The following is a 115,343-nucleotide window of genomic DNA, read 5'->3' on the forward strand; positions in this document are numbered from 1 at the left end:
TCGCAAAACTTCAGCGATGCGTACATGTATATCCAACAAGCAAAAAAGCTTTATCAGGATGATCCTGATTTACTTAGGCTGGAGGGTATGCTTTATCTTCGTAACAAAGAGTTTGAAAAAGCAATTGATGCATTTAATAAATTACTTGCTATTGATCCTGATGATACTGATGGAATATGTTATCGTGCAACGGCCTTTTATGAAACAAAGCAAAGGAAAAGCTTTCTAGAAGACTATAACCGTTTATATTCCAAAAAACCCTGGCACGATGAAATTCTATTTTTTATGGCAAAAAATCATTTTAAACTTGGTAATCTTGAAAAAGCAAAGTACATGGCTATTAAAGCACAAAAAAACAATTTTCTGCGTAATGAAGCAAGGGCTTTGGTTTCACATATAAATGCAAAAATGAGACTAGATATTAACAGGGATTTGGAACTACATCCAGATAACCTAAGATTAAAGACCAAATTGAATAATATAGACAAGGAAGTACTGAAGGGATACTATTTAGACTTTGGAATAGTTGGTAAAGGTTTGAAATTGTATTTAACTTTAATAGTTTGGACGGTTATTGGAGCCATTACAATAGGAATAAATATATGGATTGTAATTTTAATATATTACTTAATGAAGTATCTACGTAGAAATGCAAAATCATATTCCTAGACATGAAGCAGGAGTCTTAAACCTGAGGGTTTAAGGCTCCTGCTTCGTGTTTATATTAGTTCGTTTCATAAGTATCAGCCGTTGACCGCATTCTTCATCAAACGAACATACTCTGTAACATGAGGTACGCAATCAGCTCCATACTGTGCAATTATTTTTACAATTGCACTTCCCACGATTACACCATCGGAAAACTTTATCATACTAGCTGCCTGTTCAGGAGTAGATATGCCGAATCCGATTGCACATGGTATATCACTAAACTCTTTAACATGCTTTATCATTTCCTCTACCCCGCTTCCAATCTCCTGCCTTACACCAGTCACCCCCATGGATGATACACAATAGATAAATCCCTGTGCTTCGCTTGCTATCATTTGTATGCGGCTTTGAGAGGTAGGGGCAATCATCGATATAAATGTAACATTATATTTCGAACAATAGGGCAGCAGCTCATTCTTTTCTTCAAACGGAATATCCGGAACGATAATGGCATCAATGCCTGCCTCCTGACAATTTTTCATGAACCTTTCAGTACCATAGGTAAATATAGGGTTTGCATATGTCATAAACGCAAGTGGCACATCGCATGTCTTTCTGATACGCCCCACCATATCGAATATTTTATCAGTTGTTGTACCGCTTGCAAGTGCACGGTAGTCCGCCTCCTGAATAACCGGTCCTTCTGCAACCGGATCGGAAAAAGGAATTCCCAACTCTATTAAATCCGCACCTGCCTCAGCCATTTTCAGCACCAATTGCTCAGTTATCTCCAATGTAGGGTCACCTGCTGTAACAAATGGAATAAATGCATTTTTATTTTTAAATACCCCATCTAATCTATTCATGGATTTGCACCCCTTATAACGTGCTATTGCTGCAACATCTTTATCTCCCCTGCCTGATAGATTGATTACAATTATTTTGTCCTTGCCCATGTTGGGTGCAATCTTTCTTGCATGTGCAATTGCATGGGAGCTTTCTATTGCGGGAATAATTCCTTCAATACGTGAAAGGTATTCAAATGCCTCAACTGCTTCACCATCCGTCACAGGAACATATTCAGCCCTGCCTGAATCATGAAGGCTGGCATGTTCCGGGCCGATTCCCGGGTAATCAAGGCCTGCCGAAATGGAATACACTGGTGCTATTTGTCCGTATTCATCCTGACAGAAGTAGGATTTCATACCATGGAAAATACCCACGGAACCTTTTGCAATGGTTGCCGCAGTCTTGTCTGTTTCCACACCATGTCCTGCAGCTTCACATCCAATAAGGCGTACACTTTTATCTTCTATAAAATTATAGAAAATGCCCATTGCATTGCTACCTCCCCCAACGCATGCAAGCACTGTATCTGGCAGCCGTCCTTCCTTCTCCATCATCTGTTCTTTAACTTCACGCCCAATTATACTTTGGAAATCACGAACAAGTGTAGGAAATGGATGGGGTCCCATTACAGATCCGAATACATAGTGAGTATCATCCACTCGCTTTGTCCACTCCCGCATAGCTTCATTTACTGCGTCTTTTAACGTTTGCGTACCACTGGTCACAGCATGAACCTTTGCACCTAAAAGTTCCATACGAAATACATTGAGTGCCTGACGTTCAGTATCTTCCTTGCCCATAAAAATCTCACATTCAAGTCCCATCAAAGCTGCAGCAGTAGCTGTTGCAACACCGTGCTGTCCGGCTCCCGTCTCAGCAATAACACGGGTTTTACCCATACGTTTTGCAAGAAGTACCTGACCCAATACATTATTAATCTTATGTGAACCTGTATGGTTAAGGTCCTCACGCTTTAAATATATTCTTGCACCACCTAGATCTTCAGTCATCTTCTCTGCATAATACAATAGAGATGGTCTGCCCGCATAATTCTTAAATAATTCATCCAACTCGGCTGTAAACTTCGGGTCGTTTTTGTAGTGATGATAAGCCTCTTCCAGCTCAATAAGAGCGTTCATAAGTGTTTCGGGAACATATTGTCCGCCGTGAATACCAAATCTTCCTTTTGACATATTAGTCCTCCTTCTCGTCTACATTAAAAGTGTTAACCACTTTTAACAGCTATTCTCGACTATTCTAAAAACTATAATTTCCTAGACATAAAAAAAACCTTTATCCCCTTAACAGGGACAAAAGTCTTAGCTTCTGCGGTACCACCCAAATTGACGATTAATCGTCCGCTCATTTAAGTATACATTCATATACTCCTCACTGATAACGGGCGAGATTCCCGTAAGCACCTACTCTTTTAAAATTTCGGGCTTCCCTCACAAGACCATTCAGAATAACTTTGTAGCCACATTCTCAGCATCTAGCGACTCTCTTTACACAAACAATTATTCTTACTATCCTTGATCATAGGTTTATACTATTGTCAAAATTATAGCATTGTTATACATTTTTGTCAAATACAACTTTTAGTAAGCAACGAATACATCATTGAATTATAACCCAAATTATGCTAAAATAACAATATAGTTTCTTAATTCTAAAATAAAAAAGTCATTTCTGACTTACCCATAATCAAAGGTGCTAATAATCTCCCCAACAACATAATACCCAATTATTTAAAAGTCATTAGTGTTTTAATGTATACTGATCTTTTTACGTCGCTAAAGAAGAAGGAGGTATGTGATTTGCATGTCAGTAATTATATAATTATTTTATTATTATCATCTACAATTCCTGTAACTTCTTTAAATTCTACTTCTGAAAACAAAATATTTAATACTATCCTTCCCCCTTGTCGAAAATTTTGTCCGATATGAGTAAAGTTCAGCCTGTTGAAGACAAAATTACTGAACCTCAAATGGTTCCAGCTAGAAAAGAAGCCATTGTAAATCCATTTGTACCATATTCTCATGAAACTATGCTTAATGATTCAGTCAAATTATCCCAATCTCATCCTGATATAATTACAGTTGACAGCATAGGCAGATCTGTTGAAGGCAGAGATCTACTATTGATAAAGTTGGGAAAAGGAAATAGAAAGATATTTTTAAACGGAAGTCATCATGCAAGAGAATACATATCAACTTCTCTGCTTATGAAAATGATAGATGAGTATTCTAAAGCATATAGCAATAATGAAAACTTCGAAGGCTATGATGTAATAAACTTGTTAAATGAATTTACCATATATTTTGTTCCCATGGTTAATCCTGATGGAGTTAACCTTGTATTAAACGGTATTAATTCTGTAAAAAATCCCCAAAAGTTAAGAAACATTCAAATGGTAAACAAAAACTCCAGGGGTTGGAAATCCAATATTAATGGAGTGGACTTAAACAGAAACTATCCTGCAGTATGGGAAAAAATTAATAACGGTTTTTTAAGGCCAAGTTCTGAAAGGTTTAAAGGTTATTCAAGGGGTTCAGAACCGGAAACCCAGGCAATTATGAATTTATGCAGAAATAATGATTTTGAATTAGCTATGGCCTATCATGCCAAAGGCGAAGTTATTTATTGGGCTGACAGCGGAACTTGCAACATAATTCCAAAAGCCTCTGAAATAGCTGATAGATTATCTAAAATAACCGGATATAAAAAGCTGCCGGTTTCCCAAAATCCGTCCATTTATGGAGGTGGTTTTGAAAACTGGTTTAGAATAGAATTTAAAAGACCGGCTTTTTGTATTGAGCTCTCTCCCTATAATGGTGACCTTCCCCATCCTGATTCCCAATTTGACAAATTAGTATGGAATAAAGCCAAATCAACAGGTTTGTTCTTCCTTCATGAAGCAAAAACATTAAAATAGATTTTAAAAAACCGCACCGTAAACCGGTTCGGCCTCTATATACGCTTACAGCAAACTTTCAATATCTCTCTCCATATCAGGCGGCGAAACAATAGGCTCATATCGTTTAATTCATAAAACATGTCTCTTCACTCCTTCAAATTTTGTAACTTTATAAAATTATTTATCAATACCCTTTATCATTTTTAAAGCTTCTTCCTTAGTATCAACAAATGTCTTTAACATCAACGATTAAAACATAATTTCCATCCTTGCTCAATTCTTTTGATGTTCTTGTAAATTCTTCACAAAAATTACCACCTTGTTCCAAAGAAAAAAAGCCCTCTGCATATGCAGTAAATATCTTATTATTGCGATCTACATCCATTTTAAATACTCCAGTCCCTTGTAACATAATTATTATCCCCCGGCAAATATTATTTTTACTTATAAATTAATCGACATTTTTTATTCAATTGTTAACTCCTTATGAGATATTTAATATTCAAATATATAATAAATAGGGATGCACATAATATATACAATCCTAAGAATTTTGAGATATGATAATTATGATTAGATTAATACAAAAAGAACTAATCTTTGACTAAAATGTTTTGCAATAATTAAAAATGTAAAATGCTTATTGCAAAACATATAGATTAGTTCTTTTTATAAATCGCAGATTAAACATTCTGCTCATGGAATTAGATTTATCAAAGCCGCATCTATCTTAAAACATCTACCATCTGCTTTTCCAGATTCCTTAACTTAATCCTGATTTCATCTATTTCGAAATCTTCCTTCTCATCTTTCATGTCGGTTTTAAGAATTTCTGCGAGCTCATTAAATTCTTCCTTCATAGTCTCAAGTAGCTCAATAACAGCAAGCCTCTTGAATTGATAGCTAATTTCAGGTTTTTCCATGCTCTGGATAACTTTTCCGCCGCCTATTACATAGGACATACCTTTATCCGGTATAACAGTTTCTATTCCCAATTTGTCCTTAATTAGTTCTGAAAAGGTTTCCATTACCTCCTCTTCACCATGAACAATAAATATCTTTTTGGGTTTTCTATTAAACCTTGAAACCCAAGAGAGGAGATCATCCCTGTCTGCATGGCCTGAAAAGCCGTCAATTGATTGAATTTTTGCCCTTACGTTAATCTCTTCTCCAAAAAGCTTTACCTTTTTTGCACCCTCGACAAGTTTTCTCCCTAAGGTACCTATAGCCTGATAACCTACAAAAAGAATGGTAGAGTCTTCTCTCCAGAGATTATGTTTTAAATGGTGCTTGATCCTGCCGGCCTCGCACATTCCACTTGCAGATATTATAATAATACTGTCTTTCCTATTATTGAGTTCCTTTGATTCATCCGCTGTTTTAGTGAACTGAAGCCCTGGAAAATCCAATGGATTATCACCATTTTCTATATACTGCCTTGCTTCCTCATCGTAGCAGTCAAGATTTTTTCTGAAAATCTCGGTAGCAGATATGGCCAAAGGACTATCAATAAATACCGGTATATCCAGCAGCCTTTCCAGCTTTCCCTCAAATTGTTCTCTCTTCTTATGAATATCATATATGATTTCCTGGGTTCTTCCGACAGCGAAAGAAGGTATGACAACATTTCCGCCCTTTTCAACTGCCTCATTCACAATATCAATAAACTTATCAACCCTGTTGTTTTTATCATCATGAAGCCTGTCACCATAAGTTGATTCCATAATTAGATAATCAGCCGATTCGATAATGGATGGGTCTCTTAAGATTGGAATATCTCTGTTTCCTATATCCCCCGAAAACACCAATTTTGTCTCGTCACCTCTATCGGTGACCCAAACCTCTATCATGGCTGATCCCAAGATGTGTCCTGCATCATTAAATCTAACCTTAACATCATCATTGATTTTTACTGCTTCACCATAGTTTAGCCCCTTAAACAGGCTTATACAATCAATTGCATCCTGATAGGTGTACAGAGGTTCTATTGCATGTTTCCCAGCCCTTTCCCTCTTCCTGTTAATCCAATCTGCTTCCATTTCCTGAATATGTCCGGAATCCGGAAGCATTATGCTGCATAAATCGCAGGTAGCATGAGTTGCATATACTGTCCCTTCAAAGCCATCCTTGTATATTTTGGGAATCCTTCCGCTGTGGTCGATATGTGCATGAGTGAGTAAAATGAATGATAGTTCTGATACATCAAAAGGAAATGGTTCCTGGTTTAGAGTAATCTCCTTGGAGTGGCCTTGAAACATTCCACAGTCCACAAGAAACTTACAGCTCTTTGTTTCAACTAGATAACAAGATCCGGTTACTGTTTTAGCTGCTCCGAGAAATGTTATTTTCATATCGGCACCTCACTTATTAATATTAAAAGTGATATTAATCTTACATTTGTCACTTTTAATTTTGCATTATTAAATTCTTCCCTAATTCTATTATACCAGATATTTCATGGCATCGAAATCCCTTTTATACCGGAGTTATGAAATAACTTTTTTGATGTTTATTATCAAGAAACATTTACATGCATACAACATTATTATAAAATAATAACATAAATTTCTAGTTTGGAGGAGGTAATAGCAATTATGGAACCGCAAGTAATTTACAAAAAAACCTCAATCACTTCTATAACAGCACGGTGGTGGTTTATAGCTTTAATTCCATTAATATTTTTCTTTTCCCCGCCTTTTGTCCAAAAAAACGGTCTATCTCTTTTGAATTTTCAAAATTGGTTTAAAACCATAGGAGATATAAGCTCCAACAATTTTACAAGCTATTTTGCCAAGTATTCGCCAATTATGAATTTAACAGCACTTATAGTTATAATTCTTGTATTTGTGTTAAAAAATAAATTCACAAGGGTGTTTTCAATATATGCGGCATTTATGATGGCTTTTTATGGGGTGACGCAGAATACTTCATATACAGATATAAACGGAATAGGAATCATAACATCATCTTATATTTTTATTCCTATTCTTTCAGGAATCTGGATTTGGGAAGCCTTTACCAAAAATAACAATTTCGATTTACCTCCAAAAGTAAACATTTGGACAATCACAGCTTTTTGTTTTGCACTTTTTGCTTTTTGGAATCCTATAAACCCCAAAAACTCAATGCCTGATTTTAACCCTGTATATTTCATGACCAATGGGAGCAATAGTATGTTTTGTACAATGACTCCAATGATACTTGCCATATTGTTTTTCTTCTATCCCAATATAAATACAGCTGCTTTAAGAGTCACAGGATTATGCGGTGCCACAATTGGTTTTACACAATTGGTCATACATTTATGTATTTTTGTAAAAACCAACTGGTGGGTTGGAGTCTTGCATATACCAGTTTTTATACTCTCATTAGCAGCTGTTATTTTATCATTCAGAGCAGATAAAGGTAGTCTAAAATAGGTATTTGTTATTTGCTCTGCCTAATGTAAGATCAACTTTGCTTTTCATCCAGCAAAAGGCTGATAATTTCCTTGGCTTCCTCATCAATGACTGTATAGCAAATTTCAGTGCCGTAACGCTTCCCTTCAATTATTCCTACAGCTTTAAGTTTGGCTAAATGTTGGGAAACAGTTGATTGAGGGAGGTTTAAGCATTCTTGAATCTTTGTGACATTGCACATATTGTCAATCAATCCTTTTACAATATAAAGCCTTTGGGGATGAGCTAATGCCTTTAGCTTTTCAGCTTTTCTTTCAATTTTTAATAAATCCTCCAATGCTATTCCCTCCTCTCTCTTAGGATTTTAGAGTAAATACGTAATTTAGGGCATTTCAAAAAATACATTATTCAAGTATTTTTTGTATAATATAATTAATACAGCTTTTTGAAATGACCATTGACCAGTTAATTATTTGCTAATACCTTATCCTGTTTTATATAAACAAATTCATATCCGAATCCTCAGCAGCACCTAGGAAAGTAGCTACTCCACCTATGGTAATACCGTCAATCAGTTCTTCTCTTTTAATTCCCATTATGTCCATCGACATGTTACATGCAACAAATGTCACTCCGTTTTTCTTAGCCTGCTGTATAAGCTCTTCCAAAGATGAAACTTCCTTTTTCTTCATAAGATACCTTATAAGTTTGCCTCCAATCCCACCCATGCTCATCTTGGAGAGTGTCAGCTTTTTTGAACCCTTTGGCATCATAAAAGCAAACATCTTCGATAAAAAGTCCTTTTTGACATTGGCACCCTCGGGTTTTCTAAGTATGTTCAGTCCCCAGAAGGTAAAAAACATTGTTACCTTTCTTCCCATTGCAGCAGCCCCGTTGGCTATGATGAAGGAAGCTATGGCACGGTCAAGGTCACCGCTGAAAATTACCATTGATTTGTCATTTTTTTTTTGAGCTTCCGGCATATCACTGCTTTTAATTTCTTTCAAAATAGTAGCTTTAAAGGTATTATTTTCGAATCTTACATCAATAAGCTTATTTCCTGTAGTTTTGCACCATGTTTTTATGTCTTCTGCAAATGCAGGGTCTGTGGCCTTTATTTCCAGTATTTCACCATAATTCATGGACTTAATGGTGTCATAAACCTTCATTATGGGACCAGGACACTGGAGTCCGCATGCATCAACCTGAATTTTTGTATCTGCAGTACGGCTTTCCGGATTTACATCAACCGGTTTTATATCGTCATTTTTCATAATTTTGTCATACTCGTAAATATCCTCATTGGCTTGTTTCTGGACAGCTACCTGGTATGTCTTATAACCTCCGCTAAGGTTTTTAACTTTATATCCCTTCTGCATAAGAATTCTTGACGCCAGATAACCCCTTAACCCAACTTGGCAGTACACATATATGTCTTTATCCTTTGGTACCTCATCCTGTCTGTCACGAAGTTCATCAACAGAGATATTGACGGATCCCTTAATATTGCCCAACTTATGCTCCTCAGGCGATCGTACGTCTATAAGCATCACTTTTTCAGCATCAATGCTTCCTACCTCATCCCAATGAAAAACTTTCACATCATTTTTTAAAATGTTTGATGCAGTAAAACCTGCTATGTTGACAGGGTCCTTTGCCGATGAATATGGAGGTGCATAGGAAAGTTCAAGTGTCTCAAGATCATATACCGTCATATTTGCCCTCATGGCTGTTGATATGACATCCATCCTCTTGTCTACACCCTCATAGCCTACTATCTGAGCTCCCAAAATCCTGCCATCCTTTTTGCCAAAAAGCAGTTTGATTGACATGGGTATTGCACCAGGATAATATCCTGCATGAGATGCGGAATGAGTATAGGACTTTTCGTATTCTATACCGTTTCTTTTCAGTATCCTTTCATTATTCCCCGTTACAGCAACAGTTATGTCAAAAACTTTAACAATTGATGTACCTTGGGTTCCACCAAATTTTTCATTTAGTCCCGCAATATTGTTGGCTGCGATTCTTCCCTGCTTGTTAGCAGGTCCTGCAAGAGGAATTAACGCCTCTTTACCGCTTACAAAATCCCTTATCTCTACAGCGTCTCCAACTGCGTAAATATCTTCGTTAGATGTCTGCATATACTCATTAACAAGTATTCCGCCCGTTTTTCCAATTGCTATTCCCGCTTCCTTTGCAATTTTAGACTCAGGCTTTACACCAATTCCCATTATTACCATATCAGCTTTAAGGTTTCTGCCGCTGGAAAGCTTCACATTAACCCAAGCATCCTCATCCTCGAAGGCTTCAACTGCATCCTTCAAATAAAACTCAACATGCTTTGTCTTCAAATGTTGATGTACCAAAGCTGCCATATCATAATCCAAAGGACCTATAACATGATCAGCAAGTTCTACAACGGTAACCTTAACGCCCCTTAAGTGAAGATTTTCAGCCACTTCAAGACCAATAAATCCTGCACCGACCACAACTGCCCTTTTTGGATTCATCCTGTCAACATAATCCTTGATCCTGAAAGTGTCGGGTATATTCCTAAGGGTGAATATTCTTTTGGAATCTATACCTGGAAGCCCGGGTCTTATAGGCTCTGCACCCGGAGACAATATGAGTTTGTCATAGTTTTCGGTATACACTTTATTTTCTGCATGGTTTAAAACCTCTACTCTTTTATTAACCGTATCAATTTTTGTAACCTCACTATTTATCCGTACATCAATCCTGAACCTTTCCTTCATTTTTTCAGGAGTCTGTACCAAAAGCTTATCCTTCTCCTTTATGACCTCACCTATATAGTAAGGCAGACCACAATTGGCAAAGGAGATATGTTCACCCTTTTCAAAAAGGATTATCTCTGCATCCTCATTAACTCTTCTCATTCTTGCCGCAGCACTTGCACCACCGGCAACTCCGCCTACTATTAATACTTTCATAAAATCCGCCTCCCTTTAATGTAGCTCAAGCTTATTTTAACAAACCGCATTAATCTTAATATCTGTATATTCTAATTTTACGATATAATATAAGTATTGTCAATACAAACATATGATAAATAAATCTAAATCAGTCATATAATATTTCTCAATATTAAACTTAATGCAGACCATTGAATATCATTTGCTAATATAAATTCTTTGTTCAACATAAACTCATACGAACATTTACATTATTGTAAATATATTATGTTAATATAAAATTCTTTCAAAGTAAATAAAGGACACTCCTTAACAACAAACCTTAGAGAACTTTTGGCTCAGCAGCCCCTATATACAAATAGAAACCGCAATGGCTTATCAGCGTGGGCTTCCTATCATGATTCTTGTAGAAGAAGGCATTATCATGAACAATGTCTTTGGAGGTTTATTAGAACAAGGTGCAGGTCCTTTTACAATTATCAGATTTAATCACCAAAACGAGCAGTCAATAGCAGACTTCTTTAACGGTGTTTACTGGAAAGAAACATTTGAAGACTGGGCTGGCGAGGTAAGATGCTATTATGATAAATTAACTTCTCCTGAATGCAGTAATGGTTTTTGTCAATAAAACTTAACATTATTGTGTAAAATTATGGTGTCAATCCCTCAATATCATTTAAAATCCGAAAAGACACCATAATTTACATATAAATTATACTAAACTCTGGGTTAACAGCTTAGCGGCATTCTCCATATCAGTTAATGATACCATTTCCGAAGGGCTGTGGGTATACCTGCAAGGTATTGATATAGCTCCGGATGGAATTCCTCCTGCTGTCACGTGGATTGCCCCGGGATCACTTCCTCCGCTTTCAAGTATTTCAAACTGATAAGGTATGTTTATTTTCTGAGCGGATTCTTCCAATAGCCGCTTAACACTGCTGTGGCATATAACAGACCTGTCCTTTATCTTTATAGCAGGTCCACTTCCGCATTTTACTTCCATAGGCTTGCAATTAGGTGTATCTCCTGTGAGGGTAACATCTACAGCAATAGCCAGTTCCGGAAGCAGCTTGTAAGCTGCAGTCCTTGCCCCCCTTAAGCCCAGTTCTTCCTGAACCGTAAATACAAAATAGATTTCATTTTCAGTTTTTGGCAGGCTTTCTATCGTCTTAATCAAGACTGCACAACCTGACCTGTCATCTAATGCCTTTGATATTACCATGTCTCCCGATAATTGAGCTTCTCCGCAAAAAACAGCCGTATCTCCTATACTGACCTTACTTTGTGCATCAGCCTTGTCTTTAGCTCCAATATCTATATACATGTTTGAAAGCTTTAGTCCCTTTAAATCCTCAAGCTTCTCTTCATAGAAGACAGTTCCTACTGTACCGTTTCCAAATCTAACTCTCTGTCCTAATGCATAATTTGCAGAAACCCATCCTATATTTGAAAATCTTATAAAGCCTTTGTCATCTATATGGGTTGCCATAACACCAATCTCATCCATGTGAGCCGCAACCATGATTTTCTTACCTCTGCCCTTTTTGGTTGCTATGAGGTTTCCTAATGTGTCAACTTCTATATTATCTACATATTTTTCAACTTTGCTTTTTATAAATTCTCTTATTTCTTCCTCATTTCCCGATACTCCAAATTTTTCGGTCAAACTTTTTATAAGATCAAACATATTCCTACCTCCCATATATTATTAAAGGGTTCAAGATATTTTTACCATTTCTACTTAGGAGATTTCAAAAATTCCCCAAGTTAATTTTCATTGTGGAGAGCAGTAAAATCAATATTTTTGAAATCTCAAGCTGACAAGCTATTTTTTAGAAATCACCTTATCTATAATTAATCCGCCTAAAATTTCATCATTGTTGAACCTTTCCAGTGCAAGCTTTGCAAGTTCAAGACAGGACTCATAATCCTTCTTGTTCATAACTGAGACAGGCGAATGGATATACCTGCAAGGTACCGATATGGAAGCAACCTTGACTCCCGATCCAGTAAGCTGGATTTTTCCTGCATCATTTCCCCCCGTAGTGGTCCTTTTGAACTGGACTTTTATATTGTTTTCCTCAGCAAGCTTATACAGAAAATCCACCAAGACCTTATCTGCATAAGAGGTCCTATCCATAATTGTAAGAGCTGCACCTCCACCTAATATAGTAGAATAGTTATGTTCTTCAACCCCGGGAACATCTGAACAGGTTGTACCCTCCATGATAAGAGCAAGATGGGGTTTTATCCTGTATGCTGCTATTTCAGAGCCTCTCAGTCCAACCTCTTCCTGAACTGTAAAACAGGCATAAAGATCAAAATTATACTTCTCTTTTATAAGCTCCATAAGTATTGCACATCCTACTCTGTCATCCAGAGCCTTGGCTTTGACAGTGTCATTTCCCAACTCAGTGTATTCGCTGTAGAATGCTACATATTCACCTAAAGGAGCAAGTGCTTCAGCTTCCTCCTTCTTATCCATACCAATATCTATATACATGCTTTTAAGCTTTATATTGTTACCACGTTCTTCCCTTTCCTGCAGGTGAATAGGCTTAACACCTATAAAGCCTGGAATACGCTTGTCACCTATCACTACTATTTTTCCAGGAAGTATTCTTTCATCAAGACCCCCAACATTTTTAAACTTCAACATTCCGTCCTGATAGCCAGTCACCATAAGCCCTACTTCATCCATATGGGCAGAAAGCATAACCTTATATTTTCCTGTAGTTCCTTTCTTAAAGGCAATGAGATTCCCCATGGAATCTATGTTAATACTGTCTGCATATTTTTCAACATGGCTTTTAATATATTCCATAACATTATATTCACTGCCTGAAATACCGTTTAGCTCAGTCAACTCTTTTAATATCACAAAATCCCCTCCATTCCGTCATCCAACGCTGTTAAAAACTCTTTTACCAGCCTGACGGTATTTTCTACATCGGTAATATCCAGGGTCTCCGTACCGGTATGCATATATCTTACCGGTATTGAAACAAGCACTGTTGGAATTCCTGAACGTGATACCTGTATTGCCCAAGCTTCCGTACCGGTATTGTCAGGCTCTATATCAGTCTGATGTGAAATATCATTGTCTTTGGCTATATCAAACAGCTTCTTTGTTAATGTTCTGTGAAGGTTAGGTCCAACACCTATTGCAGGACCTTTACCAAGAGGAAAAACCGACTCTTTAGGGCAATCAGGCATTTCCCCATGACATGCATCAATTACAACTGCTGCATTGGGGTCAATAGCATATGAAGATACCTGTGCTCCCCTTAATCCAACCTCCTCCTGCGTAGTAGCAACAAAGAAAATGTCATTGTTTAGTTTTATATCGGAAAGCTCGTTCATAATTCCGATGACAGCAGCCACTCCGCTTCTGTTATCCATAGACTTTGAACTGACCTTTTTCCCTTCAAGCTCCAAAAATGGGACTTTTATTGTAACTGTATCCCCAATGGAGACATTATCTTTCAGTTCATCCTTTGAGAAGCCTGTATCAACAGATAAATCTTCTAGACTAACCGCCTTTTTCGTTTCTTCTGGCTTTAAAAGGTGAGGAGGCTTAGCACCTATTACACCTTCAATATCTTTTTTTCCATGTATAACAACCTCGTGGGCCAGCAAGAGCTTTGGATCTACCCACCCATACTTGTCAACGTTACAAATCCCTTTTCATCAATGCTTTTAACTAAAAAACCAATCTCATCATAATGAGCTGTTATAATTATTTTTTTAGGCCTTTCTCCAATACCCCTTTTAACTCCTGTTACATTAAAAAAGCTATCAATTAAAACCTCATCACATTTTCCTTCCATAAGTTGCCTGATTCTTTCAGCAGACATATGCTCAAAGCCTGAAACAGCAAGTATCGAAACCAGTTCCTTTAATATTTTTTTATAGTCCATTTTTCACCTCGTCAAAACATTATATTGAAAAGAATTTTTTATAGGGAGTAATTGATTTTAATAAGTTAAAATCAATTTTACTCCTGCTTTTGGCGGAGCAAATAACTAACGGTTTTAAAGTTATTTGCGACAGACAAATGCGTGGAGTAATTGATTTTAATATTAGCATTGTTTCTAAAAATATGCAATTATTGACTAATAAAAATAAAACCGCAAAGTGATTTTAAAACCTTGGTTGTTTTAGCAAGAAATTATGGTGTAGAATACAAAATAATTTCTTACTAAAATAAAAAAACAAAAAATTCTTAAAATTTCTCTTGACTAAATAGATATTTTCTACTATACTAACACATGTGACTTTTTTAAGGGCCTTTAGCTCAGTTGGTTAGAGCAACCGGCTCATAACCGGTTGGTCCGGGGTTCGAGTCCCTGAAGGCCCATTTACTTTAATACATAAGTAATAATACCTTATAAAAGTTAACAGAATATTCGCCCAGATAGCTCAGTCGGTAGAGCAGTGGACTGAAAATCCACGTGTCGCTGGTTCGATTCCGGCTCTGGGCACCATTTGGAGGGGTTCCCGAGTGGCCAAAGGGGGCAGACTGTAAATCTGTTGTCGCTGACTTCGATGGTTCGAATCCATCTCCCTCCACTAAAAAAGATCAGTTCATTGAACTGATCTTTTTGCTTTATTAATATGAAATGCTCTTTCCTTAGTTTGTTGATTTTGCCAATATATCAGAGTTGTCTACCCATATAACAAGATATGGGTTTTCTGCCTCCTTTTCTTTAAGGCAAATCAAAAACTGCTTGTCAAAATCCAACTGCTTTGTTTTAACTATGGCGGATGTTGCCAATATCACTGCCTCCGAAGCAAGAGATGCTCCTCTTTTATTCAATGAGAATGTTACATCCTGATATGCTTTTGTAATATTAAATCCAGCTAAAGACTGATTATTTATAGCATCGTGCAGTTCTTCAAAATCATCACAAACTTTCACATTCACTTCAGGTATTCTTAGAGAATCGGTGAATCCTATATTGGATGGCTTGGAATTCTTTATTCTATCAGCAACTTTTTCATATGTATTATGAAGAGTTGCATCAGGTTCAACTTTTGCCAGTATTATTTCTTCATTTGTATTTTCAGGTAACAATTTAACAATAAAATCATTATCGTTCTTGTAATCATATACTTGAACTTGTTTGGAAAGATCCTTGTACATATTTGAATTCCTGCTTATTCCAAAAGAATTTATCTGGGTAGCAGCACCATTAGAACTGAAATTGATTGGAGCTGTGTCTTCAAATACCTTTGCAAACTTCATATTCTTAAGTAAATAAGCATATGATATGTAAGATCCTGGGCCTATTTTGTTAACAGATGGAGCATCATCTCCAAACTTGGTCTTTAAAGCTTTGTTTATTAAATCCACCGTCTCATCACCAAACCCTGACATTGCCAAATAACTGTCTTCTGAGATTGAGCTTTTCCAATCGATACCTTTATTTAGATAATCCGCCATTGCGGTTGACCTAATAAATCAACATCACCTCCGACATCTTTTTTCAAAGCATCCCATGCAATTTGGAAAGTGGGACAGAATACTATGTTATTTCCTGCTTTTATATCATAATCCCAATACGGAGTCATGACCGATCTGCCCGCTTTAGATAAATCGCATAATTCAGGCTTTGTGTAATCACCGGATGTTTTATTAAAGTTTTTTGCTATTATTACAACATCCGACATGTTAACAGCTCCATCATCGTTTAAATCAACTTTGTCGGAATAATTTCCAGCACCTCTTAATGTGTTGAAAAAATTTGCAATAACCACTAAATCAGCCATATTTGAAATTTTATCACCATTTACGTCACCAGCCCACATTTCAAATGGCAATTCCGAGGAACCTATCATCATGTCATTAACAGGACTTATTTCAAAGCTCCTTTCAAGAAATTTGTCTTTAGTTATAATTAGTGTTGAACTTTTTTCAGACTGAAACCTGCTGTTAAATTCAAAATACCCTATATCGTCAGTGTATGTTTCTATATCAGTCCCTTTTATAAAGACCTTAAATCCGGAATTTAAAGCTCCTTTTACATCAGAAGTAAGATACCCGCATACCTTATAGATTTCCCCTGTAGTTTCATTAGCAAATATAAAATTGGGAATTGATGCTGCCATTAATACAAATAGCATAAGATAAACTAAAACTTTTTTCATAACTGTAAACCCTCCTTATAAAATATACATATGATAAGTATTTTCTTGCAGTCATATGTATATTTTATAACAACAAACCTTCACCGTCAATCATGTTTTACTCATAACCTTGATTTACAGCTTCTCTTGTAATTTATATATGCCATTTTATACAAAAGCAGCTGCTCCAACATTTCATCGGAGCAGCTGCTTAAATTAATATTCTACAGGCTGTTTACAATATCCTTAAACATATCACCGCGCTCTGCAAAATTCTTAAACATATCAAAGCTTGCACTTGCAGGTGATAATATTACTATATCTCCACTTTTCGCATACTTTCGGGCCGAATCAACAGCATCTTTCAGGTTTTCGCTGTAAGTAACCGGAATTCCACTGCCTTTACCTGTCTTTTCTATCTCATCTTTAAGTGCTTTGTCAATCTTCTTGCCGGTCTGGCCAATAAGTACGAGGCTCTTAACCTTATCTGCAATTACTTCACCCATAACATCGTATGGGATTTTTTTATCATAGCCTCCTGCTATAAGTATAACCTTTTGCTTGAACGAGTTAAGCCCGGCAATAGTTCTTGTAGGACTTGATGCAATAGAGTCGTTGTAAAACTTTATTCCGTCAATCTCTCTTACAAGTTCTATCCTGTGCTCCACTCCGCTAAATGTTGTTGCAACACGTTTCATCACTGAAGGCTCAACATCATCAATAACAGCCGCTATAGCAGCAAGGTAATTTTCTATGTTATGAACTCCTGGTATAACAATTTCTTCTGCTTCTACAATATTAGTGTCAATTCCGTTCTTTCTGTAAACAAGCTTTCCATCTTTAAGCAAAGCACCGCTATCCAACTCATTAACCCTGCTGAAATAAACAATCTTTCCTTTCGCTTCGTTATTAAGATTCCTTGTAATTTCATTATCAAAGTTTATAATAAGCTTATCTCTTTCACTTTGGTGATTGAATATATTTTTCTTTGCATCCACATACTCACCCATAGATTTATGCACATCCAGATGGTTAGGTGAAATATTTGTTATGACAGCTATGTCAGGACTGCTCTTCATTGTGTGAAGCTGGAAACTGCTAAGTTCCAACACCACCTTGTGACTTTCTTCAATCTCTTCAATGCGGTCAAGCAATGGATTGCCTATATTTCCTCCAAGCCAGCATTTATAACCCTGTTCTACAAGGAATTTATGGATGAGGGTTGTTGTTGTAGTTTTCCCATCACTACCGGTAACCGCATAGATAGTTGCAGGACACAGTTCAAAGAACACTTCCATTTCTGAAGTTATTTCCGCTCCCTCTTCCTTAGCCTTTAAAAGCTCAGGCAAGTCAAATCTCATGCCTGGGGTCCTAAAAACCACATCGAATCCCTTAAGGTTTGCCAAATAGTTATCTCCCAGACTAAATTTAACTCCTATAGCCTCAAGTTCGTTTATAACACTTCCCAATTTTAATTTATCAGCCTTATCAAATGCTGTTATATCAACCCCCATTGACGAAAGGTACTTTATAAGCGGTACATTGCTTACACCTATTCCTAACACAGCCACCTTTTTATTTCTTATGTAATTTTTATACTGCTGCAATTTATCGTTCAAAATTGATTCCTCCTGATACCTTTATTTCCATGACACCTATATATATTATTCCAAACATATACAATTCTATTAACAATTTAAAAATTAATCCTTATAATAACTTTCTTTATAAAATTAGATTTCTCTTCTCTTTTTCATATACTTGTACTGCATTAGGGTTTTCTCCCACTTTCTTTCCCATTTCTGTGAACCAAGCATCTTTGCAAATTCAACACATTGATTGAGAAATTCTTCCTCTTTTTTAACGCTATTTACCGCAAGCCTTTCCTTTATGGATATAAATGTACCATATTTATCATACACTATGATATTCTCTTTGCATATCATGTATAGAAGCGTACCCGTAACCTTATCGGAGTATAAAATATCTTCAAATATTTCAGGAGTATATACAATTATTTTCACTAGCAAAAGCTTTTCTTTCAATAGCTGTATCCTTAGACTATCCTGGAGTTTTACAAAGGTGCTGAGGGATGTGTTATTATTGACAAGAACTATAAACTCATAGTCATTTTGCGAATTTCTATCCCCCCTTGCCCTTGAACCATATAAAATAATGCTCATAATCTCTACTCCGAGATTATTTACACAAGCTTCCAATATAGCATCTACCCTATTAATAATCCTGTCATTTTCCAACCAATCAACTCTCATCTGTTCCCCCAAAAAAAATTATAAATTTCCACTTGCTTTTTTTATATATATTTAGTACAATAGGTGTGCGTTAATTTTGCGAGAGTGGCGGAATTGGCAGACGCGCTAGATTCAGGTTCTAGTGGCCGCAAGGTTGTGTGGGTTCAAGTCCCGTCTCTCGCACCAATTAATCAAATGGTTTCAAAGTTTAATATCTTTGAAACTATTTTTTTACCTATTTTCTTGTCAAGAATTGGTACTTTAATTTATTTAAAATATAAGTTTAAAAAATGGCTTAAAATTTTTATAGTATTATTATATTACTCATAAGTTTATATCTCAATTTTTTTATTATTTTTTTCTCAAAAAATATGTTCAATTTATATTAATAGTGATAATAATCTTACATTTTGCTGAGCAAATAGCAAATGGTTCGACGGGATTTGCGACAGACAAATGTATTTGATTTATCACTTTTAATTTAGATATTACAGTAAATATTTCCCGAGCATTTTAATAATTTCCTTATTTAGTCCTCCCTAGAATAAAGCCATTTCTACCAATCCTTTATTCTACATTTTGAACTGATTTATTATTACACAAATAATTTTTAACGTCAACATTTAACAATAATTTTTATAAAGGCAATAAAAATATAATTAAAAAGCAGAAATACTTTTTAATTATACCTTATTAAATAGTTTTACTTGTTAGGATTGTCCTTTACATAAAAGAATGTTTTTAAAGACTTTAGATTGAATTTATTTGACATGATTATCTGTTCCGTACTTCCTACAAAGAGTACGCCATGCGGTTTTAAGGATGCATTGAACTTGTGATAAATATCACATTTAGCTTCTTCAGTAAAATAAATAAGAACATTTCTGCATACTATCAAATCCAGATCTCCCGGATAGGTATCCTTCAACAAATTGTGATGCTTAAATTCTACACATTTTTTTACACTGTCTTTTATTTGATAGGTCTCTCCATTATCAATAAAATGTTCTCTTAAATAGTTTTTGGGCAGCCCTGCAAGGCTTTTAGCCGAATAAATACCGGCTTGAGCTTTATTAAGAATTTCCTTGTCAATATCCGTGGCTATTACTCTTATTTCATTTAATGGCATAAAGTTATTGAGTATCATAACAAGAGTATATGGTTCATCTCCTGTTGAACATGCTGCACTCCAAACTCTGAGCCTCCTGTTGGTGTTTAAAATCATCGGCAGTATATCATTCTTCAGTACATCCCATTGCTCAGGATTTCTATAAAATTCCGATACATTTATAGTCAGATAGTTAATGAATTCATTATACATGTCATTTTTAACTTTTATAGCTTCTAAATAGCTTTCATAAGGCTCCATTCCATACTTCCTTATTAGTGCCTCAATTCGTCTCTTCATCTGTTTTTCTTTATAGCAGGACAAGTCAATACCAGACAGTTTATATACCTCACCTTTAAACCACTCATAATCTTTCATATCTATCTTCCCTTTCTCCTTGGATATAATACTACGTTAGGTTTCCTGCCCAAAAAACCTTATAATTTCTTTTTCAGCACTTTCCACAGAGTCAGATGCATGGATAAGGTTCATAAACCTGTGATAGCCAAAATCCCCCCGTACAGTCCCCGGACTGGATTCGATACTGCTGGTCTTGCCAATCATGTTTCTTACCATATTTATGGCATTCTCTCCCTCAAGCATCATTATTACAACTTCTCCCATAGTTATATAATCTATCATATCATTAAAAAACGGCATTCCACTAATATGGGAGTAATGCTCCTCGGCCTTTTCCCTGCTAATTTTGGTCATTTTCATGTTTATAATTTCTAAATTTCTTTTCTCAAATCTTGTAATTATTTCTCCTATAAGCTTTCTTTCTACCGCATCTGGTTTTAAAATAACTAGCGTACGCTCCATTTTCTACCATACCTCTCTTATATTTTAACAACTTCTAATTGTTTATGATTATACAAATTTTAATATGTATACTTTATCATATTTATAACTTTTTTGGGGGTATAAACCTTCATATCAAAAAATAAAGCTTCATATTCATTTATCGGTCAAAACTAGCAAAGTATTAAGATACAAATCACCAAGTGATTTTGCAACCTTAATTGTTATCGTGAAAAATTGTGGTACACAATGCACCGAAATTTCCTGGGCATAAAAAAATATCCATATAGCTTTAAGCCACATGGATATTTTTTATTTTATTATTCTACATCTATTTTTCCAATTATATCACCTATAGTACTTCCCATATCTTCCTTATGCTCAGTAGGCACTTCTTCCTCAGCATTTACAACTTCTGAAGAATCAGCTGCCTCTTTTACTTCTTCTTTCTTGTTTGGAGCAGGAATAGGATTAACTTCCTTTATACTCAGGCTGATCTTCTTGTTCTCTGCACTGAACTCAGTAATTTTAGCTTCAATTTCCTGACCAACTGAAAGTACATCAGATGGCTTGCCTATTCTATCGTTTGATATTTGAGAAATGTGCACCAATCCATCTACACCTTCATCAAGCTCAACAAAAGCACCAAATGGAACAAGACGCACAACCTTACCTTTTACGATATCATCTACATTATATTTGTTAGCTGCTTTAACCCATGGGTTATCTTCATGCTTCTTATATCCTAATGAAACTTTTTTCTTATCTTTATCAAACTCTTTTATAACTACTTCTATCTTGTCACCCACCTTCAAAACTTGAGAAGGATGCTTTATTTTATTCCATGAAAGCTCGGAAACATGTACCAAGCCGTCAACTCCTCCTATATCAACAAATGCACCAAAATCCATAAGGCTTTTTACTGTACCTGTATATTTTTTACCAATTTCTACACTGCCCCAGAACTCAGTTCCCGCTTTTTCTTTTTCTTCCTCAAGAATAACTCTTGCTGAACCAACGAATTTCCTTTTCTGCTTATTGTAATCGATAATACGAATGTTCATGACCTGTTTTAAGAATCCATGGAGTTCTTTAACATATTTATCGCTTACTTGAGACGCTGGTATGAAAATCTTTATACCGCTTACAGATGCTATTACACCGCCGTTTACTATTTCAATAACCTTAACTCTAACTGGTGTTTTATTTTCAAAGGCTGCAACAAGAGAATCCCAGCCTTTCATAGATTCTACCTTCTTTTTGGATAACTCTACAACACCTTCTTTATCATTAACCCTAACTATAAAAACCTCTACTTCATCTCCAACTTTTATTGACTGGGCAGGGTTAAAATCTACGTCGTCTGTAAACTCCTCAATTTTAATAATTCCATCAGACTTATACCCTAAGTCAACAAATACTTCGGAATTGTTAAAACCAATGATTTTTCCTTTAACAATATCTCCAGTATTGAGAGTTACTAAAGAGCTTTCAAAAGCTTCTTTAAAACTCATTTCGTTTGCTTTATTTAATTCTTCCATTTTGCTAATAACCTCCTTGATTACCCAGTCAGGAGTTGAAGCACCTGCGGTAATACCAATTTTTTTAATATTTTTTATATCCATCGGTGGAAGATCACCGGATGTTTCAATTTGGTAAGTTTTACTGCAATATTTTTTGCATATTTCATAAAGCTTCTGTGTATTGGAACTGTTCTTTCCGCCTATTACCACCATGGCATCGACATTTTTCGCAACACATTCCGCTTCATTTTGACGATTACTGGTCGCACTACATATTGTATCAAATTTTAATATATTTTCAAATTTTTTATTTAAAAAATTATTAATTGTTTCCCATTTTTCTTTTGTAATTGTAGTCTGAGCTACAACGCAAATATTTTTATTATCTGCATTCATACTTTTTACATCATCTTCACTATAAACTATAGAAGCAGTATCATCACACCAGCCATTTATTCCCTTAACTTCCTGGTGCTCCTTATCTCCAATAATTACTATCTGATAACCTTCTTTATATTTTTCATTAACAAGATTGTGTATTTTTTTTACATATGGGCATGTTGCATCCGAGTATTTAAGGCCACTTCCATTAATTTTTTCATAAACTTCAGGAGTAACACCATGGGTCCTTATAACCACCTGACCGTCATTTTCTACTTCAGATATATCATTTACAACTTGAACACCCTTTGACTTCAGCTTCTCAACAACCTGATCATTGTGTATAATAGGACCTACTGTATATAACTTTTCATTTGTATTTTCCAGCAAATCAAATAATAAATTTACAGCTTTACTAACCCCAAAACAAAATCCTGCATTTTTTGCTATAATAATCTCCAAACTAACATCCCCCGGCTTGTACGATAATTATATATACAAAATCACTTCGTGATTTTGTATCCTTGATAGTAGTCATAAGGAATTTTGGTGCATTATTGATCATTGTTTCATAGACATAATTAAATATAAATTGATTACATCTCTTTTCTGATAATATTAATTATCCTTTGTGCAACCTCATCAATTGACAGACTTGTAGTATCAATCTCAATTGCATCTGCCGCTTTTGACAACGGTGCAAACTCTCTTGAACTATCATTCTTATCACGATATTCAATATCATTTTTTACATTATCAAGGCTAATATCTTTATAGCCCTTGGCTATCTGCTCATTATATCGTCTTAAAGCACGCTCTTCAACAGATGCCGTTAAAAAAAACTTATATTGGGCATCGGGCAAAACATATGTACCAATATCCCTGCCATCCATAATAACACTGGTTTTTGATGCAATTTGTCTTTGCAATTCCACCATTTTTATACGGACTTCAGGCACAACAGCTACATTAGAAGCACCTATTGATATTTCGGGAGTTCTGATCTTAGACGTAACATCTTCCCCATTTAAACAAATAAATTGTTCACCATCAATATAATTAACAGCTATGTCAATACTATCAACCATTTTTGATAAAGAATCCCTGTCAGTCGTATTAATTTGGTCCCGTATAGCTTTTAATGCAACAGTCCTGTACATAGCTCCTGTATCTAAATAAACTATACCCATTTCTTTTGATATCATTTTTGCGATTGTACTTTTGCCCGCACCGGCTGGTCCATCTATTGCAATACTTATTTTTTTTTGCATCAATAACCCCCAGATATTAATATTACTCTGCCAAATCAGGTCTTAAAATATTTGCACCTTTAAGGTACACATGTTTTAAGTCCTTTTTACCAAGCTCTGTATTTATATGTATCAAGACACGGATGCATTTTGTCAGACTTCCCGGCACATCCATTTCATTTGTACAAAACAACGCCACGTCTGTCCATCCCATTTTCCTTGCTGCAACAGCAGGAAAAGCAGCATTCAAATCTTTAGTTACGCTAAAAACTATGCTTATAACATCGTCTTCATTTATATTATTTTTTGCTATTATCTCTTTTAAAAGGTTCCCTGTCTCTTCTATTATTTCATTTGAGTCATTGTTATCAACTGTTGTTGCTCCTCTTATTGCTCTTACCAACATACATATTCTCCCGTCCTACAGTATTATAAGTAATAGGAGGCCAGGCAAAACAGCCTAAACCACCCTATGTCCTACGCTTATAGCTACTTCATTCAAGTGTAAAAGACCAATGCCCAGGAATATTGCAACACTAACATGATCATTATATCTTGCAATACCTATCTTACCGCCAACATTAAGCCCCATGGCTTTCGAGGTAATCTGAGACAAAGCTTCCCTTGCTGCACCTGCAACTGCTCCTTCTTCAGCGTGAGAATCGGTAATTACACCTTCTCTTTTTGAGGATACCACTGCTCGTTCAATGATCTTCATTATGGAGTTTATGAATTCTCCTCCATAATCAACTGCAGCTGTATGAATACCATTTTTTAAATATTCAGACTGCAGTGATTTTTCCTCATACCTGTCACTTGTCATAGACATCTTTATTGCTGCTGCTGCGATCTCCTTGCTACCGTAACTCTTTGAATACTCAGCATCTTTTGTCATTTTATCCTCTTTAACCTATATAAAAATGAATTAACTTTTAATATAGAATATTTCAAAAATTATTTATTATACAAACTTTTTGACTATTATATTATATAGTATGAGCGGTATTAAAACAACACCTATTATTTATTTTCGTCGTTCCATAAATCATTTTGGATGGGTTGTTATTTATCAAAGCTCATACACTTTTCGATTATAACAAACGCTTCAGCCCTTGATAAAACTTTATTGGGCTTAAATTCATTATCACTGTAGCCTTGTATTATCTTCATCTCATAAGCCTTGCTTATATAATCTGAAGCCCATGAAGGTATTTTATCAGCATCCTTAAACTGCATACCTTTTTTATTGGACATTTCATAACCGAAGGCCCTCATGATCATCACCGTCATCTCAGCACGGGTCACCAAACTTGACGGGCTGAAGTTATTACCTTTATAGCCTTTTACCATTCCCTTTTCTGCTGCTGTAATTACATAACCCATAGCCCAAGATGGAATTTTATTGTTGTCGGCAAAATTTGAGGATTTCTTTTCACTTGGACTATAACCTGCAGCATTAACCAGCATTTTTACTATTTCAGCCCTTGTTATTGAGTTATTCGGCTTTATTGTTCCGTCATTATAACCACTGATGAATCCTCTTTTAATCAGTTTTGAAATATATTTTTCAGCCCAATGCCCAATTATATCCTCGAAACCTGAAGATGGTATCTTAGGCGTAGGTTCAATAGATACTACAGGTGTTGATGTCGCAGTTGGTGTTGGACTTAATGTATGCATCAGTGTTGCTTTTGTTGGTGTTGCTGTTGGTGTAGCTGTTGGTACTGCTGTCGGTGTTGCTGTTATATTAGGTAACGGTATTATTACACCACCTCCTCCACCTGATGGTGCAGTAGCTGATGGCGTTGGTGTTGCTGTCGCTTTTGTTGGTGTTGCTTTTGTTGGTGTTGCTTTTGTTGGTGTTGCCGTTGGTGTTGCTGTTACTGTTGGTGTTGCTTTTGTTGGTGTTGCTTTTGTTGGTGTTGGTGTTACTGTTGGTGTTGCTTTTGTTGGTGTTGCTTTTGTTGGTGTTGCTTTTGTTGGTGTTGATGTTACTGTCGGTGTAGGCGTTGCTTTTGTTGGTGTTGGTGTTGCTGTTGGCGTTGCTGAATATGTAGGTGTTGGTGTATTGGTTGCTGCCACCACTTTTACTTTTTGTATAGCTGTACTTGTATTACCATTTACGTCACTGGCAAACCATGTAACTATTGTTATACCGACAATATAAGCTGAAGTAGCATCATTTGTAATAGTCACATCAAAAATATCTGTTGCAGTTGCATTTCCTATATCAACCAGCGTTTTTTCACCGGTTGCTATTGTTTCAACATCTGCTGGTACTATAAGCACCGGTTTTGTTGTATCCACAACAGTTATCTTTTGTACTGCAGTACTTACATTACCGTTTACATCCTTTGCCGTCCAGATAACATCAGTTGTACCTAACGGATAACTTTCAGGAGCATTATTGGTTATTGTTACACTAAATAAATCCGAAGCAGTTGCCTTGCCTATTTCAACAGGAGTTTTAATTCCTGTTGCCTCTACAGTTTTATTTGCAGGCACCGTAAGTACAGGCTTTGTTGTATCTACAATAAATGTCCAATTAGAAGTACTGATATTACCTATTTCATCATAAGCACTTGCTGTAATGCTGTGTGCTCCATCGGTTACCGGATTTATTAACGCTTTCCATTTACCAGTTCCCATATCCACCAGTTTGTCAGATGTTATCTCTGTTCCATCTATAAATACTTTAATGGAATCCGCATTTATATCGGACTGACTGTCTGATACTGTAAATGTAATCTCATTCGGCTGTATGCTGACATGTTCCCCATCCTTTGGAGAAACAGGTGCAATAACAGGGCCTTTATTATCCACTCCGGAAATAACTGAAGTATAGCTTGAAGTACTGCTGGTTCCTAATGCGTTTCTTGAAATTATCTCTATATTATGGTTTCCGCTTGCAAGTTCAAACTTGAAGCTAAATTTCTTATCACTATCTACAAGCACTTTATCAGACAATTCTCCGTCAACATATACTTCTGTAAAACAACCTTCTTCGGAAGTTCCCTCTATATAAGCATAATACCTTCCATCATATACTCTTTTTTCAACACTCGATACCTTCGGTTCAGCTGGTACTGAAGTCTCTATTATAATGGTTACAGGTATATCAATAGAGTATTCCGAATACTCTTCCGAATAGGGGATCCGTCTCCCTTATTATATTTCCAACCATAAACACTATCTGTAACTGACAGATACCTACCGAAGTCAGGATTCAGATTAACACCTTTGACTGTAACATTTACCTTACCGTTATATATTCCATCTGGCAGATCTTCGCCAAACTCTACCCCGCATTTAACAACAGCAGCCATTCCAACTGGGATACCGGATTGTATACCACTTGAGAGATCTGTTCCGTTCATGGCCTTAAAGCTGTTTTTTATGATTGGCACACTTCTTCCATTAATATCTTTGAATTCGCCAGTCTGGATCTCTACATTATCAATTTTGTTTTGGTATGAACTTTCAAGTATATTAACGATAAATTCAGCATTTTGGGTATTACTTATAATAACTCTCGGCAGGTCCACATCAGGTATGGCTCCGACATTTACAAGTTCAGTTACTTCCAAGGAATACTCCTCTTCATTTTCCCCTTCAGGTAACCTTACTACAATCCTATAAGGTCCATTATGGGGATTGCGGATTACTATAGTGTCATTGTTATTTCTCATTGAAATAACCTCTGATTCAGGGATGCTGTTCTTATATCCATCGCCTGAAACATATCCTATATGATTTCCTGATTTGTCATAAAGATGCAGCTGCATTTTCGACGAATCCTTCGAAGCCATAATAATTTTTATTTCCTGTGCATTGTTTGATGCAGTATATAATTCTTCTGCCTCTTCACCACCATCAAGCATTCCGCCAAGAGGCTGAACAACCTTTATATTACCTCTTAAGGCATTTAACTGCTCTTCAGTGCCTGCATAGAAATGTGATATATATGGACCTTTCGGATCGCCGAGAGACATTGTTCCAGGTTCTGATAAGCTGATGGTAACAAAACTTCTGTATCCTGCTATGTCAACAAGGCTGGATCGCTGTACTTCAAATGGTATTTTTATTACAACAGTTTCATAAGGCTTTATTGATACCGGATCGGATGTATAGCTTCCATATTTCAATTTACCTCCGAATATATCCATGTTTACCAGAGCGGATACCTCTCCTGTATGAACATTTTTCAGGATAACTACTGCCTCACCAAAACCTCTCTTCTCACCATCGTTAATTGTTATATCCGATACTGATATGCTAACAGGTTCTACCGGTATTGGAGGGTCAATCTTCCTCCACTTATCAATATTCCTGATGATGTTGTTTGCTGATTCGGAAATTCCAATTTCCCTATTAAATGTCAATCCAGTATTTATCACCATATTTGCCAGATCTTCAGATATTACTCCGCTTTTGGTATTTTCTTCTTTATAGATACTCATTTCAGCACTATTTACTGCACCTATTGCCTTGCTGTAGTAGTATGTTGTAGGCAATGTCAAAAGAGAACCGATTGGGTTCAAACCCATAACATAATTATATGGCTGCAATATGGCATTAACTGAATATAACCCTGCTTTTGAAATATTCAAATCCCATCTGTCAATGATAGTCTCATAACCGTCAATGCTATCCTTCAATAGCTTGAGATATTGTTCCTTCATTACAGTAAGATCTTTATTTTCAGGATGTACCTCATCTCCCAAGCTGTTAAATACATTAATATTTTTATATTGTCCAAAACCCTCTTTCCGATCGCCCTGTTTTCCTACAATTGATTCGATCTGCTCATTCAAATCATTGAAATATTTAAGGAGTACCTTTGTAGGATAATATGAAGGAGCATCCTCACTGTTATAAATATAATTTTCAACAATCTCTATCGCTTCATTCATCAATGCATCGGAAACATCCTTTATAGAACCCACACTTTTAGTTATATACTCTTTGCTCAGCTTGATATCCGGACTAATATCACTGTAATCCTGTAAATCTTCAAAACCTTCATCAATATTGTGATCTTCCTCGAGATATTTAGCATAGGCATTATACATGTTATTAGTGGTTAATATCTTGTACTCTTCCAATCCAAGAATGCATTGAATTATATACATGCTCCTTGCATCATAGTCATCAGGCATACCTTTAATTATTTCATCCAGTTCCTTCTGTACATCAAATGCAGAATTGCCACCGGCTTGTTTCTTTGCAGCGGCTATCTGTTCAAGTGAAGCTTTAAGCTTTTCCCTGACAGAATCTAGGTTATTAATTTTTAAATCTTTCATGCTGCCTAATGCATTACTTATCCAGTTTTTGTAGTTATCCATGTTTTTAACAAAAACACTGTTTTCCTGACTTTTATTAATATACTGTGCAATATCCTTAATATTGATAGTACCGGAGCCAATGAGCTTTCTCACATCCTGCTTTTTAACCATTGAGTCGCCTTCTTTAACCCAGTAACGAGTTACAATTCTAATGCCATTGTTAGGAGCAGCATAACTAGAGCTTGTTCCCGATTCATCAGGACTCATCATTAACTGACTCTGAGGCTTGTAGGTCATCTTCAGAATAATTGATGAGTTGTTGGTTTTATCTTCTTTATATCTTAATTCAGGATCGTTATAAAAGTTCTTTACAGGGCCTAAAAATTCAAAGGCAACCTGATTGGAATCATCAAGGTATATGGTTTCACCTACCATATTGCTTCCTACAACTACATATTGGCCGTTATACCGCGTTTTAATATTTTGTTCAAACGTATTATAGGTAGGAGTTGTTACCGTATTGTCAACTTCAGGTATGAACACCTTATCTGTAACTTCAATATGTTTGCCTGGCTTTTGCAGAAACAATATTTTGTTCAAATAGTTATAATGGTCTGAATCAGGATGCGTTATTACTAGGTATTTCAATGAATCAATTGCATCGATTCTGCTAAAATCCGCAGCTTTCAACGGATATATTCCTTTTCCTGCTCCACCGTCAATAAGCATTCTATTTCCGCCGGCTTCTATAAGAATACAATCACCTTGATTTACATCAAGTACAGTTACCTTTGCAACCAGTTGATTGGTTGATTCATCATAAATCTCAGTTTCAACAGTACCGTTTTCATCAGTTCTATAAACCTCCGATCCAATGTTTTCAAGCTTTGAAACTGTAATATCTGATGGATGATCATACTCATTGTTTTCACCTACCGATATTACAGATTCATCAGGTGTAACAAGCTGTAAAAATGTGCTGTCAGTTGAAGATTGGCTTCCGTGGTGAGCCACTTTTAATAAGTCACTGTCTAATTTATCAAGGCTGCTAGTTGCAGTAAGACGCTCAAGAAGAGCTCTCTCAGATTCAACATGTGCATCCCCTTCAAAAAGTACAGAGTACTCACCGTACTTTTGTTCTTCTCTTTCTTCTTCCTCTTCCTCAGACTCCGATTGAGCCTCATTATCTACTGCAGGACTATTTTCTGCTCCAAGTGCCTGGTTTGCTTCATTGATAAATTGATCCAAATTACGTCTTATCAACTCAATATCATCAACAGCCTTATTTAAGTCAACAATGCTCTGACACAAGGATAAAGTACTATTTATAATGCCAAGAGTTTTATCTATTTTTCCCGACACATCATTGTAAAACGCTTCATCTTGAACGTCCATAGCCTTTTGGACCTCATCAAGGGCAGGTTTTAATTTAGCTTTTGTTTTCTCAAGTGCATCTTTTGCTTCAGATGTATTATTCGCATTTAAATCCAAATAGTCGCCAAAAACATAGAGCACATTACCATCCTTGTAAGGCTTCTTTACTTCTGTATCTGCCGGGGTTTTACCATTTTTCAGCTTCCATTTATTTATATATTCCTTTGAAATATATACAACGTTTCCATCTTGATAAATTTCAGGATCTGCTTCTGCTTCTTTTACATCTTCAACTATTTCCAACTCCAAATCCAATGCATTATTTCCGTCGATATTATATTTAGCACACTTTTCGATAAGCTCCTGGGTATACTCCTTGCTCTTTTTCAGGGATGCTTCTGTCTCAGAAAGACTCTTTCTTGCCTCATCAATCTGCACAACACTCCTATTATCATCCGCCGGATCAATGTTCTCCAATACCTTGCAGTTTTCTTCAGTCAGGTAAATCTTATCATTAATCTTATAGATCTTACCATCCTCAGTAATATTGTTATAATAATTCTCCTGTTTCCATTTTTCAATAAACTCTTTCGACAGGTAGGTTACATTACCATCTGTAATAAGCCCGCCTTCCTGTTTTTTAGCTTCAACATAATCCTCGAGCTCTTGAAGCACAAATCCTGCTTTATCGTCACTGGTGACATATACTTTTGTATATTTATTGACAACTTTATTGATTTTCTGCACCAACGATAAATCAAGTTTGCTTTTCGCTTCTGTAAATAGCTTCATGATACCGTCATATGTGCTTTTTAAAGTTATAGCTTTATTTACAGCATCTGATATCTTGTTCACAGTATCCAATGCTTTATTCACCTTGGAAATTACTTTGCTGTTTCCTATGGATACAGCTGTCTTGGCACTTTTTGCACTGCCGCTGCCCGATCCGTATTTTCCATTAACATACGACTTTGCAATATCTTTGGCACTTAAGAAGAAGTTAATACTACTATATATAAGTCCAAACCCGGAATTTAAAATATCCAGTAATTCAGTAGTCCTTCTGGCATCATCCAAAGAATTGACATATTCTAATGATTCATACATAGCCCTTGACAAATCCTCTGTACTCTTGTCAAGAAGCCCGCCCTGTCCGCTTATGTTATTTTTTAACCGGTTAAGCTCATCCCTTAAATCATTGAAGTCAAAGGTTTCCACCTGATTATATGTAAGTGGCGTCAACAGTACCTTTCCTGATGAATTCTCATCAAGCACCTTAAAGCTTATACTTTGAGCAAGGTCGATATCACCGGAAACAAGAAGATGGTAGTAGCCTGTAACTGTCTGGTTTGGAGCTATGTCACCGAACTCAAGACATGAAATATTCTGCTCCCATTGTCCTCCTTCAACTTTTCCCTCAATAAGCACTACATGTTCAGAACTGCTTATCACAGGAGGCAAAAGTTTTAATCCTCTTGCTCTTCCTAATCCTGCATTGGTAGCCTTCACCGTTACTTCATATAAATTATCCGGAGTCTTTTTGAATTCATAACTTAAGTATATCTTTGCAGGAGGTTCAATCTCCACGGCTTTTGATTTTGTAATACCGCTAAATGTTTCGTCATCCTTTGTAAATTTGTACTTTACATAAAGATATGCTTTTTTGCTATAAACACTTTCTTCATTCTCATTATCGGCCATTGATTTTCTTAATATATTGAAGATGACATTTAACTTGCTTCCAGGATCAATTGTCTCTATATTTACAGATTCATCATCATATGTTTGGGAAGTACTTTTTCCATCCTTATTCTTAATATTTTTAGTCAAACTGATATTGAACTTGTCATTTAGGATCTTAGCTCCCACAGGCAGTTGTCCTTCACTGTCAAGTTCCATGTCTGTTATGAGTAGTTCAATATCTGCACCATTTATATATTGGAAGTCAGATGGGTTAAAAAGTGAGAAATCGGCATTAAATGATTCATCGGCTAAAACTGTATCCTGTGAAAAGTCAAAGCTTCCAAGTGCCGTACCCATAGCTTCCGGTTTTTCAACCGATCTTTTGCCCATTTTCTTTAAGAAATTTTCACTAAATTCTTTAACTCTTAAAGACTCCATATCTTTAAATCTTAATGGATTAAATGCTGCTTTTACTTTGATTCTTTCCTCATCCCTTGGATCGGTTTCATCTCCAAAAGCCAGATATGGAACAAAATGCAGTCTTATAGGAATGCTTAATTTAACAGCTTCCTCCATATTGAACATATTAAATACTTTACCCGTGAGCTCCAGTTCAAAGTCAAAATTAACCCTTTCATAGAATTTATTTATTTTTGGTGACGGTGTAACATAAGTACCGTCATTACGCGGTTTAAGAGTTATTGTATATGACCCATCAACAGTATTATAAACTGCACTTGTTACAGCCCTTCCATCATCTTTCCATAAACTATAATCACTTATCCAGCCGTTAATCCTTTTTTGTGTCATGCCTACAGGCGGAATAACAGTATATTTTCCTGGCGTATCGGTCTCTTGGATTTTTACAATGTCACACATCTTGTCATCATTAACATATATAAATAAGTCCTTTATATCTTTTGCTGAAAAATCGTCCAAATCAAGCGTTGCACTGTCTGCTCCTCCTTTAATCAATGAAACGGCATCCTTTGGCAAATATGTGTTACCCGTTTTGAGTTTCGCTTGAACGTCGTATATGATACCACTGTCAGACGAATTTTTAATTGATATCAGTTCGGACATATTTAATGCCATATCTGAGTCATACATTTCGTAACCAGGATAATGTGAAATCAATTCAGGCTTGGCACCTTCAGGTTTCATTACCTGTTTATATACCAGTTCAGTATTGCCATTCTTAAAATCGGAATTCATTGTATCAATAATAGATTCTGTAGATAATTCCAGAGTAAACGGCATCTTCTCAAGATAAACCTTCTGAGGTTCAAGCTCTATTAAAGCTTGAACATCGAAATTGCATTCAAGCTCCTTGCAGTATGGAGCCGTTACTTTAGCTATATAATTTCCTGATGGAACATTTTCAAATTTGTAAGTAGCATCACCCTGGAAAGTTCCTCTATATACATTAACGTTGGAATCCTGTTTACCGCCCTCTGCTATGGGGCCTGACAATTCAAAAACAGCATCATTAACCGGTGCAGAATCCTCATCAAGAACCTGTATAACAAATGTACCTACGCTGGAAGCACCGACATTTATCATTACAGGTACCTTTGACTCCCCTGCATTTGAGGTTATTGTAATATAATCCTCATAAATTCCCTGCTGTACCACATCTGTCGGAGAAATATGAACTAAAATATTTGCATGTGAGTTGGAATCTCTTATGCTAAACCCCTTACTTACAGGTTCAACCAACTGGGTGCCTGATGTAGTTATTGTTACCCACGGCAGTGTAGCTGGAGGTATAACTTTTATGTCCCTTATGGGAGCGTTTCCGCTGTTCATTATATGGATTACCTGTGTATCGGTACTCCCCTGTCTTAATGAAGAAGTTATCTTTTCTTTCTTAAAGGCACCTACAATATAATCAGCAGATGTTAATGCCTTTTCGTTGACCTCAACTCCTCCACCAATATCGATCCTGCTCTTTGGCTTGGGTTCCTCAATAGTGACTGCAAGCTGTGCCTTATAAGTATAGCCTTCTTTACATTCTGCAGTTAATTCAAGGTCTTTTATACCAGGTACGGTTTGTACTCCGGCTGATATTTTAAGTTTTAATTCTGCTGATTTGCCGGCATCCAAGCTTTCAGGTATTTCACCCTGGATTTCTGCCGTCAAGCCATCTCTGTCTTCATTAAACACCTTATTTATTGTTATACCGGTAATTGGCAAGGTCCCTACATTTAATAATGTAATTGGAACAGTGTTAGAATATCCTGCAGTTATTTTAATTGAATTATTGAAAGTCAATACAGGTCCTTCAATATAGAACACTTTGGAACTGCTCATCTTTTGAGCACCATCATAAATTGCTGAAACTTTTAATGAGTAGGAACCTCCACACCCGGCCGTCACTTGGAATTTATGATTAAATTTTCCATTTTCATCCGTTATGGTATTAAACTTCAATTCCTCTTCCCCAACAACTATAACCTTTACATTCACACCAGCTAACGGTGTTTTTCCATCCGAATCGGTTACAGTACCCGATATGTCAACAGGTTCATTTGCCGCATATGTTTGTTTTCCTGTATTAACAGTAACGACATAATCATTTACTAGCTTGAAGGCTTTGCAGATTTTCTTTTCATCCGAACCCACTGTTACCGCATATTCAATGGTATATTGACCTGGCTCTAAAATACTTCCTATATTTTGAATATCAACTACAGATGTATATTTTCCTTCCAATTCGTCGTATACCATATCCTGCCCATATACTGCTTCTCCTATGGACTTTCCATCAGTATCAGGCAAACCTTTATAAATGTTTATGCGTGCTTTTACACCACTCCCAGGAGTCAACGGGGTCCCAGGTTCATTTGTAGAATTAACCTTTAATTTTAGCTTAGGCTTTTCTCCAACAGTATAAGCATTGTTTATAGTATCAGGAGCTAAATTCACTTCCCCTTTTACTTTATAATAAGCAGTCTTGGTTGAATGGCTGCGGTTTGAAAGAACAAGCTTAGTATATATGTCTGCATAGGCCGTTAGTTCGTAATCAGGTGCAGTAGGCAGAATGTCTGCAGTCCATGTAACGGTGCCGGCAGTGCTCTGTCCCGGTGCAAGGCTTTCTTTAGTTTCAAACTTACCAGCCAGCTTTTTATTTATATAAAGGGCAGTAGTAAAAGGAGTCTTTATATAAGCTGTTCCTGCATTTCTTAGGTATACCTTTGTTGTGACTTCATCTCCAAACCTGGCTGTACCTGATGAAGGTTCAGTAGCAATGCCCTCTATAACCAAATCAGGTAAATTAATATTCATCGGGGTTGTAACAGTATATCTTAACTTATTGTTTTCGTCCGATACTTCATGAATATCATTATTATAGTCCGCATAAGCCTCTATAAACTTTGTTCCGTTTATAGGTCTGTCCCATGTATATGATGCGAAAATATTTCCGTCCTTTGTTATAATTCCAACATCCTTTGCCCCTAAATACCTGCCGTCTGCGAAGAAAGCAACCTTGCATTGTTTGCTTGTTGTGCTGTATCCGTTATTGGATATTAATGCATTAATTATAACACTTTGGCCTGCGTCAAGCTTTCCATTGTCAGGTGAAACGCTCAGGCTTTCAACCTTCAGATCAGGGTATCTTAATTTAATATTAGATCCTTCAAGTTCCTTAGCATTATCGTTTTTGTCTGTCTCAACAACATGTGCCAAAGGTCCATCTGCTGCAATTTTGTATATATGCTTTCCTTCGTCCTTTATATTCCACGTGAAAGTGACTTTAGTTGCATTAGCTCCATCCTGGTAATCAAGGCCTTGTACTGTTTTAGTTTCTGCAAGCTTATCATCCACATAGAATGCTACATTAAAGCTTCCTGTATTTGCATTGCCTCTATTGGATATGTTGGCAGTAAAGCCTACTTTTTGGTTCCAGTCTAAAGCTTCATCAAATGATACATCAGCAGTAAAGCTATCAACTTTGATATTGGGGAAGAATGCCTGACTAACATTTATTGGCCTGCTCTTCTGGTTATTGTCAAAGTCGGCTTCATCCACTGGATGGCCTATATCATTTGCAATTAATGTAACTATGTGATTGCCTTTTGTATTAACCCAATCGAAGGTTACTTCCTTTGTTCCTCCCGGTGCTATATTATCTGTAATCCTCTTATAATTTACATATTTGTTATCTACATAGAATCCTACTAGAAACGGTTTTTTTGTATCACAGTAACCAGCATTTTGTATTGTTCCTGTAATCTTCACAATCTGCCCTTCTTCAAGTGTCTCTTGGTCTATTATGAGCTGTCCTATTCTAAGGTCAGCCCTTGTCTCCTTAATTGTAACCTGCATCTCTGAGGTACTCTCTGCATTGTTATTATCAACAACTGTCAGCTTAACCTTATAAGTACCGGAATGCAGGTACTTGTGGCTGGGGCATACTCCTACTCCCGACTCGCCATCGCCAAAATCCCACTTGAACGCCTGTATATAACCGTCCTTATCATATGAGCGTGAGCTGTCAAAGTGTGCCTTTGTGAGGACATCTGCTGAGAAATCGGCACTAGTTTCTGCTATAGGTCTATAGTTGATTGTTGCAGTTACTTCTCCCTTAGCATCCTTTGTGTTGCTATCCTTTATTCTTGCAGTTAAGGTATACTTCCCTCCTTTTGCCGGAGTCCATGTTGTGTACGCATATTTGGAATTATATGGCTGAATTCCACTAAAACCAATTTCACCGATTTTAGTTTCAGTTTTATCATTATAGCGTTTTGCAAAGAATTCTACTGTACCGCTTTCAACCGCTTTACCCTTATTGGTTACTTCAGCCCTTACAGAGGTTGTCATTCCTTCATCTATGTAATGGCCAATGTCATAGTATGCATACTGTGGTCCTTTTTCCTTATCTTCTGTATAATAAACCTGGGCACTTTCCACCGAGCTTATAACTGCACCCGAGCTAAAATCAACAGTATAGCTTGACGGATAATAGTAACGAGCCTGTACTTTCGTAGAATCAGCAGGTTTAACCTTTGAAACCGGAATTTCATCAACAACATATATATTTCCATAATCTATCCATGCGTTAGCAAGGCTTAGAAGCCTCTTTTCCTCCCCTTCAACAAATGATTCTCTCTCTACAGAACGAATAGTGTTGTAATTTTCAGGAGCTTTCAGCATTAACACCTGATAACGCGGCATTCCCTGATCATCCGGATTACCTTCAGGTACAGGAACCTTAAATTTCAGTGTAGATTCACTTGGATCAGGCTGCTTTGTCACATTTAATGTTTGAGGTATATAAATTGGCAGTTTCATACCTGTTTTCAAGTTAATAAGATAATTTGGTATTCCTGTGTTGTCTTTATCTATAAGAGTATATGAAACATCACCATCAGCAGTAAGCTTCAAGTTATCTTTTCCAATTATCTCTGTTGTAACTCCCACTATCAATGGATTAAGCTGAATGCCCTTATAATCCTGATGATGAAGCGATGCTTTAAAATCAAGGAATTCTCCCTCTATAGGCTTAGCATCTTCCTTTTCCTCATACATTGACCATTTTACTATCCAGTAGCCTGTAACCTGACTGTGAGGAGCAATATCTCCAAGGTTCAGCCTAAAGCTGCTTTCAGTATTGCTGCCAAAGGAAGTGCCCAGTATTTCAAACTTGGTCTGAAGCCCTGCCTGATTTGACTTGATATTAAGCTGGCCAGAATCTATAACAAGGTTCTTTGCAGTTCCGTCACCTGTATTTTCAGCCGTCACTCCAAGCTTGAAGGTCTGGTTTGCTGTTATATCGTGTGGTATATAATAATGAAGGTTTATCTTAGGCTGAGGCATTATGGTTATTTCCTCAGCCTGTGTCTGAGTTTCAACATAGTGTCCGTTTACAAAGTACGACAAGACCGCCTTTGCATAGTACTTTTCCCCTTCAGGATTTGTTCCGCCCAAACCATCACCCGGTATTATCTGCCAATCAGCCGTCATACTCTTACCTGACAGCAGTGATGATGATCCGTCAAGGTTCTCAATCCCGTTTAACCCTGTAGCTATAATGAAGTTATTACCTGTTACATCTTTGCCATCCTTATCTGTTACAACCACTTTAACCGCCATGTTGGCAAGTGCATATGCCACATATCCGTTTGATATCTTAAGTGTTGCATTAAATGCCTGCCTTTCAAGAGTTGCAGTCTGGTCAAGGCTCAGAGTTACAATCTCATAGGTACCCTTTCCTGATTGTCCGCTTTCAGGCAGAGCAGGTTTTCCATCACCTCTTCCGATAAGGTAATCAACTTCTTCAATCTCAGCATCCTTAGGAAGCTCTATTTCTTCCGTTACTGTTTCACCTGATGGCATAGAAGCTTTATAAGTTACCTTTTGTTCTGCATTATTAAATAACGCTATGTTACCGCTGAGTTCTTCCGGAGGGTCAATTGGAAGTCCTGTATCCCTATCGAAGCTTACATAATAACCGTGCAGCATTATAGCATTATATGGTAAACCTGTTTCCTGATGTTTACCAGGTCTTAAGTTATAGTATCCAGGCTGGACAAGGAGTTTAATTTTAACACTTCCATGAGCAGGGATCTCTCCTATATAACCTCCGCCAATAATACTTATACCTGTATCATTGGAGTTCTCCCTTAAAATGGATGCAGTGACATCGGTAATAGCAACCAAGCCACAGTTAACAACAGTTGCCTCAACTATCATTGGATCGGTAATCTGTTTGGGAATGTTGATCCAAGGAGGCACATAACCGAAATACGGTTTGGGTATGTTTGCTCCAAAGGTCATTTCAAGTTTAATATCATATTTGTCCTGTATGGTCGTAGGTTTGACCGTCCATTCAACTTGCACAGGAAGCATTTCCATTGTAACGTTTACTACTGCCGCATCTGTTTTAGGCATTACTGATGCATTACCCTTAATACTCTTATGGGCACTTGCCTGAACTGAATAATCATATTCGCCTAAAGGCTTGTTTTCAAACACTATAACACCATTTGTATCGGTACGGCCATAGAAATGCTGGTAGTATGTAACCTCTTTTCCATCCTTTATCTGCACAAATGGCTGCTTGCCAATAAGGTTTACCTCAGCATTCGGTACCCTGACACCTGTATCGTCAGATACTATAAATGATACCGATCCACTTTGTGCACTGGAAATTTCCGAAGCAACCGTAACAGTTGAACTGTATTTTCCATCGGTCACAACTACTTTATCCTGATATTCACCTAAAGGAATATCTGTTGAAGGATTGATTAATATCTCAAATGTAGTGGATTCACCTGGTGCAAGCTCTGTCTTGCCTAAGTTTCCTGCTGTTATCCATGGAAGCCTTGCAGGTGATTCCAGCTTGATGCCCTTCATATTGCCAAGGCCTTTATTTGTTAGCTTAATTGTCCTTACAATACTCTGTCCCGGATTAAGTCCTACCTCTATTCCCCTTGGGTCGGTAATTGGCATAGGTACTGCAGGTCTTAGATTCAATTTTACTGTGGATGAAGCAACAGCACCTTCCGAACTGCTGAAATCTATACGGTATTCGGCTGTATCATCTGCATCAAGAGGTGCATTGAAATTTATTACTACTCCCGTGGTTTCTCCAGGTGCTAATGTCACTTTTAAATTTGTACTGTCAGGTATAGCTGTAACCTTACTGTTTTGAGTCAACGGTACAAGTACTGCATTTATACCTGTTAATGTTTTTCCTCCCTCATCAGATGCATTTTTTATATTTATTACTTTTGAGAAACGTGAGTTTTTGGTCGATGTTATTGAAGCATTTGATGGTACAGCAACCATACCAATTATATTAAAATCGGTTGAAGCTCCTGCACCAAGGCCTCTTTTATATGCAAAAACATTTGCATGCCATAAACCTGCCTCTCCAAACGCAGGGTAGAAATCATATGTAAATTTGCCGTTTGCGTCGGTCGTAAGAAGGATTATATGCTCCCCATGCCATGTAGCAAGGTATTTACCTCCGTTCTTAGTCGATACTTCTACAGGTTCTTTAAGTTGGGGCTCTAACTGCAAATCGAGTACAATCTGTTCATCGACAAGCGGTGTACCGTCTATAAGCCTGATAGAACCATTTATATGTACCGGTTGACCAAACTGATACTGCTCTTTGTCAGTATCAATAGATGCTATTGTTTCGGGCATTATTGAAATATTGCATGTGGATGTTAATTTTTCAACACCATCACCTGCTTCAAGTGTAAGAATGTAATTGCCCACGCTTAAATTTGAAATAGGAATTTCAGTCTTAAATGTACGGCTGACCTTGTCAAATCCCAATTCGCCCGAAACCTTTTCATTTCCTTTCACAAGGGAGTACATGGCTCCAATACCATCTTCAGTTCCCAGAAGCATTCCATTGCTGCTTGCCTTGGTCACCTTTACAGAAACAGGAATCAAATCGTCATCTGCAATAAATAAACTGGACATAAACCCTAAGTCTGCATCATTATTGTTTGGATGTGCTTCCATCATTAAGGAATCGGAAATATTTATATTACCCTCTTCAACTCTCTTAAGGCCTTCCTGAAGAGGCTCAAGAATAAGGGCTTTTTCATTGTCTATAACTATCTTGAAATTATGGCTTCCGAGTAAATTTGCCTTCCATGTAAGATCAACAATTGCAGTGCTGTGACCTCTAATCCCATTAACTGTCTTACCTGCCACCTGCTTACCATCCATATACAGAGATACATTAAAATTCTTGAATACTGAGGTTACACTTTGGTTGCTTACCCGTGCAATAAATGTGACCTGATCACCATATTTGATATTTGTAGGTGACCATGTTACATCTGATATGTAAAGATCCGGATAAATAAGCCTTATTGACGGTATATCAGACTCAATTGCCGTTAGCGTTCCATCTTCTGTCACAACATTATCACTATCGGCACAAACTTTTATCTTGTGGGTTCCAGGCAAAGCAGTCCAGCGTGCTGTAACATCAGCCACTTCACCAGCACCTAGTTTTTCTAAAGTAACTGTTTTGAACTTTTGTCCATCCACAATAAAGTCAACATTAAACTCATGAGTTATATCTGTTGTACTGTTATTTGTAACTTTAGCTGAGAATGTCAATGATGTACCTTCTGTAATAACCGATTCCTGCGGCATCCAGCTTAAAGCTCCAAGGGATATTTTCGGGTACGATACAGTAAACTCCGGCGTTACAATACTCAATTCATTATTTTCTCTTTCAATTTCCTTAAGTAAAGGTGATGGATCATCCGCCTTAACCGTTATCTCATGAGAACCAGTGGAAGGTTTTACAATAAATGTTACATACGTCTCCGCACCCGGCTTTAAGAGGTTTATGCTCTGTTTTTGGACCCATTTTCCGTCAATATAAAGGGATACACTAAATTTTTCAGCATTTGCTGTACCGGTATTTGATATTTTTGCCCTGTAAGCAAAGGGCATTTCACTGTTAAGGTTTTCACCATCGGCAACATATGCAACACTGTCTATTGCAATATCCGCGAAATTAACCTGTTTGGTTGTCAAAGCCACTGTAGTTGAGTTATTCTTTTTGTCAGTTTCCTTTAAGATATCTAATATATCGTTTGCCACTACCTTCAAAACATGGACTCCTGGTGTTGCAACCCATGTATATGGAACCTTTACAGTTTCCCCTAATTCAATGTTCTTGTCCACACGGGTATAACCGATGTACTGGTTGTCAATATAGAAACCTACCAAAAATCCCATTCTGTTTGGGCCTTTTCCATTGTTAACTATTTCAGCAGTGATATTTACTACATCCTGCTCAGAAGGATCCGATGGATTCCATGTTATATCATTGACACTTAAATCGGGCGGTTATCCCTTACATCTACTATAGCTGTTGTGCTTGACTCTGCACCATTATTGTCACATACCGTCAGTGTAACCGTATATGAACCTGGGGTCTGGTAAACATGTGTAACCTGTGCTCCCTCTTTAAATATACCATCACCAAGATTCCATTTATACCATACTATTTTACCGTCACTGTCTTTTGAGAGCTGGCCATTTGTACCGGTAGCACCATTTAAGGTATAGGTATCACCTGAATATATCCATTCACTGCATTCAATAGCTGCTATAGGAGGCTGGTTAATATTTGCCTCAATTATTTTACTGTTATTTACACTATTAGTTTCTGTTGTAGAGTCTGTAGTTGTAACTACAGCCTTTACCTCGACAGGGTTCTTAAAGCTTTTTTCCGGAGTCCATTCAAACACTGCATCATAATGGTTTGCTCCGCTTAATTCAACATTTTTTGCTTCTATAAGTTTCCATTCCTGTATGCTGTCTTTTATATACAGCTCAACTTTGCCCTTTGCATTTGCATAACCAAGGTTTTCAGCCACTACTGTAATTTGTGCTTTTCTATCATATGCAGGCGATACCGGATTTAGCTTTATATCTTTAATTGAAAGATCACTTATAGCCGATGCTGCTCCGGCTGCTTGCACGGATGACTGGCTTTCATTACCTGAAAGGTCATATGCACTAACTACATAATAATAAACTTTTCCGTTTTGTACTTTTTCGTCCCTGAATATAAAACCTTTTGTATTCCCAATTAATTCATAAGGGCCTCCATTTGTTTCCGAACGCAATATCTTGTATCCGTCAATATCTGCTTCCGTATTCATTTTCCAGCTTAAATCCAACTGTCCTCCGATTTTTGGATCGGAAATCTGAAGTCCTGCCGGCCTTGCAGGCGGAATGCGGTCGATAATATACCTTTTATATACCGAACTTTCCTTGTTACCTGTATTTATTGCAGTAACACGAACTGCATAGCAGCCTGACGCAAGGGCTGATGTGTCCCAATCGCAATGTGAAACAAAACCTGAGAAATAATTTTTGAAAGAAGTCAAGTTGCCGTTTATATAGTCCTCAATAAGACCGTCAGGATTTGCACTGCGGTATCCTGGGTTGTTGTCCTCGCCAATCAACTGCCATGTTTCTTCTCCAGTTATGGTACTTGATTCCGATTCTCCCAGATATGAATACTCATACCTTACTTTTACAGAAACCTTGTCGTCTACTTGAGACTCCAACTTTGCACTGTTACTTATATGACTTAATTCTGCAGGTTTAACTTCCCTAATTACAGGTACGGAGGTTTCCTGTAAGGAGTGTGTCTTTATATCATCACTAATATTTGTATCATTGGAATAATCCCTTGTCATGGCACTTTCGCGGTTCATATCGTTGACTGCAGAAACTGCATAATAGTATTCTTTTGAAGGATCAAGCATCCTGTCTATATATGCATTTGATGTAGTGCCATTAAGTATCTTTTCCCAATTACCGTTTTTTCCTTCTTTCCTATATAATACATAATGATCGAAGTCTGCTCTTAAAACCGGCGACCAGCTCACAACCAGCTGCCATTCACCCGCTTCAACATACAGCTTTTCAGGTGGTGCAGGAGGATCATTCGTAACCATATAACCATAAATATTCTCTGCATTATTATTCTCGCTGTCTGCAGCTGTTATTTTTACCTGGTAACGTCCGTCAGGATACTTGTAACTATTGTCCTGTGACACCAATGTTGTATCCAATACAAACCTTACATCATTTGTTCCCTGGTTTTCGAGACTGGATACAAGCTGCCATTCTCCATTACCAACCAGCTGGTTGTTTTCATCTACCTTTCTTATCTCAAGTTTATAGTTTTTAACATTGATATTATCCTTTGCATGTGCTGTAAAGCTTACAGTTCCTCTTAATGCTGTGCCTTCACCCGGTAAAAATTTGTCTATAACAGGAGGTGTCGTGTCCTTACCTGGAATACATGATACAATATTTGAACCTAAGCTTTCATTTCCGCCTTTATCTACTGAAGTAACCTTATAAAGATTCTCTACGGCATAAACAGCATTTGAATCTACAAATATTTTATCTGCCGTACTTCCAATGAGTTTATATGATGGAGTAATACCGTTTCCTCTGTATACATTGTAATGGTCTAAATCATCAGCACTTGCTACAGGCTGCCATGTCAGTGAAACTTTCAACTCCTGTGGCTTTGCTGTAATAACAGGGGCATCAGGTGCTGTATTATCAACAATATAGGAAGCTTTCAGTTCGGAAGTGTTGCCAGATGTATCCTTTGCAACAACTTTTATCTCGCATAAACCGTCAGTCACAGTACTTGCCGTATCCCAGCACACAGTGCCACTTACAGCCGACCCCAGTGTAAGCCAGGTCTGAACACCATTGATTTTAACGGAATACATGAAATCAACCTTGCTTAAACATACGTTATCCGAAGCTATAGCACTTATATTTACCTTACCTTTAATCCTACTACCGCTTGATGGAAGGAGGTTTTTAAGCTCGGGAGCAGTAGTGTCAGGCAGTGCTGAAGAAGTACCGCTTACCGTACCGTCACTTTCATGTCCATATGTATCAACAGCTGTAACTTTGTACTCATAAGATTTACCCAGCGAAACAGCAGTATCCTGATAGGACCTTAAGGTGGTCTCCCTTAAAAGTATGTATTCTCCCCCATTTACCCTTCTATAAAGTTTGTATTTCAGGAAATCATCATCCATAACCTGAGTCCAGTCAACATCTATTCTTAGCTGTCCGCTAGTTGCATTTACTTCTTGAGGCGATAGAGGTTTGGTATTTCTTATTGTTATACCGATTATTTTATCATCGCTAAAATTGCCAGCCTCATCATATGCTACAGCCTTTACCTCGTAGTTTCCATCAGTTTTTAAAGCTGATGTGTTCCAATCATATCCGAGGCCTACTGTCTTGTTTCTTTCCGGTATTGTTGTTACTGCTGCAATCTCTTTCCATTCTCCACTACCTAATCTATAGTAGAATTTCATTGATTCAACGCCTATATTATCGCTTGATAAAGTTGCCAATTTTAGTGTTTCACCATATCTAGATGCTGTAAAGCCGGATAAAACAGGTTTTGTCGAATCACCCAGCGGTATTATGTCAATCGGATCAGATAGGCTCCCTTCATTTCCATATATATCCACACTTGCCAACTGATACTGATAGCTGCTTCCGCTCTTAACAGATATGTCTTTAGCAATAATGCCTTTTATATTGTCCATCACTTTTACAAGGGGTTCATCACCTGTTTTTCTATACAGCCTGTAGAAATTGATGCTACCCACCGCCTGCCAGCTAAGTGTAACTTCTATTTCACCTGCTTTAGCTGTTATTCCCGCTGGCGGCTTTAATAGTGAAACATCCCCTTTAAAGCTTGCTGTTGCTTCTGCAAGGCTTGATTGCCCTTTTAATTTAATGCTGTGGTTTCCTGGCGATACATTCTTTAAGTATTTCCAGCTAGCTGTAACATTTCCTGTTGAATCGGATTTTGTATTGAAAAGGAATGTACTTTCATCAATATATATCTCTACTGTTTCTAAGGGTCTAAAACCCTCTCCTGTAATGCTTATTTCATCTGATGGTTTTACCACTTCCGGGTTTATGCTTATTGCCGGAACAAAATCACCTGCTGTGGCCTGTGCTTCTCCTGAACGACTGCTTTCATTTTTCAGGTCATCTACAGCTATAACGCAATATATGTATGTTTTTCCGGAATCAACATTATAGTCGGTATATTCAAATATGGAAGCTTTAACTGTTGTAATAAGGCTGAAGTTTGCACCTGCTTCTGATGATTTTCTATATATGGAGTAGGATGAGATATCCCCTGCTTGTACAGGACTCCATTTAATAATGATTTTTCCGGGACTGGCAACAGCGGATACATTGGTCGGCACATCAGGAGCAGTATTATCAATAATTATACTGTGTGCCAAAGGTTCAGATTCATTTCCGCTCTTGTCTTTTGCAATAGCCCTAACCAGATAATTTCCACTTAAACCTTTTGTGTTCCATGATATATCGGTTTGGTATTCTTTTGTGCTTCCATTATATACAGCATAACTTTCACATATAGCTGTCCATTTATCCTCATTAGGAATAGAATATTCGAATACAAACTTCTCAAGAGTAAAGTTGTCTTTGCCTGCTGCTTTTAAAGTAATATTTCCTGAGCTTCTATAGTTGTCTTCAGGAACCAGCAAGGATACAGAAGGAGCAATACTATCAACTAGGGTTGTGCCGCTTATTGCACCAGATTTAGTGCTTTCATTGCCCCATTTGTCTATTGAACTTACCTTGAAGTAAACAGTCGTTCCTCCATTTAATCCTGTCAGCTCAATATTACTGGTATTGCAATTTGTCCAAAAACTTAAGCCTTCAGCAGAAGAGCCTTTGTAAACTTTATAACTAGCAATATCATTATCTGAACTGCTCCACCTTAATACAATGGAATATGGTTTTTCTAGAACCTCAAGGCTGGATGGTTCTGACGGCAGCCTGGGTATTACACTAAATACAGCACTTTCACCTGAAATATTGTTTGATGTATCATACGCCTTTATATTAAATTTATACATGGTATCAGTAGTCAATCCTTCAAATTTGTAGCTTGTAGTACCGGTTGTGCCTGCTGTAACACCGTCTTTTAATATCTCATAGCCGCCGACAGCTACATTATCGGTTGAAGCATCCCATGCGATGGTAACAGTGGTACCGGTTTTGGACACCAATCTCAAATTTGCCGGTATCGAAGGTTTTTCAGTGTCAATTGTGGTTGTGATGGTAAACTCATTGCTTGAATCTGAAAAGTTTCCTTGACCATCGAATGCGTAAACCTTGAAGATATATGTTTTATCCGGCTCAAGACTATTCACAGTAAAGTTATTTGATGTGGAAGTGCCTATTTTTATACCATCTCTATATATTTCATAGCCTTTTATCCCTATTGAATCAGTTGATGGATTCCAGCAAAGTACAACTGACTTCTCGGTCTTTCCTGTCTCTTTTAGATCTGTTGGTGCTGTCGGTGCTTCGTTATCAAAAGTTACAGGAATGCTGTCAGCCGAGTAGTTATTTGAAGTATCAAAAGCCTTGACTGCATATATATATATATTGCTTTCTGAGATCACTGCATCGGAATCCAGGTAATCATGTTTATCCGTTGTTCCTATCCTTACGCCATCTCTATATATTTCATATCCCCCTACTTTTACATTATCAGTAGAAGATGACCATACAAGTCCAACAGAAACTTTCGCTCCAGTATCATTCTGTAACCTTTTAACTGATGATATTTTCAAATCAACTGGTATAGATGGAGCATCAATATCTTTTTCTGTGGATTCTTTTAAAGAAACACTCTCAATTGATAAATTCTTTAAATCATCATAAGCTCTGACGGTATAAGTATAGGAAGTTTCAGGATTTAACCCTGTATCATTAAATTCAGTGGATGTTGTATCTTTAATAAGAATCCCGTCTCTATATAATTTGTATCCCAAAACGCCGGTATTATCAGTTGCAGCATCCCACTTAAGGCTAATTGACACAGGTGTTTTTTTCACAGCAGTAAGGCCGGTTGGAGCATTTGGCGGCTCATTGTCAAGCTCTGAAACCTTTATCAAATATACCCCTGTACTAAAACTGCTTATGTATTTAATTTTTATGTAGTACTCCATATTAGCTTCAAATGCTCCTGTAACTGTAAACCTATCACCAATGCCTTCTCCAGACGACAGCAATGTACCGTCAGCTTTGTATATGTTACCTACCAGATCTGTGACACCTTTTCCGGTAAGTGAATAGTATCCGGCATTTGTAGTAGTAAATTTGAACCAATCAATATCGCCTCTATAGTTAATTGTTCCGGCTGTGTCTTTTCCAATCTCCACTCCGGTGGCATCACCCATGTCATTACTGTGGTCATCCGACAATACCATCTCAACTGCTGCATCCGCCCAGTTATCTGCAGCATCGTACGATTTAACCATGTAGCTGTATTTTTTGTTCAATTCCAGGTTTAAATCTTTATACTCAGTTGTACCTGTAGATCCGACAAATTCACCATCGCGATAAATATCATATCTTGTAACTCCTACATTATCAGTTGATGCAGTCCAACTAAGATAAACAGTAGTGTCTATAAAGTATGCCGAAAAACTGCCTGGTGCAGAAGGTTTTTCTGTATCCGCTAGTGTTTTAGCAATTATCTCATTGGAAAATTCCGATACATTGTGTCCGGCATCAGCTGCTCTTACCATATAAGTATACTCTTTACCAGGTTTCAGTCCACTGTCGGTATATTCATTGTTTTTTACATAGCCCGCCAAAGATCCGTTACGATATATCTCATACCCTGCAACACCGTCATTGTCGGTTGAAGCTGTCCATGAAAGCGATATTGATGTTTCACTGCTGAATGTTGATTTGAGCTCTAATGGTATTGACGGAGACTCAACATCATATATCAACTGCTTCCAGACCGGTGTTTTATTGAATGTATATCCGGTTTCAATAGGTTTTGTAATCTGAAGAATATTGATAAATGAGTCATTAGGATATTGGAAGTTAACATTTTGTACCTCGCTGCCGCTCAATACTACCTTATGGTTCCCTCCAGGGGTGAAGTTATTCTTTCTATCATATGTTCCATAATTATAGTATTGGCCTGCCAGCTGTATAAAATCACCTTTGACTTCAAGCACTCCGGCATTTAACATTGAAGGACCGTTTACATCTCCTGATTGTATATAAAAATTCCCGCTTACCAATACATAATCATTTTTATTTAGCATCTTCAAACACCCATTGCCTTTGACATAAGTTATAGTGCCATCAGATGCTTTACTTTCTGTCTGAATCCTGTAATCACCATTAACAATCAGACTGCCTCCGTTTATACTTAATACACCGCCCGACTGTATTAGGCTCCCGTTTATTGTCAGTTTATGCCCGTTTAGATCAAGAGTGTTTCCTAATAAGTAAACAGTACTATTTATAATGGTATCTTCATTGAGTTTCCATTCCATGGAATTGATTGATGTCAATGTTATATTGCAATTGTTGTTTATAAAAGACTTTGCATTAAACGAACTTATAAAGTTTATACCCTTTTGTGAATAATTTTTTGATTCAAGTATGTTAAAATATGACTCTGCAGAATTCTGGAAGCTTATATTTTGCACGTCAGCACCACTAAGTATTACTTTATGATTCCCTCCTGGAGCAAAATTGTTCTTTCTGTCATAATATCCATAATTATAGTACTGACCCGATTTCTGAACAATATCGCCTTTCACTTCAATAATACCTTCATATAGTATTGTGCCATCATTTACATTATCACTTTGTATAAAGAAACTTCCGCCAACCTTTACATAATCCAAAGGATTTGTCATTTTCAAATATCCTGAACTTCTACCATACACCAAGGTGCCGTCCTCGCCTGAACCTTCAGACTGGATATGGTAATCCCGCTTATATTAAGCTGCCCTCCGTTTATATACAACGTGCCGCCTGACTGAATAAGGTTGCCGTTAACTGTCAGCTTATGTCCGTTTAAATCAATGGTTGCTCCGCTAAAATACAAACTGCAGTCCAATTCGGTATCCTCATTAAGACTCCAATTCATAGTAATAACAGACAGCTTTGATATTTTGCTTTCATTTCTTATAAGCGATTTTACATTAAGGGGGTTTATGAATTTAACTCCGGTACCAGATATATTTTTAAGCTCTAACACATTAAAGTATGAATCTCCAGAATTTTGAATATCAACTTTTTGTGGATCAGTACCACTCAAAATGACCTTATGAGTACCTTCCGGTGCGAAGTTATTCTTTCTGTCATAATATCCATAGTTATAATATAACCCTGCCTTCTGCACAAAATCGCCCTTTACTTCAAGTATTCCCGCATTCAGCATAGTGCTTGCATGAATATTATCACTCTGAGTATAAAAGCTTCCGGTCACAATAATATAATCATCGGCATTCAGCATCTTTAAGCTTCCTGTGCTTCTGCCATAAACAATTGTACCGTCTTCACCTTTTGATTCTGATTGTATGCGGTAGTCTCCATTTACTGTAAGCTCACCGCCATTTACATGCAAAATACCTCCAGAATGAATAAGATTACCGTTTATAGTTAATTTGTAGCCGTTTAAATCTAGTGTACAAGCCGACAAATGCAGCGTGCCATTAAAAACAGTATCTTCATTCAGCTTAAGATTCATCGAACTTATTGTTACCGTTTGAAGCTTTTCACCATTAGTAACAAGCGTTTTAACATTTATAGAATGTGCAAATTTAATATTTTCACCTTTAGCATCCTTTATCTCAAGAATATTAAAGTACGAATCTGCCGGACATTGGAACTCTATTTTTTGAATATCTGTACCGGTAAGTAATACTTTATGTGTACCACCAGGTGCAAAATTATTCTTTCTATCATAATATCCATAGTTATAATATTGTCCCGCTTTCTGTATGAAATCTCCTTTTATTTCAAGCGTCCCTGCACATAATGCTGAGCCATCTATTATATTATCACTTTGAACATGGAAATTTCCCATGACTTTTATGTAATCATTGGCGTTTTGCATCTTTAAAATTCCTGTACTTCTACCATAAGTCAAAGTACCGTCTGATGCCTTTGTTTCTGATTGAATATAATAATTTCCCTTAACGGTTAAAGTTCCTCCATTTACATACAATATTCCACCTGACTGAATTAAATCACCGTTAATCGTCAAACTGTGCCCGTTTAGATCAAGGGTATTCCCATTAATATATAAACTGCTGTCTAGTGCTGTATCCTCATAAAGAGTCCAATTCATAGCACTGATAGAAATTTTGGATATCTTACTCTCATTCCTTATTAATGATTTCACATTGATTGAATTTACAAAAATAATACCTTTTTCAGATGTATTATTTAGTTCCAGTACGTTAAAATATGAATCAACAGGATATTGAAAATCAACCTTTTGCTGTTCTTCACCGCTAAGTATTACTTTATGGGTACCTCCTGCTGCATAGTTGTTCTTCCTATCGTAATATCCATAGTTATAATACTGCCCTGCCCTTTGAACGAAATCACCCTTTACTTCCATTATTCCTGCACTTAAAAATGTATCGTTTATAATATTATCACTTTGTACACAGAAGTTTCCTGCTACATTTATATAGTCGTTGTGGTTTTGCATCTTTAAAATACCAGTGCTTCTGCCATATGTCAAAGTTCCATCTGCTGACTTTGTTTCTGTCTGAATATAATAATTCCCATTAACAGTGAGATTTCCTCCATTAACATACAATATACCGCCTGACTGAATAAGGTTACCGTTAATTGTCAAACTATATCCATTTAAATCAAGTGTACTTCCTGCAATATATAAACTGCTGTCCAGTACCGTATCTTCATTTAAAGTCCAATTCATTGATCCAACAGAACTTTGGGAAATCTTGCTATCATGCCTTGTCAGCAATTTCAAATTTATTGAACTAATAAATTGAACACCTTGCTTAGATGTGTTTTTTAGTTCCAATACATTAAAATATGAGCTTCCAGAATATTGAAAATCAATTTTTTGAATATCAGCACCACTGAGCACCACTTTATGGGTACCGCCCGGAGCAAAGTTGTCCTTCCTATCGTAATATCCATAGTTATAATACTGCCCCGGTCTCTGTAGAAAATCACCCTTTACTTCAAGTGTTCCCGCATTTATAAATTTATCGTTTATGACATTGTTACTTTGCATTAAAAATTTGTTGTTAACCAATATGTAATCCGTATCGTATATCATCTTCATATACCCGGAATTTGTTATACTGTAATTCCCGGATATCTTGAGCTGTCCTCCATTTACATAAAGGGTACCTCCTGATTGAATCAAATCACCGTCTATGGTAATAGTCTTACCATTCAAATCCCAGGTTCCTCCTGTTAAATATACAGTGCCATAAAGCTTGTCCTGATCTGAAACAGTGTCAGAACTGATAGTAACAGTTGCAGGGGCTGTAGTAAATATCAAGGGCTCGCTCTCTTCGGAGAAATTGCCGGAAATATCATAAGCCTTTACCGAGTAAGCATATGAAGTCATCTGAGTTAAACTGCTGTCATCAAATCTTGTTATAACTGGATTAGTTATATCCTTTATCTTAACTCCATTTCTAAACACCTCATAACCGGCAACATTAAAGTTATCCGTTGAGGGTGACCATATAAAGGATACTGTTATATCATTCTTTGACACAAGTTTTAAACTTCCCGGAATTGAAGGAGCTTCTGAATCTACTGTACTGGTCTCGGTATATATACTGCTTGCTTCAGACCTGTTATTTGTGTCATCAAAAGCATAGACATAGTAATTATGTGTTTCTCCCGGAAGAAGATTTATATCTTCAAATTCATTTACCTCTACAATACCGAGCATACTGCCGTCACGGTAGACTTCATAGCAAACTGTCCCCTTATTATCGGTCGAGTGGGGCCACGTAAATTTTATAGATGTAAATGTTTTTGAAATCAGTCTCAAGTTGTCCGGCTTAGATGGTGCCTCATTATCTGTTACAGCAACGTTTATACTGCTTGAATAGCCTGAGAAGAAACCATTTTCATCCAACGCTCTAATCTTGTATTTATAATCCACATTAAACTCAATTGTGTTATCTGTATATTCTAATGTTGAAGAACCTCCAATTTTTGTATCATTCCTATATATTTCATAACTTTTAATACCTACATTATCATAAGAAGGCGACCAAGACAGTGTAATGCTGGATACCGTTTTCCTGCTCATTTTAAGATTATCAGGAGTTGTTGGTAATTCGTCATCATATATATCAAGTTCTTTCCATACAGGTATTGTATTAAATATATAACCGTTGTCTACAGCTCTAATTATTTTCAATTTATTAAAAGAAGACTGTGCTGGATTATCAAATCTTATATTTTTTACAGGAGGTCCATTTAAAATAACCAGATGGGTGCCAGATGCCTTGAAATTTGACGGGTCTGCATAATATCCATTTTGGGTTTCCTGTATAAAGTTTCCCTCTACCTCCATTGTTCCTGATGTCAAAATACCCTCATGGCTGTAATACGAATGCTGCGTAAAACTGCCTTCTACTTTTACATAGTCAGATTCATTAGTCATCTTTAAATATGCATATGTGTAATAGCTCGGATTTTTTATAGTATAATTACCCTTTACTTCAAGTCGGCCTCCATCTATGTACATGGTTCCGCCCGTTTGTATGTAATCTCCATTTGGATTATTTTCTGAAACGCCTTCTACTAGAAGTGATCCACCTTTTAAATCAATAGTTCCGCCACTCTGATTCAAGTTTCCTTTTACCCTCAGCACCCTACCGTTCAGATCAATGGTACTGCCGCTTACATTCAGGTCTCCATTAATTACTTCATCTCCAGTAAGTGTCCAGTTTGTTGATCCTACATTTAATGAAGTTCCAAATTCGGCTCCATTATTTACGAATTTTCCATTTACGCTCAATCCTCCGATAACTATCAGTGACCCCTCAGAAGTGTTCTTATTCTCAAGATCAGCAAAACACGACTGTGCTGGATTGTCAAAGCTTATTTTCTGCTGACTGGTGCCTGTCAATATTACCTTATGAGTGCCGGATGCCTTGAAGTTTGATGGATCTGCGTAATATCCATTTTGGGTTTCCTGTATAAAGTCTCCCTTTACTTCTATTGTTCCTGCCGTCAAATTGCCCTCATGGCTGTAATACGAATGCTGTGTAAAACTGCCTCCTATTTTTACATAGTCAGTTTCATTAGTCATCTTTAGATATGCATATGTATAATAGCTGGGATTTTTTATAGTATAATTTCCTGATACTTCAAGCCTTCCTCCATCTATGTACATGGTTCCGCTTGTTTGTGAGTAATCCCCATTTGAGCTATTGGCTAAATTACCTTCTACCAATAATGTACCACCTTTTAAGTCAATAGTTCCGCCATTCTGATTCAGGTTTCCTTCCACCAGCACTGTACCACCTTTTAAATCGATGGTTCCACCGCTCTGATTCAAGTTTCCCTTAACCTTCAAAACCTTACCATTCAAATCAAGATCACTGTTAACATTCAGATCCCCATTTATAACCTCATCTGTGTTAAACGTCCAATTTGTCGATACTACACTTAATGGAGCACCAAATTCCGCCCCATTATTTACGAATGCTCCGCTTACACTCAATCCTCCATTTACTATTAACGAGCTTCCCGATACATTCTTATTCTCTAACCCCATAAAACACGACTGTGCTGGATTGTCAAAGCTTATTTTCTGCTGACTGGTGCCTGTCAATATTACCTTATGAGTGCCGGATGCCTTGAAGTTTGATGGATCTGCGTAATATCCATTTTGGGTTTCCTGTATAAAGTCTCCCTTTACTTCTATTGTTCCTGCCGTCAAATTGCCCTCATGGCTGTAATACGAATGCTGTGTAAAACTGCCTCCTATTTTTACATAGTCAGTTTCATTAGTCATCTTTAGATATGCATATGTATAATAGCCGGGATTTTTTATGGTATAATTTCCTGATACTTCAAGCCTTCCTCCATCTATGTACATGGTTCCGCTTGTTTGTGAGTAATCCCCATTTGAGCTATTGGCTAAATTACCTTCTACCAATAATGTACCACCTTTTAAGTCAATAGTTCCGCCATTCTGATTCAGGTTTCCTTCCACCAGCACTGTACCACCTTTTAAATCGATGGTTCCACCGCTCTGATTCAAGTTTCCCTTAACCTTCAAAACCTTACCATTCAAATCAAGATCACTGTTAACATTCAGATCCCCATTTATAACCTCATCTGTGTTAAACGTCCAATTTGTCGATACTACACTTAATGGAGCACCAAATTCCGCCCCATTATTTACGAATGCTCCGCTTACACTCAATCCTCCATTTACTATTAACGAGCTTCCCGATACATTCTTATTCTCTAACCCCATAAAACACGACTGTGCTGGATTGTCAAAGCTTATTTTCTGCTGACTGGTGCCTGTCAATATTACCTTATGAGTGCCGGATGCCTTGAAGTTTGATGGATCTGCGTAATATCCATTTTGGGTTTCCTGTATAAAGTCTCCCTTTACTTCTATTGTTCCTGCCGTCAAATTGCCCTCATGGCTGTAATACGAATGCTGTGTAAAACTGCCTCCTATTTTTACATAGTCAGTTTCATTAGTCATCTTTAGATATGCATATGTATAATAGCTGGGATTTTTTATAGTATAATTTCCTGATACCTCAAGCTTTCCTCCGTCTATGTACATGGTTCCGCCTGTTTGATTGAGGCTGCCGTAAACATATATTGAATGTCTCTTTAAATCCAATGTACCGGAAGTAAAATTAATATTCTGATAAACTCTGTTTTCAGATAAACTAATATCACTGCTTATTGTGGTTGTACCAAGCACCAGCAACAGGCCTTCACTTGCTTCGGATACATTGTCTGAAGCACCACAAGCCTTAACGAAATAATTATAGCTTGTCCCGGCTGACAATCCTGTATCGGTATACTCTGCAACATCAGCCGTGCCAATTTTTATACCGTTTCTATATATCTCATATCCTTTCACTTCGGTATCGTTCTTTACTCCATCCCATGATAATTTCACAGAAGAATTATCTATTACTATCAGGGACACCCCCTCAGGTTTAGGTAAAACTTTCACATCAGGCGTCTGTGTTGGAACCAGCGTCCCTTCTGGAATTGGTGTCTCTTTTGAAGTCAAAGTTGGTGTTGCTCCAATTGAAGGGTTGGCCGTAAATACTCCGGTAGGAGTAGAAGAATTCAATATTGTAGGCATTGGGGTTTGAGATACAATATCTGTTGGGTTATTATTTGATTGGTCAGGTGTGTTGCTTGGTTGAAATTGCGTATAGGCTGGTAATATAGTTACATCAGATACTTTTGGTGTTGATGATGCAGGCATAGTTATTGATGTCTGCGTCACTTCCAAAGTTGATGTCGGTGTCACTATAGGTACAGGTGTTGGTGTATCAGGCAGCACCTCATTGGAAGTCGGTATAGCCTCGTATACATCTCCTGTATCAATTCCTGCCGTGGCAATAGTACCAACACCTTGTAAATTCGTAGCGGCAAAAACCTGAATCACTTGTTGGAATGTTAAAATAAAAACCAATAAATAAACCAGCAAATTTCTGATATTCTTTTTCAATGTACTTTTCCCCCAATACAAATAAGTATATTTACATAATTTTTTATATATAATTAAAATCACTCGGTGATTTCCATTCATGAAGTTATAATAGAAAATTATTATGTCCTCTGATATAAGTATTTTAGAACTTTATATAATTCCATAATTTACCATAAATTAAAAAAACTTTACCCATGATAGATAAAGTACTTCCTCAAATAAATTAATAGTTTTGGCCAGATTATGAAACTGCCAACAATTTAAAAAACTTAAAACGCCTTAGAGATGTAAATATTCTATCAATTAATTATAACTATTAGAAACTCCCCATTTAAGAATCACTAAACATATATATTAAATAATATTATTCTTTTTTACTTAACTCAATTTCTATTTTATCATAAAAAAACAAATTGCCAAAATAATTTTAGCAATTTTGATGAATAATATCAATTTTCGATTAAAGCTTCAGAAATTTTAACCCTAAAGAGGTTTTTAAGTTCAGACCCAACTGTAAATATCTTTCCAACACAGTTGTTTTCAATATTATTACTGCTTTTAGTTATTTTAATAACAGCAGAACTGTTCGCTCCTGTACCGTCTATTTCTATAACATCACCATCTCGTACTTTCAATACCATACTTTTGCTTGAAAATGCTGCTACTTCGTCTCCATTTATTAACACATTAAGATTCTCATCCTTTTGAATGTTTTGAAGCTCGAGTTCCAGCTCACCCTCAGAATAAAGATTTTCAACTACCCCTATTGGGCTTCCCTCAAATTCAACATCCTTTACAAGAAATTTCCTTGTACTTGGAGCAGCCAGCAATATTTGTGTAAGGATCAACGAAGCGAATAAAACAAAAAAAGTAATTACAAAAACTTTCTCAGAATTTGATTTAATCCTTTTCTTCTGGTTACCATTATCCTTTGTTACTTTAAATCCTGTAATCTTCATTTCGCATACACTCCATGCATATTAATAGTTTTGAAGCATTTTAGATGAGTTCCAAAAAATGCCTGGTTACCGGAGATTTCAAAAATATTGATTTTACTTCTCTCCAACATAAATAACCCACCAAGGAAATTTTTGAAATCTCATTAATTATATGCATATTGGTATAAAAAAATACTATTAGCAGTTTGCTCCAGCAAGATAACCTGTTGAAAAAGCTATGGTGAGATTAAAACCTCCTGTATATGCATCAACATCTATAATTTCTCCTGCAAAAAACAACCCATTAATTAGCTTTGATTCCATAGTTGAAGGATTTATCTCCAGGGTTGATACCCCTCCGGCAGTTACAATTGCTTCAGTTATTGGCCTAGCACCGCATATGTTAATTTCCAGATTTTTAAGAAGTTTAACAAGACTCCTTTTTTCTTCCTTTGTAATCTGGTTAACGAATTTTTCTGGCGATATCAGAGACAAATCAATCACAACAGGTATCATTTTACTTGGAAGTAAATCATCAAGGGCATTTTTAAACTGCTTGCGGGAATACTTTTCAAAATCCCTTGTCAATCTGTCATACAGCTTTTCCTCATTTAAAGCAGGCTTTAGGTCTATGGAAAGAACAACATCCTTATATTCATACTCAAGGATATGTCTACTGGCACTAAGTATGAGAGGTCCTGAAACTCCAAAATGGGTAAAAAGCATTTCTCCAAAATCACTGTATATTTTCTTTCCTTTAGAATTTTTAAGTGAAATTTCAACATTTTTTAAAGACAGGCCCTGAAGGTCCTTAACCCATTTTTCCTTAGCCAATAGCGGCACTAAAGATGGCTTTAAATCTATAATCTTGTGTCCTAATTCCTTAGCTATCTTGAAACCATCACCGGTAGAACCCGTTCCAGGATATGAAACACCTCCGGTTGCTAGTATAACACAGTCACATTCAAGCTTTTTTCCGTCCCTGGTTATTATTCCTGTTACCTTTCCGTCTTTTGTTATAATACTATCAACCGGGGAATTTAGTCTGACACTAACCCCCTTTAATTTTAGGAATTTCCATAAAGCATCCACAACGTCCTTGGAGTTGTCCGATACGGGAAAAACCCTTTCACCTCTTTCAACCTTGGTTTCTAGTCCTAACCCGTTTAACATTGCAATTAAATCATGATTTGAAAATGTATAAAAAGAAGAATATAAAAAATTACCATTCCCAGGAGTATTTTTGATTAACCCTTCAATATCGGTATTACTTGTTACATTGCAGCGTCCCTTACCGGATATCAGAATTTTTTTCCCAAGTCTGTCGTTTTTCTCTAATAATATCACATCATTTCCAAGCTCTGCAGCCTTTCCTGCAGCCATTATTCCAGCAGGTCCACCGCCTATTACAAATACCTTTTTCTTCATACTACTGCTCCCAATTAATATTAGTAATGACTAAGTATTAACTTCCGCTATAAATTTGGTTCATGTGTTAACTTATCTCATGAACACTCGCATAGAATATTGAAGTAACTTTCTAGTCATTCCTTAATAAAAAATACAATAATCTCCATAATATTAAAAATCAGCTTTTCTAAACTGGTCAACATGATCCGGCTTTTCATAAACCTGATACTCATCCCATATGTTCTCAAGCCTCTCAAAAGTTTTAAACAAGTGTTCCTTCCTTCTCATTCCAACAGCAACAATAAGTGCATTTATAACACTTAATGGAGCTACAAGAGAGTCTGCAAAAGAAGCCATGTCACTTCTTGCGATAAGTGAGCTGTCGGCATATTGTGCAACAGGAGACTCATAACTATCGGTAATTGCAACTACTGAGGCTCCTTGGTCCTTTGCAAATTGCATAGCTTTAATTGTTCTCTTGGAATACCTTGGAAAGCTTATACCAATAACAACATCACCGCTTGTCGCATTTATAATCTGTTCAAATATCTCACTCACACTAGTTGTGTGGACAAGCCTTACATTGTCAAATATAAGGTTGAAATAAAAGCCTAAAAAGCTTGCCAGCGGTGCGGAGCTTCTTACCCCAAGGATATATATTTTATTTGCATTTAGTATTGTCTCAATAGTATTGTTAAAACTGCTGTGATCTATTTCCTCCATGGTTATTTTAATTTTCTCCATATCAGAGCTCAGAACACTTTTTAATATATTCTCATCGCCTATTCTGTTGGATGAAACCTCCAACCTCTGTACTGCCGTAAGCTTACTCTTAATAAGTTCCTGTAAAACCTTTTGCAATTTGGGGTACCCATCATATCCCAGTTCATTGGCAAACCTTACTACCGTAGATTCACTGACTCCAACATCTTCTCCTAGCTTGGCAGCTGTCATATATGCAGCTTTTCCATAATGATTTATAATATACCATGCAATTAGTTTTTGCCCCTTGCTAAATTCATTCATATTATCCTGAAGCTTTTTTATCAAATCGTTTGACTTATCCATATACCCACTCCATCTTATATATTTAGTATATTAAACTTCCATTATACTTGCTTAATTATTAGGAACAAAATCGTTTGGATTTTGGTCTAATCCATTACTGATAATATTACATTTTTATAACACAAAAATCAATATATTCATAATGTACTGTTTATTAATTGCTAATCTGACAATAATCACTTTTAGTATAGATTATTTTTTGTTTTATTTATATAATAGAATTTGTAAAGTTTCAGAATCCTAATCAAACACGGAAAGGAAGAATACATTTGAAGAAATCACTTTTTATTATATTTATTTTAATAGTTTCATCAGCAGGTGTTTTTTTTGCCTATGATTATGCTGTTAACAGTCAGGCACCAGGCAAAAGCCAAGCAATCAATTCGCCTACAAAAAAACATATTGCAACGCCTATTATTACCACACCTACTATTGCAAAAACAGCCTCAAATAAAAAGGACACCTTGACGCTTTCCTTTGCTGGAGATGTATTGCTTGATAGGAGCGTAGCAAATGTTATTGGCAGTAAAGGGGCAAATTTCATATTATCAGATGTCAAACCAATTCTTTCAGGTGCTGACATTTCAATGATAAACCTTGAATGCCCTATAAGCACAAGAGGTACTAAAGCAAAGGACAAACAATACACCTTCCGTGCCAAGCCCTCAAGTGTAGATGTACTTAAATCTGCAGGTATAGATATTGTTACCCTTGCTAACAATCATGTTCTTGACTTTGGAAAGGATGCAATGCTGGATACCTTTACCTACCTGGATAAAGCCGGCATAAAATATGTTGGTGCAGGCAATAATCTTGATAAGGCAAGCATGGCAAAATATTATAATATAAATGGCTTCAACGTAGCTATCTTAGGTTCAAGCCACGTCATTCCCGTGGTTGAATGGGCTGCGGGAAAAAACAAGCCTGGTGTTGCTACAACCTATAATCCCGCAAGGCTTCTTTCTGAAATAAACATTGCAAAAAAGAAAGCTGATATAGTTGTAGTATACCTGCACTGGGGCACTGAACGAAACACAAAACCCGATACTTATCAAAGAAACCTTGCAAAGAAATATATTGACAGTGGTGCAGATCTGGTTATAGGTTCTCACCCTCACGTGCTTCAGGGATTTGAATATTATAAGGGAAAACTTATTGCATACAGCCTTGGTAACTTTGTCTTCACAAATGTAAAGAACGATACAATGATTCTAAATGTAAAGTTTAATAAGGACAAATCATTTACAGCATCAATATCACCATGTTCCATTGATAACTACCGCCCGGTGGTTCTTAAGGATAAAAGCAAGCAAACAAAGCTATTTGATAAACTCCAGCAGCTATCGTTCAGTACAAAAATAGACAAAAAAGGTGTCATTTCAAAGTAATTTCATTAATAGTGATATAATATTACTAAAGGCCTTGACGGAGCATATTACTCCTTCAAGGCTTTTTAACTCAAATTAATATCTGACATTAATATTTTTCTGTCGTGCATTAATATTTTTTATTTTTTCTAAAAAATTATAAGACTTTTTAAATTTCAATGCGTATATATTTATGAAAGTACTTTAAATGACATATGTTATGCTTATGTATTATTTTGAACAAAATCACGAAATGGTTTTGTCAACCTTAATGGTTGTCGTGAGATTATGGTATAGCATACACCATAATTTTCTAGACATAGAAAATTTAAAATGAAAGTTAAATATTAATCATTACTAAAACTATTTATTTTTGGAAGGGATGGACGTTTTTATGAAAAAGAATAACCCCACGTTAGGAATAATATTGTTGGTAATAGGAGGTATCCTGCTTTACAATAACTTTTTCCACACTAACCTTTTTAGCATGGCTTACATGTGGCCAATGTTTGTTCTTGGTCTGGGACTCGTATTTGAATTAAATTACTTTACAACCAATAAGGCACCTGGATTGTTGGTACCCGGAGGAATCCTTACATCACTTGGTCTTCTATTCTTCTTTGAAACCTTTACACATTGGAGATTTTCAGAAATGACATGGCCAATTTATCCACTTGCAGTTGCAGTCGGCCTATTTCAATTGTACCTTTTCTCTGGAAGACCAAAAGGGCTGCTTGTACCTGTAGGAATCCTTACAGCCATTGGCGGTAGTTCATTTGCAATAATGTTTATTAACAGATTTACATCCTTTGCAGCACACAATTTATATGTTCCTGTAATTCTTATAATTCTTGGTGTGTTTTTCATTTTCGGGAGATCTGAAAAAAAAGGTGAATTTTAATATAAATGGCAATATTCCATAAAAAAGACACGGCACTATGGTATAACCACCAAAGTGCCGTGTCTTTATCTATTTTAGAATTTCAAACTCTTATACAGGATGAACCTTGTCTTTATAATCTACCATGTTGCTGTCAATACCATATTTTCCAGCTTGACGTAGCTTGAAGAAATTCTCTGCCACTTGTGGGAACAGTGCATATGACAATACATCTTCTTCCTGCTCCAAATACTCCTTCATCTGATCCCTTATACCATCAAGCTCAGGTGATAACAAATCAGCAGGCCTGCATGTAATTGGCTCCTCGTCTCCCAATATCTTATTGGTTATTTCTGCAGGTATCGGTGCTGGAGTCTTGCCGTATTCACCTTTAACAAGTGCTTTTGATTCCTTTGGAACCATTTTGTATCTCTCACCCATAAGTACATTTAAAACAGCCTGTGTTCCGACGATCTGGCTGGTAGGAGTTACAAGTGGAGGATAACCGAAGTCTTCCCTAACTCTAGGCACTTCTTTTAACACTTCCTCATATTTATCAACAGCATTGGACTGTTTAAGCTGGGATACCAAATTGGATAGCATTCCTCCAGGAACCTGGTATATAAGTGCATTTACGTCTACTCCCATAACCTTGACATCCAGTAGTCCGCTTTCCAAATACTTATCCTTTATTGGCCTGAAGTATTCTGCAATTTCACTCAACAATCCCAGATCTAGACCTGTATCAAACGGAGTATTTTTCAAAGTCGCTACAAGAGGTTCTGTTGCAGGTTGTGAAGTACCAAGGGCCATCGGTGATATAGCACAATCAACTACATCAACACCGGCTTCTATAGCCTTAAGGTATGTCATTGAACCAACACCGCTTGTATAGTGGGTATGAAGTTGCACAGGCACCTTTACATTTTCCTTGATTGCTTTTACCAGCTCAAATGCTGCATATGGAGTCAAAAGGCCTGCCATATCCTTTATGCATATGGAATCACTTCCCATTTCCACCAACTGCTTTGCATCATTAACAAAGTGCTGAAGGTTGTGAACAGGACTTATTGTATAGCAAACAGTTCCCTGTGCATGACCACCTTCCTTTTTACAAGCCTTTATTGCTGTTTCAATATTTCTCGCATCATTTAATGCATCAAATATTCTAAGTATATCAATACCGTTTGCAATGGATTTCTGTACAAAATATTCAACAACATCATCTGCAAAATTCTTATATGCCAATATGTTCTGGCCTCTTAGAAGCATTTGAAGCTTAGTTTTAGTTTTGCTTCTGATTTTTCTGAGTCTTTCCCATGGATCTTCGTCAAGAAACCTTAAGCAAGCATCAAAAGTTGCTCCTCCCCATGCCTCAAGGGAGTGATAACCAACACTATCCAATTTCTCCAATATGGGAAGCATATCATCAATTTTCATTCTGGTTGCTATAAGGGATTGATGAGCATCCCTTAAAACCGTTTCCGTAATACCAACCTTCGGCATATGACACCAACCTTCCTCAAATCTATTTAGGTATAATCCCACTTTTTGCAAGCGTTATTAGGATATGGAAACCATAACGTCTCCGGCACTTACTGCTGTACCCTTTCCAACATTTACGGAAGCAACTGTTCCATCCTGCGGTGCTGTAATTTCATTTTCCATTTTCATAGCTTCAAGTATCAAAAGTACCTGACCTTTTTTAACAGTATCTCCTGCATTAACATTCACCTTAAGAATCGTTCCAGGCATTGGAGCATTAACAGTTGTTGCTCCCTGTGGAACTGCAGTGTCTTTCTTTGGAGCTGCTGCAGGTGCTGCAGTTGCTGCCTGTGCCGCAGATGTCGGTGCTGCCTTTACAGGAGCACTTACAGGAACTGCTGATTCAACTTTCACCTCTTCTACTTCAACCTCATACTGATTTCCATTAACCTTTATCATATATTTTTCATATTATTTATCCTCCTGTCTAATGTTACGTATTAAGCTTTCTAGCTAACCTTTCAGTTCTTCCCATAGTGCTCCAAGCCGGCGATGTGGTTGGAACCCTAGCTATATTTCTTACAACAAGCCTATAGCCTTCTCTTGTATCCATTTGTGCAATAGCAGCAGATATTACCGCCACTATTTCATCATCTATTTTGTTAATTTTTTTGTTTGCCATAATCTCCTCCTGTTTAATGTCTTGCGACAGGTTTCCTTTGTAATGACTAAGAATATACCTTCCGCTATAAATTTCGCTCATGTGTTGACTTAGGTGATTCCTAAAAAATAACTGGACAACTGGCGATTTCAAAAATATTGAATTTAGTACTTTTCACCATTAAGAATTGACCAAGGAAATTTTTGAAATCGCCTTAACTCGTCAACACCCGCGTAGAAATCGGAAGTAATATTTTAGTCATTCCTTATTAAAGAGGAATGTTTCCATGCTTTTTGGCAGGTCTGTTTTCACGCTTGCTTGAAAGCATTTCAAGTGCATTTATAAGTCTTATCCTTGTTGTTGCAGGTTCAATAACATCATCAACATATCCCCTTGACGCAGCAACATAAGGATTTGAGAACTTGCTTCTATATTCTTCAATCTTTGCAGTTCTTGCTTCCACAGGATTCTCTGCCGATTGAATTTCTTTTCTGAATATTATGTTTGCAGCTCCGTCAGGACCCATAACAGCTATTTCAGCACTTGGCCATGCCAATACCATATCTGCACCCAAATGCTTGCTGTTCATGGCTATATAAGCACCGCCATAGGCTTTTCTCAATATTACATTTATCTTTGGAACTGTAGCTTCAGAGAAGGAGTAAAGTAGCTTTGCACCGTGTCTTATAACACCGTTATGCTCCTGTCCTACTCCTGGAAGATAACCTGGAACATCGGTAAGAGTTATCACCGGAATATTGAAAGCATCACAGAAGCGTACAAAACGTGCTGCCTTATCGGAAGAATTAACATCTAAAGCCCCTGCCATGAATTTTGGCTGGTTTGCTATTATACCGACAGTACCGCCGTTCAATCTACCAAATCCTATAATGATATTTTTTGCAAAATGCTTTTGAATCTCAAGAAAATCTCCATTATCAACGATCTTTGTTATAACATCCAACATATCATAAGGCTTGTTGGCTCCTTCAGGAATTATTTCATTTAATTCTTCGTCAATCCTGTTTAAATCGTCACCTTTTGGCTCATATGGTGTATCGGAAAGGTTATTATCAGGCAGGAAGCCTATAAGTCTCTTTATTTCTTCTATACATTCCATTTCGCTGCTGCTCTTAAAGTGAGCAACCCCGCTTGTTGAGTTGTGAGTATCCGCTCCGCCAAGCTTTTCAAAACTTACATCTTCACCTGTAACAGCTTTTATAACCTGAGGACCTGTAATAAACATCTGGCTGGTCTTCTCAACCATGAATATAAAATCTGTTATTGCAGGTGAATAAACCGCACCACCTGCACATGGTCCCATTATGACAGATATCTGGGGAATAACTCCCGATGCAAGGGTATTTCTGAAGAATATATCTCCAAAACCGCTTAGTGAGTCTATACCTTCTTCAATTCTGGCACCGCCCGAGTCATTGATGCTTAAAAATGGTGCTCCCATTTTCATTGCCATATCCATAACTTTTGTAATTTTCTTAGCATGCATTTCTCCCAAAGAACCGCCTATAACTGTGAAATCCTGCGAAGAAACAAACACCAGACGACCATTAACCGTACCATATCCGGTTACAACCCCATCGCCAGGTACCTTTTTTTTCTGCATACCAAACTCAATGCTTCTAGTCTCAACAAATGCGTCAATTTCAACAAAGCTGTTTTCATCAAAAAGTAGGTTTAATCTTTCTCTTGCAGTCATTTTTCCGCTTTCATGCTGTTTTGCAATCTTGTCGGCACCCCCGCCAAGACTGATACTTTCCTTTTTCGCATGGAGCTCATTTATTTTGTCTATATTTGCCATTAAATTACCACCCCATAATTATTATTATAAACTATTATTACCTGGTACTATTTATAAGATTATATATCAAATAAAATTATAATGCAATAAGCTTTTTCCCAAATTTTACTTAGGCATGTTGAAAATATAACATCCCATATAATTTCGCTTTCGCATTAACTTAATTAGCTATATTTATTATTATTACAAAAAAATAAAAAGCAATTAAAATAAATATTGCTTTTCAAAAACCGTTTTGTAAGACTTAAGTCATATCATCTTCGAATGCTATTGAGACGCAGAAATCTTGGCAAATGGCTGATTTAAACCTTATACTCCTATTATTGAAACTAATTTTCTCCTTTGATGTATCCAGCCCTTTGAAATCCATCTTCATTCCCAGTTTAAAAACCTTGGAAGCAGCCTCCTTCCTTGTCCAATAAGTCATTGTTTTTTGAGAAAACTGTACTCCTTCAAAACATTTCAAATCCTCTTTTTCATTTTTATTGTAGAAATATTCAATTAATGAGGGCTCCGGTTCTTCAACCCTCTCAATATCCACGCCTATCCTGTTTTTTGATACAATTCCAATGCAATATGGAAAGGAATGTGTTATTGAAACACATAATTCAGGATATTGAAGTATGTAGGGGGCTGAATCCTCCCCTTTCAATATATCTATGCAGGTAAGATCAAAAAGCCTTGAACCTGACATCTTATACTTAAACAAAGCAGACTTGACAGCGTATCTTCCTGAAACCCACTGAATTCTGTTCTTTTTAATCTTAAGGCTGTAAAAATGCTCCATCTCTTTATCGGAGAGTACTGAGAGAAGGTTTAAATCCTTCTCTTCCAGTCTTTTTTCAATTTCAACCATGTTCACAAGGCAGAACTCATATTTATAAGCTTCTCTTAATAAATCAAGGGTATTTTTTAAAATATATTCTGTTTTAAGAAAATTTGTCATACCACCCTCAATCATTGTGCTATTCTCTTAACAGTAACTCTTTTGGCATAGTAACAAACCTCTCCTTTATCATTGTAAAGTATGACATCGTATGATTTTTCACTGTCATTGCCGCTAATCCTTTTAGCATATGCCTTATATAGACCAGATTCCTTGGGTGTATTTACGATACCAAACTCCTCAACCTGCCATGGCAGATAAAGTCCATCAGTATCAACTGAAGAATGAATACCACAACACTGCATAAGAGAATCGGCAAAAGCCGGATTTATGAGCAGATTATCGAGATTATACTTTTTATTGTTTATCTGTTCTTCCGACAATGCAATTGACAGTACTACTCCCTGATCATTGTATTTAAACATATTGATTTTTGACGCTTTTTCATCCATAAATAATGGTCCTAAATTTATTGAATTAGGTAGTGTTTTTGACAATTGTTCAAGAGAATTCTTTAATAAAATTTCTTCCATATTGTCTGTTTCAATTTCTTTAAGTTCATTCAAATACTCATAATCTCCAATCATTGGTGAAACATTCATGCTATTTAGTTCAACCAGCTTGCCTTCACCAATTTTGGGCTTAAAGTAATTATAAAATGTAGCCTTCATGAAACCATTTGAGGATTTTTCAGGTTTCATTATAACTTCCTGAGGCTTTTCATTAAAGAGCTTTAAAGCATTATTAAATACTAGATTTTTAAAGCAATACTGATCCTTTTTTTCAAAAATCAAACTGTGTGCCTGTGCACACATTTCCATAAAACCAACAGCAGGCATCAAAGGTGTTTTTCCTACCCTGTGATGGTTAATAATAGGGTCTGATTTGACAGAAAGCACCTTATATATTCTCTTTATTTCCCCTTCTTTTTTGCTGACCCAGTCTATAAGAGATACTGCATTTTTTATACCATGCCATTTCTTTAATCCTACAAAAAAGCTAAGGCCTTTACTGATAACAATCTCATCTAGGTTTATATTGCTTGTTAATATATTTATAAACTCATTAACTCCTCTTTCAGGTTCAATCAAATGAAGTCCCATTTCCTCAGCATTTTCTTTAACAAACTCATTTCTCCAAGCCATTCCCAGGTCTTTCCACCCCGACCATGAAATACTGACAGCTCTAATTTTTTTATTTTGAGATTTAACCATGGACATAAAGCTGCTAAGAAAATTATTTGCCGAACAGTAATCCAACTGTGCTTCATTTCCAAACCTTCCTGATATGGACGAAAATGCAATAAGCACTTTTAAATGTTTTTTATCTATCAACCTATAAAGATTGCATAATCCATTAGCTTTAACTTCAAATACTTCCTCAAACTCTTCCTTTGTCTTCTGCCCTAAAAGCCTGCTTTTTTCTACGCCCGCACCATGAACAACAACATTTACCGGACCAAAATCTGCAATAGCACCATTGAGAACAGCTTTTAAACTTTCATGTTCTCTTATATCACAGCTGAAATAACGAACCTGGCATCCATTTTTTTTGATATCATTTATCAGATTGTAGACCGAAAGTGCCTTTATCAGTTTGTTGTGTTCTTTTTGAACCTCCGTTGGAGTTGCCTTCTTACCTTCCCTTTTAAGCTGGTCATATATTTCATGTTTTTTTTGCTCCAATGCGTTTTGATCAAGATTTGATAGTTCCTCAATATTAGAAGGCAACGCCGTTCTTCCAAGTATGGTTAGTTTTGCCTTTATATGTTTGGATATTCCAAGTGCAATTCCTGCAGTAATTCCATTTCCTCCTCCTGTTATTACAAAGTGGTTTGAATCGAATTTCTCAACCGGCATCATTTCACTTCGCTCTACATTATCCAGCTTTAAAGTCACTCTTTTATTATCAATATATCCAACCTCATAAAGACTTGAGCATTCCTCCAATTCATTATGAATCCTATCTAAAACACCATCATTGAGTATTAACCCGCTCTCTCCTCCCAAGTCAACTATTTTTACTTTAGATTTGCCAAGCTCTTTTCTAAGTCCTTTATAAAATCCGCTAAGTGCACCATAATATGGGTCACCCTTTGAATTTTCATCACTCACAAAACCAAAGCAGCCATCAACAAAAACTGTGCATAATATCCTTAATGCCGTATCCGGTCTTATTTGAGAGAATTTTTTATAAAATATGAACCTTGTTAAACTGTTTAAATGTAGTATTTCCTTTTCAGTTTCGTAAGTAAGTTTCTTAAATTCATAGACTTCTCCTAAATGCCCGCAATCTATAATGACATCAGTGCTTTTAATTGCATCTTTATAATTACCGATCTTTTCTTCCAGTTCCTCTGAATTAATGCATTTTTCAAATACAAAACCACTGACTCCCGAAGAGACCTTTTTAAAATGTTCGGAAATTAAACCTACTGTCTTTGAATTGTCACCAATAACCATTATGTTTTTGTCCTTTAAATCATAATCCTTATTTCCTATGTTTTCGGAAACAACCATAGGATATTGAACACATAGCTCTAATTCATGGTTATCATCTGCAGTAAATTCTTTTGCTTCTTCTTTTGTAATGTCGCTAGAATTGCTATTATCTGCATCATTTTGAGATTTTCCTGATTGCAGAGAAATAGGAGAATCGATACTTAAAACATTGCTCTTAACCATATTGATTAAAGATCGAATATTGTTTAGCTCTGATGTGTTTAACTTTACCTTTGCATCAAGATTGAATTTCTGACTTAACTCTGAAAAAATTGTTGCCTGCTTAATTGTATCAATCCCCAGATCAGCTTCAAGCTCCATATCATCCTCAAGCATATCAACAGGATATTGGGTAATCTCCGAAATAAGATTTAAAATCTCAATAGCAATATTATTACCATCCTTTATTTCCTGTTTTACATTATTGTCATTATTTCCCCTAATAATCTTTGTATCCTGCACACCTTTAATCTCTCGTAAAGGCTTTGTACTTATCTTACCCTTACCCTCTGATTTTTTACTGTTTCCTCTGACAAACTCTATTAAGGCCCCAATAGTATTGTAAATTGAAAGATTTTCTGAGCTTTCCCCTACAATTTCAAATCTTTCCCTTAAAATAGAGAATATAGTGGCTTGTTTAACAGTATCAATTCCCAAATCGGCTTCCATTTCCATTTCCTTATCAAGGAGTTCAACTGGATACAATGTTATTTCTGAAACAAGTTTTAAAACTTCAGCTTCGCAATCTTCAAAAGCAAGTTCCTTCATAGCAGGCTCTACTTTAAGTTTTCTCGAAGGAAGCTCTTCTTCATTGCTTGCAAATTGAGATTTCAAATTTCCATTATTATTGCACGCTTTTTCCAGTACAAGTTCTATGATATGCCCGATTGTAGGATAATTTGAGAGGGCTTGTCCTTCTGAAAGAACAAGCTTAAATTTCTCTGATAGGATAGAAAAAATCGTTGCCTGTTTGACTGTATCTATCCCCAAATCCGCTTCAAGTTCCATTGAAGGTTCAAGCATTTCTTTTGGGTATTTGGTTATATATGCATAAATTTCCAAAACTTCGTCCTTTATTTTCTCAGGGTTCTCTCTAGCAGGAGTTGCATTAGCTGTAGCTTTATTTGGTGTAGCTTTATCTGCTGTAGGTTTATTAGCTGCAGCTGATTTAACTTTATCAGTTGCATCAACAATATTTTCTTCCGCTAAATCCACCTTGCCTTTATCAACCAACTCATTGCCTGACTGAACCTCTGCAATAATAAGCCTTCCATTATTCTTTAACTCTGCATCTTTTGAAGATATCCTCTCAATCCATTCCCGGTATGCCTTACTGTTAACAATCCTTTCATCTCCGTTAGCTATTCTTTGCAGCAAATGATAGTTTCCATTCCCACCAAAAGCGGACACTGTCCTTAGCACATACTCCACCTCATAATTGCCGCCCTTGGATAAATTCAGGCCTTCAAGGTCAGGGTCAGGCTCCTTATAGTTTACTATTGGGGGAAGCTTCTGGTACTGCAGCACTTTTGCTGAAACAGCTTCTTCAATAGACGCTCCCAAGGTATGCCCTGTCATTCCCTTGGTATTAATTACTTTGATTTCCTTAAACTTATCGCCAAAAGTATTTTCCAGTGCTACTTTTTCCATGTTTGAGCATCCACTCTGCCTCCGTGAATAGGTTTCATGAGAGCAGTAAACCATCTTTGATGCTAAAGCATTTCTATTTAAATTATACTCGCTTTCCATCTTTGATATAAACTTATCCAACTCAATACAATGCCTTTTAACATCAATTCTTGTTTGATGTCCTGCTGCATTAAACAGATGAGTGCCTAAAATACGACATATACCGTTCATACCTCTTTTTGCAACATCAGAGTCCTTTTCAATTACAAGCCCAACAGCACCCGAGCCAAGAATCATACCATTTCTGCGGTTATCAAATGGAACCGCAGCATCATAAAGACTATCGGAATCAGTAAGTGCACCAATGCTTGAAAACGCAGCTGCAAACCACGGCAGCATATTCTTTCCGCTGCTTATATCCGCACCTATTATAATCATCCTCTTTGCATGTCCTGCTCTTATCAGATCCTCGGCAACAGTCACTGCACTTGCTGTTGACGAGCAAGCAGCACTTATATACATATTAGGTCCGGTAGCTCCAATAAACTGTGCAAGTCTGTTATTAGCCTGGGATGACAGCAGTGCCAGGAAATTATGATTGAATTCATAAACATCCGCTTCGGATGGATTGTTTGAAAGTCTTGAATAATGCAGTGCGAACCAATCGCTCAGTATCTTTTTTGACTCATAGTCACTTACCTTTGAAATCACCGCCTCAAAAAACATTAAGATATCCTTTCTTGCACTTGAGCCAAACTTTGCTGCAGTATACTTTGAAACTTCCGATATCACTGATTCAACTTGAGAATGGGCACTTGCAAAAATAATACCAGTACCATCCTGCAGTTCTTCCGGTAAAACAAGCCTTCCCGGCAGCATTGATCCTGAAGCTGTTTTTCTGAACTCCCTTACAAGAGGAATCCCAGCATCCTTTAAAGCCTCATACCCTGCCGCAACTCCTGCACATACGCTTTGAGTCATCTCATTTAACACCTTTTCATCAATGAGATAATCATTGATCATATCCATCTTTCCCATTTTGCCCAAAAGGTGGATTACCTCATTTATTGTTGTAATTTTCTTAAGCACTGAATCCTTTTCACTTTTAATAAGTCTTGTAATATTTAAATCCAATATACTTTCTGCTTCTTCATCGGTAAGAAGCTCAATCATGTTCTTCCCATCCACTATATACTGGAAATTATCATCTGTAAAAGCTTTCTTGAATGTACCCGGAAGTCCCATTGATACACCGCTGTATACCAGACTTTCCCCGGGATTTATTCCTATATAACCGTAATTTTTATGTAGGGTATCAGTTATATCTGATATTGTGCTATCCACGTTAGTACTTATTAATCCTTGGCTTTCGTTTTTGCTTGGAACTTTAATTTTATCCATATGGGGTATTTCAGCAGCCTGAGCTTCTACTTTATAAACAACAGTGCTGACATTTTCCTCATGTAACCCAAGAACATTATTTGAAGGCACGTAATTAAGCTCCACACCATGAGCAAAAAGCATTGCAAGTGCTTGTTTAAAGCCCTCAACGGGACACTTGCTCTTGTTGTTTATATTTATTACCTTAACATCCTTATCGGAGAGTATATTTTTAACAAGGTTGGTCAAAACATTTGAAGGACCGGATTCTATAAATACCCTAACCCCTTTGTCATAAAGCATTAATATTGATTCAGCGAACCTTACAGGTGACAGTATTTGTTCCTTCAACACAGCAGCCATATCGTCGGTCCCTGTGCTCAAATCGTTGTATAATTCAGTTAAATGGCATGCTACCATTTTAAATTTGGGATTATTAAACTTGATTTCCTTTATACTTTCATAAAAGGAATCTGCAGCTTTTGATACCATGCTTGTATGAAATGCATGAGATACATTTAAAAGTGTAGTTTTGTATCCGTTTTGGTTTAAATATTCGGAAAATTTTTCAATTTCTTTGCTTTCGCCTCCTACAACAGTCTGATCCATAGAATTGATGTTAGCAATGCTTACGCCAAATCCACTAGACTTGATGATTTCTCCAACCTTATCTGCTTTTTCCTTTATGCTAAGCATCCTGCCTCTTTTATTTTCATCAATCCTGTCAAATGAATAGCCTCTTTCACCTATTATGTTTACAGTTGATTTTAAATCAATCATTTCCCCTGCAAACAGCGATGTGATCTCCCCAAGGCTGTGGCCAATCATGTAGTCAGCCTTAATCCCAGCTTCACATAGGAGCTTGTACACTCCCATATTACTGATAAACATTGCAGGATGAGTATTTTTTGTGTTTTTCAGCTTATCTTTAAGTTGTTCATCATCGTTACCAAAAACCAAAGATGTTATGGGACTATTATATTTAGATTCCCAAATTGCATCTGCCTTCATATAGAAAGCCTTTACACCAGGGTAAGTTTCATAAAGGCCTCTTAACATATTTGGGTATTGTGAGCCTTGACCTGGAAACATAACAGCTATTTGAGAAGATGGTACCTCTGGTCCATTTCCTACATAAATACCCTTGAGGTTAAGTAAATTAGCCTCATTCAATCTGTCTTCCCTTATATACTGTTCGACCAGTTTCCATTTATCCTTCAGCTGGTAAAGCGAACTGGCACAAATGGATATACGCCAACCATGCTTACAGCTGGCAGATATGTTATTAAGATAAACAGTCTTCTCAAAGTAATCTTCCGATTCTTCGCATTTTTCAATGAATGACTTGTATTCATCAATCACAGCTTCAATGGAATCACCTGAAAACAAAATGGCCTCTTCCTTATCTGCTGTATTATTTTCATTATTCTTGTATTTATTTATATTATTAAAACTGTATGATTTTTGTAAAAACTCCGGCCTGAATTCCTCCAGGCAAATATGATAATCAGCCCCTCCAAATCCATAAGCACTTATATTTGCTCTTCTTGGATGCTGCGAATTCTCAATCCATTTTTTGTTATCTTGTAGTACATAAAAAGGCGAACCTTCCAACTGCAGCTTGGGATTTATCTCCACTATATTTGCAGAAGCAGGCAGTATTTTGTTTTCAAGTGCCAGTGTAGCTTTTATTAAACCAGCAATCCCTGCTGCATTTTTTAAATGACCAATATTTGACTTTATCGATCCAAGACCACAGTTATTTTCCTTTTGGGCACCCAGTCCGGCAAATGCTTTTTTCAATGCTGATGTCTCCACCACATCTCCCACAATGGTTCCGGTTCCATGAGCCTCAATCATTTCAATAGTATCAACTGAATAATCTGCCATTTTGCATGCACTTTTTATAACCCTAATCTGACCTTCCTCACTTGGTGCTGCAATATACTTGCCTTTACCATCGCTTCCCTGTCCATATCCTGAAATTATGGAGTAAATATGGTCACCATCCCTTAGAGCATCAGAAAGTCTTTTAAGTACTATTGCACCACCGCCAAGTCCCATAACAAATCCATTTGCCCTTGAATCAAATGGATATGATCCATCAGGAGATAACGCATTTATACCACTAAAGGATACTAATCCAATTTCCGATAATGTTACTTCCACACCTCCGGTTACTACCGCATCATACTCATTATTTAAAAGACCTGAAACACCTGCTGCAATAGCTGTAAGCGAAGATGCACATGCAGCATCAATTACATATGATGGCCCCCACAAATCCAATATATTAGAAATTCTACCCGCAATTATATTTTGTAAATATCCTGGAGCTGTATCCTCTATTACAGGTTGTGTATTTTTTAAAATATCATCAGAAACATCTTTTAATACCTGTTGAATTTCAGTTAACTTTTCTTTAGAAACCTCAGGATGGTTTAATATATGGCTTTCTACATTGGCAAAAAAAGTTCTTCTTACTAAATTTTCAAACTTATCACCAGGAGCTCCATTACACAGGATAACTGCTGTACGATCTTTCGGAAGACTGCTTTTCATTGTCTCGATAGCTTGGTCAACACAGTATATTGCAGTCTTCTGGTTATTGTCCATATAAGCTGAAACTGCCGGCGGTATTCTATATTTTCTTCCCAAATCCAGAAAATTAAATTCATCGATGACTGCAGCTATCTTTGTATAAGTTTTGTCCTCCTTATTTATTTTCCCTTTTGCCTCGGGTCTGTAGAATACAGATTTATTAAAATAATAATCCGGTATTTCCTTTATAGATATTCTTTTTTCCAATATATTTTTCCAAAGAGTTTCTTTATTCATTGCATCCGGCAAAATACAACCCAAAGCAACAACAGCAACCCTCTCCTGAGGATAATAATATTTCATAACAACAACCTCCAAATTACATTCATCTAATATATAATCACTTAAATTCAAAAGTGATATTTAATCATTCCTTATATCATTAATAAATTTATATATGTCTCTAGAAAGCCTTGGCACCCGTAAAACATTCAAATGTCCCGCCGAATACTCTATAGCATTTTTAATACCTGTTTTAGCTATAAAAGAATAATATTTGTCTCTTTCAATGATTTGATCAAATATTGAATAAACCATTGCCAGGTTATCAACCTTGAAATCCTTACTTATATTTTCGCAGGGGTCCATTTCGGTTAATATTTTTAATATTTTATCCTTTTTAAGCTTACTCTCATCAAGGTCCCTTCCCACAGTATGGAGTAAATGGGTATCCCAAGCCAGTCGCTTTAACTCCGTAACCGGGTTTAACAAGAATGTTTTTATCTCACTTCTCTTTAGTAAATAATATTGAAATGCTGCACACCCTCCCATACTGAATCCTAAAAGTCTTCTGGGCAAACTATTATGGTATCCTATAAACTGCATGGAGGCTTCAATATCTAATACAGTTTGTCTAAATGCATTCCTAGTCCTGAACAAATCCGCACTGAAAAAGTACTCGCCTCCAAAAATGCTTTCATTTGGTTTTCTATCAAAATGATAGGGTAAAACCATAAAATATATATTGAAATTTAATTGGTTTAGCTGCTTGATTAAGAACAGGTAATTTACTATATTGTCATCAAACAATCCATGAATCAATAGTATATTACACTCGGGACTATCTGAAGGAAAATAATAAATGTGAATATTGTTATTCTCCAAATAGTACTGTTGCTTATAAAATGATGGAATCTGAAATTGATTAACCCCATTGGAAGTATCAATTTTTTTGATTTGAGAACTTTCAAGTATTAGCTCATCCATAATATTAAACGGCACGTCTTCATTAATAAAAAATGAATCATCTGGTGAGTGCCTTACTTTTGTGAGCTTCTCGTTTATGAGCTTTTCCATTGACAACCTGTCAACGAACTTGGAACTTGCTTCATTCAAGTAAAATCACCTCATATCCTTAAGTGCCTTTTTATCGATCTTGCCAAGATTATTTCTTGGAAACTCTTCAATTATTTTAATATATTTCGGCACCTTGAAGTTTGCAATTTTACCTGAAACATATTTTATGAGATCCCTCTCAGTAGCTTTTGCATTATCCTTTATAACCACATATGCCTTTACGATCTCACCATATATATTGTCTTCAATACCTATTGCAGCAGAATCAACAACATCTTCATGGGAGTTTATTGCCGCTTCCACTTCTAAAGGTGAAATTTTTAACCCCGCAACATTAATAACGTCATCTTTGCGTCCACATATTACAAACGAACCGTCGCTTCTCCTATAACCATGATCACCGGTATATATCCACCCGTCTCTTATCCTTTCTGCTGTTTCCTCCGGTTTGTTCAGGTAACCCAGCATTATGCCCCTGCCTCTTACCCTGATTTCTCCTATTATGCCATCTTCCAAAACACTGCCGTCTTCATCAACTGCACTGATCTCCAATATACCCTTTGGCGGAAACCCAACATTTCCAGCTGGCTCAGGCAACATATTCATCCTGCTGGAAATAAGTGTTGTTGTCTCTGACATACCATATCCTTCATCAAGATATATTCCTGTTATTCTATACCAGGATGAAGCTGTCTCATAATTTAAAGGAGCTGCCGCCACAAAAGCAGCTTTTAACTTCCTCAAAGAATCATGAATAGATTCATATCTTAATAACTGCTGGAAATGTGTAGGAACACCAAAAATATGTGATATATTTTCACTCAATATGATTTGGGAAATTTTAATTGGCTGAAAGGATCTTAGAAAGACTAATGCAGCTTTACCCCTTAGGCAGGGGATAAAGATAGAAATGCAGCCATATCCATGAGAGAAGGGTACAAAACATAACAATCTGTCATCCTCATTGTGTATGTACTTGGAATGATAGCTTTTTTCTAAAAATGTAAAGAAGTTACCCGCTGGTATCATAACTCCCTTTGGTTTTGATGTAGAACCGGATGTATATAGGAGCATTGCAAGTTCATTCTCACTGTAACTGTAAAACTTCTTTCCTACATGAACAAAATCCCTTAATTCATTCTCAAACTCATTAATATTAATTACTTCTGTCTTTTCCTTTTCTACCATATCCATGTCAGTGGTTTTGAGGTGAGTAAACACACACTTTGCACTTGAATCCTCTATATAGTAAATAACCTCATTTGATTTTAATAATGGATCTATGAGACAAACAACACCACCAATGTATTGAATTGCAAGTAATATTACTGCTGCTTCTATACTATTATATAGATGCGTTGCAATTACATCACCATTGGTATACCCCTTGTACTCTAAAAGTCCGGCAGTTTTTTTCACTTCCTCCATGAGACTTTTGTAGGTAAGTCTTCTCCCACTTTCAGCATCAATGAGTGCTTCCAGTTCCAAATATTTTTCTTCAGTATCAAATAACAATTGGCAATAATTCATCTATTAATCTCCCCCTATGTAAGTCATGAATGAAAAATTATAAATGATCAAATCTACAGCTGTAAAATTGATATTATTTTTCATTAGTACCTGAATATCATCCCTCCACTGCTGGCTCCTGCACCATGTGCCTGCATCATTACAAGATCACCTCTCTTTAGTCGGCCAGAAACAATAAGATCATCAAGGTTTAACGGACTCATTGCAGACACAGTATTTCCATGCTTGTAAAACAAGCTTTGACTTTTTTCCTTGGGAATTCCAATCTCTTTAAGCTGTGCTTCCCACATCTTGGTTGTTTGATCAGAAGTTATAAAAAAGTCAATATCATCAATTTTAAGACCAGTCTCAAATAACAGCTTATCAGCTACAATTTTGGAATACGCTACAGCACTTTTAAAAAGCAAATTACCATCAGCTATTCTCATAAAAAAAACACTAGGATCCAAATCTTTCATCTCTTCCCTAACAAAGCTGGTGCCAAATGTTATTTTTGCAATATCGTACATCGAGTGATTTGTCAGTAGATAAGATGCTAAAAAACTTTTTACTTCAGAGTGTCCTATAAGCATTGCCGCTACACCATCTCCATTCAGAAAAACCGTCTTGGGGTCAGGATCATTCCAATATCTTGTGGCTTTTGCACTTACAGCACCACCCAAAATAAGGATATAGTCATCTCCGGAGGCAATGTAGCGGATTGCCAAATCCATAGCATGAATAAAACCGCTGCATGCAGCGTAAATATCGAAGGAAGGTATCCCTTTTTTAGCCCCAAGCTTTTTTAGCAATCCTATCGATGATGCAGGTATAACATAATCACCAAACAGCTTGGTGCAAATAACCCTATCAACCTTATCAATATCTACTTCAGCTCTTTCAAGGCATTGTGAAGCAGCTGCAGCCATTATGTCTACTAATTTTTCATCAACACTACTCCATCTTCTTTCCTTTATCCCCAACGAGTACTCTACTGCCCTGGCAGTTGCCATTATTTTGTATTGATCAATAATATCCTGATTTGTAACCACATCTTTTGGAAGGCCTACACCTGTAGAAATTATCCTGGCATATCTATCAATTTCCAGCGGCCTTATTTCAGGAAACTTTACTTCTCTATCCATTACCCCACCACTTCCTAGCAGCTTAAACTTCCTGCATTTTACATAGAATATAATTAACAAGGTTCTTCATAATAAACAGTTCTGAATTTCCTTCAACCATGGGAATGGAAAAAGTCTCCGAAAATCTGAATCCCAGTTCAACAAGTGCAATAGAATCTGCACACAGCTCTTCTACTAGATTTGTTTCAGGATTAACCTCATTTTCACTTACCCTTAGATAATCTACCACTATTTCTTTTACCTTGTCATAAACCTCATTTTCTTTCATGTTCATTTTCATCCTCCATAAATTTTAAATATTAAACTTTATATATTAAGCCTCCACCGCTTAGACCTTCTCCATGCGATATCAACATAATATTCATACCTTTTTCAATCCTGCCATTTCTATAGCCGTAATCCAAAAGCATCGGCAGCATTGCAGACATGGTATTCCCATGATCCTTTAAAAGTGTTATGCTTTTTTCCTTGGCCACCCCCAATGTTTCCAGGGTAAGCTCCCAAATCTTGTGATTGTTTTCTGTAACCAGAACCAAATCCATATCCTTTATAGAAAGACCGCTTTCCAAAGAAAGATTTAATGAAATGGCTACCGCTGCCTGCCTGTAAAACTCCTCTGCATCTTTCCAGTTTTCCATTCTATATGTATCAAATACAAGTGGCATCTGTTCCTTCAAACTTAAGTTTTGTCCCATATCCACAATTGTAAGGGGTGTTATTGCTGTTGCATGCTCGTAATACTCGTAATTAGAATAAAAATAACTTGCCATGATATGCTGTTCCTTTGAATGTCCAAATAGTATTGATGCCGCACCATCTCCAAATAAAAAAGCTATTCTTGGATCTGTCTTACTTACAAGCTTGTTACAAATTCCACCTGCTGCTATTAATACATAATCGTCCCCAGTGCTTATATATCTTGAAGCAGCATCAACAGAGTGCAAAAAAGAAGATGTTCCCCCATCAATGTCAAAAGCATGTACTGCAGTAGTACTTTGAATCTTTCGCTGTAATATGCTTGCTGTCATTGGCAGCAGGTTATCCCCATAAAACTTATTTACTATAAGCCTTGATAAGTCATCAGGCTTTAATCCATACTGTTTAAGGCACTTATCTGCTGCTGCTTTTAAAATATCACTGTCAGACTCATGATCATAAGCAACATGCCTGGTTTCAACTCCTATGGACTTTATAATTGCAGAGCTTTTGAAAGGCAGGTCATATCTACTTATAATTTCATCATTGCTTAATATATTCTCAGGTATGAAAGATGCAACAGATTTTATTTCGCAATAACGATTAATGTTTTTCCTTTTATATTCAGGAAAAAAATAATTTGTATTCCTCATATATCCCCCCAAAGTTTAACAATGAATTTAATAACAAAGTGTTATTAGATAAACTCCAATCTTTCTATCGTAATATTCGAATTTTACAATATCCAAAGAACATTAAAACAATTAATTATAGTAATCAACGCTTTAATGGTTTTTTAATAAATAAAAATGCTTTACTTTCTTTTTGTACTTCAACAATTTATTGGATTAATTATTCCGGTCTGACACTTGGGATAGTGCCATAGCTTCAACAATACTCACGTAAAGGCAGTATAAAAAGCTTTTGAAGTTATGTATAACCAATAACCCCGGATAAGGCTGGTTTTAAGATAATTAATGCCTGATGCAGGCACTTTAAATATAGACTAAAACTTCAAAAAATTCAATAGAGCCATAATTTAATTTACAATGTTCAAAGTAGTTCGTTATTTGTTCAACTTTATGTAAAATTGCTAACGATTTTCATATAAATATGATAATACAGAACAAAAAAAATGTAAAGTCCTTAGCAGTATAAGTTAGCAAAATTCATTTTATCCGAATAAAAAATGTTTATAAACCTCCAATGTAAAGAATTGCCCCCAACGCTCCATAATGGTATAATTTAATTGAAATAGATCAATTAAAAGCGTTTAACTTTTAATTTAATTAAAATTTTTAGAGGGGGGTCTGAAAGATATTTATTTAATTATAAAAAGAATTTTTATTTAATAGGAGGTTAAAATGTTTAGTAAAAAAGGTTTTTTTAAAAAAGTATCAGTGTTATTGTCAGCTACTTTGCTGACGTCTGTAGTAGTTATTCCTCAAACTACTGCTACTTCCAATGCTGCACCAAGCTATAACTATGGCGAAGCATTACAGAAGTCAATTATGTTTTATGAGTTCCAACGCTCCGGAAAACTTCCTGAAAACAAGAGAATGAACTGGCGCGGAGATTCAGGTCTCACAGACGGTGCTGATGTAGGTGTTGATCTGACCGGTGGTTGGTATGATGCAGGTGATCATGTAAAGTTCAATCTCCCAATGGCTTATACCGTTTCAATGCTCTCATGGAGTGTATATGAGGCAAAGGATGCCTACAAAAAAAGCGGACAACTTCCCTATATTTTAGACAACATAAAGTGGGCTACAGACTTTCTGATCAAGTGCCATACTGCTCCAAACGAATTCTATTACCAGGTTGGAGACGGTAACGATGACCATAAATGGTGGGGTCCCTGTGAAGTAATGCAGATGGCAAGACCATCACATAAACTCACTACTGCAAATCCCGGTTCTACAGTTGTTGGTGAAACTGCAGCAGCTTTAGCTGCAGCATCAATTATATTCAAAGAAACTGATCCTACATATTCTGCTATTTGTTTAAAACACGCAAAAGAGCTCTTTACTTTTGCCGATACTACAAAAAGCGATAAAGGTTATACAGCGGCAACCAACTTCTATACTTCACACAGCGGATTTATAGATGAATTGACCTGGGCTTCCACATGGCTATATATGGCAACCCAGGATAAAACATACCTTACTAAAGCTGAATCCTATGAACCTAGCTGGCAGAGAGAAAACCAGTCCACCGATCTAAAATTCAGATGGGGAATGTGCTGGGACGATAAGCTTATGGGCTGTTTCCTGCTCCTTGCCAAGTTAACAGAAAAAACGGTATACAAGGAAGCAATTGAAAGACACCTGGATTGGTGGTCCGTTGGCGTAGGTTCTTCACGTATAGCCTACACCGCTAAAGGACTTGCGTGGCTAACCACATGGGGCTCATTAAGGCATGCATCCACTACGGCATTTTTGGCAAGTGTCTATGCTGACTGGAGCGGATGCAGCTCAGATAAAGCAAAAGTCTATAATGATTTTTCAAAGCAGCAAATAGATTACTGCCTTGGAAGCACAGGCAAGAGTTTTCTTACAGGCTTTGGGGTAAATCCTCCACAGCATTATCACCACAGAACTGCCCACGGCTCATGGTACGATTCCATGAAAGTGCCTGAAAACCACAGGCATACACTGATTGGAGCTCTTGTTGGCGGACCGAAGAGTGCAGCAGACAATTCATACTATGACAAGGTTGACGATTATGAGTCAAACGAAGTAGCATGCGACTACAATGCAGGCTTTGTCGGTGCTTGTGCAAAGATGTATGAAGACTATGGCGGTACACCCATACCAGATTTAAAAGCAATTGAACCTGTTACTGAAGATGAGTTCAGCGTGGAAGCTGCTATCAACAACCAGAGTGCAAATCATATTGAAATTAGGGCATTCCTTCTGAATAAATCTGCATGGCCTGCAAGGATGGGCGATAAGCTTTCCTTCAGATATTTTGTTGATTTGTCCGAGGTTATTGCTGCCGGTGCAAAGCCATCAGACATAAAAGTATCATCAAACTACAGTCAGGGGGGCTCCGCTAAAGGTCTTACACCTTGGGATGAATCCAAAAATATTTATTATGTCACCCTCGACTTTACAGGAACTAAAATATATCCAGGCGGCCAGTCACAGCATAAGCATGAAATACAGTTCAGAATATCAGCTCCTGAGGCAACAACTTACTGGGATAGCAAAAATGACTTCTCATTTAAAGGAGTATCAACAGATTCCAATGCAGCTGTGAAGGTAACTAATATGCCTGTATATGATAACGGAGTATTGGTTTATGGAATTGAGCCAGGAGGAAACTCTTCATCAACTCCTCCGTCTTCAAAACCTACTCCTACCCCTACTTCACCAAGCTCTCAAACAGGCTATAAGGTTTATGGATATTTAAAACCGAGTTTTAGTTATACTGCAAATCAGGCAGCGGCTGTACAAGCCGGATTCAAGGTTGAGTTTGAAGGTACTTCATTAAGTGCAGAGTCAGATGAAAACGGCTATTTTGAAATCAAAAATGTGCCAGGCAACAAGGAATATACCCTTGTAATAAGCAAGGCCGGCTATCTTACAAGGAATATTTCTCCAATTATAGTTAACGGTGATAGAAAAATTTTCTCAAAAGCTGCACCTATTGACATGTGGGCAGGTGATATTCCTGTAAATAATGTTCAGAATAATTCTATCAACATGTCCGATGTTATAGAAGTAGCAAAATCCTTCGGTAAGACATCCACCACTTCGGGTTTTATATCCTCAGCAGATTTTAATAAGGATAATACAATAAATATGGCAGATGTTATTATTCTGGCTGGAAACTTCAACAAAACACAAGCGGATTACCCCAGCTTTGTTTTAGGTGACTTTAGTCTTGATGGAGTGCCTTACCAAATGCAAGACACATTAGACTTTGCTAATCGTTATGGTATTGAAGATATGGAGTATACTCCTCAGTTCAGAATTCTATCCGGTGATACAAATGGTGATGGAAAAATTGAAGAATCTGATTTTACTCCACCAGAATATATATTAGAATAAATATATAAATATAGCTTTTGGGATTTCTGATTGCAAACATAGGTAGTTAGGTATCTCTTTTCTAATCAGTAATTAGTTTAATTATTATTTGTCCGCAGCAATATTAATATAAGGGAGATCGCATATTATTTTTACAACTTTGCGATACTCCCTTATGCCAATTATAAGTTCATTCATTATCACGAGCAATTTTATAAAAAACACAAGATTCTTATTTTCACATTACGATTAATAATATAAAATATGTTTGTATATCTATGTATATATATCAATTATTTTTTTTAGTAGTAAGGGGGACTTACAATGATATCAAAGAAGCTCAACAAATGTATAAGCTTCGCTGTATCAATTATTATGCTGTTAGGCATGATATCAACAGTGAACTTAACCTCATTTGCAGCTGGTACTCAAGACATCGTTAACAACGGTGATATGGAAAACAGTACATACTGGTGGCATAGCAACGGCGGTGAACCTGTCGTATCAGTATCGGATGTTAAACACAGCGGTAGTTACAGCATAAAGGCTACAGGCAGAGAAAATCCATGGGAAGGTGCCGCACAAAATCTAACAGGAAACCAAAAAGGCGACCCTGTAGCAGGTATCAAATATCATGGTACAGCATGGATTATGTTTGACGGTGAAACTGCACCTGACAGCGTAACATTCAAGCTGAGCATTAAAAGAAATAACGGTACTGAAGATAAGTATGACAATATTAATTCAGCAGCTGTTACAAAGGGACAGTGGACATTGCTTGAAGGTGATTATACTCTTCCTGCAGATACTGTTGTATCAGAAGGAGTACATATCTATCTTGAAACTACAGAATCAGAATCTTTTGTTGATTTCTATGCTGATGATATAAGCTTAACCACTGAAGAACCTGCATCTACAGCATCACCATCAGCTACTGCGACTTCACCTGTTCCTACACCTTCCGGAAATCCTGATAAGTTAGTTGCACTTACATTTGATGATGGACCGGATAACACACTTACATCCTTGGTATTGGACAAGCTTGAAAAATATAATGTTCCGGCTACATTCATGATGGTTGGAAGCAAAATAAACGATACAACTGCTCCTACAGTTAAGAGAGTTATTGACTTGGGCTGTGAAATCGGAAACCATTCCTGGACCTATTCCGGCATGGATAAAATGACAGCAGAGCAAATACAAAAATCTGTAAATGATACTTCAGCAGCTATAGAAAAATATTCAGGAACAAAACCTTTATTTTTCCGTCCCCCAAATCTTGCATTAAGCGATACTATGTATGATGCAATAGATCTTACTTTTGTAAGCGGTGTGACTGCAAATGATTGGGATCAATCCACTACTGCCGATCAAAGAGCAGATGCAATTATAAATGGTGTAAAAGACGGCTCAATAGTACTTCTTCATGACGTTCAGCCCCTACCCCATCCAACAGCAGAAGCTCTGGATAAAATCATTCCTACACTCATAAGTAAGGGTTATGAGTTTGTAACATTGAGCGAATTATTTAAGAGAAAAGGTGTTGAGCTGGATTCAACAAAAAAAGTAATGTATTCTCAAGTAACAGGCAGTACTCCTACAGGTTCCGGTAAAGACATAGTAAATAACGGAGACATTGAAAACGGAACTAACTGGTGGTACAACAGAGGAAGTGCTTCTATTGCTGCCTCTTCAGATGTAAAGCATGGCGGAAATTCAAGCCTCATGGTTACAGGCAGAACATCATCATGGCAAGGTCCTGCTCAGAACCTTGTGGGAAATGAGAAAGGTGACCCTGTTGCAGAGAAACCATATAGTGGAGCAGCATGGGTTATGTTTGATGGTGAAACTGTGCCTGAAACAGTGACATTCAAGTTAAGTGTTCAATGGAATGATGGTACAGATGACCACTACGACCAGGTAAGTCAGGTGGAAGTAACAAAAGGTCAATGGACAAAACTTGAAGGCACTTATACCATTCCTTCAGAGGCAGTTTTGGAAAAAGGTGTACATCTTTATATAGAAACTACTGAATCAGAGTCATTTGTTGATTTCTATTTAGATGATATAAGTTTTAAGGAGCCTGGATCTACTGTATCACTAAACGGTAGTGACAGCATGTACACTGATTTTGAAACCGGTGATTTGAGCGGTTGGACAAATAGGGGTGAAGAAGCTGTAGCTGTAACCGATGCAGAATATCATAACGGAAGCTATAGCATTGCTGCAACAGGCAGGACACAAAGCTGGAACGGCCCGCAGCATACCTTAATGGGAGTAGTTAACTTTGATAAGTCCTATCAATTCTCTGCTTATGTAATGTATAAGGACGGACCTGATACTCAGAGTATTCAAATGAGTATTCAGAAGGACAGCGGATCAGGCACCGATTATATAAATCTTGGCTCAGTTACTGCAACAAAAGGAAAATGGGCATTAATTGAAGGTGAATATACCGTTACTTATGATCCTACTTTGACTAATATTGGGTTATATTTTGAAGCACCCGGCAGCACCCTTGTTGATTTTTACCTTGATGATGTAAAAGTAACAGGCGGTGATTCACTTGATTTTGATCCGAGTATTACGTCTTTACATAGCGTTTGGGATCAGTACTTCCCACTTGGAGCCGCTATATCACCAGATATGCTTGAATCACCAATTTACAATGCATACATTAATAAGCATTACTCCAGTTTGACTCCCGGCAACTGCATGAAGCCTGATGCAATACAGCCTACAGAAGGTAAATTTACATTTACTGACACAGACAAAATTGCCGCTTTTGCTGAGGCAAACAACAAGCTTTTAAGAGGTCATACACTTCTGTGGCACAATCAGATTCCTGCGTGGTTCTTTACTGATCCTCAGGATTCAACAAAACCTGCAACAAGCGAAATGCTTTTAGGAAGACTGAAAACACACATTGAAGCAGTTATGACACATTATAAAGGAAAAATACATACGTATGACGTAGTAAATGAAGTACTTTCCGATATAAGCGGACTACGTGGAGATGATGAAAATTCAAAATGGAAATCCATTGTCGGAGATGTGGATAAAGACGGAGTAGATGATGATTATATCCTGGCAGCGTTTAAATATGCTTTTGAAACAGCAAGGAAAATCGGCGATGACAATGTAAAATTCTGTATTAACGATTACAATCTTGAGTCCAGCACTAAAAAATTGGATGAAATGTACAACATTACAAAGCGTATATTGAAAGTTGCTGATGAATGCGGAATGTCCAAAGGCAGGATTGTTGTAGGTTTCCAGATGCATATCAGTATCTACAGCCCTTCTGTTGATCAAATCAGATTATCTATAGAAAAAATAGCATCACTTGGTGTAAAGGTTCAGGTCACAGAGCTTGATATGTCCATTTACAAATCTTCCTCAGAGCCTAAGAAAACTGCAACAGAAGACATATTTATGCTTCAGGCAAAGAGATATAAGGATGTTTTTGAAATCTTTAAAGATGAGGCATTAAAGGGTAATTTAGACACTGTTACAATATGGGGAGTTGATGACGGAGAATCGTGGTTAAATGATTTCCCTGTAAAAGGCAGACCTGACCCTGCATTGCTGTTTAACAGGAGACTTCAGGCAAAACCTGCTTATACAGCATTGACAGACCCTGACAAACTTCCGGTTTACAAGCAGCAAATGATCTCATACAAAGGTGCTCCTGTCATAGATAATGATATTGACAACTTATGGGATGCAATAAAATGGGTTGATGTAAACCAGTATATTTCCGGTACAGAAGGTGCGACAACAAAAATTAAGACAATGTGGGACGGAAATGACCTTTATATATTAGCTCAGATAAATGATAGTACACCAAATGCGAAGGATTGCCTTGAAATGTTCGTGGACACAAACCTCGATACCCCGGAAGACAATAAGCATTATACCTTAATGCTAAATGGTATTAAACGAAATGCTGACGGATACTTGCTTGAGACTGTAGTTTCTCTTACCGGAACTACAATAAAACAAGGTGATAAGATTGGAATTGACTTCAGGGTAAGTGACTATGCTACAAATGGAAAATTATCATCAGTAGTTGTTTGGAATGATAACAAGAGTAAATTAGACAATTATCCTACTGGGTTGGGTTATTTATTGTTTGATAAGGAAGTAAAACTTATTAATGTAAATAAGGGCACTCCTGTTATTGACGGAAGCATTGACAGCATCTGGAAGGATGTTCAGGCAAATGAAACCGATACCTGGGTTAACGGTACTTCCGGATCTACAGCAACATTCAAGACCCTCTGGGAAAACGGCAAGCTGTATGTATTGGCTGAAGTAACCGACAGCTTACTTTCAAAAGCAAGCTCTGATGCTTACCAGCAGGATTCTGTTGAAATATTCATCGATCAGGATAACGCTAAAAATTCATACTATGAATCAGATGACTATCAAATCAGAATCAATTTTGACAATGAGGTTTCATATAATCCTGGTGAGCTGGCAGGATTTAAGTCTGCTACATCAAAGACGGAAACAGGCTATATTGTAGAAGCGGAAATTCCATTGACTGCAACTACAGCAAAAGAAGGCAACGTTTTAGGATTTGACCTTCAGGTAAACAATGACGAAGATGGTGATGGATCTCGTGATAGTGTAAGTATCTGGTGTGATCCTACTGGATTCTCTTATAAGGATGTATCCAACTTCGGTAATATAATCTTAGGAGGAATTGCTTCCGAAACAAAGGTAGCAGGATATATAAATCCAGGGTTCAATTATACAAGCAGCCAGGCAGCAAGCATATTACCCGGCTTTAAGGTTGAGCTTGAAGGTACTGGATTAAGTGCATTAACTGACGAAAATGGTTACTTTGAAATCCAAAACATCCAAAGCGGCAAATCATATAACCTGTTAATCAGCAAGAAGGGCTATCTCACAAGAAAGATATTCTCCGTTAAAGTTAACGGAAGCAAGATTATCGGCTCAAAGTCAGCACCAATTGCGATTTGGGCTGGTGATATCCCTGTAAATAATGTTCAGGATAATGCTATAAACATGATTGATGCCATGCAAATAGCAAAAGCCTTTGGTCTAACAGCAACAGATACAGGCTTCATATCCTATTTGGATTTTGATAAGGATAATTCTATCAGTATAGCAGATGTTATTATAATGGCTAAAAATTTCAATAATAACATAACTGATTATCCAAGCATCCAGTAAATTAATGTCGTTATCTTTGTAATTGGTGCTAATACGCCATAATTTCTAGGACAAAAAATAAGGGAGACCGCCACTTGAGTAGTTGTGCGGTTCTCCCTTATTTTTAATAAAACAGATATACTGTTTGTTTAAAATATTATAACAATCACTTACTTATTAAACTTTTCTTTGATTGTAGACCAATAATTTGAGTTCTCAAGCCCTAATCTCCAAATACCAACACCTTTAAGATCCTTGGAATTTGCCAGATCCAGTTTGTATGCTATTGTTTCCCCATCTTCGAACCACACTGTATGCGATACTCCATTAACCATATATGTAAAGTATTTGGATTTTGTAACATCATCAAATTTTACTATGGCACCATATTGACTTGCAACATTGTAGCATCCGTTTATCGAATAAGCTTTTGTGGTTGTTCCTCCCCAATCGTACCCGTATGCTGCCATACCAAGAACAATTTTTTCCTTCGGTACTACTGTAAGAGCATAATCAATAACGCTTGTAACCCAGTTTATGGATGCAACAGCACCTGGAATGCCTCCTGCGTAATGCTCATCATATGCCATAATCATTAGGAAATCCGAGTATTGAGCCAGTGATTTATAATCAAAAGCATAGTTCCAAGTTGCATTAGGAGAATCATATGTCTTCGCTTGGACAGCCACCGATACACCGTAGCCCAGCGGCTTTAATACACTATAAATTTCACTCATAAATGTGGTAAAGTAATTTCTACAACTAGCCGGAATATTTTCAATATCTATATCTACTCCAGTATAATTATTAGCCTTTAATAAACTTATTATATTGTTTTTCAGGTTTTCTCTATTTGCCGGACTTTCCAAGAGCTGTTTTGCTAATGCTGCATCAAAGCTGTTACTTACCATTAGTTTTGTTCGAATGCCATTGCTGTTTGCATAACTAATCTGGTCCATAGGTGCCGTACCTGTCAGATTTCCTAAACCATCTACGCTATATGTTGCTGTAGCAATTTCATTTATTGTGGTAGTATTTGCCTTAATGGAGTTATATGATGACACATCTGTAGAATAGTTTTTGACAGTGTATGCCATAACTGTTCTTCTGATATTTGTAATACCAAAAGCTGCTTCAATACTCCAATTACCAGCAATATCTGATGCCCTGGAATATACTGTAGTATTTGTATTTATATTAAGCGGATCAGTATAATCCAACCAATTACCAATAGCACCTATTTTATATTGTCTTAATACTGAATCCTGGCTAAAATCTATCGAAATAATTACCGGTTCATCAGTCAATCTTGTTGTTGAAGAAATTATAACAGGAGCATCTGGGGCAACTTTATCGATATTATTTACTATATAGACTGCTTCATCCGACCAATTGCCGGCACTATCGGATGCTTTTGCATAGACTACGGTGTTTGAAGTTATCAAAATTGATCCGTTATAATCAATCCAATTGCTGTCATTACCTATCCTGTACTGCTTAATTTTGGCATCATCGGGATAAGCAACAGTTATATTAACATCTCCATTGGTTGGACTTACAATATCGGCAGTAAGTATTGGCATACTTGGCTTAGTATTATCTATATTTGAAACGGTATAGCTCACTATGGAAGTCCAGTTCCCTACGCTATCCGATGCTTTTGCATAGATTGTTGTATTTGATGATAACACAATAGTATTTGTGTAATTTATCCATGTTGAATCACTATCTAATTTATATTGTTTATTTGTTGAATCTGAACTGAAATTTATAGTAACCGTCACATCTTGATTTGTCTCCACTGTAGAGGATAAAGAAAAAGTAGGAGCTAAAGGAGGGGTTTTATCAATATTCTTAATGGGGTACCCGCCTAAGGCTGACCAATATCCTGCACTAGTCTGGTATCTGGCATACACATAAACATTTGAAGTTACGACTACAGGAGCATAATATGTAGTCCAGACCCCATCGGTTCCTAATTTATACTGCTTTATAGATGCGGTCTTTGGGTAATAAATGGTTACTGTTACATTTCCATTGGTAGGAGTCATCGGTGTAAATGAGAGAGTTGGTGCAGAAGGAGTAGTATTAGAAGCCGCATATAGATGTACCAGATTAGCAGAGAGAATGGCAACTACAACTAAAACAAATAACCAAATTCTTTTGTTCATCATATCATTTTTCTCCTTTAAGTTTTTTTATAATCAGGAATTATTCGAGAAGTGGTTTACATAACTTTCATGTTTTTAATTATATATTATGGATAATTGAAAATAAATAGTCCTGCGGGATAGTTTTGGTAATAGGCCTATAGACCTGCTATGTGATTAGAAATAACTAAAGGCATGATTGAAAAATCACCATAAAATACCTTACCAAATGCTAGGAATCTTACTAAAGAACTTTTTGTATAAATCGATAAATAAGATGAGAAAAAATCTAAATATCAAGGAGGAATATTAATGGTATCCAAAAAGGGGATCAGGAAGAGTATAAGCTTAACTCTTTCATTGATTATGTTGTTAAGCCTTTTTTCAACAATGAACTTTACTTCATTTGCAGCTCAGACGAACGCGGCTAACCTTGTTGAAAACGGTGATATGGAAAACGGCATAACCAAATGGCACAGCAACGGCGGTTCACCACTTGTATCCGCTTCAGATGAAAGACACAGCGGCAATTCCAGTATTAAAGCCGCAGGACGAACAAACCCGTGGAACGGCGTAGCACAGGTACTTACAGATAATAAAACCGCTCCTGTAGCAGGCAACAAATACCATGGATCAGCCTGGGTTATGTTTAAGGCTGACGATGCTGCAAAAGTAACATTTAAACTCTCAATTAAGAGAAATGACGGTACTGAAGATAAATATGACAATATAGCCCAGGCAGATGTGGAAAAAGGAAAGTGGACATTGCTTGAAGGTGACTACAGCCTTCCAAAAGACACCGATGTTTCAAAAGGAGTACAACTATATATTGAATCAGTAAAATCGGAAACTGCTCCATTGGTTGATTTTTATGCCGATGATATAAGCTTTAGTGATGCATCCTCATCAACTACCGATAAATTAGTTGCCCTTACTTTTGACGATGGTCCGGATAATACACTGACTGCATTAGTTCTTGACAAACTGGAAAAATATAAGGTTCCTGCAACTTTCATGATGGTTGGAAGCAAGCTTACCGATACAACTGCTCCTACAGTAAAAAGAGTCATTGATTTGGGTTGTGAAATCGGAAACCATTCATGGAGTTATGCCGACATGAAAAATATGTCTGCTGACGAAGTGAAAAAGTCAGTAACAGATACTACTTACGCAATACAAAAGTATTCAGGTACAACACCATTGTTCTTCCGTCCCCCGAATCTTTCAACAAGCGATACAATGTTCGATGTAATCGACATGCCTTTTGCAAGCGGTGTAACTGCAAATGACTGGGATCAGAAAACAACAGCCGAGCAAAGGGCAAATGCTATAATAAACAATGTACAAGACGGATCAATAATACTTCTACATGATGTTCAGCCTCTCCCCCACCCTACACCTGAAGCACTTGATATTATAATCCCAACACTCCTTGAACGGGGATACAAATTTGTAACATTAAGCAAACTATTTAGTGCCAAAGGTGTTACACTAGACCCAAATGATAAGACAATGTACGTTACAGTTGGTGTTGATGCACAAAAAGTAGAAGGTAAAGATCTTGTAGTTAACGGTAATTTCGAGGACGGCAAGAATGGTTGGAGTCCAAGAGGAAGCACAGTAGCTATAGAATCCACAGATGTAAAAAATGGCGGTAGCTTTGGGTTAAAAGTTACCGGCAGAAAAATCGGATGGAACGGTACTTCCCAGAACCTTGTAGGCAATGGTAAGGGTGATCCGGTAAAAGGCAAATCATACATGGGTTCAGCATGGGTTATGTATAATGGCACCAATGCACCTGATACCGTGACATTCAGATTGAGTGTACAATGGAATAACGGTGCTGCTGAAAATAGTGACAAATACGACACAGTTAAACAATTAGCTGTTGAAAAAGGAAAGTGGACAAAGCTTGAAGGTTCATATACCATTAGTTCGGATGCTGTTTTTGATAAGGGTGTAACATTATACGTGGAAACTGCAGAATCAGAGTCAGACTCATGCATTGATTTCTATATAGATGATGTAAGCTTCAAATCACAAGGAAGCGATGAACCGGTTACTTTAGACTATAACCCCAATTTAAAAGCACTCCGCAGTGTATGGGACCCATATTTCGCCGTAGGAGCAGCAATAACACCTGCAATGACTGAGGATCCTGTATACAGTGAATATCTTAAAAAGCATTATGCAAGCTTGACTGCTGAAAATGTTATGAAACAAGAGGGTTTACAGCCGGAAGAAGGCAAGTTTGCCTTTATTGAAGCCGATAAGATTGTGAATTACGCACAGGATAACAAAATGCTTGTAAGAGGACATGCACTTCTCTGGCATAATCAGGTTCCAGCATGGTTCTTTACAAATCCTGCCGACTCTTCAAAACCTGCTTCAAGTGAAAAGCTTCTCGAAAGAATAAAAACTCACATTTCAACTGTTATGACACATTATAAAGGTAAAGTACATACATATGATGTTGTAAATGAAGTACTTTCAGATAACAGCGGACTGCGTGGAGACAGCGAAAATTCAAAATACAAGACAATAGTCGGTGACGTTGATAAGGATAAAGTTGATGATGACTATATACTATCTGCATTTAAGTACGCTTTTGAAACGGCTAACAAAATCGGAGATAGAAATGTTAAGTTCTGTATAAATGATTACAGCCTTGAATCAAGTTCAAAAAAATTAGATGCTATGTATGATCTGGCAAAACGTATATTAAAAGTAGCTGAAAAAGAAGGCATATCCAAAGATAGGATTGTAGTTGGATTCCAGATGCATATAAGTAATTTTGCACCTTCAATTGACCAAATTAAAAGTTCAATCGAGAAAATTGCTTCCTTAGGTGTAAAAGTTCAGGTTACCGAGCTTGATATTTCCATTTACAAATCAAGCGATGAACAAACAAAAACTACTACAGAGGAAATACTATTGACACAGGCAAAAAGATATAAAGATTTATTCGACCTTTTAAAAGAAGAGTCTAAAAAAGGTATTGTTGATACTGTTACACTATGGGGTACAGATGACGGTATGTCTTGGTTAAATGATTATCCTGTTAAAGGCAGGCCGGATGCTGCACTTCTATTTAACAAAAGGCTTCAAGCAAAACCTGCATATATGGCATTGACTGATCCTAACAGTTTGCCTGTTTACAAGCAGCAGATTAATACATATAAAGCATCTCCTGTTCTAGGTAATAATGTGGACATATTATGGAGTACAGTTAAGCCTGTTGATGTTAACCAGTTAGTAGATGGAAAAGAAGGTACGTCAGCAAATATCAAGACAATGTGGGATAGTGACAAGCTTTATATCTTGGCTCAAATTGCGGATAAGACAAAAAGTTCAAAGGACAGCCTTGAAATATTCCTTGACAAAGATCCCACCGCAACAAATGATAACAAACAATATACCATACCTTTCGACAAAAACTTAACTGGTGATGTATTAAGCTTTTCTAAAAAAGATCAGAATGGATATACTGTACAGATAGCTGTTCCCATTTCTGCTCTTTCCATGAAACAGGGTGATAAATTAGGTTTTGATTTAAGAATTAACAACTATGATCAAAAAGGTTTGTTATCCTCAAAAATTGTATGGAATGATTACAAAAACAAGATAGATGCCGATACTTCAGGTTATGGTTATCTAGTACTTGGTAAAGAATCAAAGCTTATTGAGGTAACACACGGCACCCCTGTTGTGGATGGCGTTATTGACAGTGTTTGGAATAGTGTTGATGAAACCAATACCAATGTATGGGTAGCTGGTTCATCAGGATCTACTGCAAAGTTTAGGACTTTGTGGGATGAAAAAAATCTCTATGTTCTGGCAGTCGTAACCGACAGTAAGCTGAGTAAGAAAAGTACAGATACTTACCAGCAGGATTCTGTAGAGATATTCATAGATCAGAACAACGGCAAAACTACATCTTATGAGGCAGACGATTACCAAATAAGAATCAACTTTGATAATGAAGTTTCATTTGATCATGGAAAATCAGACAGTTTAAAATCTGCTACAGCTAAAACAGATACAGGGTACATTGTGGAAACCGCAATACCATTAACTGCGATTAAAGCAGAATCAGGCAGTGTATTAGGCTTTGACCTGCAAGTTAATAACGATGAAGACGGCGACGGATTAAGGGATAGTGTAAGCATCTGGTGTGATGGTTCAGGTAACACATGGCAAAACATATCAGGTATTGGTAATTTAATCCTCAATAAGGGAAAATCTAATTCCAATAAGCCTGTTGCAGGATTTACCGATATTTCGACACACTGGGCAAAGGACTTTATCAGCGAACTGGTATCAAAAGGTATTGTCAGCGGTTATTTGGATGGCACAATAAAGCCTGATAATAAAATTACCAGAACAGAGCTTACAATAGCAATAATAAAAGCATTAGGGCTTAAACCACCTGAGGTATCCAAAGTTGATTTTGCCGATGCGAAAAAAATTCCTTCATGGGCATTAGCCTATATAGCTTTAGCTAAAGAAAAAGGTATTGTTAAGGGAAATGACGACAAGACCTTTGGGCCTGACAAAAATTGCAGCAGACAGGAAGCAATTACAATGATAGTGAGAGCATTTAATCTAGGTGAGTCAAGCAAACAGCTCAGTTTTAATGATGTGACCGACATACAGCAGTGGTCTTATAAATCTATTTCAAAAGCCATTGAATCTGAGCTTATTAAAGGTTATCCTGACAATACATTCAAGCCGGGTAATAGTATAACCAGAGCAGAACTGTTTGCAATATTGTTTAAATCAATTAAGAAATAACGGCTAAGCTAAACTCTCTATAAAAACAGCTGGCTTCATTATGAAATCCGTTATTAATCGGATGTATAGAAGCCGGCTGTTTTTTTGCTTTATATAACAATAATAATTATTCTATAAATTGACATAAAACATATAAAATGATAACATTAATATTAAATTCTAATATACATTAAAGAAAAAACAGTTCTGAAGTATATCTATTAAAAAATATAATCGTATGGAGTTTTGTCAACTTTGATCACTGTTGTAAGGAATTAGAAAGTCTCTAAAATTACAGTAAAAGAACGGGATATATCAATTATGAATATTATGCTTAAAATATTTTTATATATTATATTAATATCCATTTCCCTGATTTGTATCTTGCCATTTTATTTTATGATTGTCTGTGCTACTCAAAGCAGTTTTAACACAGCTACTTTACAGGCAATATTTCCCGGCAATGAATTTTTAAATAACTTTGATAGATTAATACATATTGTGCCTGTTTTTTCGGCTTTTAAAAACAGTATAGTTGTGACTATTCCAGCGACTTTACTATCAGCATTTTTCGGCAGCTTAACAGCTTATGGATTTGCAAAATACAAATTTATAGGAAAGAATTATTTATTTTCACTACTTTTCATATCACTGATAGTACCGCAGCAAATTTGCTTTATAGGTTTCTATAAAGTTTGTACTTTTTTTAACATCACCAATACCTTATTACCTTTAATTATTCCTTCTATAGCCAATCCCCTTTTTGTTTTTTTATGAGGTATTATATTCAATATAAAATATCCGATTCTATGATGGCTGCTGCAAGAATAGACGGCTGCTCTGAATATCGAATATATCATAGTATTGTTCTCCCCAATATAATTCCAGGCATTGCTACAATATCCATGTTTACCTTTATCTCAGTCTGGAATAGCTATCTTATACCTATTACGATATTGGAAGATATTAATCTGTATACAGTTCCGATAGTGACTGCTTTAAGCAAGGGGTTATATGGCAATGATTATGGGGCAATATATGCTGCCATTGCAGTATTTACAACACCTATCATTATTGTATATTTATTATGTTCTAGGATGCTCATTAAAGGGCTTAGATTTAGTACTGTTAAAGTAATGAATAGGTGAAAGCCTACGATGGATTGATCTGCAATACAAGACTATAGATAATAATGTAAAATGTAGTATCGTATTTTAACATTTCGATACTACATTTTTTCGTTATGGAACTTTTAAAAAATTTTAACAAATTTAATATTTCCACTTGGTAATTATTAATGTACAATAAATGTTGTACACTTTATGGAAAGGAGCATAGTTAATTATTATTCAAAGCAAGATGCACTAAAAAATTCAAAAAAAATTAGTAATAAGGGGGAGTTTTAATGATGTCCAAAAGAAGGATCAACAAGTGTATAAGTTTTACCATTTCAATCATTATGCTTTTAAGCATGCTGTTCACATTTAACATGTCAGCATTGGCAGTTGACACGCAAGACATTAATCTTGTAGAAAATGGTGATATGGAAAACAGCACAAACTGGTGGCACGCTAATGGCGGTTCAAGTTTGACAACGGTATCAGATGTCAAGCACAGTGGAAATTCAAGTATTAAGACTAACGGAAGAACAAACCCATGGAATGGTGTTGCTCAAGTACTTACAGATAACCAGAGGGAAAATCCAGTGGCAGGCAAAAAATATCACGGCTCTGCATGGGTTATGTTTAATTCGGAAACAAAATCCAATGTAACATTTAAGCTCTCAATAAAAAGAAATGATGGTACTGAAGACAAGTACGATACTGTTGCTCAATTAGATGTAGAAAAAGGAAAGTGGACACTAATTGAAGGTGACTATACCCTACCTGCAGACTCCGATGTTTCAAAAGGTGTACAAATTTATGTTGAAACAAATGAAACAGATACTTTTATAGACTTCTATGCAGATGATTTAAGTTTTTCAGTTGCGGAATCAGCAGCTTCTGAAAAATTAGTTGCATTAACATTTGATGATGGGCCTGATAAAAATCTTACACCTCTTGTGCTGGACAGGCTCCAAAAATATAAAGTTCCTGCAACTTTTATGATGGTTGGAAGTAAAATTGGTGAAGATACAAAAGATGTTATACAAAGAGTTCTTGATTTAGGCTGCGAAATAGGCAACCATTCATGGAGCTATGCGGATATGGCGAACATGACTTCCGAAGAAGTCAAGAAGTCAGTAACAGACACAACTTATGCTATAGAGCAGTACTCAGGAACAAAACCATTATTTTTCCGTCCTCCGAATCTTTCTATAAGCGATACAATGTTCGATGCAATCGATATGCCTTTCGTAAGCGGTGTTACTGCAAATGACTGGGAAAGATCAACTACTGCCGAGCAAAGAGCAAAAGCTATAATAGATAATGTTAAAGATGGATCAATAATCCTTTTACATGATGTTCAGCCTTTGCCACATCCAACCCCTGAAGCACTTGATATTATAATTCCTGAGCTCTTAAGTCAAGGTTATAAATTTGTAACATTGAGTGAATTATTCAATAAAAAAGGTGTTGCATTAAACCCTGATGATAAGACTATGTACGTCACTGTAGGGGTTGATGCTCCTAAGATAGAAGGAAAAGATATAGTAAATAACGGTGATTTTGAAAATGGAATAAATTGGTGGTACAACAGAGGAGACGCTTCCATAGAAGTTACTTCAGATGTATATAGCGATAGAAGTTCAGTTTTAAAAATCACAGGCAGAAAAGATGGATGGCATGGAGCTGCCCAAAATCTCGTTGGAAATGAAATGGGCGATCCCATACCAGGTAATGAGTATACCGGGTCTGCGTGGGTTATGTATAATAGCGAAAATGCACCAGATACCATGACATTTAGATTGAGTGTTCAATGGAATGACGGAACTGAAACACATTGGGACCAGGTAAGCCAGCTGTCAGTTAGTAAAGGTGTTTGGACAAAACTTGAAGGCATTTATACAATCCCTTCAAACGCTGTTCCTAGTGAAGGTATTCACCTTTATGCAGAAACAGCTGAGGCGAAACCTGCTGATGGTGCAACATGTATAGACTTCTATTTAGATGATGTAAGCTTCAAAGCTCAAGGAACCACAGAACCCATTACTTATGATTTTGACCCTAATGCAATATCACTTCGCAGTGTTTGGGATGAATATTTCCCAATAGGAGCAGCTATTAGGCCTGATATGACTGAAAATCCGGTATATGTTGAATATCTAAAGAAACATTATACAAGTTTAACTGCTGAAAATGTTATGAAACCCATAGAAATTCAACCTGAAGAAGGTAAATTCACATTTGAAAATGCGGATAAGATTGTTAACTTCGCACAGGAAAATAAAATGCTTGTGAGAGGACATGCATTTGTATGGCACAGTCAGGTTCCAGATTGGCTCTTTACCGATCCTGCTGATTCAAGCATGCCTGCTACAAGAGAAAAGCTTCTTGAAAGAATGAAGACTCATATGGAAACTTTTATGACAAGGTATAAAGGCAAAATTCATACATATGACGTAGTAAATGAAGTAATTTCCGATACTGAAGGACTTCGTGATTCAAAATGGAAGTCAATTATAGGCGATATGGACAATGATGGAATTGCTGATGATTATATCATTCAAGCTTTCAAATATGCACAGGAAATAGCTGATAAAATCGGTGATGATAAGGTTAAATTCTGCATAAACGATTACAGTCTTGAATCCAGCACTAAAAAATTGGATGCTTTTTATGATACCGTTAAACGTATATTAGATTCAGGTATTTCAAAAGATAGACTTGTTGCAGGATTCCAGATGCATATAAGCAATTATGGACCTTCAATGGAGCAAATCAAGAGTTCAATTGAAAAAATTGCTTCTTTGGGTGTAAAGGTTCAGGTTACCGAACTTGATATGTCCATCTATAAGTCAGATACTGAAGAGAAAAAGGCTGCAACAGAAGAAATATTAGCATCACAGGCAAAAAGATTCATGGATTTATTTGATCTCTTCAAAAAAGAAGCTCAAAAAGGTATTATTGACTCAGTTACATTATGGGGAACCGATGATGGTATGTCATGGAAAAATGACTTCCCTAGAGAAGGCAGAACTGATGCCGCACTCATATTTAACAGTAGACTTCAGGTAAAACCTGCATTCACAGCATTAACTGATCCTGACAGTTTACCTGTTTACAAGAAGCAGATTAATACCTACAATGGATCTCCTTTTATATCAATAAATAATACTGACATATTATGGAGTACAATAACTCCTGTCGATGTAACACAAGTCGTATATGGAACCGAAGGTACCACTGCTAGTGTTAAAACAATGTGGGATAATAATAGCCTTTATATTCTTGCACAGGTTACTGATAAAACAGTAAGTACAAAAGACAGTCTTGAAATATTCATCGATAAAGACGAAGCTTCTATGGACGATAATATGCACTTTACTATAACGCCAAACAATTCAGTAACTAATGAAGTATATCATTGCTTTACCAAAAAAGATGATAACGGCTATTTGATTCAGGCTTTTATTCCTATTTCCAATTTTGCTCCTAAAAAAGGTGACAAATTGGAAATTGATTTTAGAGTAAAAGACTTTAATACAGACAATACATTATCTTCAGTAGTCGTTTGGAATGATTACAAAAACAGATTAGATACCGATAATTCCGGATATGGTTTCTTATCTCTTGAAGGTGCTGCAAAGCTCATACAGGTAAAATGTGGTACACCAGTTATTGATGGCAGCGTTGACAGCACTTGGTACAACGTTTCTGATAATGAAACAGGAGTCTGGGTATCAGGGTCATCCGGATCAACTGCAAAATTCAAGACACTTTGGGATAAAGACTATCTCTATGTTCTGGCAGATGTAAGTGATACAAAACTTAGCAAGAAGAGCCCCAACACTTATGAACAAGATTCTGTAGAAATATTCGTAGACCAAAACAACAGTAAGACTACAGCTTATCAAACAGATGATTACCAAATTAGAATCAATTTTGATAATGAAGTTGCATTTGACCACGCTAAGCCACAAGGTTTCAAATCTGCTACATCAAAAACCGATACAGGTTATATTGTGGAAGCTGCAATACCAATGACTGCAATTAAATTAGAGGCAGGCAGATTATTAGGTTTTGATCTTCAGATTAATAATGACAATGATGAAGATGATACAGGCTCCAGAGATAGTGTAAGCATATGGTGTGATGCTTCAGGAAATTCTTGGCAGAGTTTATCAGGCTTAGGTAATATCATACTCGAAAGTGAAATTGTATCAACACCTACTTCTACTCCTACACCTGTTACTTCTGAGTCAACAGCACCTACTTCTACTCCTACACCTGTTGCTTCTGAATCAACAGAACCTACTTCTACTCCTACACCTGTTGCTTCTGAATCAACAGAACCTACTTCTACTCCTACACCTGTTACTTCTGAGTCAACAGCACCTACTTCTACTCCTACACCAACTGCCACTTCAAGACCTTACATCGGTAGTAACCCAAACAATACAACATCAACACCTACTGCAACACCTACCCCAACTGCTACTGCAACACCAACTGTTACACCTACTGCAACACCTACAGCCAAAACATCAACAACACCTACTCCTACACCAAAGGCAAGTGCTACAAATATACCAGTTTCTCCTAAGCCAGCTGCAGGCTTCAGCGATATTTCAAAGCACTGGGCTAAAGATTATATTAGTGCTCTGATAACAAAAGGAATTATTAGCGGCTACACAGATGGAACAATCAAACCCGATAAAAACATTTCCAGAGCAGAACTTGCGGTTTCCATAATGAAAACATTGGGCCTCAAGCCTTTGGATAACGCCAAGGTTGATTTTATAGATGCAAAGACCATACCTTCATGGGCATTAGGCTATATTGCATTGGCAAAACAAAGCGGAATCATACAAGGAAATGCTGACAAGACATTCAGTCCTAATAAGGAATGCAGCAGACAGGAAGCAATTACAATGATCATGAGAGCGTTTAAACTGGGTGAATCTACAAAAGAGCTTAAATTCAAGGATGTTAAGGATATTCCCGGATGGTCATATAAGTATATTGCTAAAGCTACTGAGTCAGACCTTATAAAAGGCTATACCGACAATACATTTAAACCTGGAAAAAGTATAACAAGAGCAGAATTATTTACTCTATTGTTTAAATGTACAAATACTAATAAAAATACAAGCAAAAATACAGATGCAAACAAGAAATAATTTGCATTAAAACTTAGAAACAGCCAGCTGCAGTAAATTAGCAGTTGGCTGTTTTTTTAATTCTTATTTTTTTCATATACCAAATAATATAAAAATTAAAAATTAAAAATCTATTAATTCTTATACATAAAGCATAAAGCATTACTTAAATTTATTATCTCTAGCTACTATTGCAAACTCCTTAGTTTTATTATCAAATCCTTTGCCTGCAACATCAGAGAATATATCAATAACTCCTAGGCCATTCTCTTCAAATTCTGATCGTATGGATTCCACACTAAAACACTGAAACCAATTGTAAATAAACCGTTTACTGCTCTTATCAATTATCGCGTACTTTTCAAGAATAAGCTTCTCCATCTCATATTTAAAAGTATTAACAAAACAGTAGTAATCATCAGGTGACCAGAACCTATTGAGGTGATTGAACTCATATATGGAAATCTCTTGATTTTCATGGAAGTAATTATAAGAATATACATCCAGTATGATTGAACCACCAGGCTTTAACAAGCCTCGAAATATATCGAGTAACTTTTTTCTCTGTGCTGGACTTAATGCAGTATAATCACACATTATCATTGTAATAAGGTCATATTTTTCATTTAAGTCGACCTTAAGATAGTCACCCCATATGTAATCGATATTTAAATTGTTTTTTACAGCTTCTTTTTGGGCATATTCAAGAGATCTCTGGGAGAAATCAATCCCTGTAACCTTTGCTCCTGTTTTGGCAAATCGGGAGGTATACAACCCAGGACCACAGCCAAAATCTATTATGCTTGAACTGCTGTTTATATTAAAATACTCAACCATCCATTCAACTGATTTATCAATAAAGCCTATATTCCTAGATGCAGCATCAATAGATTCATCAAGATGGTATTCCAACATTTTTTGAGATGTATACTCATTTGTCCATAATTCCGGTGCAGTGTAAAACTCAAATGGCTGTGGCCTTTTATTTATTTCATTTAACTCACAAAACATAAAAACCACCTTCCTATTCATAAAAAACAGTTACAGCCAACATTTAGCCATAACTGTTTTGTCATCCACGATTTCCTTTTGTCATTAAAATTACTTATCTAAAAAACACTCGTCATTCAATTAGAACTCAGCGGTGTTAACTGTTCTTGGGAATGATACAACATCTCTTATATTTGACATGCCTGTAATATACATGATGGCTCTTTCAAAACCCAGGCCAAAACCAGCATGTTTTGTCCCGCCGTATTTCCTTAAATCCATATACCACCAGTAGTCATCCTTATGGAGTCCCATCTCATCCATTCTCTTTTCAAGATAATCAAGCCTTTCTTCCCTCTGGCTTCCTCCTATTATCTCTCCTACTCCCGGAACTAAAAGATCCATAGCTGCAACTGTCTTGTTATCATCATTCATCCTCATATAGAAAGCTTTGATATCTTTTGGGTAGTCTGTAACAAATACAGGCTTTTTAAAAATCTGCTCGGTAAGATATCTTTCATGTTCAGTCTGAAGGTCTGCTCCCCACTCTACCGGGTATTCAAATTTGTCCTTATCTTTCTTAAGAAGCTCTACTGCCTCGGTATACGTAACATGTGCAAACTTGGAGTTGACAATGTTATTAAGTCTTTCAAACAAAGTGTTGTCAACAAAACTATTAAAGAATGCCATTTCTTCCGGTGCATTTTCCATGCAGTAGTTAATTATAAATTTCAGCATATCTTCTGCAAGTTCCATGTCATCCTGAAGGTCTGAAAAGGCAATTTCCGGCTCAACCATCCAGAACTCTGCTGCATGTCTTGCAGTATTGGAGTTTTCAGCCCTGAATGTCGGTCCAAATGTATATACATTTCTAAAAGCCATGCAGTATGTTTCGCCTTCTAATTGACCGCTTACCGTAAGGTTGGTTTCCTTTCCGAAGAAGTCCTGGCTGAAATCTACTGCACCTTCCTCAGTTCTGGGCAAATTATTTAAGTCAAGGGTAGACACTCTGAACATTTGTCCTGCACCTTCAGCATCACTTCCGGTTATAATCGGTGTATGAACATACACAAAGCCTCTCTCCTGAAAAAACTTGTGGATTGCATAAGCCGCTAAAGACCTTATCCTAAAAACTGCAGAAAAAGTATTTGTCCTTGGTCTTAAATGTGCAATGGTCCTCAAATACTCAAATGTATGCCTCTTCTTTTGAAGTGGATAATCAGGCGTTGAGAGACCTTCTATTTGAATGCTGCTTGCTTTTAACTCAAAAGGCTGTTTTGCATTTGGAGTTTCAACCAGCTTTCCACAAACAATAATTGAAGATCCTACAGGCATTTTAGTTACTTCCTTGAAGTTTGGAATGTTGCCCTCTTCAAAAACAATTTGAAGGTTTTTAAAGAAAGATCCGTCATTCACCTCAATAAACCCGAAAGTCTTGGAATCTCTTAATGTCTTAACCCATCCTGATATGGTTATGTCTTTGTTTACGTAGTCCTGAGCCTGCCTATACAGACTTTTTATCATTGTACTTTTCATATTATCCATTAACCCCTTTGTTAATTGATATTTTAACCTTTATTTGATATTTAATTCATTATAATATTTTTATATTTGCTTCATCGCAAATTTTAATCATCGAATCCGGCCATATGGATGCCTGTACTTCACCAATATGGGCTTTTTTCATAAAGAACATACAAAGTCTGGATTGGCCTATTCCGCCGCCAACAGTGTAAGGAAGCTTTCTTTCCATCAAATCCTTATGGAATCCGAGACGTTTACGGTCTTCACAGCCTGCTTCCTTCAGCTGACTTACAAGTGAATCCTCATCTACCCTTATTCCCATTGAAGATATTTCAAAAGCTCTATTTAAAACAGGATACCATAAAACTATATCTCCGTTAAGTTCCCAATCATCATAGTCAGGTGCCCTTCCGTCATGCTTGATGCCGGACTTCAAAAGGCCTCCTATTTTCATTACAAATACAGCCTTCTTTTCCTTCGCTATCATATCTTCCCTTTCCTTAGGTGTAAGTGCAGGGAACATATCTTCAAGTTCCTGAGTAGTAACAAAGCTGATTTCTTCAGGTAATATTTTAGGTATTTCAGGGTGCATTGTACAAACGAAGTCTTCTGTTTTCTTAACGGCACTGTAAATTTTTCTTACAATGCTCTTTAATGTATCAACATTTCTATCTTTCTTTTCAATCACAAGTTCCCAATCCCACTGGTCAACATAGATTGAGTGAAGATTATCAAGGTCTTCATCTCTTCTTATGGCGTTCATATCGGTATATAAACCTTCACCAACTTTAAAATCATATTTACCCAGAGCCATACGCTTCCATTTTGCAAGAGAATGTACAACTTCTACAGTATCTCCGCCAATTCCCTTAACATCAAAGGCTACCGGTCTTTCCACCCCATTAAGGTTATCATTCATTCCTGTTTCAGGCCTAATGAACAAAGGTGCTGAAACCCTGCTCAAATTAAGTACTCTTGACAGCTCACTTTCGAAATTGTCTTTTATTTTCTTAATAGCATTCTCTGTTTGCTTTACAGTTAAAATAGGATCATATTTTTCCGGTATAATAAGTCTATCATTTTTATCTGCCACAATATTTCCTCCTCAACGAACAAAATAGTCAATTCACATTATATCACCGTTTTAAATGCATTTCCACAAAAAGGTGAGTTTGCCTCAAATATTTTGCGAATGAATGGCAATTCTTAAATCATCCCCACAGCTCATATTTTAAAAATACATAAAAAAGCTGTATTCATAATATTCTTATGATACAGCCTTTATAATTATCTAAGTCATGACTATTTTTTATTTCTAATTTATAGCCGGATATCCTGCTGATGTCTTATTGAAGTTTTTAGCCAGAATAATAACATCCGACATATTGATACTGTTATCACTGTTAAAGTCAGCACAAGTTAAAAATCCTGTATCGGTAGATACTTTATTAAAAGCTTTTGCAAGTTCCACAACATCTGCAATATTGATAGTACCATCCTGAACTTCTTTTACCGGCAAATCACCTGCCCACATATCCAATGGAGCAGTTTCCCCCGATATTTCCTTATCAGCGTTTACAGTGATCGATGAAATAGTTCTTTCAAGATATCCTGCCTTGCTTATCTTAATGGTGTATGTTTTTCCAGGAACATTTTTTATGGCAAAAAAACCATTATCATCCGATACTGCACTTAACTCTGTTCCATCGAGCTCAACCTTGAATCCTGCCATTACACTGCTGCTTGTATAGTTAAACACAGGTTTTATGTAACCCGACACTGTAAAACCTGAACCATTTTCAGTAGGTGTTGGCGTAACCTTAGTAGGTGTAGGCTTAGTTGATGTTGGTTTAGTTGATGTTGGTTTAGTTGATGTTGGTTTAGTTGGTGTTGGTGTAGATTTTGTAGGTGTTTCACCTGATTCAACAAAATCACTTACCGATATACCGTTTTTACCTAATGGTAATTTATGGTCCAAACCAACAAACTTACCTTCTTTATTTTGCCATAAAGTAGGCAGCAAGTAATTGTCATATTTATTGTCATTCCATTTTAGGTCTCTTCCGCCTTCAAAAGCTGTACCTTCTCCACGGGTCAACAATCCGCCTGTATCAGCAGAGTCAATATTTATGCACCAGAAAGTATGATGTAATTTGTATTTATTTTCTACAATATAATCTCTCATGGACCTTAAATATTTCTTATTGAGATCAAGAAGCTTGTCGCCACCTTCTGTAAGGCCTCCCCATTCTCCAACCAGCAATGGAGCTATTCCATCCTCCATAATGTACGCCCAGTTCTCTTTCCAGCATTCATCATATAATATTTTTTTTGCTGTATCATCGTCTGCAGTTACAAACTCACCCTTAAACCATTCCTGCTCATATACTAACGGACCATAGTCATGAGGTGAATATACAAGCTGCTTTTGATATTTTCCCAGATTAATAGGATAATCTTTAACACCTCTTAAATTTCCTCCCCACCAATTGCCGTAGTATTCGTTTTTACCTGTCCAAGGGCTTAAATCCACCTCTTCATCATCCCATTTTCCGTCTTTAGGATATATTTCTACCCCTTCAACAAATATCAATACATTAGGATGTACTTCCAATATTTTTAATGCTGTCTCCTGTGCAACTCTCTTCCAGTTTGTTGCCCTGTTGGAATCATCCCAGATTGCGCTTTGGGACATCATCTTTAATGTTCCTGTATTTGTATGCGGCTCGTTCTTTAGGTCAAAACCTATTACTGTATCATCATCTTTGAAATGATTAGCTGCCCATACCCAGGCAGATTTGAATACTTCTTCTGTTATGGTACCTTTGAACCAGACAGGGTGCGTATGCCCCATATTGTCTGTCTCTGCACTATGTACATCAAGTATAACCTTGATTCCTACCCTCTTGAAGTTTTCCAGCATAAAGTGGAACAATTCATAACTGTTTAGTCCAGCCAAAGCTTCGTTATTGTAGCTTGTATCTGTTGAAATGGGATATTGGCCCTTACTCCACGCATATAATAAGTCAGTTGCAATTGGTAATCTTACTACATTGATACCCTTATCTGCAACTATTTCAATATCTTTTACAATATTGCTGTGATACGAATCCAAAAGCATTCTTTCCCTGCAGTTAAACCCGAACCAATTGGCACCGGTTAACCATACTTTTTTCCCATCCTTGTCAACTATATTGGTGCCTTCCACGTGAAGCCAGTCATCACCCTGCTCGGTGACATCAACTTCTTCTGCTGAAGCTGTTATACTGCTGGGTATAACTGATGAAATAAGTATCATTACTAATGATAAAATAAAAATTTTTTTCATTTTACTTTTCCCCCTAAAACTAACTGTTTTAATTGAAATTAAAATTTTTTACAGCATTTCTCTATATGGAATGTGTAACTGATTTGATTTGTATATTTCAATGAATAGATTAATATATATAAATACGATAGAAAATGGATAGTATTTTAAATTGAGTAAATGCATCCTTACTATACTATGATACTGCTAAACTAGCTTTATATTTTAACTGTCACCTCCATAAAATATTGATTTTTATTTGAATATTATAAATACAAAAATCAAAAGTAAAATTATTATCCTTTTTATATAGATAATAATATCATAAAATTTACATAAGTACAACAAACTAATGACTACTAATCACTACTATTGACTATACGAATGGCAAACAAATAAATTCTCTGTTATTTTCGTTTCTAATATTGTAGCATTTCCCAACTAAATAAAAAAAAGTAATTTTAGGAAGGATTTTTGTATTTTATGTGGAATTTATGAAATGTATATATATCAAAATTATATTGAATAAAAATCTATTAATTTTTACATTTGTCTATCGCAAATTCCGTTTAATCTTCGTTATTTGCTCTGACATATGTATATTAACAATGATTCTAATATATATTGTTTTCTTAAGGAGAGTAAATATGCTAAAAGTAGCTATAGGACACAGTGAAGATGTAATTATTGATGAAGCAGTAAAGGAAATACTTTGTCAGATCCATGCCACTTTAGGAGACATAATACCTCAGGCCGGAATATTGTTTTGTACTTTAGATTGTGACCATGCCCACATATTATCTTTAATACGTACTGCATACCCTTCTATCCAACTGATTGGATGTACAACAGATGGTGAAATGTCTTCTGTTCATGGTTTTACAGAAGATTCAATCGTTTTTATGGTATTCGCTTCAGACACAATTGAAATTTGTGCCGGACTTGGGGAAGGTTCTTCATTGCGTGGCAAGGAAGTAGGAAATGATGCTGCTTTAAAAGCACTTTCAGGTTTGAAACGCTGCAAAAATCAGGAACGCTTTGCAATCATGCTCACAGACCCGCTTAATGCAGGTGTATCAGATATTGATAAAGGTATTGAAGAAGTGCTTGGCCAAAATTTTCCGCTGATTGGAGCTGCCTCTGCAGCACATTCAAAAAAAAGGACAACATTTCAATTCTATAATGACAAAGTTGCGACAGATAGTGTAGTCCTTCTGCTGTTCGCCGGTCCTGTAACATTTTCCTGCGGTATTAATGGCGGGCATACACCCATGGGTGCAAAAGAACTGGTCACTTCATCCAATAAAAATGTGCTTTATAGCATTGGAGACAAGCCTGCTCTTGAATACTTCCAGCGTTATATAGGCAGTTCGCATATTTTGTTCATGAATTACTGCCTCGCAGTATATGAAAAAGATAGAGACAGCTTTTATGTACGCAGTGCCCCGTTTTGTGATCCCGATACAGGCAGTGTAACTTTAAACGGAGTAGTTCCGGAAGGTTCTTATGTTCAGCTTATAACCGCAGATAAAAATTCCTGCATAGATACATGTACCAGGTCTATAAAAACAGCACTTAATAACTATAAAGGCATTAAGCCTGCTGCTGCATTAAATTTCTCATGTGCAGGAAGAAAAATTATGATGGGCACACAAGTTATCAAGGAAGCTCAAACTGTTCAAGAACATTTAAACTATATCCCGTTTTGCGGTTTTTATTCTTTCGGCGAAATAGGCCCACTGGCACAAGGCAGCCAATCACTATTTCATGGTACAACGTTCATAACATTGCTAATTGGTTCAGAAGATTGAAATCTCCTGGAGGTTACATAATGAATATCAGCGAATATAAAAGACGGTTAGCACAGTTGGAGCGTGAAAATCGTATCTTAAAGCAAAAGCTTACTCGAAGTGAAATCAACAGAGCTATGCTTGAAGAAATGATTGAAACCCATTTAAATACATTAAAGACACGTAATACAGAACTTGAGCAATCCAGAGAACTAATACGCCAATCAGAAGCAAGGTACAGGGAGCTTGCACATCGTGATACCCTTACAAGGCTTCCTAATCGTGCTTTCTTTTTGGAATATCTTGTTCAAGGACTTTCACGTGCCAGATGCACTAATACATGTGCTGCACTTTTCTTTATAGATCTTGATCGATTCAAACCTGTTAATGACAATTATGGTCATGAGGTGGGAGATATGCTTTTAGGCCAAATCGCCCAAAGACTCCAAACATGTGTACAAAATAACGGTATAGTTGCCCGTATTGGCGGTGATGAATTTGCAATCCTTATCGAAAATTTGAATATACGTGATAATGCAATATGTACTGCAAATAGAATTTTAAATATGTTCTCAAAGCCATTTTTTATTTCAGGCTATACTTGCCAAATTGGTGTGAGCATCGGTATAAGCCTGTATCCAACTGATGACAGCGACCCTGAAAAGCTTCTTCAAAAAGCAGATTATGCCATGTATAACGTAAAAAAAACCAGCTGCAACAATTACCGTTTTTACTGTGATATATCCCAGCGAGAAAGTATTCATATAAATTCTTATTATGACCATTTACTGTAATTAGCCGTAAAATGGTCTATTCACTAGTCATCAATTTCATTACAATTCATATCTTTAATGCAATATTATCTCTTCCATGATAAAAAGACTCGTTAATCAATAACGAGTCCTTTAACACATACAATAATAAATTTTCTTAGCCAATCCTAAGCATTATGTTATAATCCTGCATTCAACAGACTGCCCGTAGCTTATCTGATCATAATCAGACATATACTCAGGAGTTTCAATTTGCGTTTGGCAATCGAAGTCATAATCGTCATAATCTTCGCTAATATTTCTATAATCAATAAAAGAACCGACAGTTTCAATATCATTATATTCATTATTCAGCACATCACATTCATCCCAACCATTATCCCAATTCGTGTTATCTATTGTATTATTTGCTATTTCCAGATCTAGTGTTTCAACAGGCCTCATATCCTCAAAATCATATACTTCATTTTCATCAGAATATGCTAAGACTTCATTTTCCTGATAATCTGATTCAAAATTGTCATCAACTGCTTCACTAAAATATTGATCTGTCCCATTATTACCATTATGGTATTTGTCTTTCAATAAATCTTCCTGTACATAGCTGTCTTCATAATCATTTTCATAGCCATCTTCATAGCTGTCAGCATCATCACTGCCGCCTCCATAGCTGTCAGCTACATCACTTCTGCCTTCATAGCTGTCAGTTTCGTTACTGCTCTCATTATCTGCTTGGATATCCTCATCTATAGAATCCATTTCACCATCATAATCTTCTTCATCTATATCGCTTATAATAGACCATGATATCTTCTCAAATTTGCCTAAACTATCTTGCTCATATGATTCATTGTCACTTGAGTATGTAAATTCACCCTCCGATTTCTCATTTTCATCGCTTTCATCGTTATTACTTTCTGACCCAGTACTGTAATAGTATTCATTTTCTTCATTAACTTTTTCTGTAGTCTCCCCAGTATAAATCTGACTATCCAACATATGATCCTCTTGCGGAACGATATCATAAGAACTTTCACTGCTAATTAATTCTTCATTCTTGCTCACAACATTCTCATCACAAATATTGCTCTCTTTTCTTTTCCACGTCTTTCTTGTCTTTTTTGTGTTTTGAGAAGCACTATAATACGCTCCCAGACACCTTTTTAACATATTCTCATTCCAATGTATCTTTTTTGAATTTTCATATATATTTGTTTTATGTATTTCATTTTCTTTCATTGTATTTTCCATAAATGTTTTCAAATTTATTTCATCGGTACTTTCAGATGTATTTTCCTGAAGTTCTTCTTTCATGCTTTCTGATATATCAGGTTCAGGATAACTATTTTCCAGTTCCACAACAACATTTTCATTTGGAAAAATTTCCTCCTGCAGCTTGTTTTCTTCTTCCATATTAACTTCTTCTACACTATTGGTTTTATTTTGTATGCTTTTTGGGGATACATTATTCCGATCATATGTCTGCAAAGCTCTACCCAAACAACTTTTCTCCATCTCTCTACTCCAACGGATATAATTGGTTCTCGTTCTCATTTCAAATGCACATCCTATCAAATTTTAATATATAGAGATCAATTGATTATATATATTTTTTCTATGTAATTAGTATATTTTTTTAATAAAATTTGTGTTACTAATAGCAACATCAAGGTTGCAAAATAATACAGGAACATAATGTAACAAAAATATTATCTTACGCATACGATTATTAGTGTATATATTCAAAAAACTTCCTCATAGAGGATGCGATGGAGGAATTAAAATGGAACAGACTACTAGTCATGTTGTCAGTACTAATTCGTCAGTACTTAACTCAACTACTCTTTTAGCTTCACCCAGCCAACCAAAGAAAGTTGAAGGCAAGAAGGTTCCTCTTGTGGGCAAAATTCCTGTTGTTATATCAGAAGCAGACGTCCAGGTTTATGTTGACGCTACTATACAACTCGAAGAACCCGCATTAGAAATAACCAGAGTAAAAAAGAATGTCTTTCTTACCAGAAGCCAACTACTGCTAACTGATGACAAAAAAAGTGCCAAATTACTTATCAGCGGTTTTGTCAGAAACTGTATAGAATACTCAACAGCTAAACATGTTGGGCAATCGTCTGTAAGCGGAAAAATACGTTTTACAGTTGTTAACATTCCCTTTAAGTGTTTTACAAAGGTTGACTTTATTACCGAGCCTGTAACTGCCAGCAATCCACAGTCTTCTACCTCCTCAGCAATGTCTCCTGACGGCTTTGGAAGTGACCAATTCGCATTAAGTATTACTAATTCTGAAATTTTAAATGAAAAAATTTACTGTGAGCTTATAGAATCAAAGATTAGACAGGTTGACCTTAAAAAGGATGTTGAGACATTAACTCAGGCTTGCGGAAAACACACAAACGAGCGTACATTCAAAGCATTTTTGGAAAGTATAGTCATTGAAATTAAGTTAAGAGTTATGCAGAACCAAAGTGTATTCATATCACCAATCGCAGCATCAGGTGATGGAAAAGCCGGTGGCGGCAAAGGCAGCAATGATGGCGGTAAAGGTGACAATGACGGCGGTAAAAGCGATAATGACTGCGGCAAAGGCGACAAGGACGGCGGCAAAGATCGCAAGGACGGCAAAGGCGAAGATAATGGCGGTAAAGACCGCAAGGACGACAAAGGCGAAGATAATGAAGGTAAAAGGGATAAAGCTGAAGAAAACAATGAACAAAAAGAAGATTCTAAAAAAGATGACAGATCTGATGAAAACGATAAAGAAAAAGATAATGATGACAAAGATGAGGATTATTCAAAAGATGATTATAAAGAATCATGGGACCAACAGGATAATAACAAATGGGAAAACTAATTTTAATTCCCCATTCATAAAAATACTTAAAATAAGGGAGCTGACAAAAAGGTCAGTTCCTTTTAATTTTTATTTTAATTCGCTTTTGAAAAACTATAAACAATCACATCATATTGTACGATTATTAAAGGACTAGGAACAATATGATGTGATTAAAAGCATTTTTCAATACTACCATTTCTCACTAAATAAATATTAAATTTACCCAGAAATATAGCAACGTCAGTGTAAATACTAAAGTAATGGGTATTACAACGATTGTTATTCCGATATAGTCCTTCCATTTAATCCTTATATTGTTCTCCTTTAATATATTCATCCATATAAGTGAAGCAAGGGTACCTATCGGAAGAAGCAGAGATCCTATATCACTGCCTATTATATTTGCAAGATAAACAGTCTTCATGGTAAGTACCGGAAGGTTCATTGCCTGAAGCGTTATTGTACCAATCATAAGTGCAGGGTGATTGTTAAATATGTTGGAAAGTACAGATATCAATGTGCCCATTATAAAATTAGCATTAAAAATATTGTTATTTACCAATGGTTTGGTTAAATGCACAAGCTCATTAGTTAGTCCTATGTTGTTGAGTCCGAATATTATGACATACATTGAAAAAGCAAAGAGCAAAATATGCCATGGTGTCTTCCTTAGAACATCCAAAAAACCGATCTTAAAATAATGCCATCTTACAAGCAATAGTACCAATGATCCTGCTACTGCTACTACTGATATCGGAATACCAAAATATGATGCAACAAATAGTGAACATCTGAGACCAAAAATAAAAATTAAAATTTTAAACATAAATTGGGTATTAATAGCCTTGTTCTCAAAAGACACTTTGCTATCTGTCATATTTAACTTTTTACTTATAAAGTTGTCTTTCCACTCATGATCCATTTTGGGGAGATTTCTAACCAATCTCTTTTTCAGAAGAACGAATAAACAAACAGACATAAATAACAGTCCTAATGTTGCTGGAACAAATATCATTCCTGTGTATTCATATAATGATATGTGAATAATATTCAACGAGATAAGGTTTACAATATTGCTCACACCAATAGGAGCACTAGAAGCTGTAGCAATTAGAGCTCCACTTATCAGATAGGGTATCTTTTGATGAGGCATGAGTTTCAAATTCTTTAATAACAATATCAGAATAGGTGTTGTAATAAGTATACTTCCGTCATTATTAAAAAGAAGGGTCATCAAGAAACACAAAATCTGAATATTCCAGAAAAGTCTATAACCTGATCCTTTTGAAAGCCTTGCAAGATTTAATGCCGCCCAATAAAAGAAACCAAAACTTTCCAACACTACCGCCATAACTATAGTCGCAATAATAGTTATGGATGCACCACCTATCTTATCAACTATATCTACCATGTTTGGGTATGAAACAACTCCCATAATGATAATTATACATGCACCTATAAATGCTGGATAAGCTTCATTTAAGCCTTTTGGCCTGATGAATATTATTAGTATTGTGACTAAAAAGACCATTATTGTAGCCGGCACAGTATACCCCGTGATTATAAATGGTATTACGCTCATTACCTGGATTAATATAATAAGGAGTATAATTCTTAACTTTGGATTTCTAAGAAGTTTTCCAATAGTTCCATTAGTGTCATTTAATTCATCATCTGTACTCTTTCTCATTTTGTGAAACTTCAGTAGATGATTGTGTTTTAGCATTTTTCTGCGATGGATAGGAATCTTTTTTTTGTGGTGTAAAGAGTGTTTTAGAAGTGGTGGCCCATCATCAATTAGAAATACGATACTCATAA

General features: G+C 36.5%; 57 protein-coding genes, 4 tRNA genes, 2 pseudogenes and 1 other annotated feature (1 of these 64 only partly in view). Of the genes and pseudogenes, 19 read left to right on the forward strand and 44 right to left on the reverse strand.

What is annotated here, in order from left to right; translation table 11 throughout:
• Positions 1 to 669: the 3' portion of a J domain-containing protein gene (locus tag Bccel_RS06820; protein WP_036943746.1), read on the forward strand. The gene continues 612 nt to the left of window position 1, outside the view; only the last 669 of its 1,281 coding nucleotides appear in the window; the start codon falls outside the window, past its left edge; the stop codon is at positions 667 to 669.
• Positions 670 to 743: 74 nt separating this feature from the next.
• On the opposite strand, the gene trpA is transcribed toward Bccel_RS06820, so the two are convergent.
• Together trpA and trpB are read right to left on the reverse strand one after the other, a co-directional pair.
• Positions 744 to 1,517, reverse strand: coding sequence for a tryptophan synthase subunit alpha (trpA, locus tag Bccel_RS31310; RefSeq protein ID WP_036943744.1), 774 nt, complete (start codon positions 1,515 to 1,517; stop codon positions 744 to 746).
• A gap of 9 nt (positions 1,518 to 1,526) precedes the next feature.
• Positions 1,527 to 2,693: pseudogene (gene trpB, locus Bccel_RS31315) on the reverse strand (tryptophan synthase subunit beta); the annotation flags it as partial.
• Between the two features lie 110 nt (positions 2,694 to 2,803).
• Positions 2,804 to 3,049: a binding site (T-box leader), on the reverse strand.
• A gap of 396 nt (positions 3,050 to 3,445) precedes the next feature.
• Here trpB and Bccel_RS06830 point away from each other — a divergent pair.
• Entirely contained in the window at positions 3,446 to 4,438 is a 993-nt protein-coding gene (locus tag Bccel_RS06830; RefSeq protein ID WP_050753219.1) for a M14 family metallopeptidase, read from the forward strand.
• Positions 4,439 to 4,643: 205 nt separating this feature from the next.
• On the opposite strand, the gene Bccel_RS06835 is transcribed toward Bccel_RS06830, so the two are convergent.
• Complete coding sequence (locus tag Bccel_RS06835; protein WP_050753220.1) at positions 4,644 to 4,832, reverse strand: hypothetical protein; 189 nt, start codon at positions 4,830 to 4,832, stop codon at positions 4,644 to 4,646.
• A gap of 313 nt (positions 4,833 to 5,145) precedes the next feature.
• Positions 5,146 to 6,771 (reverse strand): MBL fold metallo-hydrolase RNA specificity domain-containing protein, encoded by a 1,626-nt coding sequence (locus tag Bccel_RS06840; RefSeq protein ID WP_036943740.1) that lies wholly within the window; start codon positions 6,769 to 6,771, stop codon positions 5,146 to 5,148.
• 243 nt (positions 6,772 to 7,014) lie between these two features.
• Between Bccel_RS06840 and Bccel_RS06845 the strand changes: the two genes are divergently transcribed.
• Positions 7,015 to 7,839: a hypothetical protein gene (locus Bccel_RS06845; RefSeq protein ID WP_036943738.1), complete on the forward strand. Its 825-nt coding sequence runs from the start codon at positions 7,015 to 7,017 to the stop codon at positions 7,837 to 7,839.
• Positions 7,840 to 7,870: 31 nt separating this feature from the next.
• Here Bccel_RS06845 and Bccel_RS06850 read toward each other — a convergent pair whose 3' ends face one another.
• Together Bccel_RS06850 and Bccel_RS06855 are read right to left on the reverse strand one after the other, a co-directional pair.
• The gene (locus tag Bccel_RS06850) at positions 7,871 to 8,155 is read right to left on the reverse strand and encodes an ArsR/SmtB family transcription factor (RefSeq protein ID WP_050753221.1); all 285 of its coding nucleotides are present in this window, start codon (positions 8,153 to 8,155) and stop codon (positions 7,871 to 7,873) included.
• A gap of 157 nt (positions 8,156 to 8,312) precedes the next feature.
• Positions 8,313 to 10,772: a CoA-disulfide reductase gene (locus Bccel_RS06855; protein ID WP_036943734.1), complete on the reverse strand. Its 2,460-nt coding sequence runs from the start codon at positions 10,770 to 10,772 to the stop codon at positions 8,313 to 8,315.
• Positions 10,773 to 11,178: 406 nt separating this feature from the next.
• Between Bccel_RS06855 and Bccel_RS06860 the strand changes: the two genes are divergently transcribed.
• A complete protein-coding gene (locus Bccel_RS06860) occupies positions 11,179 to 11,382 on the forward strand; it encodes a hypothetical protein (RefSeq protein ID WP_050753222.1) in 204 nt (67 codons plus the stop codon).
• A gap of 84 nt (positions 11,383 to 11,466) precedes the next feature.
• Here the strand turns inward: Bccel_RS06860 and Bccel_RS06865 are convergent, their stop codons facing one another.
• From Bccel_RS06865 to Bccel_RS06875, 3 genes and pseudogenes are all read right to left on the reverse strand, one after another.
• Complete coding sequence (locus Bccel_RS06865) at positions 11,467 to 12,444, reverse strand: M42 family metallopeptidase (protein WP_036943732.1); 978 nt, start codon at positions 12,442 to 12,444, stop codon at positions 11,467 to 11,469.
• Between the two features lie 138 nt (positions 12,445 to 12,582).
• Positions 12,583 to 13,638: a M42 family metallopeptidase gene (locus Bccel_RS06870; protein WP_036943730.1), complete on the reverse strand. Its 1,056-nt coding sequence runs from the start codon at positions 13,636 to 13,638 to the stop codon at positions 12,583 to 12,585.
• Positions 13,635 to 14,677, reverse strand: a pseudogene (locus Bccel_RS06875) (M42 family metallopeptidase). Before Bccel_RS06875 ends, Bccel_RS06870 begins: the two are co-directional and overlap by 4 nt.
• Before the next feature lie 366 nt (positions 14,678 to 15,043).
• On the opposite strand from Bccel_RS06875, the gene Bccel_RS06880 reads away from it, so the two are divergent.
• The 3 genes from Bccel_RS06880 (at position 15,044) to Bccel_RS06890 (ending at position 15,329) form a co-directional block, all read left to right on the forward strand.
• Positions 15,044 to 15,117, forward strand: a tRNA-Ile gene (locus tag Bccel_RS06880).
• A 51-nt stretch (positions 15,118 to 15,168) separates the two neighbouring features.
• Positions 15,169 to 15,244 (forward strand) — tRNA-Phe (locus Bccel_RS06885).
• 3 nt (positions 15,245 to 15,247) lie between these two features.
• Positions 15,248 to 15,329, forward strand: a tRNA-Tyr gene (locus Bccel_RS06890).
• Between the two features lie 61 nt (positions 15,330 to 15,390).
• Here Bccel_RS06890 and Bccel_RS06895 read toward each other — a convergent pair.
• From Bccel_RS06895 to Bccel_RS06910, 4 genes are all read right to left on the reverse strand, one after another.
• Positions 15,391 to 16,203: a hypothetical protein gene (locus Bccel_RS06895; protein WP_050753223.1), complete on the reverse strand. Its 813-nt coding sequence runs from the start codon at positions 16,201 to 16,203 to the stop codon at positions 15,391 to 15,393.
• Complete coding sequence (locus tag Bccel_RS06900) at positions 16,188 to 16,907, reverse strand: dockerin type I domain-containing protein (RefSeq protein ID WP_050753224.1); 720 nt, start codon at positions 16,905 to 16,907, stop codon at positions 16,188 to 16,190. The genes Bccel_RS06895 and Bccel_RS06900 overlap by 16 nt, the downstream gene beginning before the upstream one ends.
• Before the next feature lie 203 nt (positions 16,908 to 17,110).
• Positions 17,111 to 18,505, reverse strand: a complete 1,395-nt coding sequence (gene murD, locus Bccel_RS06905) for a UDP-N-acetylmuramoyl-L-alanine--D-glutamate ligase (RefSeq protein ID WP_036943724.1) — start codon at positions 18,503 to 18,505, stop codon at positions 17,111 to 17,113.
• Between the two features lie 114 nt (positions 18,506 to 18,619).
• A complete protein-coding gene (locus tag Bccel_RS06910) occupies positions 18,620 to 19,159 on the reverse strand; it encodes a nucleotidyltransferase domain-containing protein (RefSeq protein ID WP_036943722.1) in 540 nt (179 codons plus the stop codon).
• 78 nt (positions 19,160 to 19,237) lie between these two features.
• Here Bccel_RS06910 and Bccel_RS06915 point away from each other — a divergent pair.
• Positions 19,238 to 19,324: transfer RNA gene (locus tag Bccel_RS06915), tRNA-Leu, on the forward strand.
• Positions 19,325 to 19,841: 517 nt separating this feature from the next.
• Here Bccel_RS06915 and Bccel_RS06920 read toward each other — a convergent pair.
• The 13 genes from Bccel_RS06920 to Bccel_RS06980 form a co-directional block, all read right to left on the reverse strand.
• On the reverse strand, positions 19,842 to 20,624 hold the full coding sequence (locus Bccel_RS06920; RefSeq protein ID WP_036943721.1) for a CheR family methyltransferase: 783 nt from the start codon (positions 20,622 to 20,624) through the stop codon (positions 19,842 to 19,844).
• A gap of 36 nt (positions 20,625 to 20,660) precedes the next feature.
• Entirely contained in the window at positions 20,661 to 21,068 is a 408-nt protein-coding gene (gene ndk, locus Bccel_RS06925) for a nucleoside-diphosphate kinase (RefSeq protein ID WP_036943719.1), read from the reverse strand.
• A gap of 299 nt (positions 21,069 to 21,367) precedes the next feature.
• Positions 21,368 to 23,413: a bifunctional 4-hydroxy-3-methylbut-2-enyl diphosphate reductase/30S ribosomal protein S1 gene (locus Bccel_RS06930; protein ID WP_036943717.1), complete on the reverse strand. Its 2,046-nt coding sequence runs from the start codon at positions 23,411 to 23,413 to the stop codon at positions 21,368 to 21,370.
• Between the two features lie 134 nt (positions 23,414 to 23,547).
• A complete protein-coding gene (gene cmk / locus Bccel_RS06935; RefSeq protein WP_036943715.1) occupies positions 23,548 to 24,222 on the reverse strand; it encodes a (d)CMP kinase in 675 nt (224 codons plus the stop codon).
• A gap of 22 nt (positions 24,223 to 24,244) precedes the next feature.
• The gene (aroH, locus tag Bccel_RS06940) at positions 24,245 to 24,607 is read right to left on the reverse strand and encodes a chorismate mutase (RefSeq protein ID WP_036943713.1); all 363 of its coding nucleotides are present in this window, start codon (positions 24,605 to 24,607) and stop codon (positions 24,245 to 24,247) included.
• 54 nt (positions 24,608 to 24,661) lie between these two features.
• Positions 24,662 to 25,096, reverse strand: a complete 435-nt coding sequence (locus Bccel_RS06945; protein WP_036943711.1) for a HutP family protein — start codon at positions 25,094 to 25,096, stop codon at positions 24,662 to 24,664.
• Positions 25,097 to 25,263: 167 nt separating this feature from the next.
• Complete coding sequence (locus Bccel_RS32015; RefSeq protein ID WP_050753225.1) at positions 25,264 to 27,168, reverse strand: S-layer homology domain-containing protein; 1,905 nt, start codon at positions 27,166 to 27,168, stop codon at positions 25,264 to 25,266.
• Between the two features lie 140 nt (positions 27,169 to 27,308).
• Positions 27,309 to 42,353, reverse strand: coding sequence for a CARDB domain-containing protein (locus Bccel_RS06955; RefSeq protein WP_242857068.1), 15,045 nt, complete (start codon positions 42,351 to 42,353; stop codon positions 27,309 to 27,311).
• An 11-nt stretch (positions 42,354 to 42,364) separates the two neighbouring features.
• The gene (locus Bccel_RS06960; protein WP_152965950.1) at positions 42,365 to 49,843 is read right to left on the reverse strand and encodes a fibronectin type III domain-containing protein; all 7,479 of its coding nucleotides are present in this window, start codon (positions 49,841 to 49,843) and stop codon (positions 42,365 to 42,367) included.
• Entirely contained in the window at positions 49,816 to 56,637 is a 6,822-nt protein-coding gene (locus Bccel_RS06965) for a hypothetical protein (RefSeq protein WP_050753228.1), read from the reverse strand. Before Bccel_RS06965 ends, Bccel_RS06960 begins: the two co-directional genes overlap by 28 nt.
• 431 nt (positions 56,638 to 57,068) lie before the next feature.
• A complete protein-coding gene (locus Bccel_RS06970) occupies positions 57,069 to 57,578 on the reverse strand; it encodes a hypothetical protein (protein ID WP_050753229.1) in 510 nt (169 codons plus the stop codon).
• A 177-nt stretch (positions 57,579 to 57,755) separates the two neighbouring features.
• Positions 57,756 to 58,985 (reverse strand): BaiN/RdsA family NAD(P)/FAD-dependent oxidoreductase, encoded by a 1,230-nt coding sequence (locus Bccel_RS06975; protein ID WP_036942192.1) that lies wholly within the window; start codon positions 58,983 to 58,985, stop codon positions 57,756 to 57,758.
• Between the two features lie 153 nt (positions 58,986 to 59,138).
• Positions 59,139 to 60,035, reverse strand: a complete 897-nt coding sequence (locus Bccel_RS06980; protein ID WP_036942195.1) for a MurR/RpiR family transcriptional regulator — start codon at positions 60,033 to 60,035, stop codon at positions 59,139 to 59,141.
• A gap of 269 nt (positions 60,036 to 60,304) precedes the next feature.
• Between Bccel_RS06980 and Bccel_RS06985 the strand changes: the two genes are divergently transcribed.
• Together Bccel_RS06985 and Bccel_RS06990 are read left to right on the forward strand one after the other, a co-directional pair.
• Positions 60,305 to 61,423: a CapA family protein gene (locus tag Bccel_RS06985; protein ID WP_050753230.1), complete on the forward strand. Its 1,119-nt coding sequence runs from the start codon at positions 60,305 to 60,307 to the stop codon at positions 61,421 to 61,423.
• A gap of 373 nt (positions 61,424 to 61,796) precedes the next feature.
• The gene (locus tag Bccel_RS06990; RefSeq protein ID WP_036942198.1) at positions 61,797 to 62,303 is read left to right on the forward strand and encodes a LiaI-LiaF-like domain-containing protein; all 507 of its coding nucleotides are present in this window, start codon (positions 61,797 to 61,799) and stop codon (positions 62,301 to 62,303) included.
• Between the two features lie 90 nt (positions 62,304 to 62,393).
• On the opposite strand, the gene Bccel_RS06995 is transcribed toward Bccel_RS06990, so the two are convergent.
• The 11 genes from Bccel_RS06995 to Bccel_RS07045 form a co-directional block, all read right to left on the reverse strand.
• Positions 62,394 to 63,788: an oxaloacetate decarboxylase subunit alpha gene (locus Bccel_RS06995; RefSeq protein ID WP_036942200.1), complete on the reverse strand. Its 1,395-nt coding sequence runs from the start codon at positions 63,786 to 63,788 to the stop codon at positions 62,394 to 62,396.
• Positions 63,789 to 63,845: 57 nt separating this feature from the next.
• On the reverse strand, positions 63,846 to 64,226 hold the full coding sequence (locus tag Bccel_RS07000; RefSeq protein ID WP_050753231.1) for a biotin/lipoyl-containing protein: 381 nt from the start codon (positions 64,224 to 64,226) through the stop codon (positions 63,846 to 63,848).
• A gap of 34 nt (positions 64,227 to 64,260) precedes the next feature.
• Positions 64,261 to 64,449 (reverse strand): sodium pump decarboxylase subunit gamma, encoded by a 189-nt coding sequence (locus tag Bccel_RS07005; protein ID WP_036942205.1) that lies wholly within the window; start codon positions 64,447 to 64,449, stop codon positions 64,261 to 64,263.
• A 247-nt stretch (positions 64,450 to 64,696) separates the two neighbouring features.
• Complete coding sequence (locus Bccel_RS07010) at positions 64,697 to 66,247, reverse strand: acyl-CoA carboxylase subunit beta (RefSeq protein WP_036942208.1); 1,551 nt, start codon at positions 66,245 to 66,247, stop codon at positions 64,697 to 64,699.
• 244 nt (positions 66,248 to 66,491) lie between these two features.
• The gene (locus tag Bccel_RS07015; RefSeq protein WP_242853129.1) at positions 66,492 to 67,208 is read right to left on the reverse strand and encodes a 4'-phosphopantetheinyl transferase family protein; all 717 of its coding nucleotides are present in this window, start codon (positions 67,206 to 67,208) and stop codon (positions 66,492 to 66,494) included.
• Positions 67,205 to 75,547 carry a type I polyketide synthase gene (locus Bccel_RS07020; RefSeq protein WP_036942210.1) on the reverse strand — a complete coding sequence of 2,781 codons (8,343 nt, stop codon included), beginning with the start codon at positions 75,545 to 75,547 and terminating at the stop codon, positions 67,205 to 67,207. Before Bccel_RS07020 ends, Bccel_RS07015 begins: the two co-directional genes overlap by 4 nt.
• Before the next feature lie 60 nt (positions 75,548 to 75,607).
• Positions 75,608 to 76,579, reverse strand: a complete 972-nt coding sequence (locus Bccel_RS07025; protein ID WP_036942213.1) for an alpha/beta fold hydrolase — start codon at positions 76,577 to 76,579, stop codon at positions 75,608 to 75,610.
• 6 nt (positions 76,580 to 76,585) lie between these two features.
• On the reverse strand, positions 76,586 to 78,070 hold the full coding sequence (locus Bccel_RS07030) for a class I adenylate-forming enzyme family protein (protein WP_036942216.1): 1,485 nt from the start codon (positions 78,068 to 78,070) through the stop codon (positions 76,586 to 76,588).
• Positions 78,071 to 78,153: 83 nt separating this feature from the next.
• On the reverse strand, positions 78,154 to 79,194 hold the full coding sequence (locus tag Bccel_RS07035; protein WP_036942218.1) for a ketoacyl-ACP synthase III: 1,041 nt from the start codon (positions 79,192 to 79,194) through the stop codon (positions 78,154 to 78,156).
• Positions 79,195 to 79,216: 22 nt separating this feature from the next.
• Positions 79,217 to 79,468 carry an acyl carrier protein gene (locus tag Bccel_RS07040; RefSeq protein ID WP_242853130.1) on the reverse strand — a complete coding sequence of 84 codons (252 nt, stop codon included), beginning with the start codon at positions 79,466 to 79,468 and terminating at the stop codon, positions 79,217 to 79,219.
• 25 nt (positions 79,469 to 79,493) lie between these two features.
• Positions 79,494 to 80,543 (reverse strand): 3-oxoacyl-ACP synthase III family protein, encoded by a 1,050-nt coding sequence (locus Bccel_RS07045; RefSeq protein ID WP_036942220.1) that lies wholly within the window; start codon positions 80,541 to 80,543, stop codon positions 79,494 to 79,496.
• A gap of 711 nt (positions 80,544 to 81,254) precedes the next feature.
• On the opposite strand from Bccel_RS07045, the gene Bccel_RS07050 reads away from it, so the two are divergent.
• Together Bccel_RS07050 and Bccel_RS07055 are read left to right on the forward strand one after the other, a co-directional pair.
• A complete protein-coding gene (locus Bccel_RS07050) occupies positions 81,255 to 83,945 on the forward strand; it encodes a glycoside hydrolase family 9 protein (protein ID WP_050753232.1) in 2,691 nt (896 codons plus the stop codon).
• Between the two features lie 303 nt (positions 83,946 to 84,248).
• Positions 84,249 to 89,129 (forward strand): endo-1,4-beta-xylanase, encoded by a 4,881-nt coding sequence (locus tag Bccel_RS07055; RefSeq protein ID WP_036942223.1) that lies wholly within the window; start codon positions 84,249 to 84,251, stop codon positions 89,127 to 89,129.
• A gap of 149 nt (positions 89,130 to 89,278) precedes the next feature.
• Here Bccel_RS07055 and Bccel_RS07060 read toward each other — a convergent pair whose 3' ends face one another.
• A complete protein-coding gene (locus Bccel_RS07060; RefSeq protein ID WP_050753233.1) occupies positions 89,279 to 91,282 on the reverse strand; it encodes a glycosyl hydrolase family 18 protein in 2,004 nt (667 codons plus the stop codon).
• A gap of 288 nt (positions 91,283 to 91,570) precedes the next feature.
• Between Bccel_RS07060 and Bccel_RS07065 the strand changes: the two genes are divergently transcribed.
• From Bccel_RS07065 to Bccel_RS07080, 4 genes are all read left to right on the forward strand, one after another.
• A complete protein-coding gene (locus Bccel_RS07065; protein ID WP_036942225.1) occupies positions 91,571 to 96,052 on the forward strand; it encodes an endo-1,4-beta-xylanase in 4,482 nt (1,493 codons plus the stop codon).
• Positions 96,053 to 96,352: 300 nt separating this feature from the next.
• On the forward strand, positions 96,353 to 96,808 hold the full coding sequence (locus tag Bccel_RS07070; protein WP_036942227.1) for an ABC transporter permease family protein: 456 nt from the start codon (positions 96,353 to 96,355) through the stop codon (positions 96,806 to 96,808).
• Complete coding sequence (locus Bccel_RS07075) at positions 96,805 to 97,179, forward strand: ABC transporter permease subunit (protein ID WP_081926942.1); 375 nt, start codon at positions 96,805 to 96,807, stop codon at positions 97,177 to 97,179. Before Bccel_RS07070 ends, Bccel_RS07075 begins: the two co-directional genes overlap by 4 nt.
• Before the next feature lie 257 nt (positions 97,180 to 97,436).
• Positions 97,437 to 102,314: an endo-1,4-beta-xylanase gene (locus Bccel_RS07080; RefSeq protein ID WP_050753234.1), complete on the forward strand. Its 4,878-nt coding sequence runs from the start codon at positions 97,437 to 97,439 to the stop codon at positions 102,312 to 102,314.
• A gap of 141 nt (positions 102,315 to 102,455) precedes the next feature.
• On the opposite strand, the gene Bccel_RS07085 is transcribed toward Bccel_RS07080, so the two are convergent.
• From Bccel_RS07085 to Bccel_RS07100, 4 genes are all read right to left on the reverse strand, one after another.
• Complete coding sequence (locus tag Bccel_RS07085; protein ID WP_036942231.1) at positions 102,456 to 103,304, reverse strand: class I SAM-dependent methyltransferase; 849 nt, start codon at positions 103,302 to 103,304, stop codon at positions 102,456 to 102,458.
• Positions 103,305 to 103,424: 120 nt separating this feature from the next.
• Positions 103,425 to 104,819 (reverse strand): asparagine--tRNA ligase, encoded by a 1,395-nt coding sequence (gene asnS / locus Bccel_RS07090; protein ID WP_036942449.1) that lies wholly within the window; start codon positions 104,817 to 104,819, stop codon positions 103,425 to 103,427.
• 58 nt (positions 104,820 to 104,877) lie between these two features.
• A complete protein-coding gene (asnA, locus tag Bccel_RS07095; protein WP_036942234.1) occupies positions 104,878 to 105,900 on the reverse strand; it encodes an aspartate--ammonia ligase in 1,023 nt (340 codons plus the stop codon).
• 222 nt (positions 105,901 to 106,122) lie between these two features.
• Positions 106,123 to 108,135 (reverse strand): cellulase family glycosylhydrolase, encoded by a 2,013-nt coding sequence (locus Bccel_RS07100; protein WP_081926943.1) that lies wholly within the window; start codon positions 108,133 to 108,135, stop codon positions 106,123 to 106,125.
• A 626-nt stretch (positions 108,136 to 108,761) separates the two neighbouring features.
• On the opposite strand from Bccel_RS07100, the gene Bccel_RS07105 reads away from it, so the two are divergent.
• Both Bccel_RS07105 and Bccel_RS07110 read left to right on the forward strand, forming a co-directional pair.
• Positions 108,762 to 109,925 (forward strand): FIST signal transduction protein, encoded by a 1,164-nt coding sequence (locus tag Bccel_RS07105; RefSeq protein WP_036942237.1) that lies wholly within the window; start codon positions 108,762 to 108,764, stop codon positions 109,923 to 109,925.
• Positions 109,926 to 109,945: 20 nt separating this feature from the next.
• Positions 109,946 to 110,698, forward strand: a complete 753-nt coding sequence (locus Bccel_RS07110) for a diguanylate cyclase domain-containing protein (RefSeq protein ID WP_050753235.1) — start codon at positions 109,946 to 109,948, stop codon at positions 110,696 to 110,698.
• Between the two features lie 153 nt (positions 110,699 to 110,851).
• Here Bccel_RS07110 and Bccel_RS07115 read toward each other — a convergent pair whose 3' ends face one another.
• On the reverse strand, positions 110,852 to 112,192 hold the full coding sequence (locus Bccel_RS07115) for a hypothetical protein (RefSeq protein WP_036942240.1): 1,341 nt from the start codon (positions 112,190 to 112,192) through the stop codon (positions 110,852 to 110,854).
• 268 nt (positions 112,193 to 112,460) lie between these two features.
• Between Bccel_RS07115 and Bccel_RS07120 the strand changes: the two genes are divergently transcribed.
• A complete protein-coding gene (locus tag Bccel_RS07120; protein ID WP_050753236.1) occupies positions 112,461 to 113,543 on the forward strand; it encodes a CsxC family protein in 1,083 nt (360 codons plus the stop codon).
• Between the two features lie 184 nt (positions 113,544 to 113,727).
• On the opposite strand, the gene Bccel_RS07125 is transcribed toward Bccel_RS07120, so the two are convergent.
• Positions 113,728 to 115,215 carry an arsenic transporter gene (locus Bccel_RS07125; protein ID WP_242853131.1) on the reverse strand — a complete coding sequence of 496 codons (1,488 nt, stop codon included), beginning with the start codon at positions 115,213 to 115,215 and terminating at the stop codon, positions 113,728 to 113,730.
• Between the last annotated feature and the right edge of the window lie 128 nt (positions 115,216 to 115,343).

Source organism: Pseudobacteroides cellulosolvens ATCC 35603 = DSM 2933, from assembly GCF_001262605.1.
Classification (GTDB): domain Bacteria; phylum Bacillota; class Clostridia; order Acetivibrionales; family DSM-2933; genus Pseudobacteroides; species Pseudobacteroides cellulosolvens.

Excerpts from the sequence above, each read along its gene's own strand:
- trpA (WP_036943744.1), bottom strand. The coding sequence starts at position 1,517 with ATGAATAGATTAGATGGGGTATTTAAAAATAAAAATGCATTTATTCCA.
- Bccel_RS06830 (WP_050753219.1), top strand. The coding sequence starts at position 3,446 with ATGAGTAAAGTTCAGCCTGTTGAAGACAAAATTACTGAACCTCAAATG.
- Bccel_RS06835 (WP_050753220.1), bottom strand. The coding sequence starts at position 4,832 with ATGTTACAAGGGACTGGAGTATTTAAAATGGATGTAGATCGCAATAAT.
- Bccel_RS06840 (WP_036943740.1), bottom strand. The coding sequence starts at position 6,771 with ATGAAAATAACATTTCTCGGAGCAGCTAAAACAGTAACCGGATCTTGT.
- Bccel_RS06845 (WP_036943738.1), top strand. The coding sequence starts at position 7,015 with ATGGAACCGCAAGTAATTTACAAAAAAACCTCAATCACTTCTATAACA.
- Bccel_RS06855 (WP_036943734.1), bottom strand. The coding sequence starts at position 10,772 with ATGAAAGTATTAATAGTAGGCGGAGTTGCCGGTGGTGCAAGTGCTGCG.
- Bccel_RS06860 (WP_050753222.1), top strand. The coding sequence starts at position 11,179 with ATGAACAATGTCTTTGGAGGTTTATTAGAACAAGGTGCAGGTCCTTTT.
- Bccel_RS06865 (WP_036943732.1), bottom strand. The coding sequence starts at position 12,444 with ATGTTTGATCTTATAAAAAGTTTGACCGAAAAATTTGGAGTATCGGGA.
- Bccel_RS06895 (WP_050753223.1), bottom strand. The coding sequence starts at position 16,203 with ATGGCGGATTATCTAAATAAAGGTATCGATTGGAAAAGCTCAATCTCA.
- Bccel_RS06900 (WP_050753224.1), bottom strand. The coding sequence starts at position 16,907 with ATGAAAAAAGTTTTAGTTTATCTTATGCTATTTGTATTAATGGCAGCA.
- Bccel_RS06910 (WP_036943722.1), bottom strand. The coding sequence starts at position 19,159 with ATGAGAGTTGATTGGTTGGAAAATGACAGGATTATTAATAGGGTAGAT.
- Bccel_RS06920 (WP_036943721.1), bottom strand. The coding sequence starts at position 20,624 with ATGAAAGATTATGAGTGGTTTAAAGGTGAGGTATATAAACTGTCTGGT.
- ndk (WP_036943719.1), bottom strand. The coding sequence starts at position 21,068 with ATGGAGCGTACGCTAGTTATTTTAAAACCAGATGCGGTAGAAAGAAAG.
- cmk (WP_036943715.1), bottom strand. The coding sequence starts at position 24,222 with ATGCAAAAAAAAATAAGTATTGCAATAGATGGACCAGCCGGTGCGGGC.
- aroH (WP_036943713.1), bottom strand. The coding sequence starts at position 24,607 with ATGTTGGTAAGAGCAATAAGAGGAGCAACAACAGTTGATAACAATGAC.
- Bccel_RS06945 (WP_036943711.1), bottom strand. The coding sequence starts at position 25,096 with ATGACAAAAGATGCTGAGTATTCAAAGAGTTACGGTAGCAAGGAGATC.
- Bccel_RS06970 (WP_050753229.1), bottom strand. The coding sequence starts at position 57,578 with ATGAAGATTACAGGATTTAAAGTAACAAAGGATAATGGTAACCAGAAG.
- Bccel_RS06975 (WP_036942192.1), bottom strand. The coding sequence starts at position 58,985 with ATGAAGAAAAAGGTATTTGTAATAGGCGGTGGACCTGCTGGAATAATG.
- Bccel_RS06980 (WP_036942195.1), bottom strand. The coding sequence starts at position 60,035 with ATGGATAAGTCAAACGATTTGATAAAAAAGCTTCAGGATAATATGAAT.
- Bccel_RS06990 (WP_036942198.1), top strand. The coding sequence starts at position 61,797 with ATGAAAAAGAATAACCCCACGTTAGGAATAATATTGTTGGTAATAGGA.
- Bccel_RS06995 (WP_036942200.1), bottom strand. The coding sequence starts at position 63,788 with ATGCCGAAGGTTGGTATTACGGAAACGGTTTTAAGGGATGCTCATCAA.
- Bccel_RS07000 (WP_050753231.1), bottom strand. The coding sequence starts at position 64,226 with ATGATAAAGGTTAATGGAAATCAGTATGAGGTTGAAGTAGAAGAGGTG.
- Bccel_RS07005 (WP_036942205.1), bottom strand. The coding sequence starts at position 64,449 with ATGGCAAACAAAAAAATTAACAAAATAGATGATGAAATAGTGGCGGTA.
- Bccel_RS07010 (WP_036942208.1), bottom strand. The coding sequence starts at position 66,247 with ATGGCAAATATAGACAAAATAAATGAGCTCCATGCGAAAAAGGAAAGT.
- Bccel_RS07015 (WP_242853129.1), bottom strand. The coding sequence starts at position 67,208 with ATGATTGAGGGTGGTATGACAAATTTTCTTAAAACAGAATATATTTTA.
- Bccel_RS07020 (WP_036942210.1), bottom strand. The coding sequence starts at position 75,547 with ATGAAATATTATTATCCTCAGGAGAGGGTTGCTGTTGTTGCTTTGGGT.
- Bccel_RS07030 (WP_036942216.1), bottom strand. The coding sequence starts at position 78,070 with ATGAATTATTGCCAATTGTTATTTGATACTGAAGAAAAATATTTGGAA.
- Bccel_RS07035 (WP_036942218.1), bottom strand. The coding sequence starts at position 79,194 with ATGGATAGAGAAGTAAAGTTTCCTGAAATAAGGCCGCTGGAAATTGAT.
- Bccel_RS07040 (WP_242853130.1), bottom strand. The coding sequence starts at position 79,468 with ATGAACATGAAAGAAAATGAGGTTTATGACAAGGTAAAAGAAATAGTG.
- Bccel_RS07045 (WP_036942220.1), bottom strand. The coding sequence starts at position 80,543 with ATGAGGAATACAAATTATTTTTTTCCTGAATATAAAAGGAAAAACATT.
- Bccel_RS07050 (WP_050753232.1), top strand. The coding sequence starts at position 81,255 with ATGTTTAGTAAAAAAGGTTTTTTTAAAAAAGTATCAGTGTTATTGTCA.
- Bccel_RS07055 (WP_036942223.1), top strand. The coding sequence starts at position 84,249 with ATGATATCAAAGAAGCTCAACAAATGTATAAGCTTCGCTGTATCAATT.
- Bccel_RS07060 (WP_050753233.1), bottom strand. The coding sequence starts at position 91,282 with ATGATGAACAAAAGAATTTGGTTATTTGTTTTAGTTGTAGTTGCCATT.
- Bccel_RS07065 (WP_036942225.1), top strand. The coding sequence starts at position 91,571 with ATGGTATCCAAAAAGGGGATCAGGAAGAGTATAAGCTTAACTCTTTCA.
- Bccel_RS07070 (WP_036942227.1), top strand. The coding sequence starts at position 96,353 with ATGAATATTATGCTTAAAATATTTTTATATATTATATTAATATCCATT.
- Bccel_RS07075 (WP_081926942.1), top strand. The coding sequence starts at position 96,805 with ATGAGGTATTATATTCAATATAAAATATCCGATTCTATGATGGCTGCT.
- Bccel_RS07080 (WP_050753234.1), top strand. The coding sequence starts at position 97,437 with ATGATGTCCAAAAGAAGGATCAACAAGTGTATAAGTTTTACCATTTCA.
- Bccel_RS07085 (WP_036942231.1), bottom strand. The coding sequence starts at position 103,304 with ATGTTTTGTGAGTTAAATGAAATAAATAAAAGGCCACAGCCATTTGAG.
- asnS (WP_036942449.1), bottom strand. The coding sequence starts at position 104,819 with ATGAAAAGTACAATGATAAAAAGTCTGTATAGGCAGGCTCAGGACTAC.
- Bccel_RS07100 (WP_081926943.1), bottom strand. The coding sequence starts at position 108,135 with ATGAAAAAAATTTTTATTTTATCATTAGTAATGATACTTATTTCATCA.
- Bccel_RS07105 (WP_036942237.1), top strand. The coding sequence starts at position 108,762 with ATGCTAAAAGTAGCTATAGGACACAGTGAAGATGTAATTATTGATGAA.
- Bccel_RS07110 (WP_050753235.1), top strand. The coding sequence starts at position 109,946 with ATGAATATCAGCGAATATAAAAGACGGTTAGCACAGTTGGAGCGTGAA.
- Bccel_RS07115 (WP_036942240.1), bottom strand. The coding sequence starts at position 112,192 with ATGGAGAAAAGTTGTTTGGGTAGAGCTTTGCAGACATATGATCGGAAT.
- Bccel_RS07120 (WP_050753236.1), top strand. The coding sequence starts at position 112,461 with ATGGAACAGACTACTAGTCATGTTGTCAGTACTAATTCGTCAGTACTT.
- Bccel_RS07125 (WP_242853131.1), bottom strand. The coding sequence starts at position 115,215 with ATGAGAAAGAGTACAGATGATGAATTAAATGACACTAATGGAACTATT.